The sequence below is a fragment of the Bradyrhizobium sp. BR 10261 genome, from assembly GCF_019455395.1.
Taxonomy (GTDB): Bacteria; Pseudomonadota; Alphaproteobacteria; order Rhizobiales; family Xanthobacteraceae; genus Bradyrhizobium; species Bradyrhizobium manausense.
The window spans coordinates 168,748-261,525 of the sequence record NZ_JACOFQ010000008.1; the positions used below are offsets into that span (position 1 = coordinate 168,748).

A 92,778-nucleotide genomic window follows, 5' to 3' on the forward strand; every position below is an offset into this window, starting at 1 on the left:
CTCTTGTTGGAGTTTGTTTAGGCTCGGCCATGGGAGACACGCGAGCGTCGTGCGAGCGAGTCGACGATGACTGCAACGGCAAGCACGGCGCCGGTGATCATGTACCGAAGCGACGAAGAGAGATCGAGCAGCGTGAGGCCGCTGGCAATCGACTGGATGACGATGATGCCGAGCAGTGCGGAATAGGCGCTGCCGCGCCCCCCAAACAGGCTGGTGCCGCCGATGACCGCGGCTGCGATGGCGTTGAGGTTCACGTCGCCCGTGCCAGCCTGCTGGCTGGACGATGCGAGCCTGGCGGCCGCGAGGATACCGCCGGCGGCCGCGAGCGTCGAGCACAGCATGAAGGCGCTTGCATAGATCCGGCGAACATTGATGCCGGCACGACGGGCGGCCTCGCGATTGCCTCCGACCGCACTCATCGAGCGGCCCCATTTGGTCCGCTTCAGCGCGTAGTTCATGACCACGCACAAGCCGACGAACAGGCCGAACATCCACGGGACGCCACGCGCGAGATTGAGATAGTAGACGATGAATTCGAGCACGATGATAACAAGCGCAGCCTTCAGCAGGAGGTGGCCGAGCGTGCTTGCAGACAATCCCGCCGCGCGCCTGCGCGCGGCCATGCGGTAGCCGGTCGCGAACACGACCACGCCGGCAAGTGCCGCCAGCGTGTAGGATACGATCGGCGGCATGACCAGCATCTGCCCGAAATTGACCAGCGGCGATCCATAAGGAAGGTTGATCGAGCCGGACGAGCCGAGCAGATAGAGTTGCAGGCCGAGCCATGCCAACAGGCCTGACAGCGTCGAGACGAAGCTCGGCATACCCAGCCGATTGAACAGGAAGGCATAGAGGGCGCCGATCGAGGCGCCCAGCACCAGCGCCGTGATAACAGCCACCGCCACGGGCCAATCCTGGTTGACCCAGAGCACGCCGATCAACGCAGAGGAGAAGCCACTCACCGAGCCGACAGAGAGGTCGATCTCGCCGACCATCAGGATACAAACGATGCCGAGCGAGATGACGCCTACGGTCGAGCAATCGAACAGCAGATTGACCAGATTGTCAGGCGCCAGGAAGACCGGATTGAGGCTCTGGAATGCGGTGCAGATGATCAAGAGGCCGACCACCACCGGCAGAGAGCCGAGGTCGCCCGACCGCACGCGGTCGACAAAGGCGCCGATCATGCCGCGGAGCGTATCAGCATGCGCGACGCGCTCGTCGCGACGGTCCAGCAACCGCGCGGCCGAGACTCGTTGCGTGTCGTCGGTCATATCGGCACCTCCCGCGACGGCTCCGCGCCGCGTCGGCTGGCACGCCGGGAGACCGAATTCTCGTCGGCCCCCGTGATGGCCGTGACCAGATCCTGGTTGGACACATCGGGTCCGAACTCGCCGTTGTTGCGGCCGAGGCGCAGCACCACGATGCGGTCGGCAACGGCGCGCACGTCCTCCATGTTGTGACTGATCACGATGACACCGAGGCCGCGGGCGCGCACGCGCTCGATCAGGTCGAGCACCTCTGCGGTCTGCGCGACGCCGAGCGCTGCTGTCGGCTCGTCGAGCAGAATGAGCTTCGGCTCGGTCAGCAGCGAGCGCGCGATCGCCACGGTCTGGCGCTGCCCGCCAGACAGCGACGCGACGGGTTCGCGCACGCTCGGAATGCGGGCCGACAATTCGTTGAGCAACGTCCAGGCCCGGATCTCCATGGACACCTCATCGAGCCTGACAGGATTGAGCTCGCGGCCGAGGAAGATATTGGCGACCACGTCGAGATTCTCGCAGAGCGCCAGATCCTGGAAGACGGTGGCGATGCCGAGGCCGAGCGCCGTGGCCGGATCGGACAGGACGACCTGTTCGCCATCGAAGTCGATCGTCCCGGACGTAGGCTGGTGCACGCCGGCCAGAATCTTCACCAGCGTGGACTTCCCGGCGCCGTTGTCACCGACAAGCGCCACGACCTCGCCGGCATGGACGTCGAGGTCGACATCGGCAAGGGCGGACACCGCGCCGAAATTCTTCGAAATGCCGCGAAGCCTCAGCACCAGTTTGCCTGGCCCCTCCCGCGGGTGGTCGACATCCGGGATCGTGGACATGTCCGCTTACGCTTTCTCTTCGTTCGTCCCGGCCGCGTTGAGCGGCCGGGACGCTGCTTCGCTTACTGCGTGATGCCGAGCTTCTTGCATCCGGCAGCATATCGGCCGGTGCAGAGCTGATCGGCGGTCTGGATCTTCTTGTCGATGATCTCCGCCTTCAGGTTCTGCTCGGTCACGACAGCCGGAATGAACAACTTTGATGGCGTATTAAAGAGCGTGGTTTCCGGCTTGGGCGTGCCGCCCGAGAGGAACTCCACCGCCGCCTGGGCCGCGGCCGCTGCAACGATCTCGCTGGGCTTGGAGATCGTGTTGTACTGATCGCCGGCGATGATGAGCTGAAGCGCGGCGATCGTCGCATCGTTGCCCGTCACCGGAGGCACCGGCTCGACACCGGCGGCCTTGAGCGCGGCAATCGCGCCACCGCCCGTACCGTCGTTGGCAGCGACGACGCCAAGGATCTTCTTGCCGAAGCGGGTGACCTGGCCGCTCGCCCATTGCTGCGCCTTGGGCGGCGCCCAGTCCGGCGTGTCGTATTCGGCGAGGATCGGATAGCCGCTGTTGTCCAGGCCCGCGTGGATGCCCTTCTTGATGAGCCCCGCGGCGGCATCGGTAGGCGATCCGTTGATCTGGAGCACGCCCTCACCTTCCTTCGGCGTGACCTTGGCGTCCTTCAGATGCTTGACCAGCGATTCCGAGATGGCCTTGCCGATGCCTTCATTGTCGAAGGAGACGTAGAAGTCGGCCTTGGCGTCCGGGATCGGGCGATCATAGGCGATCACCTTGATGCCCTGGGACTGTGCCATCTTCACCAGCGAAGCGGCGGCGGCCGAGTCGACCGGATCGAGCACGATCACCTTGGCGCCCTGCGAGATCACCGAGTTGAACTGCTGTTGCTGGCGCGCGGCGTCCGCACTGGCATTCTGGTAGACGACCTTGCAGCTGGCGCAGAGCTTCTTCATCTCGGCAGCAAAGCCTGGATAGTCGTGCTGTTCGTAGCGGGTTGAGGCCTGGTCGGGCATCAGGAACGCGACGGTTGCATCCTTCACCTCCGCGGCACGCGAGGACATGGCCGTTGCGCCGAGTAGCGACAGGGCGAGAGCGGCCGAGCAAATAGTCTTGAGCGAGGGCTTTGTCATTCGGACTTCCCTTTCGGAAACTGGGTGTTAAAGTGCTGCTCGTTGATGTCTTGGAGACAAGCCATCCCTGCTTCCGCAGCCGGATGAGAACGGCGGTCAGCGCCGATAGCCTCCGAAGCCACGCGGAATTTTCGGACAGACGATCTCCTTCGCAGGCCGCCATCGGCGCGCCCGCGTCATTCTTCCCGTAATCGTCCTCCTCCCTTGCTCCTCCCGGTTAGGCGGCGCGTGCCGCGTTGATGTTGTCCGCCAGCAACCGCCTGAAGCGCGAAGGCGGCATGCCCTTCTCGGCCAGGAACTGGCGATTGAAATTGGAGAGATTGTTGAAGCCGACCTGGAAGCAGATGTCGGTGATGGACGCGTGTTCGTCGCTCATCAGGATCTGGCAGGCGAGATTGATGCGGAGCCGCTTGACATATTGCACCAGCGACATCCCCGTGTGCCGGCGGAACGAGCGAGAGAACGCGCTTTGCGACTGGCCCGCGATCGCGGCGAGATCGGCTTCGCTGAACGGCTGCGTGAGGTTCTCGCGGATGAAGGCGAGCGCCTTGTTCATCCCCGCCGACATGTAGCCGGATGGGTCGGGCAAATAGTTCGGGCTGGACAGCGGCAGTGCACCACGGGCGCGGGAGAGCGTCCCCAGGATCATCATGAAAAGTTCGATCCGGCGCACGCCCTTCGCCGCCACGATCTCCTCCATCAGCGGGGCAAGCTCCTTGCTCGTGCTGCCGGCAAAAAGCACGCCGCGCCGGGAGGATTCCAGCAGCGCGCCGAGACCCGACAGCTCAGGCATCAGCCTCATCGTGTCGCCAATGAATTCTTCGCTGAACTGGATGATGCGTCCGCGCAGCGGGATGGTCATGTCCGCCGGCAGGTCGCTCACCCAATTATGCGGCAAGTTGGGTCCCGTGAGCACGAGGTTGCCCGGCTCGAACTGGCCGATGAAATCGCCAACAAAGTAGCGACCGGTGGTCGCCACGACCTGATGGATTTCGTATTCCGGATGAAAGTGCCACCTGACCGTGTGGAAGGGATACCCGTGCGACCAAGCCTTGAACGACTCGCCGCGCCGTATCTGGACGACTTCCAGGTCTGGTTCCATATCCCGTTCCCTCCTGGGCCGGCCCGGTTTGTAAACGTCTAGGCTCGGACCCGATGGCTGAATTTGGCTCAGCTCTCTCTATTGCTCGAAACCGTATCGGGTGGCCGCCGCTGCCGCCACCACGATTCAGATGCCGAACCGATACTCTTTTGACATTCGTTCGGTGGGCGCTGCAATATGCCTTCAGGCTTCGACGGGCTTCCCTACTCCAGACTCTCCACCTTCCGCAGGCTTGGGAACAGCTTCATCCAGAGCAGCGCCACGGCGACCGTGCAGACGCCGCCGAGCACCGCCGCCGGCATGGCGCCGAACAGGGCTGCCGTCAGGCCGCTCTCGAACTGGCCGAGCTGGTTCGAGGCGTTGATGAACAGGAAGTTGACGGCGCCGACGCGGCCGCGCATCTCGTCGGGGGTGGCCAGCTGCACCAGCGAGAAGCGGATCACGACGCTGATCGTGTCGGCAGCGCCGAGGATCGCGAGCGACAACACCGACAGCCACATCCAGGACGACAGCGCGAACACGATCGTGGCGATGCCGAACACGATCACCGCCTGGAACATGCGCTGGCCGACATGCCTGGAGATGGCGTGGCGCGCCAGCACCATGGTCATCAGCAGCGCGCCGACCGCGGGCGCAGCCCGGAGCACGCCGAGCCCGACCGGGCCGGTCTGGAGGATGTCCCGGGCATAGATCGGCAACAGCGCGGTGACGCCGCCGAACAGCACGGCGAACAGGTCGAGCGAGATGGTGCCGAGGATCGCCGGATTGCTCCTGATAAAGCGGACGCCGGCAAAGATATTGTCCTCATCCGTTCCCTCCTTGGCGACCGCCTGCGGACGCGGCTGGATGAAGCCGGTCAGGATCATCCCGAGAATCCAGAACAGCAGCATCACGGTGTAGGCGAGATGTGGTGCGATAGCGTAGGCAAAGCCGCCGAGCGCGGGCCCGGTGATGGTCGCGACCTGAGCCGCCCCGCTCGCGACCGCCGTCGCACGCTGGAGCGAGCCCTGCGGCGCGATCAGCGGCAGCAGCGCCGCGATGGTCGGGCTCTCGAAGGCACCGGCAATGCCGAGCACGAAGGTCGCGATGAAGATCTGCACTTCGCTGACCGCGCCGAGATAGGTGATGACAGCGAGATAGAGCGCGGTGGCGGCTTCCACGAGCTGGCAGAGCTGGACCACGCGCTTGCGCTCGAACCGGTCGGCGGCATGGCCGGCGACGAACACCAGAAGCGCGGTGGGCGCGAATTGCACCAGCCCGACCATGCCGAGGTCGAAGGCCGAGCCGGTGAGATCATAGATCTGCCAGCCGATCGCGACCGCCGCGATCTGGCTGGAAAAGCGCGACAGGCTGCGGGCGAGCAGGAAAAACAGGAAGGCGGGATGGCGGAGGAGCTCACCCGCGGTGGCCGGCGGACCGATGGATCCTGACTGCTCTGGCATCGCCTGTTCGGTCACGCGCGGATGATCGGCCCTTGATATCGACGCGCCGGGGGTGGCTGACCGGGACCCGGATGTCAACAGCAGGACGGCCCGCACCATTCCCGGCATTGCGTTTGCAACGCAGGCGCGGCCATAATGACCGGGGGTTTGGGGACATCATGCTGCGGCTGCAATCGACACTCGGCGTTTTCGCATTGCTGCTGATCGCCTTCGCGCTCGCGGAGAATCGCCGCGCGGTCTCGTTGCGCCAGGCGCTGATCGGCCTCGTCGTCACCTTCGTCACCGCGATCGTGCTCTTGAAGGTGCCTTTGGTGGCGCACGCTTTCGGGGCCATCAACGACGCGGTCGGCGCCATCTCGGCGGCCTCGCGCGCCGGCTCCTCCTTCGTGTTCGGCTATGTCGGCGGCGGCACCCTGCCCTTCGAGCTGAAGGTGCCGGGCGCCGATTTCATCCTGGCGTTCCAGGCGCTGCCGATCGTGCTGGTCATGAGCGTGCTGACGACGCTGCTGTTCTATTGGCGGGTGCTGCCGCCTGTTGTGCGCGGCATGGCCTGGCTGTTGGAGCGCACGCTGGGCGTCGGCGGCGCGGTCGGGCTCTCCACCGCCGCCAACATCTTCCTCGGCATGGTCGAGGCGCCGCTGTTCGTGCGGCCGTATCTGGCGCAGATGTCGCGCAGCGAATTGTTTCTGGTGATGACCGGCGGCATGGCCGGGATCGCCGGCACCGTGCTGGTGCTCTATGCGACGCTGCTTGCGCCTCTCATTCCTGACGCAGCCGCGCATTTCGTCATCGCCTCCGTGCTGGGCGCGCCGGCCGCGATCCTGGTCAGCCTGATCATGATCCCCGAGACGTCGGACAAGCGCACCGGCGGATCGCTCGAGGATCCGGAGATGGCGGTCTCCGGCACCATGGATGCAATCGTGAAAGGCACCAGCGCCGGCATCGAGCTGTTGATCAACATCGTCGCGATGCTGCTGGTGCTGGTGGCGCTGGTCTATCTCGCCAATGCGGTGCTGGGGCTATTGCCTGCCGTGGGGGGCGCTGCGATCTCGCTGCAGCGGGTGCTGGGATTGATCATGGCGCCGGTGTGCTGGCTGATGGGACTGCCCTGGGACCAGGCGATCACCGCCGGCAGCCTGATGGGCACCAAGACCGTGCTCAACGAGCTCGTCGCCTATGTCGACTTCTCGAAGCTGCCGCCCGACACGCTCGATCCGCGCTCGCGCCTGATCATGCTCTATGCGATGTGCGGCTTCGCCAATTTCGCCAGCCTCGGCATCATGATCGGCGGCCTCGGCGTGATGGCGCCGGAGCGGCGCGAGGAGATCAACGCGCTGGGGCTGAAGTCGATCGTATCGGGGACGCTGACGACGTGCCTGATGGGGGCGATCGTCGGGGTGTTGACGTAGGTCTGTCCGCTCGTCATTGCGAGCGAAGCGAAGCAATCCAGAATTTTCCCGCGGGGGGCAGTCTGGATTGCGTCGTCGCAAGGGCTCCTCGCAATGACGAGGAGAGAGTCTCCACCTCAACCGCACAATTTCGACTGCTCCAGGAGCCGTCGCACGTCACCCAGCTTGGCGCGGCACACCTCGGCCGCCATGGCCTTCGCCTCGGTGGTCCGTCCCCGCGCGAGCAGCAATTGCGCCAGCAAGGCCCGCGCCACCGATCGCACCGGACCGCCCGCCACATCCGACGCAGCGAGCGACATCGCGGTTTGCACTTCCGCCTCGGCAGCACTGAGGCTGTTCTGTTCAGCGAAGTAAATCGCACGGAACAGGTGAGCCCTCGGGTCCTTCGGATAGCGGTTGACGAAATCAGCGGAACGGCCGGCCATCTCGCGCGTGCCCGCCGGCATTTCCGAGGCGCGGATATACTGCCCGGCATCGGCCATGTAGGACCGATAATGAACGGCGGCGAAGCCGGCGCAAATCAGGGATCCCACAAATCCTCCGAGCAACACCATGCCGGCGCTTCGCGGCAGGCTGTCATAGGACCAGAAAGCGATCCACGGCGTGATGGCAAGCGCGGCACCGGCTACCGCACCGCCCGCATGCGCATAATAGTTGACGTTGCCGGAGGCGCCAAAGGCCAGCGGCAGCAGTGCCGGAACACCGAAGAAGAGCGATGTCTTCAGTCGCGACATCGTCGTCTCGGCGTCCGCCTCGGGCTCGAAGCTCGCAACGAACAGCGCGGCGATGAGCCCGGTAATGGCGCCTGACGCGCCGACGCCGACCGTGCCCGAGCCATTGCCCAGCAGCGAGCCGGCCTCGCCGGCCAGCGCACTGGCAACAAAGATCAGCGAAAACCAGCCACGGCCGATCAGGCTCTCCAGCCTGACGCCGACGATGAACAGCGCAACGCAATTGCCTATGAGGTGCCACTGGCTGCCATGCAGAAGCGGCGCAAGGCCAATCCGCCACCACTCGTTTTTCCCGACAACCAGATCGTAGCCGGAGGCGCCCTGTGCGATCAGCGAGCGGACATCGAGTGAGCCGTCCCGCCCAATGTCGACGGCGAGACTCCGTTGCAGCGCGAAGATCACCATCAGACAGAAAATCAGGCCGATTGTGAGGAAAGGGATATCGGAGAGAAACTTGTTGTCGCGAAAAAGCGAGCTCTCACTCGCGAACTCATCGTCGTCCCGCATGACCGCGGGAGCGGCCGGCGCGGCGACGGATTGAAACGAGGCTCTCGAAGGTGGCGCCACGACGCCGCGCCGGCCAAAACTCGCCATGAAAGCATGTCCCTGGTGTCACAGCCTTGAGTTGACGCCAAGGATATTTTCGATCGGGTTAGCGGGCTGCGATAGGGTCTGGTGAAATCGTAAGACTGGTAACGGCTGGGTTTCGCGGATCCCTCGCTTTTTAGGGATCGTGTCGGCGCATGCCGTAGCCCGGATGGAGCGAAGCGCAATCCGGGACCAGACTCACCGCGGCTTTCCCGGATTTCGCTCCGCTCCATCCGGGCTACGAAGCAAGCTCTTTCCGTCGTCATTGCGTGCGGAGCGAAGTAATCCAGAAATGTATCCGCGGAAACAGTCTGGATTGCTTCCGCCTTCGCCAGAGGCTTCGGCGGACAAATCGTCGCAAGGGCTCCTCGCAATGACGAGGAGAAAGCCTACGCCTTCAACTCTACCGTCTTGAACTCCGCCGGCAAGATCACTTCCAGCAGCTCCACATCGTCAGAATAATCCAAAATCATGTGCTTGATCTTCGGCGGCTGGGTCCAGGCGCTGCCTTGCTGCATCATCGTCTCGCCTTGCCCATCCATGTAGGTCTTCACCCAGCCCTTGAGCACATAGACCATCTGGAAGTCGACGTCGTGGAAGTGCAGTTTCGACACCTCGGCGGGATCGCAGGGGCCTTGCAGGCGGATTACGTGCGCTTGCGCGAGGCCGTGGGTCGCGTTGGCGATGCCGAGATCGCGGTACCTGGCGTAGGCGCGCAGGCCGTCGGCTTTGAAATCTTCCTCGCGGTGATGGCTGATGGCGATGCGCTGCTTGGGGCGGGCGGGTTTTTTCGCAGCGGCATTGGAGGGCGTTGCGCGGACCTTCGACTTCACCGCTTTGCGCGCGGAGGATCGTGCGGCGGACTTGGCGGCGCTTCGTTTCTTCACCGCTGTTTGGGTTGCGCTGCGCGATTTTGTTGTCTTGCTTGCTGTCTTGTTTGTTTTCTTGGCCATGGGCCGGCTCCCCGTTGTTGTTATGGGAAGAGGCTAGCACGGAACGAAGGAGCGTAGGGTGGATTAGCCGCAGGCGTAATCCACCGACTTCTGCGTCAGCGCCGATAGACAGTGGTGGATTACGCTTCGCTAATCCACCCTACTGCATCGCATCTCAATTCAGCCGGAACACGCCGTCCACAGAGCGCAGCTCGGCCGGCTTGATCAGCTTGGAGTGCGCGACGGTCACCGAATGCAGCGGGCCGTCGAGCTTCTCGGTCCAGAACGCCAGGAAATCGGTCAGCGCCGGGAATTTCGGGAACATGTCGTAGTTCTGCCAGACGTAAGTCTGAAGCAATGACGGATGATCCGGCATCCGGTAGAGAATTTGGGCCGTTGTCAGCCCGTAGCCCAGCATCTGTTTCCTGAAGTCCTCGGAAACGCCCCCAACGCGCAGTCCCATGCCAAACCTCCTTTGCAGGAGCGCATACAGGGGGTGGCTATGATCCGTGCCCCGGGAGCCACCCGGAAACGATGCGCTCACATGAGAGAAATGTGACGCAAACTGACAATCCATCTCAAGCCTAAAAGTTTAACAAGCTGTTGAAATTCAACGCGTTAGCAGCAGAGCGGGCACCGTGCTAATACGGTCACCACGGCGCCCTCGAAGAGGTGCTCCGAAATCGGTTAACGATGGGAAAGGTTTCTGGCACTTGGGCCTTCAGAGTGCCGAATTTTCTGCTAGAAGCCCTTGCCCCCGCAAAATTCCTGTCCTATTTCAGCTCCACCTGTGCTGGCACTCGCTGGCGCAGACTGCTAACATCTTGAAATCCTCAACTCGTGCAAATGCTTAGGAGGACTGCATGAAATTCCGTCCGCTTCACGACCGCGTCGTGGTCAAGCGCATCGACGCAGAAGAGAAGACCGCCGGCGGCATCATCATTCCCGACACTGCCAAGGAAAAGCCCTCCCAGGGTGAAGTCGTCGCCGTCGGCCCGGGTGGCCGCGACGAGGCTGGCAAGCTGGTTCCGATCGACCTGAAGGTCGGCGACCGCGTGCTGTTCGGCAAGTGGTCCGGCACCGAAGTCAAGATCGACGGCCAGGACCTGCTGATCATGAAGGAGAGCGACGTGATGGGCGTTCTCGAGGTCACCGAGTCCAAGAAGAAGGCGGCTTAAGAGCCCCTCTCCTCCCTCCAATCAACATTCCTAAGGAAAATTCCAGATGGCAGCCAAAGAAGTCAAATTCGCGGTTGAAGCGCGCGACAAGATGCTGCGCGGCGTCGACGTTCTCGCCAACGCGGTGAAGGTCACGCTCGGCCCGAAGGGCCGCAACGTCGTGCTCGACAAGTCGTTCGGCGCTCCCCGCATCACCAAGGACGGCGTCACCGTCGCCAAGGAGATCGAGCTCGAGGACAAGTTCGAGAACATGGGCGCGCAGATGGTGCGCGAAGTCGCCTCCAAGTCCGCTGACGCGGCCGGCGACGGCACCACCACCGCCACCGTGCTGGCCCAGGCGATCGTGAAGGAAGGCGCCAAGTCGGTTGCCGCCGGCATGAATCCGATGGACCTCAAGCGCGGTATCGACCTCGCGGTCGAGGCCGTGGTTGCGGACCTGCAGAAGAACTCCAAGAAGGTCACCTCGAACGACGAGATCGCCCAGGTCGGCACCATCTCGGCGAACGGCGACCAGGAGATCGGCAAGTTCCTCTCCGACGCCATGAAGAAGGTCGGCAACGAGGGTGTCATCACCGTCGAGGAAGCCAAGTCGCTCGAGACCGAGCTCGACGTCGTCGAGGGCATGCAGTTCGATCGCGGCTACATCTCGCCCTACTTCGTCACCAACGCCGACAAGATGCGCGTTGAGATGGACGACGCCTACATCCTCATCAACGAGAAGAAGCTCTCCTCGCTGAACGAGCTGCTGCCGCTGCTCGAGGCCGTGGTGCAGACCGGCAAGCCGCTGGTCATCGTGGCCGAAGACGTCGAAGGTGAAGCGCTCGCGACCCTGGTCGTGAACCGTCTGCGCGGCGGCCTGAAGGTCGCGGCCGTCAAGGCTCCGGGCTTCGGCGATCGCCGCAAGGCCATGCTGCAGGACATCGCGATCCTGACCGGCGGCCAGGCGATCTCGGAAGATCTCGGCATCAAGCTCGAGAACGTCACGCTCAACATGCTCGGTCGCGCCAAGAAGGTGATGATCGACAAGGAGAACACCACGATCGTCAACGGCGCCGGCAAGAAGGCCGACATCGAGGCGCGCGTGGCCCAGATCAAGGCGCAGATCGAGGAGACCACCTCGGACTACGACCGTGAGAAGCTCCAGGAGCGTCTCGCCAAGCTCGCCGGCGGCGTCGCGGTGATCCGCGTCGGCGGCGCGACCGAGGTCGAGGTGAAGGAGCGCAAGGATCGCGTTGATGACGCTATGCATGCGACCCGCGCGGCTGTCGAGGAAGGCATCGTCCCGGGCGGCGGCGTCGCCCTGCTCCGTGCTTCCGAGCAGCTCAAGGGCCTGCGCACCAAGAACGACGACCAGAAGACCGGCGTCGAGATCGTGCGCAAGGCGCTGTCGGCTCCCGCTCGCCAGATCGCGATCAACGCCGGTGAAGACGGCTCGGTGATCGTCGGCAAGATCCTGGAGAACAAGGCCTACAATTACGGCTTCGATTCCCAGACCGGCGAATATGCCGACCTCGTCAAGAAGGGCATCATCGACCCGACCAAGGTGGTCCGTACCGCGATCCAGAACGCAGCCTCGGTGGCCGCGCTCCTGATCACCACGGAAGCCATGGTCGCCGAGCTGCCCAAGAAGGGCGGCGCCGGCCCCGCGATGCCCCCGGGCGGCGGCATGGGCGGCATGGACTTCTAAAGTCCAACCACCTCAAGACTTGCGAAACCCCGGCAGCGATGCCGGGGTTTTTGTTTTCGGCCGTAGCCCGGATGGAGCGCAGCGCAATCCGGGAAAGTTTGTCGCAGGCAGTCCTCCCGGATTTCGCTGCGCTCCATCCGGCCTACAACGAACCATCCTATTGCACCTTCCCCAGCCGCTCGGCGCGCAGCTCGCCTCCGGAATCGAGCGACCAGAAGATCCGTGTCGCCTTGCCGATCAGATTGTCCATCGGGACGAAGCCCATCACCGATTTGAAGCGGCTGTCGGTGGAGTTGTCCCTGTTGTCGCCGAGTGCGAAGAAATGGCCCGGGGGGACGGTGTAGAGCTCGGTGTTGTCGGCGTAGCCATTGTCGACGCAGTCATAGGTGATGTAGCTCACCCCGTTCGGCATCGTCTCGCGCCAGCGCTTGACCCTGGTGCCGGTGTCGCCGCCGCAGGCGGAGCCGGCGGCTACGTCCTTCAGCGCGACGCGCGCGACCGGAATGTCGTTGAGGAAGAGCTGCCCCTGCCGCATCTGGATGCGATCGCCGGGCAGTCCGACAACGCGTTTGACGTAGTCGATCTCATCGTCCTTCGGCGACCGGAAGACGACGATGTCGCCATAGGCGGGATCGGCGGCGCCGAAGCGGCCGGAGACAAAGGATGGCGCGAAGGGGACGGAATAGCGGCCGTAGCCATAGGCATATTTCGCCGCGAAGACGTAGTCGCCCACAAGCAGCGTCGGGGCCATCGAGCCGGACGGGATATTGAACGGCTGGAACAGCACGTAGCGAAACAGGATCAGCGGCGACCACAGCACGGGGACGAGCAGGATCAGGATGACAATCGCTTTCCATTGGCTGGATCTGGCCCTTGGCCGGACGGTGTCTTGAAGCGTGGTCATCGCATCCCCTGCCCGAGATTGTCGTCGCCACAGGATTGCGCAACCTGTAGGCGCGCACAATCCCTGACCCGTCCGACTTGGTCGTCCTGCTGCCGGGCTGCGTTCAAAAGCGGCCGCCGGCGCCGATCAACTCTGCGCCATCTCCTGAAAACACGCCCGCACCCAGTCGATCGTCACGCGCGTTGCGGCGTCGCGCTTGAGGTGGTTTTGCACCAGCAGCCAGACGTCGCGGCGCTTCGGCATCAGGCTGGCGCGCAGGCGGCGATCGCCGAGCAGGTCCGCGCAGACATATTCCGGCAACACGCCGGCGGCCCGATGCGCGCGGATCAGATTGCGGATGACACGGACGTTGTCGGTGACGCAGCGCGCGCGGGCCTTCTTCGTGCGCAGGAATTGCATCTCGGGAATGGCGCCGAGCTCGTCCGGATAGGCGCATAGCATCGGCTCGCCTTCGGTCGCGGCAGGCTCGAAATAATAGAGCTTGATGTCCCCAAGTCTGGAGATCGCAAAGTCGCCCTTGTCGGGCTTACGTAGACGGATGGCGAGATCGGCTTCCCAGCGCGAGAACCTGACGTTCTCGCTGGAGGTGAGGAATTGCAGCGTGAGGCCCGGATTGGCGCGCAGGAAGTCGCTCGCGCACGGCGACAACACCGCCTCGGCGACCGTGTTGGTGGAGGCGATGCGCAGGCGCCCGACCGGCCCTTCCAGGCTCTCGCTGAGGCGGCCGATCTCGGCGGCATGCGCGGCCATCGCCTCGACATGCGCCAGCACCGCCTCGCAGCTCCGCGTCGGCCTGCGCACGCCGTCGGCGGCCTCGAACAGGCGCAGGCCGAGCGCACGCTCGATCCGCGACAGCCTGCGCCCCACCGTGGTCTCGTCGATGCGCAGCCGCGCGCTGGCGCCGGCATAGGTGCCCTCGTCCCTGATGGCGGCGATGATGCGCAGATCGTCCCAGTTCATGGGCTTTAAGGCTACATCGGCTGGGAGGCGCCTGCAATATCGCAGCCACCGGCTGCAATTTCCCTGCATATCGGCAGGTGGATCCGGCGCTATGCTGGCCCGGCCTTTCGCCCCGGAGATTGCCTGAGATAACGGAGCAACACGATGCTGCAACTCTATTTCTCACCAATGGCTTGCTCGCTTGCGAGCCGTATCGCGCTCATGGAGGCAGGTCTCGAGGCGCGCTATCACCAGGTGCATCTTGCGACCAAGACGATCGCGGACGGCGAGCGCGATTTTCGCGGCATCTCCGCAAAGGGCGCCGTGCCGGTGCTGGTGCTGGAGAACGGCGAGCGGCTGACCGAGAGCGCGGCGGTGCTGCAATACATCGCCGACCTGAAGCCCGAGCGCGGCCTTGCGCCGCGGCCGGGAGATCTGGATCGCTACCGCCTGCAGGAATGGCTGAGCTTCGTCGGCACCGAGATCCACAAGGCGTTCCTGTTTCCGACCTTCTGGTACAAGGACGACGGCTCGCTCGCCAAGCCGCGCGCGCGGATCAGCCAGACGCTGTCGGTGCCATCAGCGCATCTGACGGACCGCGAATTCCTCGTCGGCAGCAGTTTTACCGTCGCGGACGCGCATCTTGCCTGGGCTCTGCTGCTGCTTCGCCCCGCCGGCGTCGACGTCGCGCAATGGCCCTCGCTCGCTGGATATCTCGAACGCATGCAGGCGCGGCCGGTGGTGCGAGAGGCGATCGCCATCGAGATGGCCCTGCGCAAGGCCGTCCCGGTCAATGCGGCGTAGCAGTCACTCTGGAAGCAGAAAATGAAAAAGGGCCGCAGCGAGCGGCCCTTTGCATAATCTCGAATTGACCAGGCCTAGTCGACCCGCGCCAGCACCGCCAGCTTGCGGATGCCCTTGTTGCGGTAGGCGTCGAGGAACGCGTAATAGTCCTTGAACGAGACGCAGCCGTTGGAATCGCCGTTCGGCCCGAGCATGAAGGTGTGTGCCAGCAGGCCGTCGCGGCCGTAGATCGCGCTCTCGCCGCCGATCGGCGTGAGACGCAGCGCGGGCACGCCATGGAACAGCGCCTCGCGCGGCTTCAGCGTGTAGATGTGCGGCGGGGTGACGCCGCGCATGCGCACGCGCTGCGAGTGCGGATCGTCGAGGTTGGAGCCGAGGCCGGAATGCGCCTCGAGCCTGGTGCCATCGGGCAGGTAGACCGTCTTGGCGGTGATGTCGTAGACCGCGGTGTCGCGATCATAGGGCGGAGCGCCGCCGAGCATCGGGTTCTGCTCCTTCGGCGCGATCGCCGAGGTCACGCTGGCATCGGCCGAAGCGTAGGCGAGCAGGCCGCCGGAGGACTCACGCTTGCCCCACAGCTTCTCCACCATTGACTGGCGCGGGCCGGTGATCGACATCACCGCTGCCTTGGCGCGATCGGCAAAGGATTTTGGCTTGGCTTCCGGCGCCGGCACGATCTGGGCCGGATCGGCGGAGGCGAGTTGCACCGGCGCGTCCGAGCGCTTGCCCTTCGCGACGTCAGCGACCTTGTCAGCGACCCTCTCAGCCACCTTGGCGGGGTTGAGCGGCTTCAGCACTTCCGCGACCTTCGCGACAACGGTCGGCTTTGGCGTGGCTTCCGCGACCTGTGTCGCAGTTGCGGCGCTTGCCGCGTTCGATTCGACACCCTGCGTCGCCGCGGCGGCAAAGCGCTCGTTGAACTGTTCGCGTGAAATCGGTTTGGCCACCTGCAGCCGGTCGGGCAGCAGTGCAAAGGTTTCCCTGATTGCCTCGCCCGCCTCGCGCAGCGCCACCTTGGGCGCGCGCTTGACCACGGGCTCGTCGTAACCGGCGCTGCCGACGGTCGGATAGACGCTGGCGGCGAAGATGTTGTTGTAGACGGTCCAGCCGGCAAGCAAGACGCAGCCGGCCACGGCGGCGCCAAGCAGGTTTTGGGTGGTCATTTTCCGGGAAGGCTTCCGATAGGAATTTTTCTGCTTCCGTGCCGCGTAACTCGGCGCAGCGATACTCGTACTCATTCGCCTTGCGTCCAGGACGGTGTCACTCAGTCCCCCTTCGAAGCGCCGCTGGGCACGTTCCGGAACCAGCATCTCGCAGAGGGTCGGAGCGTCATTAAGGCGACTTTTAGTTAAATGCAGATTAAGTTCAGGCGGTTGTAGGGCAGCTCGTTAACGCTGTGCCATTTTGAGAAAAAAGCCCACGGAACTACGGACTTAGGCGACGCTGTTAACCATAATTCTCGGCCGGTTCAGCACGCTCAGAGGGCCTCGCCGACCGCACCTTTGGACCCACCAACCAAGTCATTTTCGTGGTCATCCAGTCCGCAAGATAGCGGGGAAGCGTTGCGCGAGGCTGGTGCCTGGCGGCGCCATTTCACCTCAAGCCGCTGACGTCGCTGGGTGCCCTGACCGAAAGTTGATCGCGCCAATCTGGAAATGGCCGCGGCGGCAAAATAGCTACATGCTCCGGCACTTTTCAGCAGCCTCTGCGCATGATACGGTACCGTATCAACATCGCCTTGAACTGTGCCGAGCACGTCAAACGGAGGCTGGCATGAGTGGGTTTTCGCGCGCGGGGTGTTGCGCCCTGGCGTGGTCATTGCTGTTGATCGGATCTGCGACCGCACAGCCTGCCACGGACGTGGGCTGCACCGGGTCACCCTCCGCCGCCGGCACGCAAGTCTGGCGTTGCGACAACGGCATCACCATCGTCGCAGAAAACGGCGCGAGATTTGAACTGAAGGACGTCAACCGCGACGGACATATAGACACCGTCGAGTTGAGCGGCAAAGCGCTGCTGGTCGAGGTGCCCAGGAAACCCGGCGGCAATCCCTTCAAGGTGCTGACGCCGCAAGCGATTGCCGCGGTGCGCGGCACCAAATGGGCGGTCGATGTCGCAGAGACCAAGACCTCCGTGTTCGTCGCCAATGGCCGTGTTGGTGTGACCCGGAGGGTGGCGCGCGGACGCGGCGCCGTGCTAGGTCCCGGCGAAGGCGTCGACGTGGAAGCAAGCGGTCCGCTGACTGTCAAGACTTGGGGCCAGCCGCGCGTCGATGCGCTGATGGCGAGATTGGGTCAATAGGGCCCGTACACATCAATAAGACCCGCGCACGAGACGCGGAAAGACAGATTGTAGTACGACGTAATGAATAGACGTTTTCAGATCCTGCTCGCCCTTGTCCTTGCGGCCCTGTGGGGCGGCGGCATTTTTGCCGCTCACACCTACGGCCATCTCGCCTTTCTCGATCGGCTCGAGGCGACGCTGACAGACCTGCGCACGCTCGCGCGCGGCGTGCAAGCCCCGCCCGATCTCGTCACCATCGTCGCCATCGACGACACCGTGGTGAAGCGCGGCGGCACCTATCCGCTGCCGCGGGCCGATCTGGCGCGCGTGGTCGACGCCATCGTGCAGTTCAAGCCGAAGGTCATCGCCATCGATCTGCTGCTGGTCGATCGCAGCGCTGCGATCGGCGACGCCACGCTGGCCCACACGCTCGCAACCGGCCCCATGGTGCTCGCGGCCGCGGCGATCTTCCCGAACGAGAGCGAAACCGTTGGCCCCGGCAGCGCCGGGCCGCTCGCCGTCCTGCCCCAGGCCGAGCGTTTCCTGTTGCCGTTGCCTGCTTTCGCCGATCACGCCGATGTCGGCATCGTCAACGTCGCGACCGGGCAATCCGGCTCACCGCTCTCGGTGCCGATGCTGTTCCGGACCGGCGACAAGGTCGAACTGTCGTTGCCGCTGCGGGTCGCCAGCCGCGCGCTCGACAAGAAGCTGACGATCGCGCCCGATCATCTCACGCTCGGCGATCGCGTCGTGCCTGTAGACCGCGACTTTTCGCTGCCTATCACTTACTACGGCCCGCGCCGAACCATCCGCACCGTCAGCGCGCAGAGCATTTTCGACGGCACGCTCGATCGCAAGGCGATCGAGAACCGGATCGTCGTGATCGGCGCCGCGGTTGCCGGCGGCGGCGACTTCTTCCCGACGCCGTTCGATTCCCTGATGCCCGGCGTCGAGGTCATCTCGACCGCGATCACGCATCTCGTCGCCGGCGACAGCATCGTGCGCGACCGCAAGGTTCACATCGCCGACGCGCTGATCGCGATCCTGCTGCCGATGCTGCTGATCGGCCTGCTGGCGTGGCGGCGCAGCGCGCTCGGCTTCGTCGCGGCGGCCGCCGTGATGGTCGCCTGGGCCGGACTCAATTTGTTCGCGTTCACGCATGGCGTCTGGCTCGACGCTGCGACCACGCTCGCGGCCGCGATCCCGCCGGTCGCGGTGTTCATCGGCGTGCAGACCTGGGCGGGAGCCCGCCGCACGCAATACCTCGCCGCCAGGAGCCGGTCGCTGGCGCAATTGCAGGCGCCGGCGGTGCAGGAATGGCTGGCGCGCGATCCCGATTTCCTGGCCAAGCCCGTCCGGCAGGATGCGGCCGTCGTCTTCATCGATCTGTCGGATTTCACTGCACTGAGCCAACAGCTCGATCCGGACCAGCTTCAGGACATTCTGAAGGCGTTTCACGCGCTGATCGACAAGGCCGCGATCGATTGCGGCGGCATGATCACGAGCTTCCTCGGCGACGGCGCCATGATCCTGTTCAGCCTGCCGCGCGCAATGCCTGACGATGCGGCGCGCGCGCTGAAATGCGCGATCGACCTGCACCGCGGCGTCGCGCGCTGGATCGCATCGCTGCCGCCGGCGATCGGCGCGCGGCTCGGCTTCAAGATCGGCGCGCATTGCGGTCCGATCGTCGCCTCGCGGCTCGGCGAGAGCCATCAGCACATCACGGCCAATGGCGACACCGTCAATCTCGCGAGCCGGCTGATGGAGGTCGCCGCGCAAAACGGCGCGCGGCTCGCCGTCACCGATAAGCTGCTGGACGCTGCCGAATTCCACGGCGCACCCGACGGCGTGCTGTCGGGTCCCCTGCTCACACAGGTCCGCGGCCGTTCCGGCGTCGTGACCGTCTGGTTCTGGCGCGACCAGCACAGGCCGAGCCAGACCGCCACACGTGCCGAGATGATCGACTGAACTCCGCTGTCGTTCCGGCGAAGGCCGGGACGACAACGTAGAGAGCAGCCTGCTAAGCCCTGCGCCGCAGCACGCCGAGGCCGCCGAGCAGGCCGCGCGATATCAGCTCGCGGAAGCTGTCATTGACGAGGATCTCGTCGACCTCGTCCGAGATCAATTTCGCCTCGGCCTCGGTCATGACGTTCGACGCGAACGCGCCGCCCTGCTTCATCGCGTTGAGCACATCCTTGACCAGCGGCGCCCTGCCCGACGGAATCTCCGGCGGCTGCCAATCCAGACCCTCGATGACGAACAGGCCGCCCGGCTTCAGCGCGGGAAACAGCACGCCGAGCGTCAGATGCTGATGCACCGAGGCGTGCGAGCCGTCATCGATGATGATGTCGAGCGGCTTCTCCTTGCGCGCGAGCTCTTCCAGCATGCCGCGGTCGCCCTGGTCGAGGCGATGGATCCTGACGCGCGGATGCGAGAACCAGCTGAAATCCTCGATGTCGACGCCGATGATTTCGGCGTTCGGAAAGTAGTCCAGCCACATCTGCAGCGACGTCACCTGATCCTGGGCTCGGCCTTCCACCCGGCCGCGGCACAGGCCGATTTCGAGGATCCTGACAGGCTCGAGCGCCTTGGATCGGAACAGCTCGTGATAGACGCGCGTGTAGTGATGGGCCACATCACCCTTGGAGGCCGCGCCCTTGTCCGAGTCATATTTCGCCGCGAGCTGCGTCAGCCAGTTCGGCTCGAGCACCAGCTTCTTGAGATAGCCCGCCACGCTCTCTTCGGGGACGGCATCGAAGCGCAAGCCCCGTTCGGCCCACATCCTGCCCCAGAGATGGACACCGGTCACGCGCGGGTCGCTCAGTAACTCGAAGCCCGCACGGCTTTCGACGGCGAACAGCTCCACCTCGCGCCGGTCGATCGCGTTGAAGCTCGACGGCGGCAGGATCGACGATTGAAGCTCCTCGCCGCCTGCGACGAGCAGATATTCGCTGAGCAGCAACGGTCCCACCGCGCCATATTCGACACGATTCTCGCTGAACATCCGCTGCAGCGACAGCGCATAGAGGTTGGCCATGTGAACGGAGCCCTTGGGCGCGCGCATCACATCGCCAACGCAGACATGTCCCTGCTCGACGCCGGACCATTGCGTGGAGAACACGTGCTCCCTGCCGAAATCCAGCGACTTGACCAGGACGATGTCCGTATCGAGCCACCAGCCGCCGAGCTCGTGAAGAACGGCATAGCGGAAGATGTCGCTGAAATAGCGGATATCGCTGTTCAGGACGGCATGCTGGTAGATAGCAGCAGGCACGAGGCTTGCCGCATCGACCACCATCACCCCTGAAGGCACGCGCGCCTGCATCGCGGCGAGGTTGTCATAGGTGTAAAGCCTGACCGGATGGCCCTGGCGGACCATCGACTGCAGCGACAGGCGCGACATATCGCTCAGCGGCGCGTTCGACCAGAAGCAGTGAATGGGATCGCGGGCCTCGTCCGATCTCGCGCGGGTTCGAAGATGCGGATTGAACTCCGCCGTCAGGGCATTCCATTCGTTGCGGGGAACGGAACCGCACTCGCCGAGGAACGGCAGTTTCTGATAGGCCCGCGCGATCAGGAAGCAGAGGCTCGCCTGGTCGGCTTGCCCCACCCTGTTCAAGGCGTTGCCGAAATTCTCCCAGATCGACGGATCGACGGGATCGAGCGCCACCGCACGCTGAAACGCCTCGAACGCCTGCGCTTGCATCCCCTTGCCCAGCAGCGCCGTTCCGAACGTCGCAAGATAGGTCGCCTTCATCTCGCTCGTGAGTGCGCGGCCGGCCCAGTTGATGGCGGCATCGTAGTCGCCGTTGAGCAGAGCGACGCCGGCCATCAGATGAAGCAGGCCGGCATGGTTCGCGTCAGAGGCAAGGCCTTCCCGACAACGGGCCGCGGCCTGCTCGAGCTCGCCTGACTTCAGATGTCGAAGGCAGATCTGGTAAACTTCATCCCGCGTCGGCGACGACGGCCCCGTCGAAGTCTCATTAGCCCTTGCGAGAGTGCCATCGTGATAATTCATGGAGAACCTTCCGGATCATGGGACAGCGGGCAGCAACCCGCTTCCCAAATTCTGGGAAGCTCGCCGCATCTCGACTATCCCGCTCGTAGCTTGTTCGAAGCTTGCTTGAAGCTTGACACCGCCTTCGCTTCGCCGCGCCCGCGCGTGGCGAATCAAATGGGCCGTTGATAAGCGTGAGATCGGGCGTCCGATGGCGCATCGAACTAGGGGAAAGAGAGCCCATGAACAGCCGGCTGGATGTCCATGTCGCCGCCTACGAGGGCAAAAGCATCTACGATTTCGACAACGAGATTTCGTTGACCTGGTATCCGAAGCGCATTGCTCGTGTCGTCAAGGATCCGCGTGCCGTCCTGGACCTCGGACTGGGGCACGGCTTCGCCACCGAACTCTTTTCGGACAGCTGCGAGCGTCATGTGGTTCTCGAAGGCTCCCCCGCAGTCATCCAAAACTTCAAGCTGCGGTTTCCGGAGAACAGAAGCGAGGTCATCGAAACCTACTTCGAGGAATTCGAGACGGACGAACAATTCGATCTCATCGTCATGGGGTTCATTCTCGAGCATGTCGACGATCCGCTTCTGATCTTGAACCGTTTCAGCAACTTTCTGACTCCCACGGGCAAACTCTTTGTGGCGGTCCCCAACGCCGAGGTCATGAACCGAAGGCTCGGACATCTTGCGGGAATGCTGCCGGATATGGAGGCTCTTTCGGAGAACGATCTGGTTCTTGGGCACCAGCGGTACTTTACGGTCGGCTCCCTCACCAAGCTGGTGACCGAAGCCGGCTACAAAATAGAGAGAATGGAAGGCATCTATCTCAAGCCCTTCGCGACTAGCCAGCTCCTGTCGTTGCATCTCGACACCAAGATCATCCAAGCCTTGTGCGAGATGGGCGTTGACTACCCGGAACTGTCCTGCGGGCTACTGGCGCAGCTCACGCCGGACGATTCAGCACGATCATGAGGGTATTGATCGTAGGCGGAACTTCGGCGTGCGCGCAGGCGCTTATCCCGCTGCTTCGTGAACGGTACGACGTGCTGACGGCCGGGCGCAGCGGTTGCGATGTCGAGCTGGACCTCTGTTCGAACGATGTCCAGATTCCCGGCGGGATCGACTGCGTGGTGAATATGGCGGCCGCCTTCGGCGGCAAAGAATTGCCCGACACCCTGCAAGCCATGAATGTCAACGTGCTCGGCCTGATGAAGCTCTGTCACGCCAGCTCCAGGGCCAACGCGAAGCACTTCGTGCATATCTCAAGCATTTTCTCGGATCTCGCGAACGATTCTCCCTTCTCCGGAGCTTACGCCCTTTCAAAAAGGCATTCCGAGGACGTTGCGCGGTTCTGCGGCAGAGAGCTTCGGCTGCCTGTCGCGGTACTCAAACCCTCCCAGATCTATGGCGTGGGAGCGTCGTTTCGAAAACATCAGCCTTTCCTCTACACCATGATGGACAAGGCCGAGAGAAACGAAGACATCGACATCTTCGGCTCGAATGACCCTCTGAGAAACTTCATTCACGCTGACGACGTGGCCAAGGTTCTCTCGGCCGTCATTGCGATGCGGATCGAGGGCATCTATCGCTGCGTGAATCCCGACAACGTCAGATATTCGCAGATTGCGGCGGCGGCGATTTCGGCTTTTGAAAGCAAGAGCAAGGTCAGGTTCCTGAGGGATAAGCCCGACATCCCGGACAACGGCTTTTCTTGCGACGACACGTTGTTCCGGATGATCGATTATCTTCCCCGCATATCCACCGAGCAAGGCATGCAGATGGAAGCGGCTCATCGAAGGCTGGCATCGTGACGACAGTCCTGGTTTCCGGCGCCGCTGGAATCGTCGGCTACGGAATCCTGCGCTCCCTCAGACTGTCGAAGCGACCGATGACGCTCATCGGCACCTCGATCTATGCCGACTCGGTCGCGCCGGGATTTTGCGACATCTTTGAGATCGTCTCCAGGACCGATGCGCCTGATTACCTCGACCAGCTTGCCGCGCTGCTGCGCAAACATCGGGTCGATGTCGCATTCCCCGGCATCGATGCCGACATGTACAAATGGGCAGATCACGTCGCCGAACTTGAAGCGACCGGAACCAGGCTCGTTCTCAATTCGCGCGAGCTGATTTCCCTCTGCTCCGACAAATGGGCCTTCTACCAGCGGCAGCAGGAATTGATGCCGACCTATGCGATCCCGAGCTATCTCGACATCGACTTCGATGTCCTCAAGGCGAATTGCGGCTTGCCGTTCCTGCTGAAGCCTCGCCGCGGCTTTGGCTCCAAGGGCATCGTGACGGTCGAGACTGCGGAGCAGCTTGCCGGGATTGCTCCCGCGACAAAGACAATTTTGATGGCCCAACCCATCGTCGGACGAGACGACGAGGAATTTACCGTCTCCGCGTTCTGCGACGGACAAGGGGGCTTTTCCGCCTGCATGGCGCTTCGCCGAAAACTCTCCAAGGATGGATTCACGGAAAAGGCCGAGGTCGTCGACCACGCCGAGTTCTCCGACTCGATCCGGGATCTGAGCAAGGCGTTTTCGCCAATCGGGCCGACCAATTTCCAGTTCCGCAAGACTGACAGGGGCCTGAAGCTGCTCGAGATCAATCCGAGGATTTCGTCATCGACGTCGATCCGCGCCGCCTTTGGCTACAACGAGGCGCTCATGGCGGTCGACATGGCCATCGAGCAACGACTGCCGGTGCAACCGGAGATCAGGCGCGGCAGAGCCGTCCGCTATACCGAGGATTTCATCTTCCATGACCATAGCATTCATCTCTGACATCCACGGAAATTTCGAGGCGCTGAAAGCGGTTCTTGCCGAGATCGACCGCATGCGCGTCGCGGAGATCGTCTGCGTTGGCGACGTGGTCGGCTATTATTCCCAGGTGAACGAATGCTGCGATGAGCTGAGAAGGCGCGGCATCCCAAGCGTTCTCGGCAACCACGACTGGTATCTCGGCTACGGTGGGTTCTGCACCAGATCCAAGAGCGTGAACGAGTGCCTGGCCTATCAGCGGAAGGTCATCACCTCCGAAAACGTGAACTGGCTGCGGGCCTTTCACCTGCAAATGCAAATGGACACTGTCCGGATCGTCCATGCCGGCTGGGGCGATCCGATCGACGAGTACCTGACTAACCCGAGCGAAGATTATTTCGCGCGACTGTCCGGCACACATTTCGTGAGCGGTCATACCCACGTGCAAAGCATCCACCGCTTCGGCGGAAAGACCTATTGCAACCCGGGATCCGTCGGACAGCCGCGCGACGGCGATCCACGAGCCGCGTTCGCAACCTTCGACGGCGAGACCTTCGCGCTGCACCGGGCAGCGTACGACATGCAAAAGGTCTTTGACCTGATGGAGGCCGCGGGATTCCACGACTACTACTATGGCGGACTGAAGACCGGCGCGAAAAATCTCAGGCGGCTCGCAGATTGAACGTCGCGATCCCGGCGTTGTCCGCTCCTCTCATCAACATGAAAACGTGTGAGCACAAATCATGACATCAAACGATCCGCAGGACGCGCAGAACTTCACCTATGCTGCCCGGGACGAAGTAGCCGCTTACGGCCGGCTGCAGGAGCTCATGAAGACCTCGCCGCTGCCTCCGCGCGAATTCCACGCAAATCTCGGCCTTTTCCTCAATCGCCCGTCGCTGGCGCGCATCCTCTTCATGCATGACCTTTATTCGATGACCCTGCGCACCCATGGCGTCATCATGGAATTCGGCGTTCGCTGGGGCCAGAACATGGCGCTGTTCACGACGATGCGCCACATCTACGAACCCTACAACATGAGCCGCAAGGTTGTTGGCTTCGATACGTTCGAGGGCTTCCCGTCGGTGGCGCCCCAGGACGGCGATTTCGACGGCCTGAAGGTCGGCGGGCTCAGCGTCACGCCCAATTACGAAGACGTGCTGGCAGACATCCTGTCGGCGCAGGAGAAACTCGCTCCGCGCAGCCACCTCCGCAAGTTCGAGCTGGTCAAGGGCGACGTGACCGAGACCCTTCCCGCGTATCTTGAGAAGCACCCCGAGACGATCATCTCGCTGGCCTATTTCGACCTTGATCTCTACGAACCGACCAAGAGATGCCTCGAGCTCATTCGTCCCTATCTGGCGAAAAACAGCATCGTCGGGTTTGACGAGCTGGTCCTCGCCGACAATCCGGGCGAAACCCTGGCGCTGCGCGAAGCTTGGGGCACGCAGGGCTATCGCATCTGCCGCAGCACGATCTCGCCGCAGCAGAGTTACGTCGTGTTCGAATGAGGCGTCGATCTCGACGCCTGATCGTTTCGGATCGACGCACCTTGAGGCCTACGCGTCCTGCTGAACCAGATCGTAGTTTTCGGCGATGATCTCGCTCAACTTCGACACCGGGTTGAACATCAAGAGATCGACGATCGACAGATACGGCACATGAGGCTGCCCGAACTGCTCATAGGGAAACGGCCTGGATCGCAGGGCCCTGAATTCGATTCCGCGGGCCCTGAAAGCATCGGCATCATAGAGCTCTAGGCCGCCGATCGCGTTGATGTACCTTTGTGCACCTTCCGCTTCGCACAATGCGAGCACCCTGTCCTGGAACTTGAGCGAATGATCGATCGGCACCTCGGACGAAATCTTGAAGGCGGTCTTCAAACCGAGATGCGCGCAGGTCATCTGCAGCGAATTGAAGAGATAGCGAAATAGATTGGGATCCTGAAAGCCGACAGTCTCTTCCAGAAGCGGGAAGGTCTGCTTGAAGAAGGGCGCGGTTCTATAGGCCCCCCGCCATTGATTAAGCAGCTTTGCACGGTCGAACTCGGCCGCCAACTCCCTGTCGCGAATATCAAGCGCGTCCGAGGCCTTCTTCAACGGCAGCGAGAACAACGCGTCTTTGCCGTTGAGCAGCATCCGGTTGCGGTTGATCCAGCCCATTTTTACATATTTGATGTTATCATAGACGATGAAGAGATCGACCGCGCTAATGAGCTGATAGTAGCCGATATAGGGAAGAAAATACGGCTGCATGATCGCGAGTTTCATCGTGTGGCGCCCTGCTAGCCCCAAACGCGCGCGTCATGAGTATAGGTCGTCGACGTCGCATTGTTGTTGCGCGGCACCACAAGCGGCGCGAAGCAGGCATACGCCTGCATGAAGCGGTAGACGCTGTTTCCCATCCCGTCCAACCCGGTCGTCGGCAGCATGCGATTGCCGAGCGCCTCGATCCGGACCGGCCGATTATCCATCGGATAACACAGCTGCAGGAGCCTGTTCGCTCCGGCCGGAGATATCAGGTTTCCGGCTGGCCCGAAGCAAGTGTTCAGCCGGAGCGCGGCAACCTGGGAATTCGCGCTCTGGAAAGCGGCATCACTTCGGTCGTCCGGGTGCGCAGGCCGAAAGACCATCATCGACTTCATGCCCTGCGCGAGCTCGAGATCGAGCACTGAATCCGTATTGTATCCGAGCACCAGGAGGTCCCAATTTCCAAGAGTCGGAAGCAACGTCTCCAGACGTGCGATGATGTCGTGGCGGATGGTACAATCGTCCTCGAAGACAAGGGCGGGTTCGTTCTGCCCGGCGATCCAGTTCAATATCCGCCACAGCGAAGCGGCACCGCCAACGGCTCCCCTGGTGAACTGCGAACCGGGCGCGACAAGCCGCATCGCCATCACCTCCTGATCGGTCAGCTCCAGACCATTCGTCGCGGAGAAACGCTCGAAGCCGATTCCGCAGCCTGCATTCCGCTTCAGGAAGTTTTCGAATTTCTCTGGATGGCGATCGAGATTGATGACGAAGTTCTTCATTTGCCCAAGGGACCGTTAGCGGATGGATGCCGGAGAGCGCCACTAGAATATTGATTCGCCAGCCGCGGCTAGTGCAAACGCGCCTGTCAATCGCGGACCACGTCGCGCACGAATGCTCCACACAAGTCTCGACCTATATCGATAAGCCGTCACAAACTTGCATCGACAATCAGGACTCGAGATGACTGCCGCAGTCCCGCTTGAATCTCTCACGCCGCTGGCCCGGAGCCCGCTTCATATCGTGCGTCCCAGGTTTCCGAGAACCGAACAGTTCTTGGCCGCTTTCGAGACAGCGCTGGAGACGGGCCAGGTCACGAACAATTCCCGCTGGGTCGTCGAATTCGAGAGGCGCTTGAGCGAGTATCTGGGCGCGCCGACGCTGGTTTTCTGCAACGGCCAGATCGGGATGATGGCCATGCTGAGGGCTGCGGGGATCACCGGCGGCGAAGTGATCGTGCCGTCGTTCACGTTCAGCGCAACACCGCATGCCATCAAATGGGTGGGCGCCGAACCGGTCTTTGCCGATATTCTCGACGACCAGACCATGCGTCTCGACCCCGATGATGTCGAGCGCAGGATTTCGGACCGAACCGTCGCCATCCTCGCCGTCGACGCCTATGGGGTCCCCAGCGATTACGCTTCGCTCGCCGGAATAGCCGAACGCCACAAGCTGAAATTTCTGGTCGATAGCGCCCCCTCTTTCGGAACGCGCATCAATGGGCAGCTGGTGGGAGGCTGCGCGGACGCGCAGATGTTCAGCTTCCACGCCACCAAGGCCTTCGCGACGATGGAAGGTGGTTGCGTCTGCAGCCACGATGCGGAATTGCTCGCGCGCGTCAAGGCGATGCGGAACTTCGGGCAAGTGGACGGCGCCGATTGTCACGAGCCGGGCCTGAACGGGAAAATGCCGGAGATCGCGGCCCTCATCGGCCTCGAGCAACTCAAGACCTTTGAGCAGGCCATTGCGACACGCCGACACGCTGTCGAACGCATGCGGACCGGGCTTTCCAAAATTCCCGGTTTGCGCGTGGGGCAAGAGCCCGCAGGCGCGCAAACCAACTGGCTCTATCTTCCTGTTGTCGTCGACGCCAGGGCGTTCGGGCTCGACCGGGATGCGCTGGCGTCGGCGCTCGAGACGCACAATGTGTTCGTCCGCAAATATTACAGCCCGCCCTGCCACCACATGACCGCCTACACGACGCAGAAGGAAGTGAATTTGCCGGTGACGGAAAGGGTCGCTTACAACGTCATTGCGCTTCCGGTCTACAACGACATGAGCGACGAAGAATGCGATCTCGTCGTTTCCGCCATCCGGTACGCGCGCCGACAGGCGCAAAACGGACCGAAGCCTTAGTCGCAGAGTCGCAACCGACCCGCCCCTCACGAACATAGAAGTCTAGGACATGCAGAAAGTTCTCGTCACTGGAGCCGGAGGCTATATCGGCATTCCCCTGTGCCAGATGCTGGCGCAAAAGGGCTATTCGGTGACTGCGCTCGATCGATGCTTTTTCGGCCGAGATCGATTCATGCAGGCGGCTTCTCACCCGAATATCAAGATGATCGTCGACGACATCCGCACCGTCGACCCCCAGCAGTTCGAGGGGATGGACGCTGTCATCGATCTGGCCGGACTGAGCAACGACGCCTCCGCCGAAATCGACCCCGAGCTGACGGTCTCGATCAACCACCAGGGCGGCGTTCGTCTGGCTCGCGCGGCCAAGCGGGCCGGCGTGCGCCGCTATGTCTATTCGAGCTCGGCGTCGGTCTACGGCCACGGCCAGGAAGTGTCGCTCAACGAGCACGCCGTCTGTCGCCCGCAGACGCTGTATGCCGAAAGCAAGCTTCACGTCGAGGACGAGCTGCGCAAGCTGCAAAGCGACACGTTCGAAACGGTCATTTTGCGTAACAGCACCGTATTCGGCTTGGCTCCGCGCATGCGCTTCGACCTCGCCATCAACGTCATGACGCTCCGCGCCTGGAAGGAGCGGGTAATCTACGTCATGGGAGGCGGCGAGCAGTGGCGGCCTTTCATCCACGTTCATGATGTCTGCCGCGCCCTCATGATGGGCATCGAGAGCGAAGCGTCGGTCGTATCGGGGGAAACGTTCAACGTCGGCAGTGACGATCTCAACTACCAGATCAAACAGCTCGCGAACTTCGTCAAGGACATCATTCCGAACATCGTCACCCACACGATCCCGGATGCGACGGACAAGCGAACCTATAATTTGTCCTTTGCCAAGATCATCCAGCGCCTGAAATTCGATCCATCGTCCCGCGTCCATGAAGGCATCGTGGAGATCAAGCAGGCGCTGGAGCGCGGCACGGTCAGTGGCGACGATCCCACCACCCATACGCTGGGATGGTACCGGTCCCTGATCGACTGGGAAAAGCGGATCAAGGAGTTGTCGTTCAACGGCAAGATCTTGTGATCGCTCAGGGCACAAGTTCAGGCGGCGGCGAGCGGTCGAGCACGTCGTCCCTGGCGCCTTCAAGCAGATCGACACCATAGGTCTCGACCACGAGCGGCCCGCGCTTGCGCTGCAGCTCGGCAACACGCGTCACTTGCGTGAAGAGGTCGTTGAGGAAGGGATGGCCTCCGGACTTGATCTCGTCGACATAGAGCAGTTTGCCCGCGAGCAGCTTCGGATCGGGCTCGGGCATGTTGACCCAGCGAATGCGCTGGTTCTGCTGCACCACGCAAGCCCCGCGCGGCAGATAGAAGACGAGCCAGCCCGTGGTGCCATAGTCAGGCGTGAGCACGCAGGTTGCGCCATTGCGGACGCGTTCGGTTTCGATATTGGCTGCGAGCTCGCGCCAGCCGACGCCGACGCTGCGCACGGTCGCGTCGCGGCGATAGCCTGAAAGCCAGCCGGTATTGGCCTGCAGGATCAGCGCGGCAAACATCACGATGCCCGACGGCGCGGCCCAGCGCAGGCAGAAATCCACCAGGCGGCGCGCCCGCGGCTTCCACTGTGCAAGGCTGGCGGCGGCCGCGGCGGCGACAATGAACGGCGGATAAACCGGCGCAAACCAGTTGGCCTCGACGCGGGCATGGAGCGAATGCCAGACGAAATAGACGACAATGGTCCAGAACATCGTCTCGATCAGCACGCGCGAGGCCAGCGCGCCGGCCCGGCGCCAGGTCAACGCATGCAGACCCATCGCACCGAGGATGAAGACCAGTGGCGTTGCGAAAGCGATCTGGGTCGGGATCAACTCGGCAATGAAGACCGGGCGGAAATCCTCGATCCTGGCGCGCCCGAGCTGCTTGACGAACGAAACCCAATGATGATCCGCATTCCACAGGATCACCGGCGAGAACAGCGCCAGCGCGACGGAACCGCCGAGATAGGGCCAGGGCGAGAGGAACCAGCGCCGCAGCTTCGGCACCGCCGCAAGCCAGATCAGGATCGCAGCACCAAAGAACATCGCGGTGTACTTTGACAGCAGCGCCGCACCGACGGCGGCGCCGACCGCCAGCCACCAGGCACCGCGGCCGGTCTCCAGTACCTTGGCGAGGAAGAACAGCACGAAGCTCGAGGCAACCAGCAGCGGCGCATCCGGCGTCACGATCAGCGTGCCGACCGAGGCCATCATGGTGACGTTGAGCAGGATGGCGCTGGTCGCCGCCACGCGCGCGCCGCCAAACAGGATCGCGGCGGTGCGATAGATCGCATAGCTCATCGGCAGCGCGAGCAGGATCGAGACCAGGCGGACGCCGAACTCGGTATCGCCGGCGATCATGGTGCCGGCGCGGATGACGTAAGCCACCATCGGCGGGTGGTCGTAATAACCGCCCGCGAGGTTCTTCGACCACATCCAGTAATAGGCTTCGTCGAAGGTGATCGGGGTATACGCGGCCGCCACCAGCCGCAGGGCGACCAATGCAAGGATCACCAGCGCCGTGTTGCGGACGATCCGCGCGTCAGCCCCGCCCATAGCGGCGCACTATTTCTTGCGCCAGACGAACAGTCCGGACATCGCGTAGTTCCACACCACGCCCATCAGCGCGCCGGCCATGCCGGCCAGCCACCAGATCGGCTCCTGATCGTAAACCGAGAAGGCGACGCCGACATTGGCGAGCAGGCCGACGCTGCAGACGATGTAGAACATGATCAGGCCGCGCAGGATCGCAAAACCCTTCAGCCGCTGGTCGCGATAGGTGAGGAAGTTGTTCATGATGAAATTGCTGGTCATGGCGACGATCGCGCCGGCGGCCTGGGCCTCCGCGAACGACACCTTGATCAGCTGAAGGGCGATGAACAGAGTGGTGAGATGCACGATGAGGCCGATGCCGCCGACCATCGCGAACAGAATGAAGCGCAGCGAGACGATGTCGTTGGTCAGCTTTGCCAGGACGAGGCCAAGGAAGTCCAGCGCGACCATGGAATCGAGCTTGCTCTCGCCGTGCTGGCGGGCGCCGAAGGTGTAGGGAATCTCGACGGCGCGCAAATTGCCGTGCGCGGTGGCAACGAGGTCGAGCAGAATCTTGAAGCCGTGCACCGACAGTTTCGGCGCCAATTGCTCGAAACGGTCGCGGCGGACCATGAAGAAGCCGCTCATGGGATCGGCGATCTCGACCCGGAGCATCTTCCTGGCGACCTCTGTCGCCAGCGCGCTCGCGCCGGCGCGCTGCTTGTTGAAACCTTCGCTCTTGTAGCCCTCGATGTAGCGGCTGCCGACGACGAGGTCGGCCTTGTCGCTTGCGAGCAGCAGCAGCATCTTCGGCAGCTGCGTCTCGTCGTGCTGGAGGTCGGCATCGATCACGGCCGCATAAGGCGCGCTCGAGGCCAGGATACCCTCGATGCAGGCGCCGGAGAGGCCGCGGCGGCCGATACGGCGGATGCAGCGCACGCGGCTGTCTTTCTGCGCCAGCTCGCGAACGACGTCCCAGGTGCCATCGGGCGAATTGTCGTCGACGAACACGACCTCCCAGGCGACGTTAACGAGCGTCGCCTCCAGGCGCCGGTACAGCACGGTGACGTTGTCGCGCTCGTTGAAGGTCGGGACGATAACCGACAGTTCCGGCCCTTCCTGGGCCTGGCTGTGGGCGTCCGGTCTGATCGCTTCATTCATGACGGCAGCGTATATCCGCCGCGTCCAGCGATGCCAAGTTCTTGGGCTACAAGCCGAGGTTTTTCAGGGAAACCGCCCCAAAGGGGCCCAAAAATGCCAACGACCCCGGAACGGCGGACCACGCGTACATCCGGCGCAGGCCCAAGCTATTCCAAGGTCGTCCCAACGCCGGAGCTTTTGGCTCAACGTCGCATCGCCGTTAGAGACTAGATGGGAACGGAAAAGCCTGATTGCAAGGGGCCGAACCCGCTCTTTTCCAGGCCATCATTGATTCGGGACCTCCCGGATCACCGGGCCCCGAGGCGCGGGGGCCACAGGGGCCGCAGGCGCCACGGCGGGGGCCTCGACCTTGGTCGGCTTCGGAGGCTTGCCGTACTGGCCGATCGGCCCGAAGACGACGGCGACCGCCAGCACGACCGCGGCGACGATCGCGCCAAAAATGCCACCGACCGACTCAGACGACATACCAACCGGTCCCCGTTCCAGATGAGCCCTGTCATATCACGGATGAATGCACGGTCGGAAGGGCCAGGGAGCGAGTTGCGAATAGGCGAATGGCGAGTAGCGAATGGAGTAAACCAGGCCCTCCCGCCCTATTCGCCATTGGCCATTCGCCACTCCCCTACTTCGCCGGCGGCCGGTGCTTGACGTAGGCGGTCACGATGTCCCTCTGCGCCGACTCCACCGCCCTGTTCGCGGTCGCGAGATGGGCGCCGGAATCGATATCAGGATATTGTGTGGTGAGATAGTCGAGCAGCGCGACTCGGTAATATTGCCGCTCCGATGGACAGGCCCCCGCAACAGAGTGGCCGAACTCCTGCTCCGACAGGCCCTGATTGGAGTGGCGCGAATACTCGCGCGCCAGGCAATGCCAGTAATCGTCGCGGCCCTGCATCGCGAGCTTCTGTGCGCCCTTCGCATCGTCATCATCCGCCCTCGCGGAATGTGTGGCAGCAGATGTCATCATGACGAGCGCCGCTCCCAGCATCAGCATCCGCATCTTGTTCTCCTTTTTGCGCAGATCGCGGGCAAGCTTAGACGGGATGCGACAACTGGCCAATCACTTCTGGTTTGAATAGGATGCAGCTCTCCCCTTCCCGTCGATGCGAGATCCTCCCGTGGCCAAAGCAAAAACCGCGACCAAAAAATCCGGCAACATCTACATCGGCATCGGCGGCTGGACCTTCGAGCCCTGGCGCGGCGTGTTCTATCCGGAGAAGCTGACGCAGGCCAAGGAGCTGTCCTACGCCGCCTCGAAGCTGACCTCGATCGAGATCAACGGCACCTATTACGGCTCGCAGAAGCCGGAGAGCTTTCGCAAATGGGCGAGCGAAGTGCCCGAGGGCTTTGTATTCTCGGTGAAGGGGCCGCGCTTTGCCACCAACCGCCGCGTGCTGGCCGAGGCCGGCGATTCCATCAAGCGCTTCTATGATTCCGGCGTGCTGGAACTCGGCGACCATCTCGGCCCGGCACTGTGGCAGTTCGCGCCGACCAAGAAATTCGACGGCGCCGATTTCGGCAAGTTTCTGGAGCTGCTGCCGCGCAAGCTCGATGGCCGCGCGCTGCGCCACGTGGTGGAAGTGCGCCATGACAGTTTTTGCACGCCTGACTTCATCGCCCTGATCCGCGAGTTCGAGACGCCCGTCGTGTTTGCCGAACACGGCAAATACCCCGCGATTGCCGATGTCGCCGGCGATTTCGTCTACGCCCGGCTTCAAAAGGGCAATGACGAGATCAAAACCTGCTATCCACCGAAGCAGCTCGACGCCTGGGCCGCGCGCTTCAAGGCCTGGGCCCAGGGAAGTGAACCCGACGACCTGCCGAAAGTTGACAAGACCAGGCCGAAAAAGGAACCGCGCGACGTGTTCGCCTATGTCATCCACGAGGGCAAGGTACGCGCGCCGCACGGCGCCATGGAACTGATCGCACGGGTGAGTTGAGGAGGCTCCATGGCCAAGGCGAAGAAGCTCTTCACCATCGGCTATGAGCAGACGCCGCCGAAGGCGGTGCTGGATGAGCTCGAGCAGGCCGGCGTCAAGCTCGTGGTCGACGTGCGCGCGGTGACGTCGTCACGGCGGCCAGGCTTTTCCAAGAAACAGCTCGCCGCAGGCCTCGATGAGCGCGGCATCGCCTACGTGCATCTTGCCGCATTGGGCACGCCAAAGGAAGGCCGCCTCGCTGCGCGCAGTGGCCAGTACGATGTGCTGGAGAAGATCTTCTCGAAGCACCTGAAGACGCCGGAGGCGAAAGAGCAGATGGACGAACTCTCGGCGCTGGTGAAGAAGGCCGGCCCGGTCTGCCTGCTGTGCTACGAGCGCGACCACACCCATTGCCACCGCCAGATGATCGCGGAGATCATCGAGGAACGCGACGGGGTTGCGGTGAAGAATTTGGCGGGGCGGCAGGTGTAGCTCCGTGGTCATTCCGGGGCGCGCCTCTTGGCGCGAACCCGGAATCTATCGAGCCGCAGAGTTGGTGGATGAATGGATTCCGGGTTCGCGCTACGCGCGCCCCGGAACGACGACCTACCCCTCCCCCGCCAGCCTGAATGTCCCCTCCATCATCTGCACGCAGGCACCGCCGACATGTGCCGATACGATCTTGCCGTCGCGCTTGACGACGCGCGTCTGCAGGATGCTCGGCCGGCCCATGTCAAAGCCCTGGCCGACCGTGAGCTTCAACTCGCCGTCCCTGACAGGATCAAGATCGGCGAACAGCGCCGCGGCCGCGACCGTTGCGCTGCCGGTGGCGGGATCTTCGGCTGAACCGCCAGCGCCGCGCATGAACATGCGCGCCTGCCGCTCGCATGGCGCCTCCGCCGCAGACACGTCGCGCGTGTAGAACCACACCGAGCGGGCGTCGTCGCGCGGCAAGATCCTGCCGAACGCGGCCGCGTCGGGCCTTGCCCGCTTCAGCGCCTCACGCGACACCACCTCGGCCACCAGAAACGGCGTTCCGACGCCAACGACTTGCGGCGCATGATGTTCGGTCCTGATGTCGTCGGCCGCCAACGAGATGCAGGCCGCAACATCGGCGGCGGACACTTCCGCCCATCGGGACAGCGGCTGCGGCGCAGTCAGCTCGGTGCTGATGACCCGCCCCTGCTCGCGAAAAATGTCGATCGGCACGAGGCCCGCCTTCTCCTCGAACCGCAAACGCGACTTCGGCTCCCTCGCAAGGCTCGCCAGCACGAAGGAGGTGCCGACATTGGGATGCCCCGCGAACGGCATCTCCCTCACCGGCGTGAAGATGCGAATCTCGGCGTCATTGTCCCGGTTTCGCGGCGGCAGCACGAAGGTCGTCTCGGAATAATTGAACTCGGTCGCGATCGCCTGCATTTGCTGCGTCGAGAGCCCGGCAGCATCGAGCACCACGGCGAGCTGGTTGCCGCCGAAGGCGCGGTCGGTGAACACGTCGACTGTGATGTAGCGGCGTTGCATGGAGCTTCCTCACGCAATGGCGGCCGCAATTCGGCCGCCTCGCGCAGCACTCTACAAGCCGCCGACATCATCCGTCATGCCCCAAAATAGAGAGCAATCGGAGCAATCGCGCTCGCGCCTCAGAAGCGGAAAAGGGGCCGCGGCGAGGCCAGCACCTGCGCGCGTTCGCGCTCGTCGACGATCAGCGTGTCGAGGAATTGCCGGTTCTTGGCGTAGCTCTGAGTCGCCTCGAACTGCGTGTGCGGCCAGTCGCTGCCCCACAGCAGGCGACCGAGCCCGTAGGCATTGCGCAGCAGCGGATAGGCCTCCTCGGCAAAGCTCTCGCCTGCCGCGCCGTTGCGATAGGGCGCGGAGATCTTGACCCACACGTTCTTCGCCGCCCCTAACTTCAGCACGGATTGGAAGCCGGGATCTGCTACGCCGAGCTTGGGATCCGGCAGCGCAAAATGATCGAGCACGACGGTGACGCCGAGATCGAGCAGAATCGGGGTGAGCACGGCGAGATCGGACGCGTTGCGCTGGATCTCGACCTGCCAGCCCATCGCCTTCACGTTGGCGAGCAGTCCCTTCCATTCGCTTGCCGAAAGATCAGGCAAGGACTGGCCGACGAGATTGAGGCGGATGCCGACCACGCCGACGCGATCGAGTTCACGCAGCTCCTCGGCGGGCACGGCAGGATCAACGACGGCAATGCCGCGCAGGCGGCCAGCCGTCTGCTTGAGGCAATCGACGAGATAGGAATTGTCGGTGCCGAGGAAGCTCGGCTGCACAAGCACGCCATTGCTCATGCCGTTGTGGTCGAGCTGTTCCAGATACAGCGACAGCGGCGCGTCGTAGTCGGGCGCATAGCGCCGGCCCGGCGCAAGCTTCAGTCCGCGGTGGAAAACGTGGGCATGGGTGTCGATCACAGGCATGGTCGCCTCACCTGCCGCCTTGCCCGCAGCCGCGATGGCCGCCAGAGCTGCGGCGCCCGCGCTGAATTGGCGGCGCGTCATGCCGCTCTCGGTTATCTTCATGTTGATTACCCCTCATTCCCGTCAAACGCGCGCGGCCGCAGCCTGCTCGAACACCTTGCCGCGGGTCTCGGGCAGCAGCAGAACCGCGATCAGCACCAGCGAATAAGCGAACGCGGCGTCGATGCCGATCGCGGGTCCGAGGCCGATGTGATCGCTGAGAAAGCCGACCAGGAAGGGGAACGCGGCGGAGACCACGCGGCCGAAATTGTAGCAGAAGCCGACACCGGTGCCGCGGACGCCGGCCGGATAGAGTTCGCTGAACAGTGCCGCCATGCTCGCGGGAATGCCGGCCGAGAAGAAGCCGAGCGGAAAGCCGAGCGCCAGCATCTGGCCGTTGCTCAGCGGCGCAAAGATATAGACCAGCACGGTGGCGATGCAGGCGCTGGCGAAGAACGCGACGTTGGCCCGGCGGCCGATCCGGTCGCTGACGATCCCGCTGGCGACGCAGCCGCAGAAGAAGGCGATGATGATGACGGCGAGATATCCGCTGGACCCGAGCACCGAGAGGTGCCGCACTTCGCGCAAGTAAGTCGGCAGGAACGTCGTCAGCGCGGCATAACCGCCATGGGCGCCGATGCCGAACAGACCGCCGACCAGGGTCGAACGCAGCACGTCGCGGTGGAAGATGCCTGATAGCGTCGCGAAGAACGGTGCCTCTGCGTCCTTGGCGACAGTGCGCGGCGGCTCCTTCAGCCCGCGGCGGATGAAGATGATGAGCAGCGCCGGCAACAATCCGATCGCGAACAGGATCCGCCAGGCGATATCGGCCGGCGCGTAGGTGAACACCAGCGCGGACAGCAGCACGGCCGCGCCCCAGCCCACGGCCCAGGCGCTCTGCACGGTGCCTAGCGCCTTGCCGCGATGTTCGGGGCGGATGATCTCGGCCATCAGCACCGCGCCGCAGGCCCATTCAGCACCGAAGCCGAGGCCCTGGATCGCCTTGAGCACCAGGAGCTGGGTGAAGCTCATCGCGAATGCTGATGCGAAGGTCGCAAGCGCGAAGGTCGCGACCGTGATCTGGAGCGCCTTGACGCGACCGAAGCGGTCGCCGAGCGCGCCGCCGAGCCAGCCGCCGAACGCGCCGAAGAACAGGGTGACCGAGCCGAGCAGGCCCGCATCGGCCTTGCTGATGCCGAAGGCGGCGATCAGTGCGGGAATGGCAAGACCAAACATCTGGACGTCGAGTGCATCCAGCGCCCAGCCGCCAAAGCTTGCCCAGAAGGTGCGCCGCTCCAGCGGCGAGCTTTCACTGTACCAGTTCGACATGTTTCCTACCCCTGTACGCGTTTGTTGCTTGCTGTCGTTGAACGCCGCTGTCACCGGATCTCGGCGTGGTAGCGGAAGCGATCCGCCGGCCCGCGCGAGCGGCGCCATTCGATCGGCCGCCGTTCCAGGTCGAGCGCGAGGCGCTCGATCACGATCAGCGGTGCGTGCGCCTCGAGACGCAACAGCCGGGCCTGCATTTCGTTGGCGGTTTCGACCGTCAAAACTTCTTCGGCGGAAACCACGACCTCGCCGCAGCGCTCTTCGTAGAGCGGATACAGCAAGTCGCCGAACTCGGCGGTGTCGATGTCGAGAATTGGCGCAAAGCGAGATTGCTGCAGCCAGATTTCCTCGGCGAGGAGCGGCACATCATCGAGCAGCCGCAGGCGCGACAGGCTGATCACGGGTTCGCCGACGGGAATGCGCAGCGCAGAGGCGACCGCCGTCGTCGCTGGCACGCTCTTGCGCCTGAGGATGCGGCTTTTCGGCACGCGCCGCTCGCCGCTTCGGGACTGGAAACGGAAGAAGCGGAACAGCGAGGAGTTGAAGCGGGCGCGGCGCACGAAAGTGCCGCGGCCCTGCTGCCGCTCCAGCACGGCATCCGCGACGAGCTGGTCGATCGCCTTGCGCACCGTGCCGATGGCGACGCCGTAATGCGCAGCCAACTCGGCCTCCGATGGGATGGGCTCGCCCGGCCGCCATTCATTGCGGTTGATCCGCGCGGCGAGGTCGTCGCGCAGGCGCTGGTAGCGTGGCAAGCGGTCGTCGCGCGGATCTGAATTCATATAGTCATATAGATGACTAGATGAGATGGGTGTCAAGCACTACTAAAATACCGCATGCGGCGGATACGAAGCCGGGTTGGATATTTCAGCACGCGCCTTCAACCAAAAGCGAGCGATCCCCTCACCCCAATTGAAACACCGCGACCGGCTGCTCATAGCCGCGCACCGTGACTTCGCCGAGCGCGACCGCATCCTTGCCGTCTTCGCCCAGCGCCTCGCGCACGGACGCTGAGATCAGGAGCTGCGAACCAAACTCCTTATTGAGCGCCTCGAGCCGCGATGCGAAGTTCACGGTGTCGCCGATCACGGTATATTCCTTGCGCCTGGGCGATCCGATATTGCCCGCGACGACCTCGCCGAAATGGATGCCGATGCCGATGCGCAGCGGCCAGCTGGTCTGCGCGTTGATGTGATCCATCGCGGTCAGCATGTCGCGGCCTGCGGCGACCGCCCGATGCGCGGCATCGGAGGCCTCCAGCGGTGCGCCGAACAGCGCGAGAAATCCGTCGCCGAGAAACTTGTTCACGATGCCGCCATGGCGGTCGAGAATATCGACCAGCACGGCGAAGGCGCCGTCGAGCCGGTCGACGACCTCCTGCGGGGCGCGCGCTTGCGCGCCGGCGGTGAAGCCGCGGAAATCGACGAACATCACGGCGACGCGGCGGATGTCGCCGGCAGCACTGGTGCCCTCCGCCATCAGGCGCTCGACCACCTGCGGCGAGACGTGCTGGCCGAACAGATTGGTCACCCTGTCGCGCGCGGTCGCCGCCGCGATGCTTGCGCCAAATTGCCGCCGCAGCTGCGCGCCGACCGAGCCCGCAAGCACGCCGCAGACCAGGATCACCATGCTGCGCACGGTGTGGAAATAGATCAGGGGTTCGCCCGTATCGTTGGCTGGATTGTAGTACAGCGCGACAGCCAGGAGCTCGCTTGCTGCAACGAAGCCGGTAAAGGTGGACAGCCAGAAATCGAGCCGCAGCGTCGAAAGAATGACGAAGATGAAATAGACCATCGGCAACACGAAACCGAGCGCCTGGCTGGCGCCCATGCTGTGGATTTGCAGGATCAGGATCAGCGTCGGCGACGAGGTTTCGATAAAGGCACCGATATAGCGTCTGACCACCGGCAGGTCGCGATCGAGCTTGAGGTTTCGGCTGATCTGGCTGTGCACCCAGACCTCGAACAGCAGGAAGCCCGTCACCAGGGAGTATTCGCGGACCATCCCCTGGGTCCCGCGCCAGATCCGGTTCGCGATGGCAGGGTCGATCAGGAATGTCACCGTGAGCAACACCAGCATGACGAGGCCCGTGGCGATCAGCGCCTGCACCCGCAGCAATTCGGTGCGCAACACCTCGCGCGTCAGCTCGCGCTCGAACTCCTCCGACAAGACGGCTTTCCGCCGGACTTTCAAGAAGCTGACCATTCCATCCCCCGATTCCGGGGCAGTGTGCCTCAATCCAGCGTTCGGCGGAAGCGCGTCACGGCGATGGTCATGGCGACCAGCATCAAGATGGCCAGCGCCAACGTATCGAACCGGAGGTTCGGCATGGTGGCGCCCTTCAGCATGATGGCACGGACGATGCGAATGTAGTGCGTCAGCGGCAGGCATTCGCCGATATATTGCGCCCAGGCCGGCATCCCCGCGAACGGGAACATGAAGCCGGACAAGAGAATGCTCGGCAGGAAAAACATGAATGACATCTGGATTGCCTGCAGTTGATTCTGCGCGATGGTGGAGAACGTGTAGCCGATCGCGAGATTTGCAGCGATGAAAAGGGTCGAAAGTCCCGCCAGAAGGAACAGATTGCCGAGCACCGGCACGCCGAACAGGAACACTCCGATATTGACGATCAGGAAGGCCTGGACGAAGCCGACCAGGATATAGGGAACGATCTTGCCGATCATCACCTCGACCGGCTTGATCGGCATCGACAGGAGGCTCTCCATGGTGCCGCGCTCAATCTCGCGCGTCACGGACAGCGCCGTGAAGATCAGCATCGTCATGGTGAGAATGGTGCCGACAAGTCCCGGCACGATGTTGAGCCGTGATTCCGCCGCCGGATTGTAGCGCGCATGGGCGCGGATCTCGAACGGCATTGCCGGGGGTTCGCCGATATAGAGGTCGTGCGCGAGTGCGGTCTGCACGATCATGCCGAGCGAGCCGAGTGCGGAGCTTGCGGCGACCGGATCGGTCGCGTCGACTGCAACCAGCAGCGCCGGCTTGTCGCCGCGCCGCACCGCGCGCTCGAAGCCGCGCGGGATCTCGACGCCAAACAGCACCTTGCCGGACTTCAGCAGATTGTCGAACTCGTCGACGTCGTGCACTTCGTAGACGAAGCGGAAATAGGCGGTATTCTCCAGCGCCTTCAGGACCGAGCGGGCAAGGTCCGAGTCCTCCTGCAGCAGCACCGCGCTCGGCAGATGGTGCGGCGTGGTGTTGATGGCATAGCCGAACAGGAGAAGCTGCATCACCGGGATGGCTATGATCATCGCGAACGAGACGCGGTCCCGCCGAAGCTGAATGAACTCCTTGGCCATCATGGCATAGGAGCGGCGCCAGAAGCCGAAGCGGTCGCGGATCTCCCGTGCGGGGCCGGTTGTCTGGACAGTGCTCATTGGAAATTGTCCTTGGAGCGGCCCATCAACTCGATGAAGACGTCCTCCAGCGACGGCGCCGATTTCTGCCAGTGCAGGTCACCCTTCTCGCGCCACGGCGCGATGCTGGCTTCGAGGGCGGCGACGTCGCGGCCCGAGACGTGCAGCGAGGTGCCGAACGGCGCCACCATGTCGATCCCGGGCTTGCCGGCGAGCTGGGCCGCGAGGCCGTTCAACTCGCCGCTGACAGTGTAGGTCACTAGCGCGGACTTCGCGATCACCTCGTCGACCGTGCCGTGCGTCAGCAGGTGGCCGTAGGCGATATAGGCGATCTCGTGACAGCGCTCGGCCTCGTCCATGTAATGGGTCGAGACCAGCACGGTGAGGCCACCGGCGGCGAGCGCATGGATCTCATTCCAGAAATCGCGCCGCGCCTTGGGATCGACGCCGGCGGTCGGCTCATCGAGCAGCAGCAATTCCGGATTGGGCAGCGTGCAGGCTCCCAATGCAAGGCGCTGTTTCCAGCCGCCGGAGAGCTCGCCCGCGAGCTGCTCCTCGCGGCCCGAGAGGCCGAGCCGCTTGATCATGTCGCGCGCAGCCCCGCGCGCGTCGTCAAGGCCATAAAGCCGCGCAACGAATTCGAGGTTCTCGCGCACGGAGAGATCCTGGTAGAGGCTGAAGCGCTGCGTCATGTAGCCGACCTTGCGCTTGATCTTTTCGGCATCGCGCAGGATGTCGTAGCCGAGACAGGTGCCCTCGCCGCTATCGGGCGTCAGCAGGCCGCAGAGGATGCGGATGGTCGTGGTCTTGCCCGAGCCGTTCGGCCCGAGGAAGCCGTAGATCGAGCCGCGCTTCACCTGCATCGACAGGTCGTGCACGACCTCGCGGCCGCCAAACGACTTGGTCAGGCCCTTGACGTCGATCGCGATGTCGCTCGCACCGTTCATCGCTTGTCCGCCACCGGAGTTTTCGGGTTGAGATAGACGTCGATCGGCTGCCCCACCCGCAAGGCATCGGGTCGCGACGGCCGCGCCTGGATCAAATAGACGAGCTTGTTGCGCTCTTCGAGGCTGTAGATCACAGGCGGTGTGTACTCGGCCGTGGTCGCGATGAAGTAGATCTTGGCGGTGAGATCGGCCGCGCAATTGTCGCAGGCGATGCGCACCGTGTCGCCGATCGACAGCTTCGGCAGCTCCGTTTCCGGCACGAAGAAGCGCAGCTTCATGTTGCCGGGCGGCATGATCGAGAGCACCGGCCGCTGCGCCGCCACCATCTCGCCCTCGCGGAAATAGATCTGCTGGATGGTGCCGGCAACCGGCGCAAAGCCCTTGCGGCGCGCCAGGCGCGTCTCCGAGGTTGCCACCCGCGCTTCCGCAACACGTAGCGACGATACGGCGGAATCGAGATTGGCTTGCGTGCCCGAGCCGGTCTTGCTCAGCGAGGCTGCGCGATCATAGGTCTGCTGCGCATTGGCCAGTGTCGCCTTGTTCTGGTTGAGATCAGCGAGCTGGAGATCATCATCGACGGAATAGAGCTGCTCGCCGACCTTGACCTCGTCACCCTCTCGAACATTCAGCTTCGTTACCCGCCCGGCTTCGTCCGGGCTGACATAGATCATGTCGGCCTCGACCCAGCCCTGGAAACCGGGATCGCGCTTCTCCTTGCAGCCGGCAAGTCCGGTTGCGAGCACGGCGGCCAATGCGGCTGCAAAAATCCTTTGCGACGACGTCATGTCGTCCTCCGTTCGCCAAAAATCAAATCGAGATGGACACGCAGCATCTCTTGCGCGTCGAGCGGCGCGTGCCGCGCAAACAGGCTCTGCCAGATCACCGCGATCATCGCCGGCGCGATCAGGATCTGCGGATAGCGCGCGAGATTTGCCTGGTGGATCTCGCCACGGGCAATGCCGAGCTCGATCAGCGCGCGCATGCCGGCCATTCCCCGCGAGACCACCTCGCGGTAGTAGAAGTCCGCCACGGCCGGAAAGCGCGGCCCCTCCGCCACGATCAGGCGGACGAGATCGCCGCGCCTTGTGCCGATCACCTCTTTGAGAAAATTGCCGGCAAAGGCTTCGATGAGATCGCGCACCGAGCCGGTCGGCGGCGGCAGCGCGTTCAGCTTCGCCACCACCGGCACGATCACGGTGCGCACCAGCTCCTCGAACATCGATTCCTTGTCCTTGAAGTGCAGGTAGATCGTGCCCTTCGCGACGCCGGCGCGCTTGGCGATGTCGTCGAGCCGCGTCGCGGCAAAGCCGCGCGTGATGAACTCCTCCATCGCCGCCGCGACGATCGCATCGCGCCGCTCCGCCGCGCGCGTGGCCCGGCTCGACACCGGCGCGGCTTCGTCGCCGGTTTCCGGATTGCGCGTCTCTGCCTTGGCCGTAGCCGCTGTGGTGAACTTCTTTGTCATGCTGAATTTATGACTGACTAGTCAGTCATTGTCAATGAGGCTTGAGCCAGCCCCATTCCGTGCGTGACACAACGAATTAGTATTGACTAATGCATTAGCGACAGCTAATTGATTGACGTGATCGAAGCCGCCCCCAATCCCGTCACCGCCGTGATGCGCGCCCTCGCCGATCCGACCCGACGCGCGGTGTTCGAGCGCGTGTTCGACAGCAAGGAGATCAGCGTCGCCGAGCTGACGCGCGGCAGCGGGGTGACGCAGGGCGCGATCTCGCAACATCTGAAATCGCTGAAGCAGGCGGGCCTCGTCGCCGAACGCGCCGAAGGCCGCAACGTCTATTACCGCGCTGCGCCGCAAGGACTCGAACCGCTGGTCACCTGGATCGATCATTACGGTGTCTTCTGGCGCGAGCGCTTCCAGAACCTGCGTGACCTGTTGAAGGAGATCGACCCGTGAGTGCAGCCGCGTTTAAAGCCGAAACCAAAGATATCGTCATGGACGAGGTGCTCCCTCACGCGCCGGAGACGGTCTGGAAGGTGCTGACATCTGCCCAGCTGATCGCGCGCTGGCTGATGCCGCCGACCGGCTTCGAGGCTGTCGAAGGCAATGTCTTCACCTACCAGACCAAGCCGGGCGGCCACTGGGACGGCGTCATCCATTGCCGCGTCCTGGAAGTCGTCCCGAACAGGCGGCTCGTCTACGCCTGGAAGGGCGGCGATGAGCGTAACGTTGGCTACGGCGCGCCGCTCGACACTGTCGTGACCTGGTCCCTCACCCCTGTCGAAGCCGGCACGCGCATTCAGCTGGTTCATGCCGGCTTCGTGCTGCCGAGGAACGAGACCGCTTACACCGGCATGAGCGGCGGCTGGAAGAAGGTCATTCGGCAGCTCGACGAAATCAGCGGCGAAGACAGTTGAGGAGTTATTGCGATGACCAAGCCCTATACCGGCGGCTGCGCCTGCGGCGCGATCCGCTATTCTGTCGTCGGCGAGCCCATGTTCTCTAATCATTGCCAATGCCGGGACTGCCAGCGCGAAAGCGGCACCGGCCACGGCTCCTACGCCACCTTCCCCCGCGCCGGCGTCACGGTGACGGGCAAGGCCAAGACATGGGACATGACCGGCGACAGCGGCAACGTGAAGACGCGCGCCTTCTGCCCCGAATGTGGCGTCGCTGTTTACATGACCTTCAAGGCCATGCCCGACATCTTCACCATCCGCGCCGCCAGCCTCGACGAGCCCGCCCGCTACAAGCCGCAAGCGGTCACCTACGCGGTGCGTGCGTATGACTGGGATCCTCTCGATTCCGGCCTGACGCAATTCGAGAGGATGCCGCCCGGCTGAGGCGCTCGAACACGCTTTAGCCAAAGTCGAGCACCATGCGGCCGTCGATCTTGCCGGCCTTCATCCGCTCGAACACGTCGTTGATCTGCGCGAGCGGCACTTTCGTCACCTCGGCTTTCACCTTGCCGTCGGCAGCGAACGCAATGGCCTCGTCGAGATCCCTGCGGGTCCCGACGATGGAGCCGCGCACGGTGATACGCTTGAGCACGACATCGAAGATCGGCGTCGGGAATTCGCCCGGCGGCAAGCCGACGAGGCTGACCGTGCCCTTGCGGCGCACCAGCTTCAACGCCTGCGCGAACGCGGCAGTCGACACCGCCGTGACCAGCACGCCGTGAGCTCCTCCTCCGGTCGCCGTCAGCACCTTGTCCACGGCGTCTTTTGCGAGCGCGTTGACCGCAAGATCGGCGCCCGTCTCGCGCGCGAGCTTCAGCTTGTCCTCGGCAATATCGACAGCCGCGACCTTGAGCCCCATCGCCTTGGCGTACTGGATCGCGACATGGCCGAGCCCACCGACGCCCGAGATCGCAACCCACTCCCCGGGTCGCGTGTCGGTCTCCTTCAATCCCTTGTAGGTGGTGACGCCGGCGCAGAGGATCGGCGCCACCGCCGCGAAGTCGATGGTTGCCGGCAGCCTTGCCGCGAAGGCCGCCGAGGCGACGACATATTCGGCAAAGCCGCCATTCACGCTGTAGCCGGTGTTGTGCTGATGCTCGCACAGCGTCTCCCAGCCGGTCTCGCAATATTCGCAACTCATGCAGGCGTCGTGCAGCCAGGCGACGCCGACGGCATCGCCGACCTTCAGATTTTTGACGCCGGGCCCGAGCGCCGCGATGATGCCGGCGGCTTCATGGCCGGGAATGAACGGCGGCACAGGCTTGACCGGCCAGTCGCCGGAAGCGGCGTGCAGGTCGGTGTGGCAAACGCCGCAGGCCTTTACCCTGACCAGGACTTCACCGGGACCGGGCTGCGGTACCGGCACATCCTCAATCACCAGCGGCTTGCCGAATTGTTTGACAACAGCGGCTTTCATGGTCGGCATTGCTCTGCTCCATTGCATGACGCAAGCAGACTAGCAATGCCGCACAGCTCTCACTTGATTGGAGTCAAACAACGCAGGTTTATTGGTCGCGTGGCGGAGCGCAGAGCGCGCGCGGCAGCGCAGGGCACGTCCGGCAGCGCAGAGCGCGCCTGGCAGCGCAGAGCGCGCCTGGCACGCAGAGCGCGCCTGGCGTCAGCTATGGAACTTCAATCCGTCGACGATCTTATCGATCAGCTTCCGCTCGGCGCGCATTGCGATGCCGACGAGATTGAGATCGCCGCGCGCGACCGCCCTCACGACTTCGCGATTGGCGGCATCATGCGTGGTCTTGAACATGTCCTCGGTATAGACCGCCGGCGTGACGTTGCGCGCGAGGGCACGATCGAGTGCGCGCGACAACGCCGGACCCTCCGCACCATAGATCAGGATCGGCTGGCCGATCAGCGCAAGATACTTCGTGCTTGAAGCGTCCTCATAGGCCTCGCCGATGCACTCCGGAAAGGCAGCCGCGACGCCGCTCGTCAGGAATGACGCAACATTGAGCTTCTGCCAGGCCTGGAGGTCGTTGCGAATGACAACGGCAATCTTGGTATCGAACTGCATGAATTCTCCCACGCACATCCAAGCATCTGGCAAGCGTCTGGAAAGAAAAGAAAATCCCGAGCGCTGCGACTGGTGATGAAATGTAACGCGAATTCTCCGAGCGATCACAGCGCAGAAATTTCAATGCGGGATGCGATCGGCTGTGCTTCTCTCCGCCGGTTAAGTCGGATATACGTCGATGCCCTGTCACTGAACTGACATAAAGCTACCAATGTCCGAAACCGGCGCCATCAAGCGAGCACTCGAACCGGTGCGGCGTCTCGCCGGGTCAAACGATCAGCACGTTGCAATCAAGAACGCCGCGGCTTCCGCTGCGGAACAAAAACCTGGTTCCAAGATCTCCGACATCGAGCCCCCGCGCAGTGGACCACGTCGCGCCGGCCTGCCCGCCGATGATATCGGCGCCGAAGCGACGACGCCGGACGTCTCTTCGCCCCGCGATGTTGCGCCTCACGCGAGCGAAATCGAACTCAAGCTGCTCGTGGCTTCCGATCGTCTGGCGGATTTCAACAATGCGCCGATCATCGCGGCGAATGCGCGCAACAAGGGGACGCGCAAGCATCTCAAGGCTGTCTACTACGATACGCCCAAGCGCGCGCTTCGGCGTGACGGATTCAGCTTAAGGGTGCGCCAAAGCGGCACGCGATTCACGCAGACCGTGAAAACGGAATCCAGCAACGATCCGCTGCGACGTGGCGAGTGGGAGGCAGCCGTGCCGTCGATGGCGCCTGACATCGCGCTGGCCATGCCGCTGGTGTCGGACAAGCTGCGCACTGAGCTGGAGCGTCACCCGGTCGAAGCCGTCTTCAGCAGCGACATCCACCGGCATCAGCGCCTCGTCGACTTGCCGTCGGGCACGGTCGAACTCGCCTTTGATCATGGCCATCTGACCGCAGGCGATCGCTCATTGCCGGTCAGCGAGATCGAGCTGGAGCTCAGGAGCGGCAGCCCGTCCGCGATCTGGGAGCTCGCACTGCGGCTCGCCGAGCATGGTTCCGTGAAACCGTCGATCCGGACAAAATCGGCGCGCGGATTTGACCTCGCGGCCGATGCGCCGCCGCGGACGCCGAAGCCGCCGAAGCTTCGTCTCGATGCATCGATCTCGCTCGACGAAGCCTTCTCCGAGATCCTGCGATCCTGTCTGTTGCATTTGCTCCAGTCGTTGCCCTCTGCCGAGGACGGTCGCGACCCCGAGGGGATGCACCAGCTTCGCGTCGCGCTGCGCCGCCTGCGCTCCGCGCTCGACCTGATGCGGTCGGTGGTATCGCTTGCCAAGCTCGAGCTGATGCGCGCTGAAGCAAAATGGCTTGCGGGACGTCTCGCCAGCGCGCGTGACTGGGACGTGTTCCGGCAGGACACGTTGCGAACCGTCGCGGACGGCTGTCCGTCAGTCACCGGCTTCGACACGCTCGGCGCGCTCGCAGACGAACGTCGCGCAGCCTGTTACGATGCGGCCCGCCTCGCCCTCGCCGACCGACGCTGCCAGTATTTCGTGATCGGGCTCGGCGCCTTTATCGAAGCGCGCGGCTGGCGCAGCGACGTTGCTCCGGAAGGCCTGGCGCAACTGGCGGAGCCGGCGATCAACTTCGCACGCAACATCCTGTCGGCGCAGCATGCCAAGGTGCTGAAGCGCGGCCGCAGATTCAAATCGCTGACGACCGAGCAACGGCACCGCGTCCGCCTCGCCGCGAAGAAGCTGCGCTACTTCGCCGACTTCCTGCTGCCGCTCTGCGGGCACGGCAAATCCGCAAAGCGCTTCTCGCGCAAGCTCGCGGATCTCCAGCAGGAGCTCGGAATCTACAACGACATGGCGACGACGTCGTCGCTGCTCGCCGACGTCAATGCCGGCGCGATCGGCAGCAGCATGGCCGCGGCCGCGATCACGGGCTGGCAGGCCCATGCGATGGCCGGCGTCGAAGCGCGGCTGCTAAAGGCCTGGTCGGAATTCGCCGGAGCCAAGGTGCCCTGGTCAGTGGACGCGGCGGAGCAGCCGATCAAGCTGGTGCAAACCAGCGCGGGCTCGCTGCGCTAATGGCAGCTCAACCCTTGATTAGCCTTTGGCGTCGCACGCCCAGGCCCGGATCACGCATTCCTTGCCGCCATATTTGTAGCATTCGCGGGTCGCGGCATTGAGCGAGGCCGAGATCTTCGGCTTCACGGCGTAGCCATAGGCGCCACAGGGATTGGTCATGTCGACTGACATGGCCGCACAGGCCCGCCTCATCGTCACCGTCGTGCATTCGCCCTTGCACTGCTTTTGAGCGGCGGCACGTGCCTCGTGCTCGGCGCCGTAATCATAGGCCTGGCCATACGCGCCGCACTTGCCGACGGCAAGAGCACCGGCCGCACGAGCCTCGGTTATATGACGGGCGCCGGCGACACAGACCGACAGCCCAAAGAAAAACATCGCGCAACGGCGCGCGACGACAGTCGTAGGCATGGAAAAAACTCCTCACCCCCAAGGCAAGTGGCGGCAACTCTAAGCGGCGGTCGTTTCCAGATGGTGAATGGGTGGTTGAAGGCATGACGGAATAGTGACGCCGCACGACACACTTTATAGTTGTAGTTTTTAATCGCGTTATTTAAGGTCGTATAGCGTCAAGCAGAGAGGCAGGGGAAACGCTCATGCGTCCAATCAATTCAATGCTGTTCGGTATCGTTGCGGCTGCCTGTCTGATCGGGCCCCTGCCTGCGCCTGCGCAGTCGGTGAACTGGACCTGGACCAACCAATATGGCTCGACCCTGGCCATCACCAGCTTCAACCAGAACACGGGCGCGATCGCGGGGACCTACACCAACAACGCGGCGAGCAGTTGCGATGAAGGCAAGCCGCAGGGCGTGACCGGCTGGCTGGCCTACGGCAATACGGGCACCGCGATCAGCTTCTCGGTGAATTACCTCGGCTGCGGGTCGACCACCGTCTGGACCGGACAGCTCAACAACTCGGCCGGCTTCCAGGGACTGTGGTATCTGTCCCTCGGCGAGGCCGTCGCATGGAACGGCATCAGCGCGGGCGCCGACACCTTCACCTTCAGCAGCGGCGACAGGACCCTGCTGACGAAGAGCGGCGTCGATCTGAAGGCCGCCAGCGAGAAGCTGTCGAACACCAGAAATAGGCAAGCAGGGACCCTTAGGGTGGATTAGCGAAGCGTAATCCACCAATGTGTCATCGCAGAAGAGGAAGTGGCAGGTTACGCCAGCGAACCGCGCTTCGCGCAGCCGCTGTCTACCCCCCCTACGAAGTTACAGCACCTTCAACCGCGCCTTGCCGCTTCCAGAGCCTGCGGCGTGTCGATGTCGAGGAAGGCACTCTCGCCGTCGACGGGCACTTCGGCGACCGCCTCGGTGTGTTTTGCGATCAAATGCCGCGCGCCGACGTCGCCGTCGAGCGTCATCAATTCCTTGAAGAAGCGACGCGACCACAGCACGGGATTGCCGCGGCGGCCTTCGCTGACCGGCACGACGATCAGATTGCCACGATCAGGCGCAAAGCTGTCGATCAGGCGATCGATCAGGCCGGCATCGATCAGCGGCATGTCGCCGAGGCAGATGACGGCGCCGTCGCTGGCGTCGGACACGGCGGCAATGCCTGCTTTCACCGAGCTCGCGATGCCGCCGGCGAAATCAGGGTTCTTGACGAACCTTACGTTTAGGCCTTGCAGCGCCTGCTCGACCAGCTCGGTCTGATGTCCGGTGACGACGATCACCTCGGATGCTTTGGAGGCCAGCGCCTGTTCGGTGGCGATCCGCACCAGCTTCTTGCCGTCAAGCTCGGCGAGCAGCTTGTTCGGCCCGCCCATGCGGGTGGAGCGGCCGGCCGCGAGCACGATGGCCGCGACCTGGCTGTTGTCCTCGATCTCGGGCTTTGCACGCGGCTGCGGCCGCGTCACGATCTCCATCAGCAGGCCGCCGACTCCCATGCCCATCAGCTCGGAGCGTGTCACCTTGATGCCGGCGAGCAGACGCATCAGCACCCAGTCGAATCCGTTCTCCACCGGCGAGCGCGCGCAGCCCGGCGCGCCCAGCACCGGCACGCTGCCGGCGCGCGCGATCAGCAGCAGATTGCCGGGATCAACCGGCATGCCGAAATGTTCGATCTCGCCGCCGATGCCGGTGACGGCAGCCGGAATCACATCGCGGCGGTCGGCAATTGCGGAAGCACCAAACACGATGACGAGCTCGGCGCCTAGCGCGAGCAATTCCTTGATCGCCGCCGACAGCGTGCGCTCATCGTGCGGAACCCGCCGTTCGGCGATGATGCTGGCACCGGCCGGCGCGAGGCGCTCGGCGGTGACGCGCAAGGTCTTGTCGACCACCTTGGACGACAAGCCCGGCAGCAGCGTCGAGACCACGCCAACACGCTTGATGACATAGGGCGCGATTTTCAGCACGTCCTTGCCGGCCGCCTTCACCGCGGCATCGCGCAAGCTGCCTTCGACACCGAACGGGATGATCTTCACCGTGCCGACCATCTCGCCCTCGACCACCGGCTTGTAGGCGGCGAGCGTGGCAAAGGTGATGGCCTCGTCGACATTGTTGATGCGGTCGACGGCGGCGCGGTCGATGACCAGCACGCCCGGCCGCGCGGCGAACAAATTGGCGCGGCCGGTGAAGGCGCGCTCGACATGGATGCCCTCGCCGCCGATGGCAAGCGCGATGCTGGCGGCCGCGACGTCCTCGGAAACGTCGCCTTCCTCCATGCGCACCACCACGATGTCCTTGATGCCGGCGCGCTCCAGCTGCTCGACCTCGGCAGGCCCGATCGTCGTGCCTTTCTTCAGCACCAGCGGTCCCTGGCGCAGGGTGTGGACGGTCACCCCGCCGATCGCATCCCTGGGGCTCGCGGGGCCGAACTTCATGCCGCTTCTTCTTTTTCCTTGGGTGGCAGCCGCAGCACCGCCGTGATCTCGGCCATGATCGCCACCGCGATCTCGGAGGGCGAGACCGCGCCGATCGCAAGGCCAATGGGCGCGTGGATGCGCGCGATGTCGCTTTCCTTGGCGCCCTGGGCCCGCAGCCGGTCAGCCCGCTTGGCATGCGTCTTTCGCGAGCCCAGCGCGCCGATATAGAAGCAGTTGCGCTCAAACGCATGGAGTAGCGCGGGATCGTCGATCTTGGGATCGTGCGTCACTGCGACGAAGGCGGTGTAGGCATCGACATTGAGCGGCGGCAGCGCCGTCTCGGGCCATTCGGCGACCAGCGGAATGTCGGGGAAGCGCTCGGGGCTGGCAAAGGCCGTGCGCGGATCGACAACGGTGACGTCATAACCGAGCGAGCGCGCCAGCGGCGCCAGCGCCTGGCTGATATGGACCGCGCCAATGATGACGAGCTTCGCAGTCGGCGCGTAGACGTTGAGGAACAGTTTTTTACCGCCGGCCTCGACATTGGCGCTCTTGCCCATGCGAAGCTGCTTGTCCAATTCAGTACGCAGCGGATCCTTGGCGAAGTCGGCCGCCTTCACCAGGCGCTGCTCGCCGCTCTCGGTGTCGGTCACCAAAATCACCGGACGGCGCGCGGCGCGCTCGGCATTGAGTTCGTGCAGAATTGAGAGCCTCACGGTCAGCCGACCTTCTCGACGAAGACGCGGATGGTGCCGCCGCAGGACAGACCGACATTCCAGGCGGTCTCGTCCGCAACGCCGAACTCCAGCATCTTGGGCTTGCCGCTCTCGATCACGTCCATGGCCTCGGTGACCACGGCGCCCTCGACACAGCCGCCGGAGACGGACCCCAGGAACGTACCCTCGTCATTGATGACAAGGCTCGAGCCCGCCGGGCGCGGGGCCGAACCCCAGGTCTCCACCACGGTGGCCAGCGCGACGCCACGGCCGGCCTTCTGCCAGTCCTCCGCCGCCTTCAGGATGTCCTCGTCGCGATCGAGCATGGGCTTTTGCCTCTCAGGCTGCGGAGCGGATCAGGCTGCGGTGATGCGGCGGCAGCGGCCGGGAGAGCGTCGTGATCAGCTCCTGGATCGAACTCAAATTATGTACCGGGCGGAATTCGTCAACGTGCGGGAGCATCATTTTGATACCCTGGGCCTTGGCCTCGAAGCCCCCGAACCGAAGCAGCGGGTTGAGCCAGATCAGCCGCCGGCAGGAGCGGTGCAGCCGGTCCATCTCGAAAGCCAGCCTGGAGTCGGCCTCCCGCTCCAGCCCGTCGGAGATCAGCAGCACGATCGCGCCCTGGCTCAGCACTCGCCGCGCCCACAATTTGTTGAAGTTGTGCAGCGAGGCGGAGATCCTCGTGCCGCCGGCCCAGTCCTCGACTGCCGCCGAGCAGCTCGCCAGCGCCTCGTCGGGATCACGCTGGCGCAGCGCGCGCGTCACATTGGTGAGCCGGGTACCGAACAGGAACACCGAGACGCGCTTGCGCGCATCGCCGATGGCATGCAGGAAATGCAGGAACAGGCGGGTGTACTCGCTCATCGAGCCGGAGATGTCGAGCAGGGCCACGATCGGGGCCGGTTTCTCGATCCGCCCGAGACGACGGATGTCGATGATATCGCCGCCGGTGCGCAACGACGCCCGCAGCGTGCGGCGCATGTCGAGCCGCAGGCCACGCGGATCGGGCAGGTAGCGGCGCGTCAAGAGCTCCGCCTGCGGCAGGTGCATCATCTCGATGGCGCGGAGCGCCTCTGCGATCTCCGCCGCACTCATTTGCGCAAAATCCTTCTTCTGAAGGATCTCCTTGTCGGAGACCGACAGGCGCAGATCCTGCTCCTGATGCTGCGGTGTCTCGGTCATGCGCGGCTGCGACATCGCCTCCTGGACGCGGCGCGAGCCGGCCTGGGGCTTCTTCTTGGCTTGCTCCGGCAGCGGCACCGAATCGAGCAAGTGCTTCCACTCTTCCGAGGCGCGGAAAAACAGGTTGAAAGCCTGCTTGAAGATCAGCGCATGCTCATGGCGCTTGACGAAGATCGCCTCCAGCGTGGTGAAGACGTCGGCGCGGTTGCCGATGTCGATCACCTGCAGCGCGCTCATGGCATCGATCACCGCACCGGGGCCGACCGGCATTCCGGCCGCGCGCAGCGCGCGGGCAAAGCCGACGATGTTGTCGGCGAACTGCTCGGTTTGCTCCGGGGCAAGGTGGTTGATGGCCATGCTGGTACTCATCTTCTCGTCATTCCGGGGCGCGAGTGAAACGAGCGAACCCGGAATCTCGAGGTTCCGGGTTCGATGCTTCGCATCGCCCCGGAACGACGACGACTAATTCTCGCTCGTCGCTTCCTTCAGCACCTTCTGCAGGGTGTCGCCCTGCATCCGGGTGATATCGTCCTGGTATTTGAGCAGCGCGCCCAGCGTGTCGCCGACCACTTGCGGGGTCAGCGAGCGGGCATCGAGCTCGGACAAAGCGGTAGCCCAGTCGATGGTCTCGGCAACACCGGGCGACTTGTAGAAATCCTGGTTGCGCAGCGCCTGCACGAAGCGGACGACCTGCTGCGACAGCTTGACCGAGATACCGGGCACGCGCGTCTTGACGATCGCAAGCTCGCGCTCCGCGGCGGGATAGTCGACCCAGTGATAGAGACAGCGCCGCTTCAGCGCATCGTGAATTTCGCGGGTGCGATTGGAGGTGATGATGACGATCGGCGGATGCGGCGCCTTCACGGTGCCGAATTCGGGGATCGTCACCTGGAAGTCGCTGAGGATTTCCAGGAGATACGCCTCGAACGCCTCGTCGGCGCGGTCGAGCTCGTCGATCAGCAGCACCGGCGGTCCCGCGACATCAGGCTCCAGCGCCTGCAGCAGCGGCCGCTTGATCATGTAGCGATCGGCGAAGATGTCGCTCGACAGCTGCTCGCGATCGGTGTCGCCGGCGGCTTCCGCCATCCGGATCGCGATCATCTGCGCGGCGCTGTTCCACTCATAGACTGCGGAGGAGACGTCGAGGCCCTCGTAGCACTGCAGGCGGATCAGCTTCCGCCCCAGCGCCGCCGAGAGCACTTTTGCGATCTCGGTCTTGCCGACGCCGGCCTCGCCTTCCAGGAACAGCGGCCGGCCCATGCGCAGCGACAGATACGTCACCGTCGCCAGCGACCGCTCAGCCAGATAGCCGCGCGAGGTCAAGAGTTCGAGCATCGCATCGACCGATGCCGGCAGGGTCGCTGAAGTCATGAAAGTGCCAGTCTCGTTACGCCCTCGCTAACGGGCAAGTATCGCGCCAAGGCGTGAGGTCCACTCACTCCTTGGCATTGGCCGCGTCGACGGCGCGCCGTGTCAGCACGCCGATCAGGTGCGCGCGGTATTCGGCGCTGCCGTGGATGTCGCTGTTGAGGCCTTCCGCCGGCACGTCGATGCCTTCAAGCACCTTGGACGAGAACCGCTTTTTCAGCGCTTCCTCGAACGCATCGACGCGGAACACGCCGTCCGAACCAGCACCGGTGACGGCGACGCGCACATCCGACGGGCGCCGCGCCACGAACACGCCGACCAGCGCGTAGCGCGAGGCCTGGTTGCGGAACTTGATATAGGCGGCCTTCTTCGGCAGCGGGAACATCACCTTGGTGATGATCTCGTCGGCTTCCAGCGCGGTCGAGAACAGGCCCTGGAAAAACTCCTCGGCCTTGAGGCGGCGCTTGTTGGTGACGATGGTGGCGCCGAGCGCGAGCACCGCGGCCGGATAGTCCGCGGTCGGATCGTTGTTGGCGAGCGAGCCGCCGATCGTGCCCTTGTGGCGCACTGCGGGATCGCCGATCTGGCCGGCGAGATTGGCGAGCGCCGGAATGGCTTCACCGACGACAGCCGAGGTCGCGACCTCGGCATGCTTGGCGGTGGCGCCGATCACCAGCGAACGGCCCTTCATCTCGATCGTGTTCAGCCCCTCGATATGGGAGAGGTCGACCAGATGCGGCGGGCTTGCGAGCCGTTGCTTCATGACCGGAATCAGCGTGTGACCGCCGGCGATCAGCTTGGCGTCCTCGTTCTTCACCAGGAGATTGGCGGCCTGCCGGACGGTGCCGGGGCGGTGGTATTTGAATTCGTACATGGGGTTTCCTGGGGGTGTCCTGATCGCGGAGGGCGCGCGGTTACGCGAGATCGGATTTCGCCATCGCCTTCGCGCCGGCGGCGATCGAGGCGACGATATTCTGGTAGCCGGTGCAGCGGCAGAGATTGCCTTCCAGCTCTTCCCGGATGGTATGGTCGTCGAGCTCGTGGCCCTTGCGATGGACGATGTCGATCGCGGTCATGATCATGCCGGGCGTACAGAAGCCGCATTGCAGGCCATGGTGCTCGCGGAACGCTTCCTGCATCGGATGCAGCGGCGCGCCGTCGGCGGCCAATCCTTCGATGGTCTTGATCTCGTGGCCGTCGGCCATCACGGCGAGCGTCGTGCAGGACTTCACGGCCTTGCCGTCGAGATGCACGACGCAGGCGCCGCACTGCGAGGTGTCGCAGCCGACATGGGTGCCGGTCAGACGCAGATTCTCGCGCAGGAACTGCACGAGGAGCGTCCGCGGGTCGACATTGCCGGTAACAGGATTGCCGTTCACGATGAGGGAGATTTTTGCCATAAGCACTCTCTGTCAGCGCCCCGACGGGTCCCGTCGAAGCGGTTCTTTCTTATAATTATTCCAACCCATCATATGGGCCATTATAGCCGGGGGCAACATTGCCCCAAGCGCAAGGCGCCATGACGGAAAGCAGGGACGATCAGCCCTGTACCGCCTTGGCGAAATTCGCGAAAAATTCGTCCGCCAGCTTCTTGGCGGTGCCGTTGATCAGGCGCTGCCCGAGCTGCGCCAACTTGCCGCCGATCTGCGCCTCGACGTCATAGGAGAGCAGCGTGCCGCCATCCTTCTCCGCGAGCTTGACTGCCGCGCCGCCCTTGGCAAAGCCGGCCACCCCGCCCTCGCCCTCGCCCGAGATCTTGTAGCCGTTCGGCGGGTCGAGATCGGAGAGCATCACCTTGCCCTTGAAGCGCGCCGAGACCGGCCCGACCTTCATTTTTGCCGTTGCACGGAAGCCGCCGTCCTCGGTCTTCTCCAGCTCCTCGCAGCCGGGGATGCAGGCCTTCAGCACCGCGGGATCGTTGAGCTTCTCCCATACGGCCTCGCGCGGCGCCGCAAGCTGGACTTCGCCGTTCATTGTCATGGCCATGGGGCGCCTCCGGGGTCGCAAAAGGTGGGATGCTCAAGTAACGCAGGGAGACCGCAAAGAAAAGGGTCACCCATGGTCACGTGGAATGCATATTCGCACCTGCAAAAAGTCTTGTGCCGATCGTCAGGGATTGGCAGAGCCTGATCATGATGATTAGGTCTCTCTCCCGGACCCGCGCAACATGAGCACAGCCCTCTCCCCCCTGCTTGCGCCGATGCTGTCGAGTGCAGCCATGCGCGCCGTCTGCGACGACCGGACCACGCTGCAGAACATGCTCGATTTCGAGGCAGCCCTGGCCCGGGCCGAGGCCGCCACCGGTGTGATTCCCGCATCCGCAGTGGGCCCGATCGAAACGGCCTGCAAGGCCGATACCTTCGACATGACCGCGCTGGCCGTGGCTGCGACCCGGTCGGGCAATCTCGCGATCCCGCTGGTCAAGATGCTGACCGCCAATGTCGGCAAGGCTGACGCGGAGGCCGCGCGCTATGTGCATTGGGGCGCGACCAGCCAGGACGTCATCGACACCGCGACCATGCTGGGATTGCGCGCCGCCATCGATGCGCTGGATGCCGACCTCGGCCGCGCCATCAAGGGCTTCGCCGCACTCGCGCGCGCCCATCGCAACACCGCGATGGTGGCGCGGACCTGGCTCCAGCACGCGCTGCCGATGCCGTTCGGATTGAAGGCCGCTGAATATGCCTCGAGCCTCGCCCGTGCCCGCTGCCGTCTGCGGCGGCTCCGCCGCGAGGGTCTCGCCCTGCAATTCGGCGGCGCCGCCGGCACGCTCGCGGCCCTCGGCGACAACGGCCTCGCAGTCGCCGAACGATTGGCGCAGGAGCTCAGCCTGCCGCTGCCCGAGGCGCCCTGGCACACCCATCGCGACCGCATTGCCGAAGCTGCATCAGCCTTCGCGATCCTCGCCGGAAGCTGCGGCAAGATCGCGCGCGACGTCTCGCTGATGATGCAGACCGATGTCGGCGAAGCCTTCGAACCCGCCGGCGAAGGCCGCGGCGGCTCTTCGACCATGCCGCACAAGCGCAACCCGGTCGCGGCCGCAAGCGCGCTCGGCTGCGCGACCGTGGCCCCGCAGCTCACCGCTACGATTCTGGCCGCGCAGGTGCAGGACCACGAGCGCAGCGCCGGGCCCTGGCATGCGGAATGGCCGACACTGCCGCAATTGATGCTGGTCACCTCGGGCGCGCTCGCCGCGATCGTCGACATCGCCGAAGGCCTCGAGGTCGATGCCGCGCGCATGCGCAGCAATCTCGATACGACGCACGGGCTGATCATGGCGGAAGCCGTCACCTTTGCGCTCGCCGACAAGATCGGCAAGAGCGATGCGCATCATCTGATCGAGGCCGCGAGCAAGCGCGCGGTCGCCGAGAAGAAGCACCTGCGCGACATCCTCTCCGCCGATTCGCAGGTCACCGCGCATCTGACGCCGGAGAAAATTGCGGCATTGTTCGAGCCGATGGCCTATCAAGGTGCGTCACAGGCCCTGATCGATCGCCTGCTCGCTTCGTTGGATCTCTCCTGATGGATTGCCGGGCTTGACCCGGCAATCCATCATCTAGGATAGATTCACTTTCTAGATGGATGCGCGGGTCAAGGAACATGCAATGCCCATGATCGATGCCGACGGTTGCCTGATCAACGTCTCTGTCGAGGGCCGTGACGGCGGGCCGACCCTGATGCTCTCCAACTCGCTCGGCTGCACGCTGCAGATGTGGGAGCCGCAGATGAAGGCGCTGACGCAGGTGTTCCGCGTCATCCGCTACGACCGCCGCGGTCACGGCAAGTCCAACGTCCCGCCCGCCCCCTATACGATGGAGCGCTTCGGCCGCGACGTGCTCGCGATCCTCGACGACCTCAACATCGAGAAGGTACATTGGTGCGGCCTGTCGATGGGCGGCATGGTCGGGCAATGGCTCGGCGCCAACGCGCCGGAAAGATTCGGCAAGATCATCCTCGCCAACACCTCCTGCTACTATGCCGAGCCGACCAGATGGCTGGAGCGCATCGACGCCGTGAAGAAGGGCGGCATCGCGGCGGTCGCCGATGGAGTGATCGCGGGCTGGCTGACGCAGGATTTCCGCGAGCGCGAGCCCGAGATCACCGCCAGGATGAAGGCGATGCTGCTCGCGACCCCGGTCGAAGGATATCTGGCCTGCTGCGAGGCGCTGTCGACGCTCGACCAGCGCGCTCTGCTGCCCAAGATCAAGAGCCCGACGCTGGTGATCGCGGGCCGCCACGATCAGGCCACTCCGATCTCCGCGGGCGAGCTGATCCGCTCGAGCATTCCAGGCGCCAGCATGACCATCATCGACGCCGCCCACATTTCCAATGTCGAGCAGCCGCACGCGTTTACGGATGCGGTGGTGGGATTCTTGACGCAACGGTAGTTGTTATCACCGTCATTCCGGGGCGCCGCGAAGAGGCGAACCCGGAATCTCGAGTTTCCGGGTTCGATGCTTCGCATCGCCCCGGAATGACTGATCCGGAGGAAACAGCATGGACGACCAGAAGCGCCGCGATGCCGGCATGACCGTACGCCGCAAGGTGCTGGGCAATGCCTGGGTCGACAAATCGATCGCGAACCGCAACGCCTTCAACACCGATTTCCAGGACATGATCACGCGCTATGCCTGGGGCGAGATCTGGACGCGGCCGCATTTCGACGAGCGGACGCGGCGCGTGCTTGTCATCGGCACCATGGTCGCGCTCGGACAATGGGATGAATTCCGCCTGCACGTGCGCGCGGCGCTGGCCGAGGGCGGCTTCACCCCCGATGACATCAAGGAAATCCTGCTGCAGCAGGCGATCTATTGCGGCGTCCCGGCGGCGAACCACGCCGTCAAGGAAGCCTCAGCGATTGTGCAGGAGCTCGGCCTGATCAAAGGCTAGCTCCGCGGTATCCGGAGCGGCAACCGTCTTCGGTGCTCCGTCCGGCCGCTCGATCACGAGCACGATCGCGGCGCCAAGCAGCAGCAACAGCTCCGTGGCGTGCAACCGAAGGGCGGCCATCTCGCCCACCTTGGAGGCCATGACCATGCTTGCGAACGAGATCAGGCTGCCGATTGCGAGCGCAATGCCGAGGGCCTCGTCGCTGGCCCCGCTCCTGCGGGTGCGCGGAATGACCAGAAGCGCAAGATAGATCGCAAAGAACGCCACCACGGTCATCCGTCCCAGCGCCAGCAGCCAGGCGGCGCGCACCGTGCTCAGGCCGGACATCTGCAGCTGGTCGCTGAGGAACAGCGCCACCGCGACGCTCGGCCGCTCGTACAGACCATGCACCGGCGCGACCATGATGTTGAAGGCGACCATCGTCCAGGCCGGGATGAAATAAGCCGCCAGCAGCGCGCCGTTGACCGAGCCGATCCGCCAATTTCTGAACATGCCGCTTCCCGCTTCGTCTACACGCCTTGAGGTAAGGCTTTGCCGGGGAGCTAACTCGCACCGGACTGCGGCGGCAATTTAAACCCATTGTTTACCTTAATCGCGACCCGACTTCCGTCATTCCGGGGCGATGCGCCAGCATCGAACCCGGAATCTCGAGATTCCCCGGTGCGCAATTGCGCACCTGAGTCCGGTCCTTCGGATCATCCCGGAATGATTGAGCAGAACTTGCGCACCAAAGAAAAAGGCCCCGCCTTTCGGCGGGGCCACCTGGCGCTACTCCCTGGGGGTTCAATCCAGTCTGTTGTCCTGCTTGCCGCCCTGCTGCTGGCCGGGCTTGTCGCCTTGGCGCATCGGATCGTGCTGCTGCTGCTGTCCGGGTTTCTGGCCGCCGCCCTGCTGCCCTGGTTGCTGACCCGGGCGCTGCTGGCCGGGGCTTTGGTTCTGCTGGCCCGGATTCTGGTTCTGCTGCTTCGTCATGGGGGGAAAACTCCCTTGTTGGACGTCAGTCGGAGATAACCGCCGGTGTCGATTTTGGTTGCTTTGCGGAACCCGGTTCCTCGCAGTCGCGGAACCGGAGCCGGCATCCGAAGCCGAAATCAACTCTGTACAAGCCCTTATTGCCAAGGCATCCCCAGTTGCGGCCGCCAGTTCCCTCCTGTTACAAAACGGGAAGAAGACGGGGCTGCCGGGGCCCGAGAAGAAACCAAGCACTCTCTCGAATAGCTCCCTTTCAACGTCAGGTTCGGTAGCGGCAGCCCATGGATTATTTCGCCCAGCAGCTCATCAACGGCCTCGTGCTCGGTTCCATCTACGGTCTGATCGCGATCGGCTACACGATGGTCTACGGCATCGTCGGCATGATCAATTTCGCCCATGGCGACATCTTCATGATCGGCGGCTTCATCGCACTGATCACTTTCCTGCTCCTGGTCTCGCTCGGTCTGACTGCGATCCCGCTGATCCTGCTGCTGGTCCTGCTGGTCGCGATGGCGGTCACCGCCCTCTATGGCTGGACGGTCGAGCGCATCGCCTATCGGCCGCTGCGGCACTCGTTCCGGCTCGCACCGATGCTGTCGGCGATCGGCATGTCCTTCGTGCTGACGAACTATTCGCAGGTCGCGCAGGGCGCCCGCGTCAAGCCCGTGCCGCCGATCATCACGGGCGGCTACACGCTGCATGAAGGCGCCGAGGGGTTTGCGGTGCAGCTCTCCAACATGCAGATCATGGTCGTGCTGGTCACCATCGTGCTGCTGGCCATGTTCACCTGGCTCGTTTCGCGGACACGGCTCGGCCGCGACATGCGGGCCTGCGAGCAGGACCAGACCATGGCGGCGCTGCTCGGCGTCGACGTCGACCGAACCATTTCCATGACTTTCGTGATCGGCGCAGCGCTCGCCTCGGTCGCAGGCATGATGTACCTGCTCTATTACGGCCAGGTCGATTTCAACATGGGCTTCGTCGCGGGCATCAAGGCCTTCACCGCGGCGGTGCTGGGCGGCATCGGCTCGCTGCCCGGCGCGGTGCTGGGCGGGCTCGCGATCGGCCTGATCGAGACCTTCTGGTCGGCCTATTTCTCGGTGGAGTACAAGGACGTCGCCGCCTTCTCGATCCTGATCATCGTCCTGATCTTCATGCCGACCGGCCTGCTTGGCCGGCCCGAAGTCGAAAAAGTCTGACGGGCCCTCGCGTGACAGCTCTTTCAACCGAAACGATCCAGGCCAGCCGCACGGCGGGCATTCCGTTCATTCTGAAAAAAGCCTTCCTCAGCGCATGCGTTGCGCTGGTGCTGTTCTCGCTGATGATCGGCATCCGCACCGAGGCCGGTCCCGACGGGCAGCTGACCTGGTGGACGCGTTTCGGCGATCTCGCCTCCATCGTCGGCCTCGTGTTCGGCGGCTCCATCATCATTGAGCTGCTGCGGCAATGGCTCGGACCGATCGGCGCGGAAAAGCTCGTGCCAGCGCCGGTCCAGCGCGGCCTGTCACTGGCGGGCCGCTTCCTGGGTCCGGCCCTGCTCGTCTTCACCCTGCTCGTGCCCGTCATCTTCTACAATCAGCGCTATATCCTCGACCTCGGCATCCTCGTGCTCACCTATGTGATGCTCGGCTGGGGCCTGAACGTCGTGGTCGGGCTCGCCGGGCTGCTCGACCTCGGCTATGTCGCCTTCTACGCGGTGGGTGCCTATTCCTATGCGCTGCTTGCCACCAATTTCGGCTGGTCGTTCTGGGTCTGCCTGCCGCTCGCCGGCATGCTCGCCGCGATCTGGGGGGTCATGCTCGGCTTTCCGGTGCTGCGGCTGCGCGGCGATTATCTCGCCATCGTGACCCTCGCTTTCGGCGAGATCATCCGGCTCGTCATCCTCAACTGGCAGAGTCTGACCGGCGGACCCAACGGCGTGTCCGGCATTCCCCGCCCCTCCTTGTTCGGCATTCCGCTCGACAACAGCGATGACGGGCTCGCCGCCAAGCTCGGTATCGACTACTCGCCGACCCATCGCATCGTCTTCCTGTTCTATCTCATCCTGGCGCTCGCGCTGCTCACCAACTGGGTGACGATCCGCCTGCGGCGCCTGCCGATCGGCCGCGCCTGGGAAGCGCTGCGCGAGGACGAGGTCGCCTGCCGTGCGCTCGGCATCAACACCACGACCACCAAGCTCACGGCCTTCGCCACCGGCGCGATGTTCGGCGGCTTTGCCGGTGCGTTCTTCGCGACACGCCAAGGCTTCATCAGCCCGGAATCCTTCACCTTCCAGGAATCGGCACTGGTGCTCGCCATCGTTGTGCTCGGCGGCATGGGCTCGCAGCTCGGCGTCGCGCTCGCCGCCCTCACCATGATCGGCGGTTTCGAGCTGTTCCGCGGCCTCGAGACCTACCGCATGCTGGTGTTCGGCATGGCGATGGTGCTGATCATGATCTGGCGGCCGCGCGGCATCATCGGCCACCGCGCGCCGACCGTATATCTGACCAAGGCGCAGGCGATCTCCTCCGACCTCGTCAAGGAGGGCCACGGATGAGCGGCGAACCAATTCTCAGCGTCGACGGGCTCACCATGCGGTTCGGCGGCATCGTCGCCGTGCACGACCTGTCGTTTGCAGCCGAACGGAAGCAGATCACCGCGCTGATCGGACCGAACGGCGCGGGCAAGACCACCGTCTTCAACTGCATCACCGGCTTCTACAAGCCGACCGGCGGTACCATTCGTCTCAACCAGGACGACGGCAGGCAGACCGCGCTGGAGCGGCTGAACGACTTCCGCATCGCCAAGCAGGCCAAGGTCGCGCGCACCTTCCAGAATATCCGCCTGTTTCCCGGCATGACGGCACTCGAGAACCTGATGGTGGCGCAGCACAACGCCTTGATGCTCGCGTCGGGCTTCACGGTTCTCGGCCTGATCGGCGTCCCGACCTATCGCGACGCCGAAAAGCGCGCGATCGCGCTCGCGACCGACTGGCTCAAACGGATCAATCTGCTCGACCGCGCCGACGATGCCGCAGGCAACCTCGCCTATGGCGACCAGCGCCGGCTCGAGATCGCGCGCGCGATGTGCACCGAGCCCGCCCTGCTCTGCCTGGACGAACCGGCCGCCGGCCTCAATGCACGCGAGAGCGCCGCGCTGAGCGAGCTGTTGCAGTCGATCCGCGGCGAGCTCGGCACCTCGATCCTGCTCATCGAGCACGATATGTCGGTGGTGATGGAGATCTCGGACCACATCGTGGTGATGGACCATGGCGTGAAGATCGCGCAAGGAACGCCGCGGGAGGTGCGCGACGACCCGAAGGTGATCGCCGCCTATCTTGGCACCGACGAGGAAGAGGCTGCGGCCGTGATGGAGAGCGGATCGTGACGGCTGCCACCCCCTTGCTCGCGATCCGCGGCTTGCGCGCCGCCTACGGCAAGATCGAGGCTCTGAAGGGCGTCGATGTCGACATCAATGCCGGCGAGATCGTCGCGCTGATCGGCGCCAACGGCGCCGGCAAGTCGACGCTGATGATGACGATCTTCGGCAAGCCCCGCGCCCGCGCCGGCCAGATCCTGTTCGACGGCAAGGACATCTCCGCTGTCCCCACCCATCAGATCGCGCATTTGCGCATAGCTCAGTCGCCGGAGGGCCGCCGCATCTTCCCGCGCATGAGCGTCGCGGAAAACCTGCAGATGGGCGCCGACGTCACCGACAGCACGGAGGCGGAGCGGGAAAGCACCCGGGAGCGCGTGTTCGCACTGTTCCCCCGGTTGAAGGAACGCGTCATGCAGCGCGGCGGAACCCTGTCGGGCGGCGAGCAGCAGATGCTGGCGATCGGCCGGGCGCTGATGAGCCGCCCGCGCCTGCTGCTGCTCGATGAACCCTCGCTGGGGCTCGCGCCCCTCATCGCGCGGCAGATCTTCGATGCGATCCGCGCCCTGAACCGCCAGGACGGCCTGACTGTCCTCATCGTCGAGCAGAACGCCAACCATGCACTGAAACTCGCCCACCGCGGCTATGTCATGGTCAATGGCCTGATCACCCTGGCCGGGACCGGCGCCGAGTTGCTGCAGCGCCCCGAGATTCGCGCGGCCTACCTGGAAGGCGGCCGGCACGCCTGACGGCCTTGGCGCGCCCGCCGAATACGGCGAGATATCTTTGCAACTGCCCGTATTTTGCCGGTGACTTCTCGAAAAATTCATTGAACAATGGCGCCGGTTTGAACCGGGCTTGCCCGGCAACTCCCACAGACGATCACCCGCGAGGTATCTCATGAAATCACTGAAACTCATCGGTCTGGCATTCGGCGCTTCCGTTGCGCTGTCAACGGCGGCGTTCGCAGACGACCTCACCATTGCAGTCGCGGGCCCGATGACCGGCACCGAATCCGCCTTCGGCCGCCAGATGAAGAACGGCGCCGACCTGGCGGTGGCCGACCTCAATGCCGCCGGCGGCGTTGCCGGCAAGAAGCTGGTCCTCGATGCCGAGGACGATGCCTGCGATCCCAAGCAGGCCCGCTCGGTTGCCGAAAAGATCGCGGGCGCGAAGATCCCGTTCGTTGCCGGCCACTTCTGCTCGTCGTCGTCGATCCCGGCTTCGGAAGCCTATGCCGACGGTAACGTCCTCCAGATCACGCCCGCCTCGACCAACCCACTGTTCACCGAGCGCAAGCTCTGGAACGTGGCGCGCGTCTGCGGCCGAGACGATCAGCAGGGCCTGATCGCCGCGCAGTACATCGCGAAGAACTTCAAGGGCAAGAACGTCGCGATTCTCAACGACAAGACCACCTACGGCAAGGGTCTGGCGGATGAGACCAAGAAGGCGCTCAACAAGGCCGGCATCACCGAGAAACTCAATGAGTCCTACAACAAGGGCGACAAGGACTTCAACGCGATCGTCTCGCGCCTGAAGAAGGAGAACATCGACCTCGTCTATGTCGGCGGCTATCATCAGGAGGCAGGCCTGATCCTGCGCCAGATGCGCGACCAGGGCATGAAGACGGTCCTGATGTCGGGCGACGCGCTGGCCGACAAGGAATACGCCTCGATCACGGGCCCGGCCGGCGAAGGCACGCTGTTCACCTTCGGTCCCGATCCGCGCAACAAGCCGAGCGCGAAGAAGATCGTCGAGGCCTTCAAGGCCAAGGGCATCGATCCGGAAGGTTACACGCTCTACACCTATGCCGCGATGCAGGTCTGGTCGCAGGCGGTCAAGAAGGCCGGCACCACCGATGCCAAGAAGGTCATGGAGACCATCAAGGCCGGCAAGTGGGATACGGTGCTTGGGCCGCTCGAATATGACGCCAAGGGCGACATCAAGCAGATCGACTATGTCGTCTACAAGTGGGACGCCAAGGGCGGCTACGCCGAGCTCAACGCCAACGGCACCTAAGACAGCCGCCTGAACTTTTAACCAGCTTGACGTCAACGCCCCGGTTCGCCGGGGCGTTTTGTTTTCGCAAGCCGGTCAGACGGCAGCAGACAATTCGCCGCCAGCCGCTGTCTGCGCCGTCCGGAGCGCTTGCAGCAGATCGTTCGGCCGAAACGGCTTTTGCAGGCAGATCACGCCGGCGAGACCCGGCGCCTCACTGATGAAATCCAGTGTCGTCATCCCCGATACCGCCACAATCGGAAATCCGGGAACACGCTCGCGAATGGCGGCCATGACGTCGATACCGCTGATGTCGGTCAGGAAGATGTCGACAATGGCCGCGTCGAAAATCTCTTTGCCAAAGGCCTTGAGGCCAGCCACACCGCTCTCGGCTTCAACTACGTCAAATTGGTTGACCCGAAGGACGATCGAGACCATGGCGCGGACGTCCTTCTGGTCATCCACAACAAGGACACGGGGCATGGGAACAACTCCCGGATTCGCATCATTAATCGGTTTCAATTCAAACGGCGACGTACGGCAAGGCAGTATGAGCCCCTCCAGTAAAGCCAACCTTACCGATTTCCTATTCCGATTCCCCGTCCGAGTTAAGTAAGCTGTAACCCTCGGTTGAGTCGTGGGCATATCCCCTCGGGACACGCGTCCAGAGCGGGTTACCATGGAGGCCAAGGCCGAGACGCCAGGGCCAGTACCCGAGGCGGCCGGCCGATCAAGTCACGTGGACTACCCATGCTGTCCCTGCGAGAGGTCAACGTGCACGCCAGAAACGACCGAAGCACATTCCTTTCGACCTTGCCGGCCATGCAGAGCGATCGCACTGCAGCGTTGGCGATCGTCGGGCTCTCCGCGATCCTGTTCGCAATGGCTGTCCCCTTCGCGGGGACTCCCCTGGCCCAGATGCCGGCCTTCGTCGCCAGCTACCAGTCGGCGCTGGCCGTCAGCGATATCATTACCGCTGTTCTGCTGCTGTCGCAATTCTCGGTCCTGCGCAGCCGCGCGTTGCTGCTGCTGTCAATAGGGTATCTGTTCACCGCAGCGGCGGCGGTGACACACGCCCTCACCTTCCCCGGACTGTTCGCGCCGACGGGATTGCTGGGCGCCGGCACCCAGACCACGGTCTGGCTCTACATGATCTGGCACGGCGGATTCCCGTTGTTCGTGCTGGCCTATGGCTGGCTGAAGGACGGCAACGGCGGCAACAAGATCGAGGGACCGACGCAGCGGTCGATCGTGGTCGCCGTGCTCGGCGTCATTGTCGCGATGATCGTCATCGGTTGGTTCGTCACGGCGCGGCACGATTTGCTGCCGGTCCTGCTGAGGGACGACCGCTACACCACCACGATGATCGGCGTGGTGTCTTTTGTCTGGTCCTTGAGCTTCGCGGCGCTGATCACGCTCTGGCTCCGCAGGCCGCATACGGTGATCGACGTCTGGCTGATGGTCACGATGTGCGCCTGGCTGTTCGACATCGCGCTGTCGGCGATCGTCAACGTCGCCCGCTACGACCTCGGCTTCTACGCCGGACGCATCTACGGCCTATTCGCCGCGAGCTTCGTGCTCGCCGTGCTCCTGATCGAGAACGTCCGCCTGCAGGCGAGCACGATAGGCCTTGTCGGCCGGCTGCGCGAGCAATCGGCCTTCGAGCGCGACTATTACGGCAAGCGTCTCGCGCTCTATGGCGCCGTGGTCGAATCCTCCAACGATGCCATCATCACTGAATCGCTCGACGGCCGCATCACCGGCTGGAACAGAGCGGCCGAGCGTCTGTTCGGCTATTCAGCCAATGAAGCCATCGGCCGATCGATTGATCTCGTGGTGCCGGAGGACCGTAGGGCCGAAGCCAGGGGTCTTCTCAACCGCATCAGCAACAACGAGTCGATCGCCCAGCACGAGACCGTCCGCATCCACAAGGACGGCCGGCAGATCGACGTCGTCCTGAACGTCTCGCCGCTGCGATCCGACAATGGCGAGATCATCGGCGCCTCCAAGATTGCCCACGACATCACCGAGGAGAAGCAGGCGCGGGAGAAGCTGCGCCGCGAGATCGAGGAGCGCGAGCGCATCTTCGAGACCTCGCAGGACCTGATCCTGGTCACCGACGGGTACGGTAATTTCATCCAGGTCAGCCCGAGCGTGAAGGACATTCTCGGCTTCAACCCGGAGGACATGATCGGGCACAGCGCGATCGAATTCATCCATCCCGACGATCTGGACAGGACGCGCGAAGAGATGCGTGCTGCGCGGCGCGGTCAGACCAAGCGCAGCTTCGAGGCGCGCTACTACCACTATGACGGGCACGAGGTCTCGCTGAACTGGGTCGGAAACTGGTCGGAGCCCGTCAAGCGCCATTTCTTCATCGGCCGCGACCTCACCGACAAGCAAGCCGCAGAAGCCCAGCTGCGGCAGGTCCAGAAGATGGATTCCATCGGCCAGCTGACCGGCGGCGTCGCCCACGACTTCAACAACGTGCTCACCGTCATCACCGGCACGATCGGCATTTTGTCGGACGCGGTCGCCGACCGGCCCGAGCTTGCCGCCATCACCAAGCTGATCGACGACGCCGCCGAGCGCGGCGCGCAGCTGACCAAGCATCTGCTCGCCTTCGCCCGCAAACAGCCGCTCCAGCCACGCGAGATCGACGTCAATGCGCTGGTGCTGGAGGCCGCTAAGCTGCTGCATCCGACGCTCGGCGAGCAGATCACGATCATGCCGCAGCTCACCGAAGACGCCTGGCCTACTCTGGTCGATCCAGGCCAGCTTTCGACTGCGATCCTCAATCTCGCCCTGAACGCGCGCGACGCCATGCCCGACGGCGGCACCCTGGTGCTGGAGACCCGCAACATCTTCCTCGACGACGGCTATGCCAGCATGAATCCCGATGTCGTCGCCGGCAATTACGTGATGATCGCGGTCAGCGACACCGGCTCGGGCATTCCGGCCGCGCTGCTCGAGCGGGTGTTCGATCCGTTCTTCACCACCAAGGAGGTCGGCAAGGGCACGGGCCTTGGCCTCAGCATGGTGTTCGGCTTCGTCAAGCAGTCCGGCGGCCACATCAATATCTACAGCGAGGAAGGCCACGGCACGAGCGTGAAGATCTACCTGCCGCGGTCCACCGGCATGCAGGAGACCGAGTACGAACAGCCTCAGAACGTCCCCATCACCGGCGGTAACGAGAAGGTCCTGATCGTCGAGGACGACGCGCTGGTGCGGCAATATGTCGTGACCCAGGTCAAGAGCCTCGGCTATGCCGCGCTCGAGGCGGCCAACGCCGCCGAGGCCCTCGTCATCATCGATGCCGACAAGGACATCGACCTGCTCTTCACCGACATCATCATGCCCGGCAACATGAACGGCCGCCAGCTCGCCGATGAGGCGACACGGCGGCGGCCGCAGCTGAAGACGCTGTTCACCTCGGGCTACACGGAAAACGCCATCGTCCATCATGGCCGGCTCGATTCCGGCGTGCTGCTGCTGGCCAAGCCTTACCGCAAGTCGGAGCTCGCCAAGATGCTCAGGACCGCGCTGGCGAGTTGAGCGCGCCGCTCGCGTACGCTATCGCTGGGACCGTGCCAGCCGCTTGGGAGTGCCGTCCTTGAAAAACCTCCTCACCGATATTGCCGGCGTCCGCGTCGGTCATGCCGACGACGCAAAACTTGCCTCGGGCGCAACGGCCATCGTGTTCGATCAGCCGGCGGTCGCGGCGATCGACATCCGCGGCGGCGGCCCCGGCACGCGCGAGGACGCGCTGCTTGGCCTTGCCAATACGGTCGAGCGCGTCGACGCGATCGCGCTATCCGGCGGCTCTGCCTTCGGCATCGAGACCGGCGGCGGCATCCAGGCCTGGCTCGCCGAGCAGGGCCGCGGCTTCCGCGTCCGCGAGGCCCTGATTCCGATCGTGCCGGGCGCCATCCTGTTCGATCTGCTCAACGGCGGCGACAAGGCCTGGGGCCGCTTCGCGCCCTACCGCGATCTCGGCTATGCCGCAGCCGCCTCAGCCGGAAGCGAGTTTGCGCTCGGCAGCGTCGGCGCCGGCTTGGGCGCCACCACAGCGACGTTCAAGGGCGGCCTCGGCTCGGCATCCTCCGTCACCAGCAGCGGCGTCAAGGTCGCGGCGCTCATCGCCGTCAACGCGGTCGGCAGCGCCACCGTCGGCGACGGACCCTGGTTCTGGGCGGCGCCGTTCGAGCTTGGCGGCGAGTTCGGTGGCCGCGGATTGCCCGACAAGTTCACCGACGACATGCTCAAGCTGCGCATCAAGGGCGGCCCCGCCGCAACCGAGCGCGAGAACACCACGATCGGGGCCGTCGTCACCGATGCAGTGCTGAGCAAGCCCCAGGCCAAGCGGCTGGCGATGATTGCGCATACCGGCTTTGCGCGTGCGATCTATCCGGTGCATGCTCCGACCGATGGTGACGTGCTGCTCGCCGCCGCAACCTGCGCAAAGCCGATTGATCCGATCGTCGGCCTCACCGAGCTCGGCATGGTCGCTGCCAATGTGGTTGCCCGCGCCATCGCCCGCGGCGTCTACAACGCGACCGCGCTGCCGTTCCCGGGGGCGCAGCCCGCGTGGAAGGATCGGTTCGGAGTGTAACGAGAGCGCCTCTCTCCCCTCCTCGGGGTGTCATCGCCCGGCGAAGACCGGGCGATCCAGTATTCCAGAGACGATTGCGATTGAAATGAGAGGCCGCGGCGTACTGGATGCCCCGGTCGCGGCTCCGCTAGGCGACGCCGGGCCTACAAGGAGCTCGGCCGGCGAAGCTTCAGCGAAGACGGCAAGCCGAGACATGACAGCGGATGCGCACTTACACGCTCATGGACATCGACGAAGTCGCGGAACCCGCCGCGGTCTGGGCCTGGCGCTGCATCATCTGGCCGAACCAGTCATAGGGCGAATTGCCGCTGGAGGCGCCCGGCACCACTGTCGTCATCTTGAAACCGTCGGCATAGGTGACGGTGGTGGTGGTCGAGCCGTCGGCGGCGGTCGTGGTGGTCGAGGTCGACCCGCTGCTCGGCGACGAGGAATCCGAACCACCGCCCGACGCACCGCCCGAACCGCTCGCCGCGTGCGCGTGGTGGTGGCCGCCATGATGGCCGGCGCCCTTCAGCGCCTTGGACATCTCGTCCAGGCTGACGTTGCCGTCCGAATTGGTATCGAGCTTGGAGAACACGTCGTCGGCCTGCGCCAGATTGGTGCCGCCGGCGCCGAGCGCGTTCTCGAACTCCGATTGGGTGATCCTGCCGTCGCCATTGGCGTCGATCTGCGAGAACAGGTCCTTCAGCGCTGCGTCGCGGCTGGTCGATGCCGTTTTGCCCGTGCCGGCGGTCTGGTCCGTCGACTGGCTTTGCGCGGCGAACAGCGCATTCATCGTCTCCGGCGAGATCTGCGGATAATAGCCAGGATTCGCCGACGGAGCTGCACTGCTTGACGAGCTGCTGGTGCTGCTGTCGATCGCGAATGGGTTCGGCGCGCCTTGCGACGAGCCAGTCTGCTGCGTCGAGGACGATTTCGAGCTGGTCAGCGATTGAATGGCATCAAGCGCAGTCGAGACGGCACCAAGCGCAAACAACATCGCACAACTCCAAACCATGCAGCATGCCGCGGCCAATGTTCTGGCCGTGAGGTCAGCAAGCGACGTGCCAGCGCGAAAAGCTCAATGAAATCCATATCCGCCGGGCTTTGCGGGGTGCGGGAACATCGGCAATTCATGCCCGCTGGCGGCAGAAATTTCCGCCCACAGGAAGCCCAACCTCCCTGCATTGCCCGGCCGGGAGGCCCATGTTAGGCGAGGCCAACAGCCCCATGCCGCCCCGGGAAACAGCGCCATGACCCAAGCCTTCGCCCCCCGCCCCCTGGCCATCGCGCCCTCGATCCTGGCCTCGGATTTCTCCAAGCTCGGCGAGGAGGTCCGCGCGGTGGATGCTGCCGGCGCCGACTGGATCCATCTCGACGTGATGGACGGGCACTTCGTGCCCAACATCTCCTACGGCCCCGACGTCATCAAGGCGATGCGCCCGCACACCAGCAAGGTGTTCGATGCGCATCTGATGATCTCGCCCTGCGATCCCTATCTGGAGGCCTTCGCCAAGGCCGGCTGTGACCACATCACCGTGCATGCCGAGGCAGGTCCGCATTTGCACCGTTCGCTCCAGGCCATTCGGGCGCTCGGCAAGAAGGCGGGCGTCTCGCTCAATCCGGGCACGCCGATCAGCGTGCTCGAATATGTGCTCGACCTGGTCGATCTCGTGCTGGTGATGTCGGTCAATCCCGGCTTCGGCGGCCAGGCCTTCATCCCCTCCGCCATCGGCAAGATCCGCGACATCCGCGCGATGACGGCGGGGCGTCCGATCGATATCGAGGTCGATGGCGGTGTCGGCCCCGATGTCGCCGGCGCGCTTGCGGCCGCCGGCGCCAACGCCTTCGTCGCCGGCACGTCCGTGTTCAAGGGCGGCACGCAGGATGCGTACAAGAACAATATTGCAGCGATCCGCAACGCGGCACTCGCGGCGCGCGGCGAGGCGATCTGACGGGCGCTACGCCCGCAAAGCTGCGGCATTTACGGGTGTTGCGACGCGCAATGACTAAAATTGCAACCTAAATCCGTACTCGTCCGGACTTCCCTGATTCGTGCAAATCACAGCTAGTGATTCCTGCCTGATTTGACAGGAGCACATCATGACGACGACCCTGGTTTGGACTGGCGTGGCGTTGTGGATCGGATTTTGTGCGTTCGTTGTGTTCGGCCCATCGGCCCGACCGGTGAAGATGCCGGTACGTTCGACCCGCATCATCGGTCGCAACCGCTATCCGGGCTGACGCCATGCAGATCGCCCTCGTGAAGCGTCAGCCGAAACGCAGGTGCCGCATCCCGCGCCGTCCGCATCCGAACCTCGATTATTTCTTCGGTCGGCTCGAACGCACCGAAGGCAAGATGCGCGACGATCCGGGCGCCGAGACTGCAGACCGGGACCGCTCGTTCCGGTCGCCGCGCCGGCATTGAAATCCTTTTCTGGACTCAACCAATGAAACCGCACTGCCCGAACTGCCTGAAGGAAATGACCCAGGCGTCCGCGTCGCGTAACCTCTTCAACTGCGAGCCCTGCCGCGAGATCATTCAGTACTTCGGCGGCAGCGCGGATCACGGCGAGGCCGGCCCGCACTTCACCTGGCCGATCCGTCGCAAGCGTTCGATGCACACTGCGCACGCGGCGTGAATCTTTCCTAGCCCCACACCACGCCGGCGTCCGGTTTGGCAACAGCCATGCGCGGCGGCCGCACCACGGTGACGGTGCAGGTCGCCTCCGCCGCCACCTTGGCCGAGACGCTGCCAAGCAGCGTGCGCCTGAACGAGCTCTGCCGCGCGCCGATGACGACATGGTCGACCTGGTTGACCTCGGCGAATTCCAGCAGCGCCGTGGCGGGATCGACCGCCTCCAGCACGTGAACCGACAGCCGGCTTTCATCCAGCTTCAGCGGCGTCGCCCAATGCCGGAGCGCGACCAGGCGGTCGATATGCTTGTTGGAGCCCTGGTCGTCCAGCGTCTTGTCGATGGCGATGCGGTTGAGCTTCAGCACATTGACGCAGGCAAGCCGCGCCAGCGGCAGCGTCGCGAGAATGCGCTCCGTGGTCACACGCAGCGCCTCGTTCAGCTCCGGCTCACCTTCCACCGTGTCAAGCGCGACTGCGAGGATCGGGCTCGAGGCAATCTGCTCGGCAACATCCGCCTTCGCGCGAGGCTGCATGGCGTCCTGGTTGAACCGGCGCCGCCAGGCCACGCTCAAGGGATCGCGCTTGATCCGCTCCGAACGCGCGGTCAGCCTGACCTGGTTCGGATGGGCGAGATCGAAAGCGAGCTGGGTCGCGGTCGGGTAGCGACGGACCGGCTCGATCTCGAGACACCGCAGCACCACTTCCTGGAGCCAGGGCGGATAGTCGGCGCGCAAGCTTCGCGGCGGATGCGGATCGCGCCACAGCCTCCGCCGCATCGCGCGCAGTGTCTCGCCCTCCCCGAACGGACGTTCGCCGGTCGTGAAGAAGTACAGCAGCACACCGAGCGAAAACAGGTCGCTGCGCGGATCGTCGCGCACGCCCAGCAGCCGTTCCGGCGCCATGTAGGGCGCTGTGCCGTAGGGCAGACGAAACTCCGCCTGCAGCAGGTCGGGCAGATGATCGTGGTGCGACAGGCCGTAATCGATCAGCACTGCCTCGCCGCTCTCGCGGAACATGACGCTGCTCGGCTTGATGTCGTGATGGATCACGTTCTGCCGATGCAGATCGGCGAGCGCAGCCGCGATCTTGGCAACCAGCAGCCGCGCCTCCTCGTAAGGTAGCGGCAGATCGGGCAGCCGCTTGTAGAGCGTTGTGCCCGGAATGCGCTCGATCACGGCATAGGCCTGGCGGGCAAAATCGCCGGTGCCATAGCAGTGCGGCACGTGCGGGCCGGCCAGCCGCGGCAGGATCATCATCTCCATCTCGAACGAAACGATTGCCGCGGGGTCCTCGCCTTCCGAGACTCGCGGGACCTTCATCAGCAGCGGCACCTCGATGCCGGGACGGGTGACGGTCCACAGCGTCGCCATGCCGCCGGCATGGACGCATTCGCCGATCGTGTAGCCGTCGATGACAGCGCCTGATTTGATCAGGGATTTGGGCATAGGCCTCTAGCGCCCCTGCGACAGCCGATCGGCGAGCCAGGGCGGCAGGCCGTTCTCGCGGATCTTGCTTGCCGCGCTCGCGATGTCATAGGGCACACGGCAATAGGTGATCTGGCACGAGACCGTGTCGAACAGCACGAAAGACGCCGACGGATCGCCATCGCGCGGCTGGCCGACCGAGCCGAGCACGGCGAGCCATTGCCGGCCGCGCAGGAGCTGCACCGGCACATCGGTCTTGGGCACGAAGCTCGTCATCTTCGCCGTCACCGACATCGAATAGAGCGCGGGCCGATGAATGTGGCCGCAGAAAGTGACGTGAGCCGGCGTTGCGATCAGGCTCCTGGCGGCATCCGCCGTCGAGCGGACATAATGCCAGCGCTTGGGGCTCGAGGCTTCCGAATGCACGAACAGCCGATCGCTGTCGTCCACCAGCATCGGCAGTTCGGCCAGGAACCGCCGCTGTGCCGCATCGAGCCGCCCGCGCGTCCACTCGATCGCGATCTGCGCCTCGTTGTTCATGTTCTCGGTGGTGGTGTTGACGGCTTCGTCATGGTTGCCGCGCACGGCGACGGCACCATGGGCGACCAGATCCATGGCGGTGTCCACGACCCATTCCGGGTCGGCGCCATAGCCGACGAAATCGCCAAGCAGGATGAACCGCTCCGCAGCCCTGGCACGGGCCACCTTCAGGCACGCCTCGAACGCCTGCCGGTTGCCGTGGATATCCGAGAAGACAGCGAGAAGCACGCACCCTCCACCCTCATAGTCTTATTGGAAGCCGATAAAGCCAATTTGAGGGAGGTCAACAAGATGCGCCAGCGCAAGGCGGTTGACCAGCGCCACGCGGCCGCAATGGTGAAGAGCCTATTGCTCGTCCTTGGGCGGCATCCGAGGTGGCGGCAACGGCGTGAAGACGGCGCCTTGCGCGCCTGATGGCGGGGCATTGAACTCCCCGGTCGAGGAATCGCCGCCGCTGGTCTCGATGATGGCCTTGGGCGTCACATATTCCCTGATCATGTCGACCAGGCTGCCCTCGCCGCCGCCAAAGTCCGCGGCACGCCCGCCTTGCGGATGGCCCGCCGCGATCTCGTTCTCCGCCGCATGGGTCTTGTCGGCCAGGGTGTCGTTGTAGGGGACGCGGAAGGCCCGCGGAATGCCGCTCGGACGATGATCCGCATCGAGTTCCTCCACCCACAGATAGATCGAGCCGGGATCGCCCTCCAGCGAATGGGGCTCGACGATCCGCGCCGCCAGCAGCTTGAAGGACGCAGGAAGCCTGTCCGTGCTGGCCCAGCCGAGCAACCCGCGCATGTCCGTGAAGCTGACGACGTAGAAGGCGCTGGTCACGACGACGGCGACCGCCTTCAGCGACCAGTGCAGCCGCGCATAGACCAGCACGACCAGCAGCAGCGCGCCGATCACGGCATAGGCGACCGACAGCGAGAGGATGACCGTCTGCTGATTATTCACGGCGCACCCTTACCCGCGTGTTCGGGTCGATATCGGCGCCATTGCGCCAGCTGCTGCGGAAGGTCTCCATCAGCGATTTCGGCCTCTGGCTGACATCGATAACCTTACCCTCGGCATCGAGCCGGAACCGCACCGCGGTCTTCTCGTCACCGGTGTGGTCGAGCGTGAACTTGTTGTCGAAGACCACCTGCGCGGTCGGATTGAGCTTCTGCACCTTCACATTGGCCGTGACGGGCTCGCCGGTCGTGGCGACGAAATGCGAGACGTTGACGGTGTATTCGCCGGGGACGATGCCGCGCAGCGTGACGATCTCCTCACGGATGGGGGAAGCGATCTTCTTACCATTGACCATAATGAAGTCGTTCGCCCCGCCCCGGTCGTCACGGTCGAGCGTGAGGAAGCCGGCCTCCCGGTGGCGATACCAGGCGATGTTGCCGGCGGGATCCTGCACGAACAGGTCGAGATCGTCAGGATGATTGTCCGGCCAGTCCAGCGTGATCATGAACTCGGCCTTGGAGTCGATCTTGCCCTCCTTGGCATCGGGAGAGACCGCCAGCAGCGCGAGGAAGAACAGGAAGGCGACCACCTGAAGCGCCTTGAACAGCATCACGCCCAGGGGATCGAACGGCTCCTCGCGCGGATAAAGGCCGAAATCATCCATCATGAAGGCGTTCCAGCACCTTTGCGCTCGAGAACCGGCGTCACATAGGTCTCGGTCAGCACCACCGCATCCGAGAACACCCGCTGGGTCGCGGCATCGAGCATGTAGTACTGGATCCTGACCAGGATGGAGCCGACAAGGCCCGCGAGCGTCGTGTACATCGCGACCGCCATGCCGTCGCTCATCAGCCCCATCGAGGAGCGCATCGCGACCTTGTCGGCGGCGTCCAGTCCCGCGATCGGCGCCAGCATGATGATGAAGCCGATGATGGTGCCGAGCAGGCCGAGCTTCATCAGCGTGTCGGAGACGAACGTACCGAACCCGTTGGAGCCGCGCAGGCGGTCCGCGAGCGTCCGCAGCAGCAGCGTCTGGTCGACCGGACGGTAATCCTGCGCCGCCGCTTTCGTCACCAGGCTTTCGATGTGATCGCGCACCAGCCCGCGCGGCAGCGCGGTGGTACGCGCATCGAGCACCTTGCTGCCTTCGGGCGCCGCCAGCACCGCGCGGCAGCGCCGGGCTGCCGCACCTTCACGGGCAATCGCCCGCGTGCGCAAGAAGCAGTGACCGCAGGTGACGAGATAGAGCGCCGCGATGACGCTCGAAATGTAGGTCCGGTCTGATGTGAGCATCAGATGGATCAGGCCGAAACGCCACAGCAGCACCACGGCGAAGATCGACAGTCCCGTGAAGATCATCCAGAACAGCAGAGCGCTGCGCTCGGATGGGTCGGCAGTCGAGCCGGCGATCGGTCCAATCGTCATCGAAGTCATGCTGCACCGCTCCTCACCTTGCAGGGATTGGCCTGCGATGTTTCCACCCGATTAGATCAAAGCCGCCGCTGCAGGTCCAAAGAGCGATGCCCAATCGGGCTTGGGAAATTTGCCCGAGCTGCAATCGGGGCCCAAACCCTGCAATTGGCAAGGCGCGGCGGCGTTGTTAGGCTGAGCTTATCAAACTTTGGGGTGATCGCATGCGCCTCGTGCTTCAGACGGTCCAGAACTACCACTATCTGATCAAGACCAAGACCGGCGCGCGCACGGACGCGCAGCTGGTGCGGCTTGCCGCGGCTTGCGGGTTGACGTGGATTTAGCAGCGGCCCTGCCGCAATGCCTCGAATGAGATGAAATTTCTCATTCTGCCAAGCGGATAGGAACGGAGGCTATTATGTTCCAGTTAGCAGGGTGAAGGAGTAGAAGTCATGAGTAAGGGTCATCACAAGGCAGTCGCCCATCCCCCCGTCATCACGGTAGGCGATCTCATCGACGAACTCTGCCGCCTCCCCGATACCGCCGTCGTCCACTTCCGCTGTCCTGCCCTCGATCAGGAACTGACATTCGAGCGCCTTCGAAAGCGATCGAAGGACGACGTTGAAATCGCGATCAGCGCCTATCCGGAGAGTCCACCGGTCGTCCCATCGTCCGACGGCGCTTTCCGCGCACGTACGTCCACGCCATCGGTCCGCAATGGCGTCGTTCTCAACAAGGTTAGAAGTTGATTGGCCGGCGCGTGTATCGAACGGCCACCGCGGTCTAGCAGGCCTTCAACCCGCGCAGCAGCAGCGCGAGGGTGGCGTCCACGCGCGCCGGCAGATCGGCATCCTTCCACTCGTCGGCATGGGCCGGATGATGGAAGCGGCAGGTCGCGTCGAACAGCGCGCGCGCCGTCGTCTTGACGTCGTCCAAGGCGAACTCGCCCTGCTTGACACCGTCGGTCAGGATCGCCGCGATCTGGTCGATCATGGTGTCCTTGTGGCACTTAACGGCCGCGCAGGCTTCGCGCGCCAGCGTCAGATAGGTCTCGAACATCTCGGGGTCGTCGAGCACACGCGAGCGCTTCGCCGCGAACAGCGTGCGCAGCCAGCGGTCGAGCCTATCGGGCGCCGGCCCCTGCTCATTGGCGATCGCCAGCAGCGGCGCGTCGATGCGGTCGAGCCAGCGCTTGGCGACGGCCTCGCGCAGCGAAGCCTTGCTCGGGAAATGGCGATAGACGCTGCCGTGGCTCACATCGAGCGCACGGGCAACGTCGACCACGGTGGCCTTGGCAAGTCCGTAGCGCCGCAAGACATCCTCGGTCACTTCGAGGATCCGCTCCGGCGTCAAGACAACAGCTTCGTTCATGCCAGCACCATGTTCCCGTTCAGGGTCCAGTTACCCGGCGGAGGATGCTTACCGAAGCGCCCTTGACCGGTCGTTTCGGAAAGCTCTCGCCTTAATGAGGCAGTTTTGCAGCTTGCGCCGCGATCTGGCGCGCAACCAGCAAATTGAGCCAATGCCCAATCGTGCCGGTGAAGTTGATGATTTCGGTCGTCATTGTCGTAAGTCTCCATTCGTCCGCGGTTCCCACCCATTACGCGCCTCGATCCGCAGGCGTTTCGGACCTCAGGCTCCCGGAAGGGATGACCACGGGACGCCCAACCGGAGCGTCTGGGAACGGATATACACGTCTCGCTGACAGATTTCAATATCTGTCAGTCAAAGATCCGTGATTGACAGTTAATTTTTGAGGGAGACCCGCCTTTCGCCCTGCCCTTGCGGCAGGCTACGCTGCGCTGATTGGCCCTACCAAGAAGAAACGGACCCAACACTCATGCCCATCGTCAACCGCATCGCCGCCCTCTCCGACGAAATGGCCGCCTGGCGCCATGACTTTCACGAGAACCCCGAGCTGCTTTACGAGGTCCATCGCACGGCCGGCATTGTCGCCGACAAATTGCGCGAGTTCGGCTGCGACGAGGTGGTGACGGGCATCGGCCGCACCGGGGTCGTCGGCGTGATCCGTGGCCGCAAATCCGCCTCCGGCAAGGCCATCGGCTTGCGCGCCGACATGGACGCGCTGCCGATCATGGAAACCGCCGACGTGCCCTACGCCTCGAAGATCCCGGGCAAGATGCACGCCTGCGGTCACGACGGCCACACCGCGATGCTGCTGGGCGCGGCAAAGTACCTCGCCGAGACGCGCAATTTCGATGGCACCGCGATCATGATCTTCCAGCCCGCCGAGGAAGGCGGCGGCGGCGGCAAGGCCATGGTCGAGGACGGGCTGATGACGCGCTGGAACATCGACCAGGTCTACGGCATGCACAACATGCCGGGTCTCGCCGAAGGCCATTTCGCCACCACGCCGGGCCCGATGCTCGCCTCCTCCGACAACATCCAGATCACCGTTCGCGGCAAGGGCGGCCATGCCGGCGCCACCCCGCACCAGGCCATCGACAGCGTCCTGATCGGCTCGCAGATCGTGGGCGCGCTGCAATCGATCGTGGCGCGCAACGTCAATCCGCTGCAATCGGCCGTGGTCTCGATCACGCAATTCCACGCCGGCACCGCTTTCAACATCATCCCGGAGACCGCCGAGCTCTGCGGCACGGTGCGCACGCTCGATCCCGAGGTGCGCGATCTCGTCGAGCGCCGGATCGGGGAAGTCGCCGACAGCGTCGCCCGCGCCTATGGCGGCTCGGCGGAGACGAAGTACACGCGGATGTATCCGGTGACCTTCAATCATGCGCGCGAAGCCGGCATCGCCGCCGACGTCGCCCGTGACATCGTCGGCGCCGAGCGCGTCAACGACCGCATCATCCCGATGATGGGGGCAGAAGACTTCTCCTTCATGCTGCAAGAGCGCCCCGGCGCCATGGTGCTGGTGGGCATGGGCGAGAGCCCTGCGTGCCACCACCCGGCCTACGTCTTCAACGACAACATCCTCGGCCACGGCGCCTCATTCTGGGTGCGCCTGATTGAAACCGCGATGCCGGCGTAAAACGTCTGCCTGTTGGTGCGAGGCTACGCCTGTATCACCTCGTGCCGCATCACGAACGGGGCGAGCAGCGTGTGCACCTCGCCGGCGACGATGTCGCGCTGGTCGGCCGGCAAGCCCGTCAGTGTCACCGTTGCGATCGAGCCGTGGCTGCCATGGGCGCCGACTTTCACCTTGCAGTCGATGCCGCGCTCGACGAGTGGCCGCAGCACGTTGGTGAACACGCGCTGCGCCGCGTCCCAGCGCAATTGTGGCTTGAAGACCTTGCCGACGCCGGTCACCGGCATCGGGTCGATCGGAATGACCTGGACCGGAACGGCGGCGCGCTCCGGCGTGCGCTCGCGCACCCACGCTTCGAGCTCGCCCGGCCCGACGGACGCACCGGGCTTCAACTGCACGTAACCGACCGGCAGCTCGCCGGCATAGGCATCGGGCTGACCGACCACCGCGGCAAAGCCGACGGCGGGATGGCGGAACATGATCTCCTCGATCGGAGCCGGATCGATATTGTGACCGCCGCGGATGACGAGGTCCTTGGCGCGCCCGGTGATCCAGAGATAGCCGGCGGCGTCCAACCGGCCGAGGTCGCCGGAATTGACCCAGACCTTGTCGACGAAGGCGCCCTTGTTGTGGGCCTCGTTGAGATAGCCGCCGAACACGCCGGGGCCGGCCATGATGACGACGCCGATCTCGTCCACCTTGCAGTCGCGGATCAAATTGCCGTCGGCATCCAGCTGCACGATGCGCACGCGGGAATACGGCATGGGAAGGCCGACCGAGCCGAGCCGGATCGGCCGTGACGGATAGGCCAGCGTATGCACGCTCGAGGTCTCTGTCATGCCGTAGACTTCGACGACCGGCAGCTTGAGTTTGTCCTGGATCGCAGATCCCACCGCGACCGGGATCGCCGAGCCGCCCCCGGCGGCATATTTCAAACTGGAGATGTCGGCATTTCCCGGCGGCACCGCGAGTGCTGCGGCGAGCACCGTCGGCACGCTGGACAGTGCCTCAGGCCTGAAGCGCTCGACCAGGCCCCAGATGTTCTTCACGGCGTTGGGATTACGCCAGCCGCTCGGCGACAGCACGACCAGCGAGCCTCCGGCTGACAGTGTCCCGAGGACCTGCGTCAGTGATCCGCCGACATGAAACAGCGGCATGCCAAACAGCAGGTTGGCGCCGGGCTTCGCTTTCAGCAGCAGGTTCAGGGCCCAGGCCTGATAGACCTGGTTGGCATGGGTGTGCCGCACCAGCTTTGGCGTGCCTGTCGTGCCGCCGGTGTGGAAATAGGCGGCGATGTCGCTGCCGAGAATCTTGCGCCCGCTGACAAGCCGGTCCGCCGGCTGCTGCTTGACCAGATCGTTGAACGCAAAGATGCCCTTGTCCGGATCGCCGCCGCCAGCCACCTGCACGATCGCCTTGAGGTGCTTGAGCTGCGGGCGGATCTGCTCGACCTTCTGCCAGATGTCGGTGCCCGGCATCGGCCCCAGCGCCACCAGGATCTTCGTGTTCGCCGCTTCCAGGATTTCCGCGATCTGATGCGGCTCGAGCAGCGGGTTGACGGGATTGGCGATGCCCGCGGCTTCGGCCCCGAACAGCGTTACGAAGGCATCGGGCAGCAGCGGCAACATGAACGAGATCACATCGCCCTTCTCCGCGCCGAGCGCGTGAAACATGTTGGCCGCCTGCGTGACCCGCGCGATGAAATCGCTGTAGGTGATCACAACAGCCGTGTCGGCAGGATCGGCATTTTGCAGAAACTGGATCACCGCGCCGCCCGGGTTGCGTGCGGCCCCAAGCCTGATGGCGTCATAGGTGCTCTCGGCCGCGACGCGGTCAGCATAAGGGACCTGCTCGAAGGCCCGGACCTCCTCGTCCGTCAAAAACTCCGGATAGTTGTCGCCAATAAGCCGATCGAGCGTGTGGATGCCCGCCATGGAATTCCGTCCTCCCTCAGGTCGCCCCTCGCCGCCTGTCTTTTGACATTTGGTGCGGCGGGTGCTCCCGGCCGATTGGCCGGCCGGGACCACAATGATGGATGATTTGGCGTTCGTCCATCGCCTACGGGCTAGGGCGATAGACCTCGCCCGAGCGGCTTTTGAACCTTCCTGGCCGATCCAGGTACCAAGATCAGGCATTGGACTCTTCTGCCAGCGTCCCGCCGATAGACTTGAGGTGATGATGACCACGCCCCTGCGGGACCGCGCCACACGGCTGATCCTCGCCTTCGCCTTGGCGTCGATGATCGTCCTGCCGCGCGCAGCGCTCGCCGATAGCCAGCTCGACAAGATGCACGCCAAGCTCGCAGCCTTCGTCATCGACAAGATGGAAAAGCTGGGCGGGTCGCGGATCATCTACAAGGTGGACGGCGACGCCTTGCGCGAGAGCGTCGTCACGGATCTGCGCGACGACGTCTACAAGGCCTTGCACGACGGCCATATCGCCTTCTCCAATCTCGCGATCCGTGACGGCGGCGTCGATGTGAAGATCGCCGACGCCAAGGCACGCGACCAGCTCGCGCGCAAGCTCGCCGCTGCCGCGGACGGACTGCCGTCGCATGCCATTTCCGTGACCGACGGTGGCGACGGAGCGGTCCGGCTCGCGCCGACCGATGCCGCATCCGCGGCGAGGCTGCATGAGCTGGTCGAAGAGTCCATCGCCATGATCGAGCAGCGTCTCAAGGACGCCGGCATCAAGCTTGTCAGCGCCGTCCCTGAGGGGACTGACCGCATTCGCATCTTCCTGCCCGGCGTCACCGATCCCGAGCCCATCACCGCGATCTTCGCCCGAAGGGTCAAGGTCAGCCTCCGCCAGGTCGATGTATCGATGCCGCCGGAGCAGGCGCAATCCGGCAAGCCGCCCGAGGGCACGGAGGTCTTGCTCGGGTTCAAGGACAAGCGGCCCTATTTGGTCGCCAAGGAGAGCACGCTCGACGGCGAGGACATCAGCGATGCTGCGCCAAGCTTCGCCCCCGGGACGAAGGATCCGGTTGTCTCCTTCCGCTTCAACGGACGCGGCACACGGCGTTTTGCCCATCTCACGGAAGAGAATATCGGCAAGCCCATCGCCATCGCGCTTGACGACACGGTGATCTCCGCCCCCGTGATCCGCGAGCCCATCACCGGCGGCTCGGTTCAGATCTCGGGCAATTTCACCCTGGAGGAGGCCAACAGCGTCGCCATGCAGCTGCGTGCCGGCTCGCTGCCCGGGCACCTGACCCTCGTCGAGCAGCAGGTCGTCCAGCCTGGCGTCAAGCCATAGGCCCACCTTCTGTCCTTTTTGGCAACCAGCGCCACTTCCGGACGCTGAAGTCCACCGGTGCCGCCCCCGAATCACGGGGGCGGCCGGACCATGCGCGCAACGAACGGGCAATTGCCGAAACGACGGTTCGGGCTAAAATTTGCCTGTTGCGGAACGGCGACCGAAGGTTTCATTCAAGCGGTCGTCGTTCCATTTCGGCTATAGGTGTCCAGCCTACCGCCCAGGACTGAAGGCCTTACGCAGGGATAGTACCATGCCGTCCGGCAGCGCAGACGTCTCCTCGATCCTTGACCGCATTCTCGATGCGGCCACGGACAATCTCAGGATCGCGAAGATCCTGGTCCAGATGGGCCTCGACCCCAACAACGTCACCTGGGACGCGATCTTCAACCGACTGCTCGAGATCTTCGTCCACAACATCACGCTGGCCAATCTATTTGCGACGATCGGCGCCGGCTTCTTCGTCGCCACCCTCCTGATGCGGACGATGGTGCCCTTGCGCGTCGCCAACATGATCGGCTGCGCCTTCTTCGCCATTTTCGGCGCGCTCTCCGCCAACGTCTCGACCTTCCTGCTCTATCTGCTGATGCTTCCGATCAACGCGCTCCGGCTTCGGCAGATGCTCAAGCTGGTCAAGAAAGCGCGGCATGCCGCCGAAGGCGACATGTCGATCGAGTGGCTCAAGCCGTTCATGACCGAGCGCAAATATCGCCGCGGCGACACACTGTTCAAGCTCGGCGATCCGGCCCAGGAGATGCTCCTCACCGTGACCGGCAAATTCCTGGTCAAGGAGATCGGCGTCGAGATCGGGCCCGGCGCGCTGATGGGAGAGCTCGGCTTCCTCACGCCCGACAATCGCCGCACCGGAACGATCGAATGCATCGAAGACGGCCAGGTGCTCACGATCACCTATGACCGCCTGCTCGAGATCTACTTCCAGGATCCGCAGTTCGGTTATTACTTCCTGGTGCTGACCAGCCAGCGCCTGCTGCAGAACATCGATCGCCTGCAGAAGCAGCTGGCCGCAGCGCGAACGGCGACCACGAACAAGATCGCCTGATCGTCCGCTCAGCTGAGCAGCAGCGCCATGCCGGGATCGCCCTTCTCCATCGCCCGACGATAGGCCGGACGCGCACTGACGCGGCCGAGATATTTGACCACGTTCGGACAACGCTGGAGATCATAGGGCTGGAAATAACGCATCGTGGTGAGCGTGAAGACCGTCATGATATCGGCCGTGGTGAAGTTGCGGCCTGCCAGATATTCGGCTTCGCGCAGGCGCGCGTCGACAAGGTCGAAGGCACGGTCGACACGCGCCCGGATCGCGACCAGCATCGGATTGTCGTCAGTGAGCTCGAGCCGGTTCAGCAGCATCAGCCGGCCCATGCCGGCCTGCAAGGTGCCGTTGGCAAAGTGAAACCAGTACAGGAACTGTGCGAAGTCGGGATCATCGGCGCGGAGCACGAGGCGGCCGTTGCCATATTTGGCGATGATGTAGTCGACGACGGCGCCGGATTCGGCCAGCACCAGGTCGCCGTCGGTGATCACGGGCGCAGCGCCAATCGGATGCAGTGCCTTGTAGTCGGGCGGCGCCAGCATGGTGACGGAATCGCGCGCATAGCACTTCAGCTCATATGGGATCGCGAGCTCCTCGCAGAGCCAGACGATGCGTTCGGATTGCGATTTGCCGAGGTGGTGGACGGTGAGCATGGTGTCTCCTGAGACCGCGAATTAGACCAGTCGCGACGCCGCATCTTAACGCGTCATTGCGATAGGGAAGCAACGGCAATCCATCACCGTCATCCTGAGGTGGCCGCTTCTTCAGCGGCCCTCGAAGGGCGACGGCCCGGCCTCCCCGCGCGGCTGCAGCGCGGCCGTTCATCCTTCGAGGCTCCCCGTAGGACGCTCTGCGTCCCACGTCTCGCGCCTCAGGATGACGGAACGTGCAGAAGCGCCATGTCCCCTATCCCACCTCATCCGCCACCATGCGCGCGACGACGCGGTCGCGGCGGATGAAGTGGTGCCAGAGGGCTGCGATCACGTGGACAGCAATCAAGGCCAGCAGCACATAGGCGAACAAGATGTGGCGGTCCTCATAGGCATCGGCCACCGCCTTGTCCGGAGAGGTGAATTGCGGCACGTGAAACAGGCCGAAGAAATCCGAATAGCTGGTCGCGCGGGCACCCGAATGCGCCCAGCCCAGCATCGCGACCAGGATCACCATGAAATAGAGCGCCGTGGCTGACGCGGGCTGCGATCTTCTGCCAGCGCAAGGACTCGGCCGGCAGAGCCGGGGTCGCGTTGATGACGCGCCAGGCCAGGCGCAACACCGTGAGCAGCAGGATCACGTAGCCGATATCGGCGTGGATCGAGCGGTAGAAGAACTTGTCGGCGCGCGCCGGGATGTGATTCATCCACCAGCCGAAGCCGATCATGCCGATGATCGCCAGCGCCAGGCCCCAGTGAAGCCACCGGGCAACGCTCCCCCAGCCACTCCCAGTGTTTCTGATCATGTCGGCCCCCCGAAAGCTTACGGATATCCCAATCGCAGCGCAGCACGGCTGATAGCGGGTACAGGCGGCCAACGTGAAATTGAATCGCTCCAAACTGGGCGCCGGCCGCCGCCGCCGCAAAACCGCCCCAAAAACCGAATGGTAACCACGGGGTCTTAAGGTAGCGACGTGACCAATTCCCCGACGATCCTGGTATTCGATTCCGGTCTTGGAGGCCTCACCGTGCTACGCGAGGTCGTGGCGGCGCGACCGGATGCGCACTATACCTACGTCGCCGACGACGCCTTTTTCCCCTATGGCCATCACAGCGAGGACGAGATCATCGCCCGCGTCGTGCCGCTGATGGGGGAGCTGATTGCCACGCACAAGCCCGACCTGGTGGTGATCGCATGCAACACCATGTCCGTTTCGGTCATGAGCCATTTGCGCGCCGCTTATCGCGTGCCGTTCGTCGGCACGGTGCCGGCGATCAAGCCGGCCTGCGCGCAGTCGAAGACCCGCCGCGTCTCGGTGCTCGGTACGAAGGCGACCGTCAAACGCGAGTACACCCAAGCGCTGATCCGGGATCACAGCCAAGGCTGTGAGGTGACGCTGGTCGGTTCGCCCGAACTCGCCACGCTCGCCGAGGCTGCGCTCAGCGGCACCACAGTCGACGACCGCGACATTTTCGCTGAGCTGAAACCTTGCTTCGTCGGAAACCCCCAGGATACGACTGCGCGCACCGACACGATCGTGCTGGCCTGCACTCATTATCCGCTGCTGCTCGACCGGATGGAGCGGCTGGCGCCCTGGCCGGTCGAATGGATTGATCCGGCGCCTGCGATCGCCCGCCGCGTTTCCGACCTTCTCGGCCCGTACGGCTGCGGCATCGCGCAGACGGGCGCCGAGATGATTTTCACCTCGAACCGCGTGCATGGCCTTTCCGCCACGCTGACACCGTTCTTCGGCGGGCGCGCGGTCGCCTGACTTTGCGCCCCGGCGGCGTGCTGCTAGGCTTCGCATCGTTACCCACGCGCAGGTCTTCACATGTCGGTCCCCGCAAAACCGCTCAATCGCCTTCGCCAGATGTGGAGCGAAGGCCGCCCCGCCTTCGGCGCGATCGCAACGATCCCGAGCGTGCAGATGGTGCAGATCATGGCGCGCTCGCTCGACTGGATCATCGTTGATCTCGAGCACGGCCCGATCGGCCTCACCGAGGCGCATGCCATGATCGCCGCGACGACGGGCACGCCGTGCACGCCGCTGGTGCGGATCGCCGCGAACGAGCCGTGGCTTGCCAAAGCGCCGATGGACATCGGCGCGTTCGGGATCAATTTCCCGATGATCACCAATCGCGACGAGGCAGAGAAAGCGGTGCGCAGCGTGCGCTATCCGCCGCGCGGCGACCGGCTCTGGGGGCCGTTCCACGCGCCGTTCCGCTGGGGCCAGTCAATGCCTGACTACATGGCCTCAGCCGATGACGAGATGATCTGCATGATCACCATCGAGCATGTCGATGCCGTCAACCGCATCGACGAGATCATGGCGACACCAGGCATCGATGTCGCGGTGATCGGCCCCGGCGATCTTGCCACGTCCATCAACAAGCGTGGCCGGATGGACGATCCGGAATTGCTGGCGCTGATCGCGCGGGCCGAGGCCGGCATCCTCAAAAGCGGCGTGCCGATCGGCGGCGTGGCGCGCACCGCCGACCAGGCCAACCAGCTCATTGACCGCGGCTACCGCGCCATCGCACTCGGGTTCGACTGGTCGCTATTCCAGCGCGGCATCATGGCGGCGTTCGACGGAATCAGGCGCTGAACCGCCTGCCGCTTGCCGGAGCCCGGGGGGCCGTGCCAGACGGAACAATGCTCAAGAAATGCTCGTTCTCGCCTTCAGCCGTCGCGGCGTGCTAGAGCAGGCGGCGAGCGGCGCCCCCTCGCCGCCAGTCCCCTGTGAGTCCGCGGGAACCGAAGGAACGATGCGCGGTCAACCCAAGAACATTTCCCTGCCGCGTCGCCTGATCGTCGACCTGATGCACGCCTCGAGGGGCGTGCCGTTCGTGTCGCTCTCCCGCTCGCTCAATATTCGCCCCCTGCTGGAGGCCCGCGCGGGCGCGATGGCGCCGGCCGGCTGGGCGGCGATTTTCGTCAAGGCGTTCGCGCTCGTGGCAAGGGATGAGCCGGTGCTGCGCACCGTCTACGCCAAATGGCCCTGGCCGACGCTCTATGAGCTCCCCAATAGCGTGGCGTCGGTGGCGATTGCCCGGCGCGAGAATGGCGAGGAATGCGTCATGCCGCAGCGGATCGCGGCGCCAGAGGCGATGACGCTGGTAGCGATCGATACCGATATCCGGCGCGCCAAGACGGCCCCGGTCGCGGATATTCCCATGTTCCGTAAAGTCATGCGGGTCACCCGGCTACCGCTGCCGCTGCGGCGCCTGTTCTGGGCGGTGGGCCTGAATTTCGGCCGGCAGCGCGGCAATTGGTTCGGCAGCTTCGCGGTTAGCTCGGTGGCCGCCTATGGCGGCGGCGAGCTTCATCCCATCACACCCGGCCCGTTCATCGTCAGCTACGGCCTTGTCGAGCCGGACCAGACCATCCATGTCGTGATCCGCTGGGACCACCGGGTGACGGACGCTGCCCCTGTCGCCCGGGTCCTGACCCGGCTGGAACAGGTCCTGAACACTGAAATTGCTGCCGAATTGCGGGCGGTGGGCGCCAAGCCGATCCGGGCGGTCAGGACGTGACAGACCGTCGTTCCGGGGCGGCTCGCAGAGCCGAACCCGGAACCCCGAGTTTCCGGGTTCGATGCTTGCGCTTCGCCCTGGAATGACCGGCTAAAGAATTGACAGCGAACCCCAAAATCCCCTAAAAGCCGCCTGCTCGCGGGCCGGTTTCGGCCCGCGAAGCGTTTCGCGACCCGTGGTCTGGTCCCTTAAGCTTTGGGGATCGGACCTGTCGGTGCTGGGAATCATCCCGGCACACAGGAGGGCGCGTTTCCTCAAACCATGCAACCGAAGAGGACGCGATGACTAAGCGCAGTGAGGCGAAGTACAAGATTGATCGCCGTATGGGCCAGAACATCTGGGGCCGCCCGAAGAGCCCCGTGAACCGCCGCGAGTACGGCCCCGGCCAGCACGGCCAGCGCCGCAAGGGCAAGCTCTCGGACTTCGGCGTGCAGCTGCGCGCCAAGCAGAAGCTGAAGGGCTACTACGCCAACATCTCTGAGCGCCAGTTCCACGGCATCTATGTCGAGGCCAGCCGCCTTAAGGGCGACACCGGCGAGAACCTGATCGGCCTCCTGGAGCGTCGTCTCGACGCGGTCGTGTATCGCGCCAAGTTCGTCTCGACGATCTTCGCCGCGCGCCAGTTCATCAACCACGGCCACATCAAGGTGAACGGCCGCAAGGTCAACATCTCGAGCTACCAAGTCAAGGTCGGCGACGTCGTCGAGGTCAAGGAAGCCTCCAAGCAGCTCGCCCACGTTCTCGAAGCCAGCCAGCTCCCCGAGCGCGACACCCCCGACTATCTCGAAGTCGACCACGGCAAGATGACCGCAAAGTACGTGCGCATCCCCGCCCTCTCCGACGTGCCGTTCCCGGTGCAGATGGAGCCCCATCTGGTCGTCGAATTCTATTCGCGCTAAGATTTGAATGTCGAAAGGCCCCGGTTCGCCGGGGCCTTTTTGCTTAAGAGCCACATTTCAGTGGCCGCATCGCTTGAGGAGCCGTCGCATGCTCTACACCCCTCCCCCCGTCGATCCCAAGGCGCCGCCGGTGCGCATCAATCTGCTCTCGGACACGCAGACCAGGCCGACGGCTGCGATGCGCGAGGCGATGGCGCGGGCCGAGGTTGGCGACGAGCAGGTCGGCGACGATCCGACCGTGAATGCACTGTGCGAGCGCGTCGCCGCGCTGATGGGCAAGGAAGCGGCGGTCTACATGCCGTCAGGGACGATGTGCAACGTCACCGCGACGCTGGTGCATTGCCGGCCCGGCGACGAGATTTTGGCGCATGAGACCGCGCACATCATCGCCCGCGAAGGCGGCGCGCATGCCGCGATCGGCGGCTTCCAGGTCACACAGCTCAAGGGGCCCGACGGCCAGTTCACGCCGGAGACGTTCCGCAAAGCCCTGCATCCGCGCACGCGCTACCAGCCGACGCAGCGGGTCGTCAGCGTCGAGCAGACCGCCAATATCGGCGGCGGCACGATCTGGAAGAAGGCCGCGCTCGACGAGATCGTCGCGATCGCCAGGCAACATGGTCTCGTCACCCACATGGACGGCGCGCGCCTGCTGAACGCCACGGTCGCGAGCGGCATCTCGCCGCGCGACATGACCGCGGGCTGGGATTCGGCCTGGATCGATTTCTCCAAGGGCTTGGGCGCGCCGATCGGCGGCGTGCTCGCCGGCACCCGCGAATTCATCGACGCGGTCTGGCAGTGGAAGCAGCGCCTTGGCGGCTCGATGCGGCAGGCCGGAATCTGCGCGGCCGCCTGCATCTATGCGCTCGACCATCACGTCGAGCGTCTTGCCGACGACCACGCCAATGCGCGCGCGCTCGCGCGCGGCCTGTCGCAGATCGCGGGCATCGAGGTGCAGGAGCCCGAGACCAACCTCGTGTTCTTCAAGCCCGACGGCGCCGGCATCCCCGGCGACAAGATTGTCGCGGCCCTCAGGCAGCGCGGCGTGACGCTCGCGATGATGGACGGCCGCATCCGCGCCTGCACCCATCTCGACGTCAATGCGGCGATGATCGAGGAAGCCATTGGCTACGTGCGCGAGATCGTGCGCGCGGCGTGAGGCCTGGCCGTCACCGCCCCATCGCCCGATAGATCAGTGTCTTCAGAGAGCGAGCGCCGCGAGGAGCGCGCGGCGCGCCAACATGTCAGTTCTCCATGGCCTCATAGACCAAAAGCTTCAATGTCCGTTGGATACGCTGGCGCTCGGTCGGGGTCTGCTCCAGCAGCACAAAGAACATGTCCTGCTTGCGATCGATCACCAAATAGCAACCGCTGGCGCCGTCCCACTTCAACTCGCCGAGATCGCCGGGCGGCGGCGGCTTGGCATTACCGGGATCGGTGCGCACGGCAAACCCAAGTCCCATGCCAAAACCGTCACCGGGGAAATAGAAGTAGTCCCGCTCAACGCCGGAGTCCTTACCGGCATGGTCCGATGCCATCAGCTCGAACGTCTTCGGGCTGAGATAGGTCTTGCCCTCGAACGTTCCTCCATCGACCAGCATCTGCGCAAAGCGCGAAAAGTCCGCCATGGTCGAAACCATGCCGCCGCTGGCGGATTGCCACTTCTGGCGAACCTCAGTCCTGTACTCGCGGCCGACCCGGAAATTGCTGTCGGTCGGCAGCGGCTGGGCGAGCCGTTTCAGCCTCTCCGGTTCGGTGACGAAGAAGCCTGTATCGGTCATACCGAGCGGATCGAGCAGCTTTTCCTTCTCGAGTTCGAATAATTCCTTTCCGGACACGATCTCCATGATCCGCGCCAGAATGTCGGTGGAATGACCGTACTGCCAGAGCGCGCCGGGTTGATTGTGCAGCGGCAGCTTGGCGATCCGCTCGGCAAACTCGGCGAGATCGAATTCGCCCGCGTAGATGTTGGCGTCGCGATAGGCCTTGCGAACCAGACTGTCGCCGTAGAAGCCGTAGGTGATCCCCGAGGTATGGCGCATCAGGTCGAGAATGGTAATGGGCCGGGCCAGTGGTACCAGCTCGAGCGTCTTGGTGCCGTCCTCGGCCTTCTTCTCCTCACCGACCTTCACATTTGCAAAGGAGGGAATGTATTTCGAGACGGGATCGTCCAGCTTGATCTTTCCGTCCTGGATCAATTGCATCGCCACAACGGAGGTGATCACCTTGGTCAGCGACGACAGGCGGAAGATGGTCTTGTCGGTGATCGGCGCCTTGCTGACCACGTCCTGCACGCCGAAGGCTTCGTGATAGACCGGCTTGCCGTGCTGCTGGATCAGCACGGTCGCGCCGGCGATCTTGCCGGTCGCGACCTCGTTCTTGAAGAAGTCGCTGACCTTGGCGAGCTTGTCCTGATTGAAATGTGCGCCGGCCGGAATCTCGTAGGTGCCCTCCGCGCGCGCCGACATCGTCCCAAACGAGACAAGCGCACCGCAGGCCAATGCAAATCGTATAAACCGTGAAATCATATTCCCTCCCCGGAACATGGCTGGCGGAGTGTACCGACCCAATTGTCAGGCACAAGGGCTGCCGTGCCGGGCCAGGACGTCCGCATGCAGGGCGGCGCTTGCCTCCGAGAAGCAGCAGAATGTGACATGGCGGACCGATGGCGCGGCCGGCAGGGCTTCAATGGTCGTTTCGATCGCAATCTTCGCGGCCCGGTCGGCAGGAAAGCGGTAACTCCCGGTCGAAATCGCGGGGAAGGCCACCGACGACAGCTTGTGCTTGCCGCACAGCTCTATTGAGCGGCGATAGCAGGACGCGAGCAGATCGTCCTCACCTAGCGTACCACCGTTCCAGACCGGTCCCACGGTGTGGATCACGTGCGCGGCCTTGAGCC

General features: G+C 64.0%; 95 protein-coding genes and 2 pseudogenes. 44 read left to right on the top strand and 53 right to left on the bottom strand.

The annotated features are described in order from the left end of the window. Positions 1 to 17 precede the first annotated feature (17 nt). The 5 genes from HYH07_RS11745 to HYH07_RS11765 all read right to left on the bottom strand — a co-directional run bounded on the left by HYH07_RS11745 (position 18) and on the right by HYH07_RS11765 (position 5,775). A complete protein-coding gene (locus HYH07_RS11745) occupies positions 18 to 1,274 on the bottom strand; it encodes a sugar ABC transporter permease (RefSeq protein ID WP_220002639.1) in 1,257 nt (418 codons plus the stop codon). After that, positions 1,271 to 2,095, bottom strand: coding sequence for an ATP-binding cassette domain-containing protein (locus HYH07_RS11750; RefSeq protein WP_220002640.1), 825 nt, complete (start codon positions 2,093 to 2,095; stop codon positions 1,271 to 1,273). Before HYH07_RS11750 ends, HYH07_RS11745 begins: the two co-directional genes overlap by 4 nt. 62 nt (positions 2,096 to 2,157) lie before the next feature. Continuing rightward, the gene (locus HYH07_RS11755; RefSeq protein ID WP_057740890.1) at positions 2,158 to 3,231 is read right to left on the bottom strand and encodes a sugar ABC transporter substrate-binding protein; all 1,074 of its coding nucleotides are present in this window, start codon (positions 3,229 to 3,231) and stop codon (positions 2,158 to 2,160) included. Between the two features lie 217 nt (positions 3,232 to 3,448). Further along, entirely contained in the window at positions 3,449 to 4,333 is an 885-nt protein-coding gene (locus HYH07_RS11760; RefSeq protein ID WP_220002641.1) for an AraC family transcriptional regulator, read from the bottom strand. 203 nt (positions 4,334 to 4,536) lie between these two features. Then, the gene (locus HYH07_RS11765) at positions 4,537 to 5,775 is read right to left on the bottom strand and encodes an MFS transporter (protein WP_220002642.1); all 1,239 of its coding nucleotides are present in this window, start codon (positions 5,773 to 5,775) and stop codon (positions 4,537 to 4,539) included. 158 nt (positions 5,776 to 5,933) lie between these two features. Here HYH07_RS11765 and HYH07_RS11770 point away from each other — a divergent pair, with 158 nt between their 5' ends. Beyond that, on the top strand, positions 5,934 to 7,184 hold the full coding sequence (locus tag HYH07_RS11770) for a NupC/NupG family nucleoside CNT transporter (protein ID WP_220002643.1): 1,251 nt from the start codon (positions 5,934 to 5,936) through the stop codon (positions 7,182 to 7,184). A gap of 116 nt (positions 7,185 to 7,300) precedes the next feature. Here the strand turns inward: HYH07_RS11770 and HYH07_RS11775 are convergent, their stop codons facing one another. The 3 genes from HYH07_RS11775 to HYH07_RS11785 all read right to left on the bottom strand — a co-directional run bounded on the left by HYH07_RS11775 (position 7,301) and on the right by HYH07_RS11785 (position 9,898). Further along, positions 7,301 to 8,509, bottom strand: a complete 1,209-nt coding sequence (locus HYH07_RS11775) for a rhomboid family intramembrane serine protease (RefSeq protein WP_220002644.1) — start codon at positions 8,507 to 8,509, stop codon at positions 7,301 to 7,303. Positions 8,510 to 8,892: 383 nt separating this feature from the next. After that, entirely contained in the window at positions 8,893 to 9,456 is a 564-nt protein-coding gene (locus HYH07_RS11780) for a cupin domain-containing protein (RefSeq protein WP_220002645.1), read from the bottom strand. Between the two features lie 154 nt (positions 9,457 to 9,610). Next, on the bottom strand, positions 9,611 to 9,898 hold the full coding sequence (locus HYH07_RS11785) for an usg protein (protein WP_220002646.1): 288 nt from the start codon (positions 9,896 to 9,898) through the stop codon (positions 9,611 to 9,613). Between the two features lie 400 nt (positions 9,899 to 10,298). Here HYH07_RS11785 and HYH07_RS11790 point away from each other — a divergent pair, with 400 nt between their 5' ends. Together HYH07_RS11790 and groL are read left to right on the top strand one after the other, a co-directional pair. Beyond that, positions 10,299 to 10,613, top strand: a complete 315-nt coding sequence (locus HYH07_RS11790; RefSeq protein WP_057740880.1) for a co-chaperone GroES — start codon at positions 10,299 to 10,301, stop codon at positions 10,611 to 10,613. A 46-nt stretch (positions 10,614 to 10,659) separates the two neighbouring features. Next, positions 10,660 to 12,300 carry a chaperonin GroEL gene (gene groL / locus HYH07_RS11795; protein WP_220002647.1) on the top strand — a complete coding sequence of 547 codons (1,641 nt, stop codon included), beginning with the start codon at positions 10,660 to 10,662 and terminating at the stop codon, positions 12,298 to 12,300. A gap of 157 nt (positions 12,301 to 12,457) precedes the next feature. Here the strand turns inward: groL and lepB are convergent, their stop codons facing one another. Together lepB and HYH07_RS11805 are read right to left on the bottom strand one after the other, a co-directional pair. Next, positions 12,458 to 13,204: a signal peptidase I gene (gene lepB / locus HYH07_RS11800; protein WP_220002648.1), complete on the bottom strand. Its 747-nt coding sequence runs from the start codon at positions 13,202 to 13,204 to the stop codon at positions 12,458 to 12,460. A gap of 126 nt (positions 13,205 to 13,330) precedes the next feature. After that, complete coding sequence (locus HYH07_RS11805) at positions 13,331 to 14,164, bottom strand: LysR family transcriptional regulator (RefSeq protein WP_220002649.1); 834 nt, start codon at positions 14,162 to 14,164, stop codon at positions 13,331 to 13,333. Between the two features lie 144 nt (positions 14,165 to 14,308). Here HYH07_RS11805 and HYH07_RS11810 point away from each other — a divergent pair, with 144 nt between their 5' ends. Then, entirely contained in the window at positions 14,309 to 14,947 is a 639-nt protein-coding gene (locus HYH07_RS11810; protein ID WP_220002650.1) for a glutathione binding-like protein, read from the top strand. A 74-nt stretch (positions 14,948 to 15,021) separates the two neighbouring features. On the opposite strand, the gene HYH07_RS11815 is transcribed toward HYH07_RS11810, so the two are convergent. Further along, a complete protein-coding gene (locus HYH07_RS11815) occupies positions 15,022 to 16,110 on the bottom strand; it encodes a DUF2778 domain-containing protein (protein WP_220002651.1) in 1,089 nt (362 codons plus the stop codon). Positions 16,111 to 16,720: 610 nt separating this feature from the next. Between HYH07_RS11815 and HYH07_RS11820 the strand changes: the two genes are divergently transcribed. Both HYH07_RS11820 and HYH07_RS11825 read left to right on the top strand, forming a co-directional pair. After that, positions 16,721 to 17,248 carry a FecR domain-containing protein gene (locus HYH07_RS11820; RefSeq protein WP_220002652.1) on the top strand — a complete coding sequence of 176 codons (528 nt, stop codon included), beginning with the start codon at positions 16,721 to 16,723 and terminating at the stop codon, positions 17,246 to 17,248. Between the two features lie 63 nt (positions 17,249 to 17,311). Then, a complete protein-coding gene (locus HYH07_RS11825) occupies positions 17,312 to 19,198 on the top strand; it encodes a CHASE2 domain-containing protein (protein WP_220002653.1) in 1,887 nt (628 codons plus the stop codon). Between the two features lie 52 nt (positions 19,199 to 19,250). Here the strand turns inward: HYH07_RS11825 and HYH07_RS11830 are convergent, their stop codons facing one another. Further along, positions 19,251 to 21,248, bottom strand: a complete 1,998-nt coding sequence (locus tag HYH07_RS11830) for a glycosyltransferase (protein ID WP_220002654.1) — start codon at positions 21,246 to 21,248, stop codon at positions 19,251 to 19,253. A 221-nt stretch (positions 21,249 to 21,469) separates the two neighbouring features. Here HYH07_RS11830 and HYH07_RS11835 point away from each other — a divergent pair, with 221 nt between their 5' ends. The 5 genes from HYH07_RS11835 (at position 21,470) to HYH07_RS11855 (ending at position 25,507) form a co-directional block, all read left to right on the top strand. Further along, a complete protein-coding gene (locus HYH07_RS11835; protein ID WP_220002655.1) occupies positions 21,470 to 22,207 on the top strand; it encodes a bifunctional 2-polyprenyl-6-hydroxyphenol methylase/3-demethylubiquinol 3-O-methyltransferase UbiG in 738 nt (245 codons plus the stop codon). Next, positions 22,204 to 23,046, top strand: a complete 843-nt coding sequence (locus HYH07_RS11840) for an NAD(P)-dependent oxidoreductase (RefSeq protein WP_220002656.1) — start codon at positions 22,204 to 22,206, stop codon at positions 23,044 to 23,046. The genes HYH07_RS11835 and HYH07_RS11840 overlap by 4 nt, the downstream gene beginning before the upstream one ends. Further along, on the top strand, positions 23,043 to 24,020 hold the full coding sequence (locus HYH07_RS11845; protein WP_220002657.1) for an ATP-grasp domain-containing protein: 978 nt from the start codon (positions 23,043 to 23,045) through the stop codon (positions 24,018 to 24,020). Before HYH07_RS11840 ends, HYH07_RS11845 begins: the two co-directional genes overlap by 4 nt. Further along, positions 23,998 to 24,678: a metallophosphoesterase gene (locus HYH07_RS11850; protein WP_220002658.1), complete on the top strand. Its 681-nt coding sequence runs from the start codon at positions 23,998 to 24,000 to the stop codon at positions 24,676 to 24,678. The genes HYH07_RS11845 and HYH07_RS11850 overlap by 23 nt, the downstream gene beginning before the upstream one ends. 61 nt (positions 24,679 to 24,739) lie before the next feature. Further along, a complete protein-coding gene (locus HYH07_RS11855; protein WP_220002659.1) occupies positions 24,740 to 25,507 on the top strand; it encodes a TylF/MycF family methyltransferase in 768 nt (255 codons plus the stop codon). A gap of 48 nt (positions 25,508 to 25,555) precedes the next feature. Here HYH07_RS11855 and HYH07_RS11860 read toward each other — a convergent pair whose 3' ends face one another. Next, complete coding sequence (locus HYH07_RS11860) at positions 25,556 to 26,266, bottom strand: WbqC family protein (protein WP_220002660.1); 711 nt, start codon at positions 26,264 to 26,266, stop codon at positions 25,556 to 25,558. Positions 26,267 to 26,280: 14 nt separating this feature from the next. After that, positions 26,281 to 27,027 (bottom strand): glycosyltransferase family 25 protein, encoded by a 747-nt coding sequence (locus tag HYH07_RS11865; protein WP_220002661.1) that lies wholly within the window; start codon positions 27,025 to 27,027, stop codon positions 26,281 to 26,283. A gap of 181 nt (positions 27,028 to 27,208) precedes the next feature. On the opposite strand from HYH07_RS11865, the gene HYH07_RS11870 reads away from it, so the two are divergent. Beyond that, positions 27,209 to 28,381 (top strand): DegT/DnrJ/EryC1/StrS aminotransferase family protein, encoded by a 1,173-nt coding sequence (locus HYH07_RS11870; protein WP_220002662.1) that lies wholly within the window; start codon positions 27,209 to 27,211, stop codon positions 28,379 to 28,381. Positions 28,382 to 28,430: 49 nt separating this feature from the next. Next, positions 28,431 to 29,459 carry an NAD(P)-dependent oxidoreductase gene (locus tag HYH07_RS11875; RefSeq protein WP_220002663.1) on the top strand — a complete coding sequence of 343 codons (1,029 nt, stop codon included), beginning with the start codon at positions 28,431 to 28,433 and terminating at the stop codon, positions 29,457 to 29,459. A gap of 4 nt (positions 29,460 to 29,463) precedes the next feature. On the opposite strand, the gene HYH07_RS11880 is transcribed toward HYH07_RS11875, so the two are convergent. The 4 genes from HYH07_RS11880 to HYH07_RS11895 form a co-directional block, all read right to left on the bottom strand. Next, a complete protein-coding gene (locus HYH07_RS11880; protein ID WP_220002664.1) occupies positions 29,464 to 30,969 on the bottom strand; it encodes a glycosyltransferase family 39 protein in 1,506 nt (501 codons plus the stop codon). A 9-nt stretch (positions 30,970 to 30,978) separates the two neighbouring features. Then, complete coding sequence (locus HYH07_RS11885; protein ID WP_220002665.1) at positions 30,979 to 32,106, bottom strand: glycosyltransferase family 2 protein; 1,128 nt, start codon at positions 32,104 to 32,106, stop codon at positions 30,979 to 30,981. Positions 32,107 to 32,370: 264 nt separating this feature from the next. Then, positions 32,371 to 32,571, bottom strand: coding sequence for a hypothetical protein (locus HYH07_RS11890; protein ID WP_220002666.1), 201 nt, complete (start codon positions 32,569 to 32,571; stop codon positions 32,371 to 32,373). Between the two features lie 157 nt (positions 32,572 to 32,728). After that, the gene (locus HYH07_RS11895; RefSeq protein WP_220002667.1) at positions 32,729 to 33,106 is read right to left on the bottom strand and encodes a hypothetical protein; all 378 of its coding nucleotides are present in this window, start codon (positions 33,104 to 33,106) and stop codon (positions 32,729 to 32,731) included. A 103-nt stretch (positions 33,107 to 33,209) separates the two neighbouring features. Between HYH07_RS11895 and HYH07_RS11900 the strand changes: the two genes are divergently transcribed. After that, positions 33,210 to 34,046 (top strand): DUF72 domain-containing protein, encoded by an 837-nt coding sequence (locus HYH07_RS11900; RefSeq protein ID WP_220002668.1) that lies wholly within the window; start codon positions 33,210 to 33,212, stop codon positions 34,044 to 34,046. A 9-nt stretch (positions 34,047 to 34,055) separates the two neighbouring features. Continuing rightward, complete coding sequence (locus tag HYH07_RS11905) at positions 34,056 to 34,517, top strand: DUF488 family protein (RefSeq protein WP_220002669.1); 462 nt, start codon at positions 34,056 to 34,058, stop codon at positions 34,515 to 34,517. Positions 34,518 to 34,631: 114 nt separating this feature from the next. On the opposite strand, the gene HYH07_RS11910 is transcribed toward HYH07_RS11905, so the two are convergent. The 9 genes from HYH07_RS11910 to HYH07_RS11950 all read right to left on the bottom strand — a co-directional run bounded on the left by HYH07_RS11910 (position 34,632) and on the right by HYH07_RS11950 (position 43,617). Beyond that, a complete protein-coding gene (locus HYH07_RS11910) occupies positions 34,632 to 35,546 on the bottom strand; it encodes a PhzF family phenazine biosynthesis protein (protein ID WP_220002670.1) in 915 nt (304 codons plus the stop codon). Between the two features lie 119 nt (positions 35,547 to 35,665). Beyond that, on the bottom strand, positions 35,666 to 36,562 hold the full coding sequence (locus HYH07_RS11915; protein ID WP_220002671.1) for an amidohydrolase: 897 nt from the start codon (positions 36,560 to 36,562) through the stop codon (positions 35,666 to 35,668). A gap of 21 nt (positions 36,563 to 36,583) precedes the next feature. Beyond that, positions 36,584 to 37,828 (bottom strand): MFS transporter, encoded by a 1,245-nt coding sequence (locus tag HYH07_RS11920; RefSeq protein WP_220002672.1) that lies wholly within the window; start codon positions 37,826 to 37,828, stop codon positions 36,584 to 36,586. A 50-nt stretch (positions 37,829 to 37,878) separates the two neighbouring features. Beyond that, positions 37,879 to 38,610, bottom strand: a complete 732-nt coding sequence (locus HYH07_RS11925; RefSeq protein ID WP_220002673.1) for a GntR family transcriptional regulator — start codon at positions 38,608 to 38,610, stop codon at positions 37,879 to 37,881. A gap of 121 nt (positions 38,611 to 38,731) precedes the next feature. Further along, complete coding sequence (locus HYH07_RS11930; protein WP_220002674.1) at positions 38,732 to 40,033, bottom strand: adenylate/guanylate cyclase domain-containing protein; 1,302 nt, start codon at positions 40,031 to 40,033, stop codon at positions 38,732 to 38,734. Between the two features lie 29 nt (positions 40,034 to 40,062). Further along, entirely contained in the window at positions 40,063 to 41,226 is a 1,164-nt protein-coding gene (locus HYH07_RS11935) for an ABC transporter permease (RefSeq protein WP_220002675.1), read from the bottom strand. After that, on the bottom strand, positions 41,223 to 42,152 hold the full coding sequence (locus HYH07_RS11940; RefSeq protein WP_220002676.1) for an ABC transporter ATP-binding protein: 930 nt from the start codon (positions 42,150 to 42,152) through the stop codon (positions 41,223 to 41,225). Before HYH07_RS11940 ends, HYH07_RS11935 begins: the two co-directional genes overlap by 4 nt. Continuing rightward, positions 42,149 to 42,937: an HlyD family secretion protein gene (locus HYH07_RS11945; RefSeq protein ID WP_220002677.1), complete on the bottom strand. Its 789-nt coding sequence runs from the start codon at positions 42,935 to 42,937 to the stop codon at positions 42,149 to 42,151. Before HYH07_RS11945 ends, HYH07_RS11940 begins: the two co-directional genes overlap by 4 nt. Further along, positions 42,934 to 43,617 carry a TetR/AcrR family transcriptional regulator gene (locus HYH07_RS11950; RefSeq protein WP_228749421.1) on the bottom strand — a complete coding sequence of 228 codons (684 nt, stop codon included), beginning with the start codon at positions 43,615 to 43,617 and terminating at the stop codon, positions 42,934 to 42,936. The genes HYH07_RS11945 and HYH07_RS11950 overlap by 4 nt, the downstream gene beginning before the upstream one ends. Before the next feature lie 117 nt (positions 43,618 to 43,734). On the opposite strand from HYH07_RS11950, the gene HYH07_RS11955 reads away from it, so the two are divergent. The 3 genes from HYH07_RS11955 to HYH07_RS11965 are packed head-to-tail and all read left to right on the top strand — an operon-like array spanning position 43,735 to position 44,957. Beyond that, positions 43,735 to 44,070: a helix-turn-helix transcriptional regulator gene (locus tag HYH07_RS11955; protein WP_220002723.1), complete on the top strand. Its 336-nt coding sequence runs from the start codon at positions 43,735 to 43,737 to the stop codon at positions 44,068 to 44,070. Continuing rightward, on the top strand, positions 44,067 to 44,531 hold the full coding sequence (locus HYH07_RS11960; RefSeq protein WP_220002678.1) for an SRPBCC domain-containing protein: 465 nt from the start codon (positions 44,067 to 44,069) through the stop codon (positions 44,529 to 44,531). Before HYH07_RS11955 ends, HYH07_RS11960 begins: the two co-directional genes overlap by 4 nt. A gap of 12 nt (positions 44,532 to 44,543) precedes the next feature. Then, complete coding sequence (locus HYH07_RS11965; protein ID WP_220002679.1) at positions 44,544 to 44,957, top strand: GFA family protein; 414 nt, start codon at positions 44,544 to 44,546, stop codon at positions 44,955 to 44,957. 16 nt (positions 44,958 to 44,973) lie between these two features. On the opposite strand, the gene adhP is transcribed toward HYH07_RS11965, so the two are convergent. Next, positions 44,974 to 45,999, bottom strand: coding sequence for an alcohol dehydrogenase AdhP (gene adhP / locus HYH07_RS11970; RefSeq protein WP_220002680.1), 1,026 nt, complete (start codon positions 45,997 to 45,999; stop codon positions 44,974 to 44,976). 192 nt (positions 46,000 to 46,191) lie between these two features. Continuing rightward, on the bottom strand, positions 46,192 to 46,602 hold the full coding sequence (locus HYH07_RS11975) for a DUF2000 family protein (protein WP_220002681.1): 411 nt from the start codon (positions 46,600 to 46,602) through the stop codon (positions 46,192 to 46,194). 211 nt (positions 46,603 to 46,813) lie between these two features. Here HYH07_RS11975 and HYH07_RS11980 point away from each other — a divergent pair, with 211 nt between their 5' ends. Further along, positions 46,814 to 48,634: a CYTH and CHAD domain-containing protein gene (locus HYH07_RS11980; RefSeq protein WP_220002682.1), complete on the top strand. Its 1,821-nt coding sequence runs from the start codon at positions 46,814 to 46,816 to the stop codon at positions 48,632 to 48,634. A gap of 18 nt (positions 48,635 to 48,652) precedes the next feature. Here HYH07_RS11980 and HYH07_RS11985 read toward each other — a convergent pair whose 3' ends face one another. Continuing rightward, positions 48,653 to 49,042, bottom strand: a complete 390-nt coding sequence (locus HYH07_RS11985; protein ID WP_220002683.1) for a DUF4189 domain-containing protein — start codon at positions 49,040 to 49,042, stop codon at positions 48,653 to 48,655. A gap of 185 nt (positions 49,043 to 49,227) precedes the next feature. Between HYH07_RS11985 and HYH07_RS11990 the strand changes: the two genes are divergently transcribed. Further along, positions 49,228 to 49,746: an avidin/streptavidin family protein gene (locus tag HYH07_RS11990; RefSeq protein WP_220002684.1), complete on the top strand. Its 519-nt coding sequence runs from the start codon at positions 49,228 to 49,230 to the stop codon at positions 49,744 to 49,746. Positions 49,747 to 49,856: 110 nt separating this feature from the next. Here HYH07_RS11990 and HYH07_RS11995 read toward each other — a convergent pair whose 3' ends face one another. The 8 genes from HYH07_RS11995 to HYH07_RS12030 form a co-directional block, all read right to left on the bottom strand. Then, positions 49,857 to 51,461: an NTP transferase domain-containing protein gene (locus HYH07_RS11995; protein WP_220002685.1), complete on the bottom strand. Its 1,605-nt coding sequence runs from the start codon at positions 51,459 to 51,461 to the stop codon at positions 49,857 to 49,859. Then, positions 51,458 to 52,159, bottom strand: a complete 702-nt coding sequence (locus tag HYH07_RS12000; RefSeq protein ID WP_220002686.1) for an XdhC family protein — start codon at positions 52,157 to 52,159, stop codon at positions 51,458 to 51,460. Before HYH07_RS12000 ends, HYH07_RS11995 begins: the two co-directional genes overlap by 4 nt. A gap of 2 nt (positions 52,160 to 52,161) precedes the next feature. Further along, positions 52,162 to 52,485, bottom strand: coding sequence for an XdhC family protein (locus HYH07_RS12005; RefSeq protein ID WP_008564652.1), 324 nt, complete (start codon positions 52,483 to 52,485; stop codon positions 52,162 to 52,164). A gap of 13 nt (positions 52,486 to 52,498) precedes the next feature. Next, complete coding sequence (locus HYH07_RS12010; protein WP_220002687.1) at positions 52,499 to 53,701, bottom strand: VWA domain-containing protein; 1,203 nt, start codon at positions 53,699 to 53,701, stop codon at positions 52,499 to 52,501. A 105-nt stretch (positions 53,702 to 53,806) separates the two neighbouring features. Further along, complete coding sequence (locus HYH07_RS12015; RefSeq protein ID WP_057748868.1) at positions 53,807 to 54,715, bottom strand: MoxR family ATPase; 909 nt, start codon at positions 54,713 to 54,715, stop codon at positions 53,807 to 53,809. Positions 54,716 to 54,779: 64 nt separating this feature from the next. Then, positions 54,780 to 55,586, bottom strand: coding sequence for a xanthine dehydrogenase family protein subunit M (locus HYH07_RS12020; RefSeq protein WP_220002688.1), 807 nt, complete (start codon positions 55,584 to 55,586; stop codon positions 54,780 to 54,782). 40 nt (positions 55,587 to 55,626) lie between these two features. Continuing rightward, positions 55,627 to 56,112 (bottom strand): (2Fe-2S)-binding protein, encoded by a 486-nt coding sequence (locus HYH07_RS12025; RefSeq protein WP_220002689.1) that lies wholly within the window; start codon positions 56,110 to 56,112, stop codon positions 55,627 to 55,629. 139 nt (positions 56,113 to 56,251) lie between these two features. Next, positions 56,252 to 56,698 (bottom strand): carbon monoxide dehydrogenase subunit G, encoded by a 447-nt coding sequence (locus HYH07_RS12030; protein WP_057748876.1) that lies wholly within the window; start codon positions 56,696 to 56,698, stop codon positions 56,252 to 56,254. Positions 56,699 to 56,879: 181 nt separating this feature from the next. Here HYH07_RS12030 and HYH07_RS12035 point away from each other — a divergent pair, with 181 nt between their 5' ends. From HYH07_RS12035 to HYH07_RS12045, 3 genes are all read left to right on the top strand, one after another. Continuing rightward, a complete protein-coding gene (locus tag HYH07_RS12035; RefSeq protein WP_220002690.1) occupies positions 56,880 to 58,235 on the top strand; it encodes a 3-carboxy-cis,cis-muconate cycloisomerase in 1,356 nt (451 codons plus the stop codon). 82 nt (positions 58,236 to 58,317) lie between these two features. After that, positions 58,318 to 59,100 (top strand): 3-oxoadipate enol-lactonase, encoded by a 783-nt coding sequence (gene pcaD, locus HYH07_RS12040; RefSeq protein ID WP_057748963.1) that lies wholly within the window; start codon positions 58,318 to 58,320, stop codon positions 59,098 to 59,100. 109 nt (positions 59,101 to 59,209) lie between these two features. Further along, the gene (locus HYH07_RS12045; RefSeq protein WP_057748880.1) at positions 59,210 to 59,602 is read left to right on the top strand and encodes a carboxymuconolactone decarboxylase family protein; all 393 of its coding nucleotides are present in this window, start codon (positions 59,210 to 59,212) and stop codon (positions 59,600 to 59,602) included. Here HYH07_RS12045 and HYH07_RS12050 read toward each other — a convergent pair. Together HYH07_RS12050 and HYH07_RS12055 are read right to left on the bottom strand one after the other, a co-directional pair. Continuing rightward, positions 59,564 to 60,094 (bottom strand): hypothetical protein, encoded by a 531-nt coding sequence (locus tag HYH07_RS12050; RefSeq protein ID WP_220002691.1) that lies wholly within the window; start codon positions 60,092 to 60,094, stop codon positions 59,564 to 59,566. The genes HYH07_RS12045 and HYH07_RS12050 overlap by 39 nt on opposite strands. A gap of 291 nt (positions 60,095 to 60,385) precedes the next feature. Continuing rightward, the gene (locus tag HYH07_RS12055; RefSeq protein ID WP_220002692.1) at positions 60,386 to 60,574 is read right to left on the bottom strand and encodes a hypothetical protein; all 189 of its coding nucleotides are present in this window, start codon (positions 60,572 to 60,574) and stop codon (positions 60,386 to 60,388) included. Between the two features lie 281 nt (positions 60,575 to 60,855). On the opposite strand from HYH07_RS12055, the gene HYH07_RS12060 reads away from it, so the two are divergent. The 5 genes from HYH07_RS12060 (at position 60,856) to HYH07_RS12080 (ending at position 65,947) form a co-directional block, all read left to right on the top strand. Continuing rightward, entirely contained in the window at positions 60,856 to 61,773 is a 918-nt protein-coding gene (locus tag HYH07_RS12060) for an ABC transporter permease subunit (protein WP_057748888.1), read from the top strand. An 11-nt stretch (positions 61,774 to 61,784) separates the two neighbouring features. Then, on the top strand, positions 61,785 to 63,110 hold the full coding sequence (livM, locus tag HYH07_RS12065; protein ID WP_312016659.1) for a high-affinity branched-chain amino acid ABC transporter permease LivM: 1,326 nt from the start codon (positions 61,785 to 61,787) through the stop codon (positions 63,108 to 63,110). Beyond that, the gene (locus tag HYH07_RS12070; protein ID WP_220002693.1) at positions 63,107 to 63,940 is read left to right on the top strand and encodes an ABC transporter ATP-binding protein; all 834 of its coding nucleotides are present in this window, start codon (positions 63,107 to 63,109) and stop codon (positions 63,938 to 63,940) included. Before livM ends, HYH07_RS12070 begins: the two co-directional genes overlap by 4 nt. Next, on the top strand, positions 63,937 to 64,677 hold the full coding sequence (locus HYH07_RS12075) for an ABC transporter ATP-binding protein (RefSeq protein ID WP_220002694.1): 741 nt from the start codon (positions 63,937 to 63,939) through the stop codon (positions 64,675 to 64,677). Before HYH07_RS12070 ends, HYH07_RS12075 begins: the two co-directional genes overlap by 4 nt. Positions 64,678 to 64,828: 151 nt before the next feature. Then, positions 64,829 to 65,947, top strand: coding sequence for a branched-chain amino acid ABC transporter substrate-binding protein (locus HYH07_RS12080; protein WP_057748901.1), 1,119 nt, complete (start codon positions 64,829 to 64,831; stop codon positions 65,945 to 65,947). 75 nt (positions 65,948 to 66,022) lie between these two features. On the opposite strand, the gene HYH07_RS12085 is transcribed toward HYH07_RS12080, so the two are convergent. Then, a complete protein-coding gene (locus HYH07_RS12085; RefSeq protein ID WP_220002725.1) occupies positions 66,023 to 66,409 on the bottom strand; it encodes a response regulator in 387 nt (128 codons plus the stop codon). 267 nt (positions 66,410 to 66,676) lie between these two features. Between HYH07_RS12085 and HYH07_RS12090 the strand changes: the two genes are divergently transcribed. Further along, positions 66,677 to 69,481: a PAS domain S-box protein gene (locus HYH07_RS12090; RefSeq protein ID WP_220002695.1), complete on the top strand. Its 2,805-nt coding sequence runs from the start codon at positions 66,677 to 66,679 to the stop codon at positions 69,479 to 69,481. Between the two features lie 58 nt (positions 69,482 to 69,539). Next, complete coding sequence (locus tag HYH07_RS12095) at positions 69,540 to 70,538, top strand: P1 family peptidase (protein ID WP_220002696.1); 999 nt, start codon at positions 69,540 to 69,542, stop codon at positions 70,536 to 70,538. Positions 70,539 to 70,749: 211 nt separating this feature from the next. On the opposite strand, the gene HYH07_RS12100 is transcribed toward HYH07_RS12095, so the two are convergent. After that, the gene (locus HYH07_RS12100; RefSeq protein WP_220002697.1) at positions 70,750 to 71,517 is read right to left on the bottom strand and encodes an EF-hand domain-containing protein; all 768 of its coding nucleotides are present in this window, start codon (positions 71,515 to 71,517) and stop codon (positions 70,750 to 70,752) included. Between the two features lie 253 nt (positions 71,518 to 71,770). On the opposite strand from HYH07_RS12100, the gene rpe reads away from it, so the two are divergent. The 4 genes from rpe to HYH07_RS12120 all read left to right on the top strand — a co-directional run bounded on the left by rpe (position 71,771) and on the right by HYH07_RS12120 (position 73,159). Further along, the gene (rpe, locus tag HYH07_RS12105) at positions 71,771 to 72,472 is read left to right on the top strand and encodes a ribulose-phosphate 3-epimerase (RefSeq protein WP_220002698.1); all 702 of its coding nucleotides are present in this window, start codon (positions 71,771 to 71,773) and stop codon (positions 72,470 to 72,472) included. A 148-nt stretch (positions 72,473 to 72,620) separates the two neighbouring features. Further along, entirely contained in the window at positions 72,621 to 72,761 is a 141-nt protein-coding gene (locus HYH07_RS12110) for a hypothetical protein (protein WP_220002699.1), read from the top strand. Between the two features lie 4 nt (positions 72,762 to 72,765). Further along, positions 72,766 to 72,945, top strand: a complete 180-nt coding sequence (locus tag HYH07_RS12115) for a hypothetical protein (protein WP_220002700.1) — start codon at positions 72,766 to 72,768, stop codon at positions 72,943 to 72,945. Positions 72,946 to 72,967: 22 nt separating this feature from the next. Further along, positions 72,968 to 73,159 carry a hypothetical protein gene (locus HYH07_RS12120; protein ID WP_220002701.1) on the top strand — a complete coding sequence of 64 codons (192 nt, stop codon included), beginning with the start codon at positions 72,968 to 72,970 and terminating at the stop codon, positions 73,157 to 73,159. 7 nt (positions 73,160 to 73,166) lie between these two features. Here the strand turns inward: HYH07_RS12120 and HYH07_RS12125 are convergent, their stop codons facing one another. From HYH07_RS12125 to HYH07_RS12145, 5 genes are all read right to left on the bottom strand, one after another. Beyond that, positions 73,167 to 74,600, bottom strand: coding sequence for a bifunctional serine/threonine-protein kinase/universal stress protein (locus tag HYH07_RS12125; RefSeq protein ID WP_220002702.1), 1,434 nt, complete (start codon positions 74,598 to 74,600; stop codon positions 73,167 to 73,169). Positions 74,601 to 74,606: 6 nt separating this feature from the next. Continuing rightward, positions 74,607 to 75,347, bottom strand: a complete 741-nt coding sequence (locus HYH07_RS12130; protein ID WP_057748922.1) for a metallophosphoesterase — start codon at positions 75,345 to 75,347, stop codon at positions 74,607 to 74,609. A gap of 117 nt (positions 75,348 to 75,464) precedes the next feature. Further along, positions 75,465 to 76,070 (bottom strand): hypothetical protein, encoded by a 606-nt coding sequence (locus tag HYH07_RS12135; protein ID WP_220002703.1) that lies wholly within the window; start codon positions 76,068 to 76,070, stop codon positions 75,465 to 75,467. Continuing rightward, positions 76,063 to 76,734 carry a hypothetical protein gene (locus tag HYH07_RS12140; RefSeq protein WP_220002704.1) on the bottom strand — a complete coding sequence of 224 codons (672 nt, stop codon included), beginning with the start codon at positions 76,732 to 76,734 and terminating at the stop codon, positions 76,063 to 76,065. The genes HYH07_RS12135 and HYH07_RS12140 overlap by 8 nt, the downstream gene beginning before the upstream one ends. Next, entirely contained in the window at positions 76,731 to 77,501 is a 771-nt protein-coding gene (locus tag HYH07_RS12145; protein ID WP_220002705.1) for a MotA/TolQ/ExbB proton channel family protein, read from the bottom strand. Before HYH07_RS12145 ends, HYH07_RS12140 begins: the two co-directional genes overlap by 4 nt. 212 nt (positions 77,502 to 77,713) lie before the next feature. Here HYH07_RS12145 and HYH07_RS12150 point away from each other — a divergent pair. Both HYH07_RS12150 and HYH07_RS12155 read left to right on the top strand, forming a co-directional pair. After that, positions 77,714 to 77,821, top strand: a pseudogene (locus HYH07_RS12150) (DNA-binding response regulator); the annotation flags it as partial. Between the two features lie 108 nt (positions 77,822 to 77,929). Continuing rightward, positions 77,930 to 78,226: a hypothetical protein gene (locus HYH07_RS12155; RefSeq protein ID WP_220002706.1), complete on the top strand. Its 297-nt coding sequence runs from the start codon at positions 77,930 to 77,932 to the stop codon at positions 78,224 to 78,226. A 34-nt stretch (positions 78,227 to 78,260) separates the two neighbouring features. Here HYH07_RS12155 and HYH07_RS12160 read toward each other — a convergent pair whose 3' ends face one another. Further along, entirely contained in the window at positions 78,261 to 78,848 is a 588-nt protein-coding gene (locus HYH07_RS12160) for a TetR family transcriptional regulator (protein ID WP_220002707.1), read from the bottom strand. A 469-nt stretch (positions 78,849 to 79,317) separates the two neighbouring features. On the opposite strand from HYH07_RS12160, the gene HYH07_RS12165 reads away from it, so the two are divergent. After that, positions 79,318 to 80,487 (top strand): M20 aminoacylase family protein, encoded by a 1,170-nt coding sequence (locus tag HYH07_RS12165; RefSeq protein WP_220002708.1) that lies wholly within the window; start codon positions 79,318 to 79,320, stop codon positions 80,485 to 80,487. Between the two features lie 23 nt (positions 80,488 to 80,510). Here HYH07_RS12165 and HYH07_RS12170 read toward each other — a convergent pair whose 3' ends face one another. Next, positions 80,511 to 82,418 (bottom strand): acyl-CoA synthetase, encoded by a 1,908-nt coding sequence (locus tag HYH07_RS12170; RefSeq protein WP_220002709.1) that lies wholly within the window; start codon positions 82,416 to 82,418, stop codon positions 80,511 to 80,513. Between the two features lie 244 nt (positions 82,419 to 82,662). On the opposite strand from HYH07_RS12170, the gene HYH07_RS12175 reads away from it, so the two are divergent. Beyond that, a complete protein-coding gene (locus HYH07_RS12175; protein WP_220002710.1) occupies positions 82,663 to 83,742 on the top strand; it encodes a SecDF P1 head subdomain-containing protein in 1,080 nt (359 codons plus the stop codon). A gap of 253 nt (positions 83,743 to 83,995) precedes the next feature. After that, positions 83,996 to 84,802 (top strand): Crp/Fnr family transcriptional regulator, encoded by an 807-nt coding sequence (locus HYH07_RS12180; RefSeq protein WP_057748943.1) that lies wholly within the window; start codon positions 83,996 to 83,998, stop codon positions 84,800 to 84,802. Positions 84,803 to 84,810: 8 nt separating this feature from the next. Here the strand turns inward: HYH07_RS12180 and HYH07_RS12185 are convergent, their stop codons facing one another. Beyond that, entirely contained in the window at positions 84,811 to 85,452 is a 642-nt protein-coding gene (locus HYH07_RS12185) for a glutathione S-transferase family protein (protein ID WP_220002711.1), read from the bottom strand. A 253-nt stretch (positions 85,453 to 85,705) separates the two neighbouring features. Next, positions 85,706 to 86,255 (bottom strand): annotated as a pseudogene (locus HYH07_RS12190) (cytochrome b). Positions 86,256 to 86,423: 168 nt separating this feature from the next. On the opposite strand from HYH07_RS12190, the gene murI reads away from it, so the two are divergent. From murI to HYH07_RS12215, 5 genes are all read left to right on the top strand, one after another. Continuing rightward, the gene (gene murI, locus HYH07_RS12195; RefSeq protein WP_220002712.1) at positions 86,424 to 87,221 is read left to right on the top strand and encodes a glutamate racemase; all 798 of its coding nucleotides are present in this window, start codon (positions 86,424 to 86,426) and stop codon (positions 87,219 to 87,221) included. A gap of 60 nt (positions 87,222 to 87,281) precedes the next feature. Next, positions 87,282 to 88,055 carry an HpcH/HpaI aldolase/citrate lyase family protein gene (locus tag HYH07_RS12200; protein ID WP_220002713.1) on the top strand — a complete coding sequence of 258 codons (774 nt, stop codon included), beginning with the start codon at positions 87,282 to 87,284 and terminating at the stop codon, positions 88,053 to 88,055. Between the two features lie 160 nt (positions 88,056 to 88,215). Then, the gene (locus HYH07_RS12205) at positions 88,216 to 88,983 is read left to right on the top strand and encodes an acyltransferase (RefSeq protein ID WP_220002726.1); all 768 of its coding nucleotides are present in this window, start codon (positions 88,216 to 88,218) and stop codon (positions 88,981 to 88,983) included. Between the two features lie 281 nt (positions 88,984 to 89,264). After that, the gene (rpsD, locus tag HYH07_RS12210) at positions 89,265 to 89,882 is read left to right on the top strand and encodes a 30S ribosomal protein S4 (RefSeq protein WP_057747316.1); all 618 of its coding nucleotides are present in this window, start codon (positions 89,265 to 89,267) and stop codon (positions 89,880 to 89,882) included. An 88-nt stretch (positions 89,883 to 89,970) separates the two neighbouring features. Continuing rightward, on the top strand, positions 89,971 to 91,038 hold the full coding sequence (locus tag HYH07_RS12215; RefSeq protein ID WP_220002714.1) for a low specificity L-threonine aldolase: 1,068 nt from the start codon (positions 89,971 to 89,973) through the stop codon (positions 91,036 to 91,038). 85 nt (positions 91,039 to 91,123) lie between these two features. On the opposite strand, the gene HYH07_RS12220 is transcribed toward HYH07_RS12215, so the two are convergent. Continuing rightward, positions 91,124 to 92,407 (bottom strand): serine hydrolase, encoded by a 1,284-nt coding sequence (locus HYH07_RS12220; RefSeq protein ID WP_220002715.1) that lies wholly within the window; start codon positions 92,405 to 92,407, stop codon positions 91,124 to 91,126. A 45-nt stretch (positions 92,408 to 92,452) separates the two neighbouring features. Next, positions 92,453 to 92,778: macro domain-containing protein (locus HYH07_RS12225; protein WP_220002716.1), on the bottom strand; the 326-nt coding region annotated here is incomplete at its 5' end.

What these genes read in the sequence shown, in the direction of transcription:
- HYH07_RS11745 (WP_220002639.1), bottom strand. Translation starts at nt 1,274, where the DNA reads ATGACCGACGACACGCAACGAGTCTCGGCCGCGCGGTTGCTGGACCGT.
- HYH07_RS11750 (WP_220002640.1), bottom strand. Translation starts at nt 2,095, where the DNA reads ATGTCCACGATCCCGGATGTCGACCACCCGCGGGAGGGGCCAGGCAAA.
- HYH07_RS11755 (WP_057740890.1), bottom strand. Translation starts at nt 3,231, where the DNA reads ATGACAAAGCCCTCGCTCAAGACTATTTGCTCGGCCGCTCTCGCCCTG.
- HYH07_RS11760 (WP_220002641.1), bottom strand. Translation starts at nt 4,333, where the DNA reads ATGGAACCAGACCTGGAAGTCGTCCAGATACGGCGCGGCGAGTCGTTC.
- HYH07_RS11765 (WP_220002642.1), bottom strand. Translation starts at nt 5,775, where the DNA reads ATGCCAGAGCAGTCAGGATCCATCGGTCCGCCGGCCACCGCGGGTGAG.
- HYH07_RS11770 (WP_220002643.1), top strand. Translation starts at nt 5,934, where the DNA reads ATGCTGCGGCTGCAATCGACACTCGGCGTTTTCGCATTGCTGCTGATC.
- HYH07_RS11775 (WP_220002644.1), bottom strand. Translation starts at nt 8,509, where the DNA reads ATGGCGAGTTTTGGCCGGCGCGGCGTCGTGGCGCCACCTTCGAGAGCC.
- HYH07_RS11780 (WP_220002645.1), bottom strand. Translation starts at nt 9,456, where the DNA reads ATGGCCAAGAAAACAAACAAGACAGCAAGCAAGACAACAAAATCGCGC.
- HYH07_RS11785 (WP_220002646.1), bottom strand. Translation starts at nt 9,898, where the DNA reads ATGGGACTGCGCGTTGGGGGCGTTTCCGAGGACTTCAGGAAACAGATG.
- HYH07_RS11790 (WP_057740880.1), top strand. Translation starts at nt 10,299, where the DNA reads ATGAAATTCCGTCCGCTTCACGACCGCGTCGTGGTCAAGCGCATCGAC.
- groL (WP_220002647.1), top strand. Translation starts at nt 10,660, where the DNA reads ATGGCAGCCAAAGAAGTCAAATTCGCGGTTGAAGCGCGCGACAAGATG.
- lepB (WP_220002648.1), bottom strand. Translation starts at nt 13,204, where the DNA reads ATGACCACGCTTCAAGACACCGTCCGGCCAAGGGCCAGATCCAGCCAA.
- HYH07_RS11805 (WP_220002649.1), bottom strand. Translation starts at nt 14,164, where the DNA reads ATGAACTGGGACGATCTGCGCATCATCGCCGCCATCAGGGACGAGGGC.
- HYH07_RS11810 (WP_220002650.1), top strand. Translation starts at nt 14,309, where the DNA reads ATGCTGCAACTCTATTTCTCACCAATGGCTTGCTCGCTTGCGAGCCGT.
- HYH07_RS11815 (WP_220002651.1), bottom strand. Translation starts at nt 16,110, where the DNA reads ATGACCACCCAAAACCTGCTTGGCGCCGCCGTGGCCGGCTGCGTCTTG.
- HYH07_RS11820 (WP_220002652.1), top strand. Translation starts at nt 16,721, where the DNA reads ATGAGTGGGTTTTCGCGCGCGGGGTGTTGCGCCCTGGCGTGGTCATTG.
- HYH07_RS11825 (WP_220002653.1), top strand. Translation starts at nt 17,312, where the DNA reads ATGAATAGACGTTTTCAGATCCTGCTCGCCCTTGTCCTTGCGGCCCTG.
- HYH07_RS11830 (WP_220002654.1), bottom strand. Translation starts at nt 21,248, where the DNA reads ATGAATTATCACGATGGCACTCTCGCAAGGGCTAATGAGACTTCGACG.
- HYH07_RS11835 (WP_220002655.1), top strand. Translation starts at nt 21,470, where the DNA reads ATGAACAGCCGGCTGGATGTCCATGTCGCCGCCTACGAGGGCAAAAGC.
- HYH07_RS11840 (WP_220002656.1), top strand. Translation starts at nt 22,204, where the DNA reads ATGAGGGTATTGATCGTAGGCGGAACTTCGGCGTGCGCGCAGGCGCTT.
- HYH07_RS11850 (WP_220002658.1), top strand. Translation starts at nt 23,998, where the DNA reads ATGACCATAGCATTCATCTCTGACATCCACGGAAATTTCGAGGCGCTG.
- HYH07_RS11855 (WP_220002659.1), top strand. Translation starts at nt 24,740, where the DNA reads ATGACATCAAACGATCCGCAGGACGCGCAGAACTTCACCTATGCTGCC.
- HYH07_RS11860 (WP_220002660.1), bottom strand. Translation starts at nt 26,266, where the DNA reads ATGAAACTCGCGATCATGCAGCCGTATTTTCTTCCCTATATCGGCTAC.
- HYH07_RS11865 (WP_220002661.1), bottom strand. Translation starts at nt 27,027, where the DNA reads ATGAAGAACTTCGTCATCAATCTCGATCGCCATCCAGAGAAATTCGAA.
- HYH07_RS11870 (WP_220002662.1), top strand. Translation starts at nt 27,209, where the DNA reads ATGACTGCCGCAGTCCCGCTTGAATCTCTCACGCCGCTGGCCCGGAGC.
- HYH07_RS11875 (WP_220002663.1), top strand. Translation starts at nt 28,431, where the DNA reads ATGCAGAAAGTTCTCGTCACTGGAGCCGGAGGCTATATCGGCATTCCC.
- HYH07_RS11880 (WP_220002664.1), bottom strand. Translation starts at nt 30,969, where the DNA reads ATGGGCGGGGCTGACGCGCGGATCGTCCGCAACACGGCGCTGGTGATC.
- HYH07_RS11885 (WP_220002665.1), bottom strand. Translation starts at nt 32,106, where the DNA reads ATGAATGAAGCGATCAGACCGGACGCCCACAGCCAGGCCCAGGAAGGG.
- HYH07_RS11890 (WP_220002666.1), bottom strand. Translation starts at nt 32,571, where the DNA reads ATGTCGTCTGAGTCGGTCGGTGGCATTTTTGGCGCGATCGTCGCCGCG.
- HYH07_RS11895 (WP_220002667.1), bottom strand. Translation starts at nt 33,106, where the DNA reads ATGCGGATGCTGATGCTGGGAGCGGCGCTCGTCATGATGACATCTGCT.
- HYH07_RS11900 (WP_220002668.1), top strand. Translation starts at nt 33,210, where the DNA reads ATGCGAGATCCTCCCGTGGCCAAAGCAAAAACCGCGACCAAAAAATCC.
- HYH07_RS11905 (WP_220002669.1), top strand. Translation starts at nt 34,056, where the DNA reads ATGGCCAAGGCGAAGAAGCTCTTCACCATCGGCTATGAGCAGACGCCG.
- HYH07_RS11910 (WP_220002670.1), bottom strand. Translation starts at nt 35,546, where the DNA reads ATGCAACGCCGCTACATCACAGTCGACGTGTTCACCGACCGCGCCTTC.
- HYH07_RS11915 (WP_220002671.1), bottom strand. Translation starts at nt 36,562, where the DNA reads ATGAAGATAACCGAGAGCGGCATGACGCGCCGCCAATTCAGCGCGGGC.
- HYH07_RS11920 (WP_220002672.1), bottom strand. Translation starts at nt 37,828, where the DNA reads ATGTCGAACTGGTACAGTGAAAGCTCGCCGCTGGAGCGGCGCACCTTC.
- HYH07_RS11925 (WP_220002673.1), bottom strand. Translation starts at nt 38,610, where the DNA reads ATGAATTCAGATCCGCGCGACGACCGCTTGCCACGCTACCAGCGCCTG.
- HYH07_RS11930 (WP_220002674.1), bottom strand. Translation starts at nt 40,033, where the DNA reads ATGGTCAGCTTCTTGAAAGTCCGGCGGAAAGCCGTCTTGTCGGAGGAG.
- HYH07_RS11935 (WP_220002675.1), bottom strand. Translation starts at nt 41,226, where the DNA reads ATGAGCACTGTCCAGACAACCGGCCCCGCACGGGAGATCCGCGACCGC.
- HYH07_RS11940 (WP_220002676.1), bottom strand. Translation starts at nt 42,152, where the DNA reads ATGAACGGTGCGAGCGACATCGCGATCGACGTCAAGGGCCTGACCAAG.
- HYH07_RS11945 (WP_220002677.1), bottom strand. Translation starts at nt 42,937, where the DNA reads ATGACGTCGTCGCAAAGGATTTTTGCAGCCGCATTGGCCGCCGTGCTC.
- HYH07_RS11950 (WP_228749421.1), bottom strand. Translation starts at nt 43,617, where the DNA reads ATGACAAAGAAGTTCACCACAGCGGCTACGGCCAAGGCAGAGACGCGC.
- HYH07_RS11965 (WP_220002679.1), top strand. Translation starts at nt 44,544, where the DNA reads ATGACCAAGCCCTATACCGGCGGCTGCGCCTGCGGCGCGATCCGCTAT.
- adhP (WP_220002680.1), bottom strand. Translation starts at nt 45,999, where the DNA reads ATGCCGACCATGAAAGCCGCTGTTGTCAAACAATTCGGCAAGCCGCTG.
- HYH07_RS11975 (WP_220002681.1), bottom strand. Translation starts at nt 46,602, where the DNA reads ATGCAGTTCGATACCAAGATTGCCGTTGTCATTCGCAACGACCTCCAG.
- HYH07_RS11980 (WP_220002682.1), top strand. Translation starts at nt 46,814, where the DNA reads ATGTCCGAAACCGGCGCCATCAAGCGAGCACTCGAACCGGTGCGGCGT.
- HYH07_RS11985 (WP_220002683.1), bottom strand. Translation starts at nt 49,042, where the DNA reads ATGCCTACGACTGTCGTCGCGCGCCGTTGCGCGATGTTTTTCTTTGGG.
- HYH07_RS11990 (WP_220002684.1), top strand. Translation starts at nt 49,228, where the DNA reads ATGCGTCCAATCAATTCAATGCTGTTCGGTATCGTTGCGGCTGCCTGT.
- HYH07_RS11995 (WP_220002685.1), bottom strand. Translation starts at nt 51,461, where the DNA reads ATGAAGTTCGGCCCCGCGAGCCCCAGGGATGCGATCGGCGGGGTGACC.
- HYH07_RS12005 (WP_008564652.1), bottom strand. Translation starts at nt 52,485, where the DNA reads ATGCTCGATCGCGACGAGGACATCCTGAAGGCGGCGGAGGACTGGCAG.
- HYH07_RS12010 (WP_220002687.1), bottom strand. Translation starts at nt 53,701, where the DNA reads ATGGCCATCAACCACCTTGCCCCGGAGCAAACCGAGCAGTTCGCCGAC.
- HYH07_RS12015 (WP_057748868.1), bottom strand. Translation starts at nt 54,715, where the DNA reads ATGACTTCAGCGACCCTGCCGGCATCGGTCGATGCGATGCTCGAACTC.
- HYH07_RS12020 (WP_220002688.1), bottom strand. Translation starts at nt 55,586, where the DNA reads ATGTACGAATTCAAATACCACCGCCCCGGCACCGTCCGGCAGGCCGCC.
- HYH07_RS12025 (WP_220002689.1), bottom strand. Translation starts at nt 56,112, where the DNA reads ATGGCAAAAATCTCCCTCATCGTGAACGGCAATCCTGTTACCGGCAAT.
- HYH07_RS12030 (WP_057748876.1), bottom strand. Translation starts at nt 56,698, where the DNA reads ATGGCCATGACAATGAACGGCGAAGTCCAGCTTGCGGCGCCGCGCGAG.
- HYH07_RS12035 (WP_220002690.1), top strand. Translation starts at nt 56,880, where the DNA reads ATGAGCACAGCCCTCTCCCCCCTGCTTGCGCCGATGCTGTCGAGTGCA.
- pcaD (WP_057748963.1), top strand. Translation starts at nt 58,318, where the DNA reads ATGCCCATGATCGATGCCGACGGTTGCCTGATCAACGTCTCTGTCGAG.
- HYH07_RS12045 (WP_057748880.1), top strand. Translation starts at nt 59,210, where the DNA reads ATGGACGACCAGAAGCGCCGCGATGCCGGCATGACCGTACGCCGCAAG.
- HYH07_RS12050 (WP_220002691.1), bottom strand. Translation starts at nt 60,094, where the DNA reads ATGTTCAGAAATTGGCGGATCGGCTCGGTCAACGGCGCGCTGCTGGCG.
- HYH07_RS12055 (WP_220002692.1), bottom strand. Translation starts at nt 60,574, where the DNA reads ATGACGAAGCAGCAGAACCAGAATCCGGGCCAGCAGAACCAAAGCCCC.
- HYH07_RS12060 (WP_057748888.1), top strand. Translation starts at nt 60,856, where the DNA reads ATGGATTATTTCGCCCAGCAGCTCATCAACGGCCTCGTGCTCGGTTCC.
- HYH07_RS12070 (WP_220002693.1), top strand. Translation starts at nt 63,107, where the DNA reads ATGAGCGGCGAACCAATTCTCAGCGTCGACGGGCTCACCATGCGGTTC.
- HYH07_RS12080 (WP_057748901.1), top strand. Translation starts at nt 64,829, where the DNA reads ATGAAATCACTGAAACTCATCGGTCTGGCATTCGGCGCTTCCGTTGCG.
- HYH07_RS12085 (WP_220002725.1), bottom strand. Translation starts at nt 66,409, where the DNA reads ATGCCCCGTGTCCTTGTTGTGGATGACCAGAAGGACGTCCGCGCCATG.
- HYH07_RS12090 (WP_220002695.1), top strand. Translation starts at nt 66,677, where the DNA reads ATGCTGTCCCTGCGAGAGGTCAACGTGCACGCCAGAAACGACCGAAGC.
- HYH07_RS12100 (WP_220002697.1), bottom strand. Translation starts at nt 71,517, where the DNA reads ATGTTGTTTGCGCTTGGTGCCGTCTCGACTGCGCTTGATGCCATTCAA.
- rpe (WP_220002698.1), top strand. Translation starts at nt 71,771, where the DNA reads ATGACCCAAGCCTTCGCCCCCCGCCCCCTGGCCATCGCGCCCTCGATC.
- HYH07_RS12110 (WP_220002699.1), top strand. Translation starts at nt 72,621, where the DNA reads ATGACGACGACCCTGGTTTGGACTGGCGTGGCGTTGTGGATCGGATTT.
- HYH07_RS12115 (WP_220002700.1), top strand. Translation starts at nt 72,766, where the DNA reads ATGCAGATCGCCCTCGTGAAGCGTCAGCCGAAACGCAGGTGCCGCATC.
- HYH07_RS12120 (WP_220002701.1), top strand. Translation starts at nt 72,968, where the DNA reads ATGAAACCGCACTGCCCGAACTGCCTGAAGGAAATGACCCAGGCGTCC.
- HYH07_RS12125 (WP_220002702.1), bottom strand. Translation starts at nt 74,600, where the DNA reads ATGCCCAAATCCCTGATCAAATCAGGCGCTGTCATCGACGGCTACACG.
- HYH07_RS12140 (WP_220002704.1), bottom strand. Translation starts at nt 76,734, where the DNA reads ATGATGGATGATTTCGGCCTTTATCCGCGCGAGGAGCCGTTCGATCCC.
- HYH07_RS12145 (WP_220002705.1), bottom strand. Translation starts at nt 77,501, where the DNA reads ATGACTTCGATGACGATTGGACCGATCGCCGGCTCGACTGCCGACCCA.
- HYH07_RS12155 (WP_220002706.1), top strand. Translation starts at nt 77,930, where the DNA reads ATGAGTAAGGGTCATCACAAGGCAGTCGCCCATCCCCCCGTCATCACG.
- HYH07_RS12160 (WP_220002707.1), bottom strand. Translation starts at nt 78,848, where the DNA reads ATGAACGAAGCTGTTGTCTTGACGCCGGAGCGGATCCTCGAAGTGACC.
- HYH07_RS12165 (WP_220002708.1), top strand. Translation starts at nt 79,318, where the DNA reads ATGCCCATCGTCAACCGCATCGCCGCCCTCTCCGACGAAATGGCCGCC.
- HYH07_RS12170 (WP_220002709.1), bottom strand. Translation starts at nt 82,418, where the DNA reads ATGGCGGGCATCCACACGCTCGATCGGCTTATTGGCGACAACTATCCG.
- HYH07_RS12175 (WP_220002710.1), top strand. Translation starts at nt 82,663, where the DNA reads ATGACCACGCCCCTGCGGGACCGCGCCACACGGCTGATCCTCGCCTTC.
- HYH07_RS12180 (WP_057748943.1), top strand. Translation starts at nt 83,996, where the DNA reads ATGCCGTCCGGCAGCGCAGACGTCTCCTCGATCCTTGACCGCATTCTC.
- HYH07_RS12185 (WP_220002711.1), bottom strand. Translation starts at nt 85,452, where the DNA reads ATGCTCACCGTCCACCACCTCGGCAAATCGCAATCCGAACGCATCGTC.
- HYH07_RS12200 (WP_220002713.1), top strand. Translation starts at nt 87,282, where the DNA reads ATGTCGGTCCCCGCAAAACCGCTCAATCGCCTTCGCCAGATGTGGAGC.
- HYH07_RS12205 (WP_220002726.1), top strand. Translation starts at nt 88,216, where the DNA reads ATGCGCGGTCAACCCAAGAACATTTCCCTGCCGCGTCGCCTGATCGTC.
- rpsD (WP_057747316.1), top strand. Translation starts at nt 89,265, where the DNA reads ATGACTAAGCGCAGTGAGGCGAAGTACAAGATTGATCGCCGTATGGGC.
- HYH07_RS12215 (WP_220002714.1), top strand. Translation starts at nt 89,971, where the DNA reads ATGCTCTACACCCCTCCCCCCGTCGATCCCAAGGCGCCGCCGGTGCGC.
- HYH07_RS12220 (WP_220002715.1), bottom strand. Translation starts at nt 92,407, where the DNA reads ATGATTTCACGGTTTATACGATTTGCATTGGCCTGCGGTGCGCTTGTC.